Origin of the sequence: Bacillus massilinigeriensis, from assembly GCF_900117315.1 — a bacterium.
Classification (GTDB): domain Bacteria; phylum Bacillota; class Bacilli; order Bacillales; family Cytobacillaceae; genus Bacillus_BE; species Bacillus_BE massilionigeriensis.
Genome location: NZ_LT630337.1, coordinates 3,057,660 through 3,173,002, shown reverse-complemented (window position 1 = coordinate 3,173,002; position 115,343 = coordinate 3,057,660). Strand labels below are relative to the sequence as shown.

Below are 115,343 nucleotides of genomic sequence, written 5' to 3'. Positions count from 1 at the left end.
TATCTTCTTACAACAAATTCTTACACGTCCACGTGAGTTTGATGTCGTAGCAACAATGAACTTAAATGGAGATTTCATTTCAGATGCATTAGCTGCTCAGGTTGGAGGTATCGGTATTGCACCGGGTGCCAATATCAACTATGAAACTGGCCATGCGATCTTTGAAGCAACTCATGGTACTGCACCAAAATATGCAGGACTAGATAAAGTGAACCCTTCATCTGTTATTCTTTCTGGAGTTTTAATGCTTGAACATTTAGGATGGAATGAAGCAGCTAACTTAATCATAAAATCTATGGAGAAAACAATTGATTCCAAGGTTGTAACATATGACTTTGCTCGATTAATGGATGGCGCAACTGAAGTGAAGTGTTCAGAATTTGGGGATGAATTAATTAAGAACATGGATTAATGGCTGTAAAGCTGTTCTCAAATTTAGAGAATAGCTCTTACTCCTTTTCAATTGCATACGAATCAAAGGGGGACCTTAAAATGTCATTAAATCGTAAAAAGGTATCTGTGATTGGTGGAGGGTTTACTGGGGCAACCACAGCTTTCTTATTGGCACAAAAGGAACTTGCTGATGTTGTATTAATTGATATCCCTCAAATGGAAAATCCCACAAAGGGGAAGGCATTAGATATGCTTGAAGCTAGTCCAGTTCAAGGATTTGATGCAAATATATTGGGTACTTCCAATTATGAGGATACAAGGGATTCTGATATTGTCGTTATTACAGCTGGTATTGCCCGAAAGCCAGGAATGAGCCGTGATGACTTGGTACAAACAAACCAAAAGATCATGAAAAGTGTAGCGAGAGAAATTGTTAAATATTCACCGAACTGCTACATTATTGTGTTAACCAATCCTGTCGATGCTATGACTTACACTGTGTTCAAAGAAACTGGATTCCCTAAAAATCGTGTAATCGGACAATCCGGTGTACTTGATACAGCGCGTTTTCGTACATTCGTTGCTCAAGAGTTGAATCTGTCTGTTAAAGATGTTACTGGATTCGTTTTAGGAGGACATGGAGATGACATGGTTCCACTCGTACGTTACTCCTTTGCAGGTGGAATCCCACTTGAAACATTAATTCCAAAAGATCGCATTGAAGCAATTGTTGAACGTACTCGAAAGGGTGGCGGAGAAATCGTTAACCTTCTAGGAAACGGTAGTGCATATTATGCACCTGCTGCTTCACTAGTGGAAATGTGTGAAGCGATTCTTAAAGACCAACGTCGTGTTCTTCCTTCTATCGCCTATCTTGAAGGGGAATATGGTTTTGATGGAATCTATTTAGGAGTACCAACTATTTTAGGGGCAAACGGTATTGAAAAAGTAATAGAATTAGAGCTTACTGAGGATGAAAAGGCAGCATTAAAACAATCTGCTGAATCTGTACGTAATTTAATGGCTGTTTTATCCTAATTTTTTAAAGAATGCTTGGGGAGATAAATGTCCTCAAGCTTTTTTGTTTTCTTTGGATACCGAACATGATCTATGTTAAAATATAAATAGGAAAAATTTACATAAAAGGAAAAAAATACGTTAGTTATCAAATTGAATTTTGAAATAACCTTGTATTTTTAACTAGATTACAATCAATTGGAGGTCGTTCAATGTTAAAAAAAAGAGCAAAGAATGGAAGAATGATTGATGATATTTCAAAAGGTGAAAAACTAACTTTAAGTGAAAAAATAATGGATAAGGATATTTTGTTATATCTAGGTTTAACCGACGATGCGAATCCATTATTTATTCAGCATGATTATGCCTCGCAAACCCCATATAAAAGACCCATTGTTCCTACAAGTATGTTGACCGGAATCATCACCTCTGCTATTTCAAAATATTTACCTGGTCCAGGTAGTAATATCTTGAAACAAAGCCTCGAATTTCCTAGACCTGTATATCATTATGAAACCATCCAACTACTCTTTGAAATAATCTCAGTAGACAAGACCAATCATACACTTGAATTATATGTTCAGGTAACAAATGAAAAAGACGAAATTGTGATTATTGGTTCACTTATCGTTTGTCCACCATATCGCTTAGAAAAGATGGAAGGTAAGGTGCTAGAAAATTTTTAAAAGTCCGTAATAGTATACATAAGGTTAAAATAGGCCGTTTTAATCATTCTACAAGTACAACAGAGTAGAAAATTCCCCTTTATTGAGAAACTATATATTATAATGAGATTAGGTACTTTGGAAATTTGGGGAATCTATTTGATGGAGGATTTTTATGGCAAAGAAGGTACTTGTTGTAGATGATGAACAGTCTATCGTTTTTTTACTCCAATACAACCTTGAGCAGGCAGGATTTAAAGTCATTACGGCATTCAATGGGGAAGAGGGAAAAAACCTCGCTTTATCTGAAAATCCTGATATTATCATATTGGATTTAATGCTACCAATTTTAGATGGAATCGAAGTTTGTAAACAATTACGACAACAAAAAGTACAGATTCCTATCCTTATGCTGACAGCAAAGGATGATGAATTTGATAAGGTTCTTGGATTAGAATTAGGAGCAGATGACTATATGACAAAGCCCTTCAGTCCTCGTGAGGTCATCGCAAGGGTAAAAGCAATTTTGAGAAGAACGCAAATTCAAGATAGCTATAAGGAACAAAATATTGAAGACGCTGATTTCATTGAGTTGGGTGAGTTAAAAATCTTTTCGGACCAATATGAGGCCTATTTTCAATCAAATTTACTAGAACTTACACCGAAGGAGTTCGAGTTATTATTATATTTAGCAAGGAATGTTGGGCGGGTATTAACAAGGGACCAGTTATTAAGTGCGGTTTGGAATTATGATTTCGCTGGCGATACCCGAATTGTAGATGTACACATTAGTCATCTCCGGGAAAAAATTGAACAAAATACAAAAAAGCCTGATTATATTAAGACCATTCGAGGTTTAGGTTATAAGCTTGAGGTGCCCAAAAAAGAATGACACACTTTCGTAAAAGGCTCCTCTTAACTTTAATTACCTTAATCATTACCGGTGTTTGTCAATATAGTTGTCGCATTTAGCTACTTTAGTATTTTAATAGAATTTTCTCAATGCCCTAGCTTAGTCAAGGCTACCGCGCTGCGCTTGCTGACCTGGTGATTTGAATCGAAAGGAAAAGCGTGCTTTCGATTCAAATCACCAGGAAAATGGGGAATATTATGATTTCCTCAATGCTCCGGTTTGACTCTCATCTCGTATTGGATTGAGTGCTACTTTCTCATTCGGTGCCCAATTTCTTGTGCTTCTTGACCAACGTTCTGGATGTTTAGCCTTCGCTGCTTCGTATACGTTTTTTCGCCTTTCCAATATGGCTAAATGTGCTCCGGTATGGCACTGTACAGGTGTCACAAAATTTAGCCCACTATGCAGGTGAATCTCGTTGTACCAATGGACAAATTGCTGTGCCCATTTTCTTGCTTCTCCGAGTGATGCAAAACCTTTGTGCGGAAAATCCGGTCGATATTTGAGTGTCCGGAACATCGCTTCTGAGTAAGGATTATCATTACTCACACGTGGTCTTGAAAAGGAACTTTGAATGCCCAATTTCTCTAGTAAACTTAGGAATGTCTCGGCTTTCATAGGGCTACCATTATCTGAATGCAATACGAGTGGTGCACCTTGGATTTTTTCATTGATAACCGCCTTTTTCACAAGCGTTTCAGCGTGTTTTGCCTCTTCTGTTTCCCAAACTTCCCAGCCAACTGCTTTTCTACTAAATAAATCAAGAATTAAATAGAGTCGATAAAACAAACCTTTCACCGGTCCACCAAGCCATGTAATATCCCATGTCCACACTTGATTTGGTGCTGTTGCTAGATGACTCTCAGGGATTCTTCTTTCAGGCTTTTGACTACGACCGCGATAGTGTTGCATTTTTTCTTCACGTAACACACGATAAAACGTGGATTCTGAAGCAATGTAAGTTCCTTTGTCTGCAAGCTTTGGGACAATCTGTGTAGGTGGTAAATCGACGTATTCCTCTTGTTTGACAACTGTCAGAATTCCCTCTTTTTCTTCTTCAGACAACTTGTTTTTCGGTACTGGTCTTTTCGCAAATGGGCGCTGATCGACCTTCACTCCACCCTCTACTACCCAGCGCTCGTATGTCCGTACGCTGATATGAAGTTCCTCACAAGCCTTCGCTAATCGCGCACCGTTTTGATTGGCTTCTTGGATTAGTTCAACTGCTAATGCGCGATTTGACGGGCTAATCATTCTTCCTCGTCGTCCCCCCAAATCGCTTGGGCCTTTTTTCGCAAAAGTAATAACGCTGCAGCTTCGGCTAGTGCCTTTTCTTTCTTTTGTAGCTCCTTTTCTAATTGCTTGGCACGCTTCTGTTCTTCCTTCAATGCGCCATTCAACTGTTTGGCTTGGTCGAATACCTGACCGTTTGCCTGAAGGCACACATTTTTCCATGCTTCAATCTGCTCACGATACAAACCTTTCTTACGACAATACTCGGCAAGCTCCGATTCGTTCATCGCGAACGTCTCCATCACGATTAAGAACTTATCTTGGCTATTCCAATTATCGCTTGTTTGTCCATTGCCAGGTGTTGCCACTCCAGCTGCACGTGCTGCTCTACGCCATTTATATAATGTCACATCTGAAATACCAACTTCTTTTGAAATTCTAGACACAGATTCATTATTTGGGGGCATCATGCGTTTGATAATAGCTTCTTTTTGTTCTTGGGAATACCGTGCTCCATTTTTTTCAGTCATATCGAACGACCTCCGTGTTATTTATTTAACTATAACACTAAAGTATCGTACGACAACTATCCTAACAGAGAGGGTTACTGTTCTAATAGGTTTAGGAATGGTATTAGGACAGTTATTTAAGGAAAATTACCGAAAATCCTTTGATGAACGATTAAATAAGGAAACTCATTTTATTTCAACCTATTTAGCCGATCAAAAAGGGATAGAGCAAATCAATCCTACAAAATTAAATCATTTAAGTGAAACCTTAGATGCAAGAATTTCAGTTGTTAATAAAAATGGTCAGATTATGTATGATAGTGATGGAATGAATAACATCACAAAGGAACGAAATCAAGAAATTATTAATGGATTATTATTAGGGGAATATAAAGAGACCGATGACTTTGATATAGGTGGAAAAAGGGAAATCCACTATTATTGGAGTAAGATTTCATATAACGGAACGTTAGATGGTTACGTATTTCTTAGTACAACCCTTACTGAAATCAAAAATGCCTATAAACAAATTTGGTGGATATTGTCTGTTAGTTTAAGTTTTGCTCTGGTAATTATCATCATGCTAGGGTTTCAGATTACCAAGCGATATACGAAGCCTATTGAATCTGCAACGAATGTTGCAATGGAGTTATCAAAAGGGAATTACCGTGCAAGGGTTAGTGAAGATGGAAATAAGGAAACAGGGTTGTTAAGTCAATCTATTAATATTTTAGCGAATAATCTTGAGGAAATGATAAAGGTCCATGATATCCAAAGAGACAGATTAGGTACCTTGATTGAAAACATTGGTAGTGGGTTGTTGTTGATAGATAGTAGAGGATATATTATCTTATTTAATCGTGCATTTAAAGAAATATTTCATATAAGAACAACCGATTATTTATATAAACGTTATTATGAGGCTCTTAAACAAGAGGAAATAATAAAGATTATCGAGGAAATTTTTATAACAGAGCAAAAGGTAAAAAAACAACTGCACCTCTCACTTTCTATAGAAAGAAGACATTTTGAAATATATGGTGTTCCAATCATTGGGACAAATGATGTGTGGAAGGGAATATTATTAGTTTTTCACGATATCACGGAGCTTAAAAAGCTTGAGCAAATGAGAAAGGATTTTGTTGCCAATGTTTCTCATGAACTAAAGACTCCGATTACTTCCATTAAAGGGTTTTCAGAAACTCTATTAGATGGAGCGATGTATGATCAAAAAGCAATGAATACATTCTTAAACATTATCTTAAAAGAAAGTGATCGACTGCAGTCATTGATTGAAGATTTATTGGATTTATCAAAAGTAGAACAGCAAGGATTCGCACTTACTATTCAAAAAACGAATATGAAGATATTATTGAAAGAAGTTATAGCCATTCTTAAGGGAAAAGCATCAGAGAAGAACATAGAAATGAGTCTTCAACTCCCAGTTTATGATGTTGTAGCAGAAGTAGATAATGATCGAATGAAGCAAGTGTTTATTAACTTAATTACTAATGCGGTTTCCTATACTCCAAAAGGTGGTAAGATTACCATCTCTATACAATCTCTTGAAAATCTGGTTATCGTTCAAGTAAGAGACACAGGAGTAGGGATTAAAAAAGAGGAAATCCCAAGAATTTTTGAGAGATTTTATCGAGTAGATAAAGCAAGAAGTCGCGATTCTGGTGGTACTGGACTAGGATTAGCTATTGTAAAACATATTGTTGAAGCTCATAAAGGGCACATAATGGTTGAAAGTGAGATTGGAAAGGGGACTAGTTTTAGCATCGAAATTCATAAGAGATTTCCATATGGATGAAGGGGCTGGAAAAGTTTACTAGAACTTTACAATAACTCCATTTTTTCTTTACAAAAGGATAGTACAATGATTTGTGAAGACCCCTTCATCCAAAGACCATGAAAAAGGTAGAAGCCACTGGCTTTTGCCTTTTTCGTTTTTTCTAATGGGAAGCTGTACGAAGCAGAACATCAATAGCTAAGCTGTGGCATGTTTAGATTGATGGCAAGCGATTTTCCTTTAAACAAAGCCCGTGATAAAATATATAGAAGGATAAGAACGTTCATAAAAACGCAATGATTGGGGGATTTTTCTTGAAAAAGAAACTGGTATTGATTGACGGAAATTCGATAGCATACCGGGCATTTTTTGCTCTACCATTATTAAATAACGATAAAGGAATACATACGAATGCAGTCTATGGTTTTACAATGATGATGCAAAGGATTCTTGAGGATGAAAAACCAACACATATTATGGTTGCCTTTGATGCCGGAAAAACAACCTTCCGTCATAAGACCTATACAGAGTATAAAGGAGGAAGGCAAAAGACCCCACCAGAGCTTTCAGAGCAATTTCCATTAATTAGAGAATTATTAGATTCTTATGGTATTTCAAGATATGAGTTAGAGAATTATGAAGCAGATGATATTATTGGTACACTTTCCCTTAATGCTGAAAAAGAGGGATTTGAGGTTAAGGTGATATCAGGGGATAAAGATTTAACCCAATTAAGTTCAGAGCATACAACGGTTAGTGTGACAAAAAAGGGGATTACGGAAATTGAAGAATATACCCCTTTGCACATAAAGGAGAAATATGGTTTAACACCGGAGCAAATTATTGATATGAAGGGTTTAATGGGTGATGCATCTGATAACATTCCTGGAATTCCTGGAATTGGAGAGAAGACCGCCATTAAGCTTCTTAAGGAATTTGGGAGCGTTGAAGAATTAATTTCCTCCATCGAAAAGGTAAGTGGCAAAAAGTTAAAAGAAAAGATTGAAGAATTTAAGGATCAGGCTCTAATGAGTAAGGAATTAGCTACTATTATGAGAGAAGCCCCAGTAGAAGTTAAACTGAATGAAATCGAATACAGCGGCTTTCAAAAAGAAAAGGTAATTGCCTTATTTAAAGAATTGGGTTTTCAATCTTTACTTTCAAAAATGGATGATCAGTCTGAGATTCGAGAAGAGAAACCATTACAAGAGATCCAATTTGAAATAGTAAATGAAATTACGGATGAGCTCTTTTTGGAGGAAAGCGCATTTTATGTGGAAATTCTTGAAGAAAATTATCATTATGCTGACATCCTTGGATTCTCTCTAGTTAACCAAAATGGGAAATTCTTTATATCTGCAGAAAAAGCAATCCAATCAAAGGTCTTTAAGGAATGGGCAGAGGATGAAACGAAAAGGAAAACTGTTTATGATGCCAAACGGTCGGAGGTTGCACTTCGAAATCATGATATTCACTTAAAGGGAGTAGATTTCGACTTGCTTATTGCTTCATATATTATCAATCCAGCAGAGGCAGTTGACGATGTTGAAGCCATTGCCAAGCGCTACGGATTTGAAAATGTCCAATCGGATGATTCATTTTATGGTAAAGGGGCAAAAAGGCATATACCCGATGAATCGTTACTTGCCGAACATTTGGTGAGAAAGGCTGAAGCTCTTATCTTTTTAAAGCAAAAACTAGAAGGGGAATTGAAAAATAATCAACAATATGAGCTTTTTCGTGACTTAGAGATGCCACTTTCATTAATTCTGGCTGATATGGAAGCAACGGGTGTAAAGGTTGACACCGATCGTTTACGTGTAATGGGAGAGGAATTTAATCAAAAGCTTAGTGAAATCGAGGGCAGAATATATGTGTTAGCGGGAGAAGTTTTTAATATTAACTCCCCAAAGCAACTTGGAGTGATTTTATTCGAAAAACTTGGACTTCCTGTGGTGAAAAAAACAAAAACAGGGTACTCCACTTCAGCTGATATTTTGGAAAAGCTGGAGAATAAACACGAAATCATAAAGGAAATTCTTCAATATAGACAACTTGGAAAGCTTCAATCAACATATATTGAAGGATTATTAAAAGTAGTGAATCCTAAAACAGGTAAGGTTCATACTAGATTTAACCAGGCATTAACACAAACAGGTCGTTTAAGCTCTACGGACCCGAACCTGCAAAACATTCCTATTCGCTTAGAAGAGGGAAGAAAGATACGTCAGGTCTTTATCCCCTCCGAGGAGAATTGGGTGATGTTCGCTGCTGACTACTCTCAGATTGAGTTAAGAGTCCTTGCCCATATCGCAGATGATAAGAAATTAATCCAGGCCTTTAAGGAAGGCATGGATATTCATACGAAAACTGCGATGGAGGTGTTCCATGTTGGAAAGGATGAAGTAACCGCAAATATGAGGCGCCATGCAAAGGCTGTTAATTTTGGAATAGTGTATGGTATTAGTGATTATGGTTTATCACAAAGCCTCCGAATTAGTCGTAAAGAAGCTGGCCATTTTATTGATCGGTATTTAGAAAGCTATCCTGGTGTTAAGGAATATATGGCTGATATTGTTCAGGAGGCTAAGGAAAAGGGATATGTCTCCACTCTTTTACACCGAAGAAGATATTTACCTGAGATTACAAGTAGAAACTTTAACATCAGAAGCTTTGCTGAAAGAACGGCGATGAATACCCCTATTCAAGGTAGTGCGGCAGATATTATTAAAAAGGCTATGGTTGATATGGCACAACGATTAATTACAGAGGGATTGCAGGCACGCCTGTTATTGTCGGTACACGATGAGTTAATTTTTGAAGCTCCAGAAGAAGAAATCGAGAGATTAAAGGTAATTGTACCGGATGTAATGGAGAATACGATTGAATTGAAGGTTCCGTTAAAGGTTGATTATGCATATGGCCCAACCTGGTTCGATGCAAAATAATGATTATTGTGAGGTGTCTTGGCTATGCCAGAGCTTCCAGAGGTGGAAACGATCCGTAGAACATTAGAAGTCTTAGTCATCAATAAAGAAATTGAAAGGGTTACGGTGAATTGGCCGAAAATAATTAAGCATCCAGAGGTGGAACAGTTTAAGGATGCCCTCTGCGGGGAAACGATCCTAAAAATGGGGAGAAGAGGGAAGTTTTTAATCTTCTATACGGATCATTTGGCATTAGTTTCCCATTTGAGAATGGAAGGAAAGTATGCTCTCAAAGATCATATGGAGGAAATCGAAAAGCATACACATGTGATTTTCCATTTTACAGATGGAACAGAATTACGCTATAGAGATGTAAGAAAGTTTGGGACCATGCATCTTTTTCAAAAGGGTACAGAAATGGAAGAACTTCCTTTATCTCAATTGGGACCAGAACCGTTTTCTAGAGAATTCACTTTAGCAGATTTCTCTAGAAAATTATTAAAGACTAATCGAATGATTAAACCTGCACTATTAGATCAAAAAATAGTCGTTGGTCTTGGTAATATCTATGTTGATGAAGCGCTTTTTCGTTCAGGAATCCATCCTGAAAGACTCACGAACTCATTGAAAAAGGCTGAGATTTCAAGATTATATAAGGAAATAAAAAGCACCCTTCATGAAGCAGTAGAAAAAGGGGGCAGTACGGTCAGATCCTATGTCAATTCACAAGGACAAATGGGCATGTTCCAACTGGAATTATTTGCTTACGGACGAAAGGGAGAGCCCTGTAAAACATGTGGAACGCCAATGGAACGAAAAGTAATCGGTGGCAGAGGCTCTGTTTTTTGTCCAAAATGTCAAAAAAAACCTAGATGAATGAATAAAGTGAAACTTCCATCAGTAGGGGGTTCGACGCACAGGATGTTCTAGTGTCGTCGTTGCTACAGGACGTGGCGTATTTAGTCGACTTCATCCCCCTCTGATGGTTAGTTGAACCAATCGGACCTTTACGGCAGTTGATCCCCCACCTAACTTCTTAACATACGTTGAATCCTGAGTTGGGGGTTCTATTGCCCGTTATGGCGAGATAAATTGAAACATCTGATTTTTCATTAACAATGCATTCGCTCCTTCATATACTATCGTAGCGTTTGATAGGAAGGAGCTTATCCATCCATGGGATATTCAATTTCACTTGTACTACTTGCTTTAGCGGTTAGTCTTGACAGTTTTAGTGTTGGATTCACTTACGGGCTCAGGAAAATGCAAATTCCTTTTAAATCCATTGTCATTATTGCTTGTTGTTCTGCCATCATTCTAGTTCTAGCAATGGCCATGGGGCACTTTATTCAAAGGGTCATTTCTCCAAATGTTGCTGAAAGTATTGGAGGCTGTATCCTCATCCTAATAGGAGCTTGGGTTCTGTTCCAACTTTATCGACCAGAAAGAAACAAAGAGCAACTACCAGTTGAAAAAACAATTGTTAATTTTGAAATTCAATCGTTGGGTTTGGTTATTCAAATTTTAAGAAAACCAATGTCAGCTGATTTTGACCAATCAGGAACCATTACAGGCATAGAAGCCATTATGCTAGGATTTGCTTTATCGTTGGATGCTTTTGGAGCAGGAATTGGGGCAGCCATGCTTGGATTCTCTCCCCTTTATTTAGCTATAACAGTTGCTTTCATGAGCTCTTTGTTTGTTTATATTGGGATCAAGTCTGGAAGGTTATTGTCAAGAGGTAACTGGCTAGATAAGTTTTCATTTATTCCTGGGATTATATTAATTATAATAGGGATATGGAAAATTTAGCTAGAGAAAGGAAATTAACTGATGTCGATTGTCGTGGGATTAACAGGTGGGATCGCAAGCGGAAAAAGTACAGTTTCCAATATGCTAAAAAAATTGGGGTTTCCTATCATTGATGCGGATTTAGAGGCAAGGCTTGCGGTTGAAAAAGGGGAGCCAGCGTATAGGGAAATCATTGAAAATTTCGGGGAGGATATCCTTTTATCAGATGGTTCAATTGATCGGGCAAAGCTGGGGTCAATTATCTTTCATGATACGGAAAAAAGACTAAAACTAAACAGTATTGTTCATCCTGCTGTTCGAAGTAGAATGCTTTCTAAAAAAGAACAGGCTGAAGATGCAGAAGAAAAACTCATTGTTATGGATATTCCTTTACTAATTGAAAGCCGTTTATCTAGTATGGTCGAAAAAATATTGCTTGTATATGTGGATGAGGAAACACAATTAAAACGGTTAATGGCACGGAATCATTTTTCTGAAGAAGAGGCAAGGGTAAGAATCAATTCTCAGATGCCTTTGAAGGAAAAAATCCAATATGCGGATAAAGTGATTAATAATAATGGAACGATTGAAGAAACGGAAGCTCAATTACTTGAAATCTTAACTGAATGGAAGGTTTTAGACCAATGAAGAGAGGCATATGTCTCTCTTTTTTTATTACTTTCAATAATTTAATAAATAAGCATTTTGTTCATCACAAACGGGTTGTAATATGTTATACTAATTGTAACTTTAAGCAAAAAAGTATAACATTTATGCGGAAGGGGCCGTAAAATGAAGGCGAAGATTGCGATTAATGGGTTTGGGAGAATTGGTCGAATGGTATTCAGAAAAGCCATTCTTGATGAAAATTTAGAAGTAGTTGCTATTAATGCGAGCTATCCAGTGGAAACTTTAGCTCATTTAATAAAATATGACACCGTTCATGGGAAATTTAGTGGTGAAGTGAAAGCTGAGGATAATACCATTATCGTGAATGGAAAAAAGGTTCTCCATTTAGAAAACCGTAATCCACAAGAATTACCTTGGAGGGAACTAGGAATTGACATCGTTATTGAAGCGACTGGAAAATTCAATGCTAGAGATAAGGCTGCTTTACACTTAGAAGCTGGTGCACAAAAGGTCATCCTTACAGCTCCAGGAAAAAATGAAGATGTGACGATTGTCATGGGTGTAAATGAAAGCGCATTAGATATTAAAGAACATGATGTTATTTCCAATGCGTCGTGCACAACTAACTGCTTAGCTCCAGTTATTAAGGTATTAGATGAGCAATTTGGTATTGAGAATGGACTAATGACTACCGTACATGCCTATACGAATGATCAAAATAATATCGATAATCCACATAAAGATTTAAGAAGGGCCCGTGCATGTGGCCAATCAATAATTCCAACAACAACGGGAGCCGCAAAGGCGTTAAGCAAAGTATTACCTCATTTACAAGGAAAGCTTCACGGGATGGCACTTCGTGTTCCAACCCCAAATGTTTCTCTTGTAGATTTAGTGGTTGATTTGAAAAGAGAAGTAACTGCAGAAGAAATTAATTATGCCTTTGTTAATGCCTCAAAATCGAAGCTAAAGGGAATTTTAGACATAACAAATGAACCATTAGTATCCGTTGATTTTTATACAAATGAGAATTCCTCAATTGTTGATGCATTATCCACTATGGTTATTGGCGGTAACAAAGTTAAGATTTTGGCTTGGTATGATAATGAATGGGGCTATTCCTGCCGTGTTGTTGATTTAACAAAATATGTGGCTCAGAAGTTATTAAAGTCCACTACAGTAAATGTTTAGTCGCAAATAAGAGATACTGAATATAATAAAAGACTAACTTTATAGGATGTTTCGTTTGAATGATTCATATAATCCTTCAAATGAAAAGCCTCCTAAAAGGTTAGTCTTTTTCTAATTTACTGGCAAAGTGAAAATTTGGATGAGCAAAAACTCTGCTCTTGGTAAAAATATGAAATATTATCAGCGTAAATCCAGTAGTTTAAGGGTTTCTGGAATATTGTATTAATAGTCCCGTGTTGCAAAAGAAAAACAAACCAAGTATACTAATGCTCGTGAACTTCTTGATGTTTGGTGAATATTACTACTTAAAGGGTTAGGACCTCATAGGACTAACTTTCCCCCGTGGTAGTGGTAAGCCAAAGGAAAAAGGGATCTTCATTAAAGTAAAGGGGGAAACTGAATATGGAAACAATGGGTCGTCACGTTATCTCTGAGCTATGGGGTTGTGATTTTGAAAAGTTAAATGATCTTGATCAAATTGAACAAATTTTTGTAGATGCTGCGCTTAAATCGGGTGCTGAGATTAGAGAAGTTGCCTTTCATAAATTTGCACCACAGGGAGTAAGTGGTGTTGTCATCATCTCTGAATCACATTTAACTATTCATAGCTTCCCAGAGCATGGATATGCAAGTATTGATGTGTATACTTGTGGCAATCTTGATCCTAGTATTGCTGCAGAATATATTGCAGAGGCCTTAGGAGCCCAGACTAGAGAGAACATTGAAATCCCACGCGGTATGGGTCCTGTTCAAGCTAATCATTCAAAAGCAAAAGTTTTATAAAAATAGAGCGATGTCGGAGGTGTAATCGAATGCACCTCTTTTTAGTTGTAAATGATACTATTTACATAAAATGGCAGTCGGTTATATTACCGATTGCTTTTTTCGTTCTAGAGGCTATTAAACCAGTTTTGTTATACTTGTACTAGAACATTCTTTTATATAAGATATTAGTAAGTAATTGTCGAAAGAGGAATCTTGATTTGGAGCTGATATTATGAAATGCCCTTCATGTCAAAATAATAATACACGGGTGCTTGATTCGCGACCAGTTGATGAAGGACGCTCAATTCGCCGGAGAAGAGAATGTGAGAAATGTAATTATCGCTTCACAACCTTTGAAAAAGTGGAAGACATTCCATTAATAGTTGTGAAAAAAGAAGGAACTCGTGAAGAATTTAGTAGGGAAAAAATTCTCCGTGGTCTTATTAAAGCATGTGAAAAGCGACCAGTTGCCTTGAAACAACTTGAGGATATTACCTCAGAGGTTGAAAAGGAATTAAGAAGCCAGGGAGTATCGGAAATTAAAAGTGAAGTTATTGGTGAAATGGTCATGGATCGTTTAGCCAATGTTGATGAGGTCGCGTATGTAAGATTTGCCTCTGTGTATAGACAATTTAAGGATATAAATGTATTTATCGATGAGCTAAAGGAATTGTTAAAAAAAGAACAATCCTAACTTAGAGAAAATCAACAATCAGGTTTTCTAAAGCCTATCTTTTTAATAAAGGATTGAAAAAATGATGCAACTATGGAATAAACTAAGACCTATCGATCGGTATGTAGTAACATCAAATGGACTATTACAGGAATATGATCGTAGGATATTAACCTTTTTATATCAACCGTTAATTGGTATGGAGCCATATGGCTTATATATGAATTTTTGGTGTGAATTAGAGGAAAATCGTCTGCGCTCGTCCACTGCATCATTACATAGGGATTTAATGCACCTTTTAGGTGAAAGCTTAAGCAATATTTATCATTGGAGATTAAAACTTGAAGGAATTGGATTATTGAAGACCTTTATCAAGGAGACGGAAGAGGAACGCCTGATTATTTATGAATTACAGCCACCTCCAACACCGGAAATCTTTTTTAATAGCGGTGCTTTGAATATTTATTTAAAGCGAAAAGTTGGGGAGAAGCAATATATAAGATTAAAGCGTTTTTTTAGTGATAGGATTATACCAAAAGAAGGCTTTCAAGAGGCAACAGTTCCCTTTGAAGAAGTGTATACCTCATTATCCGATGAGGCACTGCAGGAGTCTATTGAGTCAGAAAAGGATTTGGACTTCAGTGAGGAGAGAAAATTCATTGGAAGCGGTGACCCGTCAAAATTATTTGGCAAAGCTGAGTCATTTATTGATATGAATTTTATTATTGAGCATTCAAAAATGATTCCTGCTGAAGCATTCACTCCACTTGTGAAACGAACGATTGGTATTTTGGCCTTTGTTTATGGAATAGATGTTGTTAAAATGCAGCAGTTAGTGTTAGATGCATTCCAGCCGAATACTGACGAAATCAGTGTTAGTGAACTAAAGGAGAATGCGAAGGTTTGGTATCAATTTAATCATAATGATAAGCTACCGTTATTAGTTGATAAAATTCATCCCCCAATGCTGCATTCACTCTCTGAACCACCCAGTAATAAAGAGGAAGAGCATATTTATTATTTAGAGACAACCTCTTCAAGAGAGTTTTTAACACAACTGTCGGGTGGAGCAGAGCCTTCATTAGCAGATTTGAAGTTAATAGAAGAAATTATGTCCAAACAAAAACTTGAGCCGGGAGTCATGAATGTTCTCATCGAGTTTGCAATGATTAAACATGATATGAAATTATCAAAGGCTTATATTGAGAAAATCGCCTCCCATTGGGCAAGGAAGAAAATCAAAACCGCAAAAGAAGCCATTGAATATACCCGTAAACAGGATAAGGAAAATAAAGAAAATGCTCAAAATAATTCAAGAAGGGTCAATAGCTATAAAAAGAAACCAATAAGAACAGAAGTAATCCCAGATTGGTTTAAAAATAAGGACCAAGAAGCAACAAAGATGGAAGATGATGAGGATTTTGACTTTGAGATAGAGAGAAGAAAATTAGAGGAAGAATTAAAACAGTTGCGGAATGGAGGTGATTTGAATGGAAAGAATAGGTGAGACGATAGGCCGACTTTCAAATCAAAAGGATTTTCTTAAAAGGCATGAGCTTTTAAAAAATCAAATATTAAATGACCCATATGTCAGAGACTTTATTCATAAACATAGAGATGAGCTTGGCCCTACTGCAATAGATAAAGGCTTAAGTAAGCTCTATGAATTTATTTCACAGAGTAAAGAATGTCAAGATTGCCAGAGCTTAGATCAATGTAAAAATATGTTAAAGGGCTACAGTCCAACTTTAGTGATTCGAAATCATATGATTGATATTCAATATGATAAATGTCCGAAAAAAGTAATGGAAGATGAACGGAGAATGCATGAAAACCTAATCCATAGCTTATATGTTCCAAAGGAGATTTTGCGTGCTTCTTTTTCAGATTTACATGTGGATAAGGGCAGGTTTAAAGCTATTCAAGCAGCTAAGGAATTTGTGGATCATTATCATCCGGATCAGTGGAGTAAAGGGATATATCTTCATGGACCATTTGGAACTGGGAAAACTTATATATTAGGAGCTATTGCAAACGAGCTTGCCCTAAGAAAGATTTCTTCCCTCATCGTTTATGTACCGGAATTTTTGCGGGAAATAAAGAGCTCAATTGGTGAGGATAATATTAATCAAAAGATTGATTTAATCAAAAAAGCTCCTATTCTTATGATGGATGATATTGGTGCTGAATCGATGACAAGCTGGACAAGAGATGAAATTTTAGGCACAATCCTACAATTCCGCATGATGGAGAAATTACCAACCTTCTTTACATCGAATTTTAACTTTCATGATCTGCAAGAGCATTTAACCTACAGTCAACGCGGAGAAGAAGAGGTTGTTAAAGCCGCTCGAATTATGGAGCGCATCAAATATTTATCTACTCCAATATTGGTTGAAGGACCAAATCGACGTTTGCAATAACATGAAAAGCTAATCCAGATGGGTTAGCTTTTTTTATATAGGCTGTTTTCTCAAAGCTTGTTGTTATTTTGATGATAAATATGTAGAGAGTACTGACTTAGCAGCCTGAATACACGTAGACTCCTGTGGGAATGCGAGAAAGGTGAGATCCCCGAGGAGCGTAGCAACGAGGAGGCTCACCGCTCGCCCACGGAAAGCGGAGTGTATTCAGGCTGCGGTTATAAAAGCAACAATCTATACGAAAACAGCCTTTATATAAAATCCCGGCTTCACACTATTAAACCCAAATTAACCATGCCAAATTCAGTGAACGTCAATGAGAGAACAGAGGGAACCGTAACGGGCACAGGATTCGTTAAAACAATCCCTTCAATATTTATTACAGAAGTTCCCTCCGAAATAAATTTGTACGCCATTGCCTAAGAATACGGCATTTCTAGCATATGAGTTAGCGGTTCATACTTCTAAATTGGCCAAATTCCCCATATACATGAGACAAGGATTTCTAAACAAGGGGGGATTTGGTTGATTGAAATCATATTCCAAAATAAAGAGGATGCACAGAAGTTATTCGACTACTATAAATCAAAAACGGAAGTAGCGGATATTCTTCTTGTTGAAGATAAAAATAAAGGAATTGTGCGTTTTGATTCTATCTCAGACCAAAATCATACAATATTAAGTGAAACCTTATATCGATTTATCCTCAATATCAAACAAATTGACTGGTTCCGAAGAATATTGAGGGAACAGTATTATTATGAGGATGAAGATGAGCAGCAGCAAATTTTAGAAATTATCCAATCAATCGTCGAAGGAAAACGGGAAGATTTAACTTCTTTCATTAAAGAATCAGAGAATAAGGAAAGTTTAAAGGAAGCCATCTATGGGATGTTTCAGAATCAAATATCATTTTCCTTTGATTCCTTTGTACGATTTCGCTTAAGAACCTTTATGAATCAATTGGCACGATATGTAGAAATTTCGATTGATGAATATAAAATGGAACAGGAATATCAAATGTTTATCCAAACATTAAGAGAATTTATCGCAACAAGAGCACCAAAACTGAACCATCTTCATTTACTTTTTGAGGAGGAGATTTCCTTCTATGATGATCAATATGTGGAAATGAAGCGGGCGGAGCTAGTCAGAATGATTGATCGAAGGCTTCTGTCTAACCATCCTGTGTATATTGATTCAGTTACTATTGCGCCTCTTTTATCCATTGCACCGAAGGAAATCAATATATATACAAATGAGCCAGAGCAGCCTTTAGTTCGTACTATCCAAAATATTTTTGAAGAAAGAGTCTTTATTCAACCGATTTCTTGTTTTTATCATAAAAAAAAGCCAGTTGAAGAAAAAATGTAAGTATCCCTTGATTTTCGTATAACAACCCTCTATAATTACGTACATAACATTGAAATATGAAAAAAGTCATGATGAGGACAAGGGTATTCTTGTACGGTTTAAAGAGAGGGAAGGCAAGGCTGAAACCTTCCTAACACGATCCTGAGTACTTACCACCTCTAAACTTCAACCATGAACGTTGGATTCAATTATTACTGGTTGACGGGATATCCGTTATTGAACTAATGAAGTCATTTTTCTAATTTAGTAAAAATGAGAATTAGGGTGGAACCACGTGTTGAAATCAAAACTCGTCCCTTCGTATAGGGGCGGGTTTTTTATTTTGCCTCTAAACCGGAGAAAGGCTTATTATCTAAGCTTAGCCCAACTAAAATAATCAAAATAAATGTAAGGAGGAATTAATCATGTCAGAGCAGATTAAAGTTACTTTTCCAGATGGAAATACAAAGGAGTTTCCAAAAGGAACAACAACTGAAGAAATCGCTGCATCGATTAGCCCAGGATTAAAAAAGAAATCCATTGCTGGCAAATTAAACGGCGTGATGTATGATCTTCGCCGTCCAATAGAAGAGGATGGGTCTATTGAAATTATTACTCAGGATAGCCCCGAAGCTTTAGAGGTTTTACGTCATAGCACAGCTCATTTAATGGCACAAGCGATCAAACGCCTATTTAAAAATGTAAAGCTCGGTGTTGGTCCGGTTATTGAGGGTGGATTTTACTATGATATGGATATGGAAGAATCCATTACACCGGAGGACCTTCCTTTAATTGAAAAGGAAATGAAAAAAATCATAAATGAAAATATTGAAGTGGTGCGTAAAGAGGTTTCAAGAGATGAAGCTGTCCAATTATATAAGGAAATCGGCGATGAGTATAAACTTGAACTAATTGAAGCAATCCCTGAAAATGAAACAGTTACTTTATATGAACAAGGCGATTTTATCGATTTATGTCGTGGAGTTCACGTACCATCGACTGGAAAGATTAAGGAATTTAAATTATTAAGCATTGCTGGTGCATACTGGCGCGGAAACAGCGATAACAAAATGCTTCAGCGTATATATGGAACAGCTTTCTTTAAGAAGGAAGATTTAGCTGAACATCTACGTCTTCTTGAAGAAGCGAAGGAGCGCGACCATCGTAAAATTGGGAAAGAGCTTAATCTATTCACTACTTCCCAATTGGTTGGTCAAGGTTTGCCTTTATGGTTACCAAAAGGGGCAACAATTCGCCGCATTGTTGAAAGATATATTGTCGATAAAGAAGTTCGTCTAGGCTATGACCATGTTTATACTCCAATTATGGGAAGTGTAGATTTATATAAAACTTCTGGCCACTGGGCTCATTATCAGGAGGATATGTTCCCTATTATGGATATGGATAATGAACAATTGGTTCTTCGTCCAATGAACTGTCCACATCATATGATGGTTTATAAAAATGGTATCCATAGCTATCGTGAGCTGCCAATCCGCATCGCTGAGCTTGGAACGATGCATCGATATGAAATGTCTGGGGCGCTTTCTGGACTTCAACGCGTTCGTGGAATGACTTTAAATGATGCTCATATCTTTGTTCGCCCTGATCAAATCAAGGATGAATTTAAACGCGTTGTAAATCTGATTTTAGAAGTATATAAAGACTTCAATTTTACTGATTACTCATTCCGTTTATCCTACCGTGATCCAGAGGATACAGAAAAATATTATGATGATGATGCAATGTGGGAAAAGGCACAAAGTATGCTTAAAGAAGCTATGGACGATATGGGTCTTGAATACTTTGAAGCAGAAGGGGAAGCTGCTTTCTACGGCCCTAAGCTGGACGTACAAGTAAAAACAGCCTTAGGAAAAGACGAAACATTATCCACTGTTCAATTAGACTTCTTACTTCCAGAACGCTTTGATTTATCGTATGTTGGTGAAGATGGCAAACCACATCGACCAGTTGTTATTCACCGTGGGGTTGTATCAACAATGGAACGCTTTGTTGCCTTCCTAATTGAAGAATACAAGGGTGCCTTCCCAACCTGGCTAGCACCTGTTCAAGTTCAAGTGATTCCTGTATCACCAAATATCCATCATGAATATGCGAAGGAAGTTAAAGAAATGCTTCAAGCAGAAGGATTCCGTGTTGAGCTCGATGGCCGTGACGAAAAAATCGGCTACAAAATAAGGGAAGCACAAATGCAAAAAATCCCATATATGCTTGTAGTAGGGGATAAGGAAGTTGCTGAAAAGGCTGTTAATGTACGCAAATACGGACATCAAGAATCTGAAACTGTACCTTTTAGTGAATTTATTACTTCACTAAAAAATGAGGTAAATCGATAATTTGTGCAAACACAGATAAAAGTATTGCATAAACCTTGTAATTTATGTTAGAATTTTTATCGTTGCTTAAAAAATATATGTTTGACAGCATATCATTCTTTGTGATATAGTAACTAAGGTAAATTGAATACAAGTTTGTAAAAGAAGAGGCACCCGCTTCTCACCTGAATTGACGCAATAGGCTGTTGACAGGTTTTACGTAAGCATTTTTCTTATTAAAATGAGGTTTTCGTAAAGTGTGGGTGTATGCTATCCACACTTTTTTGTTTGTATAAACCTAGTTTTCCTTTTACGGACGTTGTATTCGTAAAAAACCTTGGAGGTGTCTAACTATTAGCAAAGACATATTGTTAAACGAGGGAATTCGTGCCCGGGAAGTTCGTCTAATTGATCAAAACGGGGAACAATTAGGAATCAAGTCCAAAAACGAAGCATTGGAAATTGCAGCTCGTGTAAATCTTGACCTTGTTCTTGTTGCTCCAAATGCGAAGCCACCTGTAGCCCGTATCATGGACTATGGCAAGTTCAAATTTGAACAGCAAAAGAAAGAAAGAGAAGCACGTAAAAATCAAAAGGTTATCAATATTAAAGAGGTTCGCCTTAGCCCAACGATTGATGAGCATGATTTTAATACTAAGCTGCGTAATGCTATCAAGTTTCTAGAAAAAGGCGATAAAGTAAAAGCATCGATTCGTTTTAAAGGTCGTGCGATTACACATAAGGAAATTGGTCAACGTGTTTTAGTCAGATTTGCTGAAAGCTGCAGTGAGATTGCTACAGTTGAATCTCATCCAAAAATGGACGGAAGAAGCATGTTCATGACTTTAGCACCTAAAAACGATAAGTAATGAGGAGGAATCCCTAATGCCAAAAATGAAAACTCACCGTGGCGCTGCAAAGCGTTTTAAGAGAACAGGATCTGGTAAACTTAAACGTTCTCATGCATACAGAAGCCATTTATTCGCTAACAAAGTAACAAAACAAAAACGTAAACTTCGCAAAGCAACTCTTGTATCTGCTGGCGATTACAAACGCATCCGTAACTTATTAGTAAATCTTAAGTAATATCCGATTCTAGGAGGGAAAAAATATGCCACGTGTAAAAGGCGGTACAGTTACTCGCAAACGTCGTAAAAAGGTTTTAAAATTAGCTAAAGGTTATTATGGTTCAAAACATACATTATATAAAGTTGCAAACCAACAAGTAATGAAATCATTACAATATGCTTTCCGCGATCGTCGTCAGAAAAAACGCGACTTCCGCAAATTATGGATTACTCGTATCAACGCAGCTGCACGCATGAATGGTCTTTCTTACAGCCGTTTAATGCATGGACTTAAGCTTGCTGGTATCGAAGTAAACCGCAAAATGCTTGCTGAACTTGCGATTGCAGATGAAAAAGCATTTGCAGAATTAGCAACTGTTGCAAAACAAAACTTAAAATAATAAGATATAAAGCCATTCTCTTATAGAGAATGGCTTTTTCCATAAATAGGTGGTGACATAATCATGCTAACTTTTTTAACTATTTATTACATCGGTATGAATTTCATTGGGATATTAGCAATGTTCATCGATAAGAGGAGAGCAAGAAAGCATCAGTACCGAATTCAAGAAAAAACTTTATGGTTTATTGCTGTGATAGGTGGTGCAATTGGTTCAACCCTAGGTATGGAACTATTTAGACATAAAACAAAACATCTATCCTTTAAATGGGGATTTCCGCTATTGTCTATTATGCATATAATTCTAATTTCTAACTTTTTATTTGTGTAAGAAAAATATTTTTGTCATAACTGTTACCAAATTTCGATAGGATAAAGTATCATCAAGTGAGCAGCAAAAGAAGGTGGATAAATGGATGAACAGTTAGCTATGTTGTTTGTCATAGTAAAGGCAGGAGGCATTTTTGCACCTATTGCATTTATATTCTTTCATTTTGTTAGGCAATTTTTGTTTATACCTGTATCTGTAATTTGTATTGCAGGAGGAGTTCTATTTGGTACAATTGCAGGTACGTTTTACTCATTGATTGGCCTCCTTTTTAGCAGCTTTCTATTTTATTTCATTGTGAACAGGATGCCGAAAACCTATGAAAGGCTTTCAAAAATAAAAAGGAAATGGTTTGGCGAGTATCGCAACCTTACCGTCGGACAGATTGCCATTTTACGATTAATTCCTTTTATACATTATCATTTGTTAAGTTTTTGTCTTATTGAAAGGAAAAAAAGCTTGAAACAATATATGAAGGCATCATTTATTACAAATATTCCTCTTGCCCTATTCTATACCGTTTTTGGTGAATTTATCAGCCGCTTTACACCTACTCTAATTATCATCATCCTCTTTTCATTATCTGTACTTGTGTATATCCTTCGTGAAAAAGTGACCATAATTAAATGGAAGGAATTTTTTAAGGCAACTGCTTCATAATATCTCAAAAAGGGAAGGTCTTCGGTACCTTTCCTTTTTCGTTAATGGTAGTTTCTTAGGGGGCATTTTTGATACACTCTAAAGTGGACATAAATTAATAAATGGTTGGCTAGAAATTCCTTTATTTTTAGAAAAGGGATAAAAAGAAAAAGGGGAATGCTATAATGGAATATCATTTGAAGGTTAAATTAATTAATAATGAGGCTACATTACCTTTCCAGGCAAATCCTGGTGATGCCGGGTTGGATTTATTTTCTGCAGAGGACAAGCTGATCCATCCTGGTGAGGCAGCTCTTATCAATACTGGGATAATAATTGAGTTGCCGGAAGGAACAGAGGCACAGGTAAGACCGAGAAGCGGATTGGCATTAAAACATTGCATAACTGTATTAAATAGTCCTGGAACCATTGATGAAGGATACAGAGGGGAAATAAAGGTCATCCTTATTAATCATGGAAAAGAGGTCTTTCAGGTAGAGAGACGAATGAGGATAGCGCAAATGGTGATTGCCCCAGTGGCAAAGGTCCATGTCACTCAGGTTCAAGAGGTATCAGAATCGGAAAGAGGAAAGGGAGGCTTTGGTTCCTCTGGTCTAAAATAGAAAAATTTTTTAACTAAATATAGAATTGTGTATCAAGTCCCTTCTTTTAGGTTCCATAATAAAAAATAAAAGAAAAAATGCGAATTCGCAAAATTTTTGTATATAAACAAAAATACAGTTATAATATGGAAGAAACTAAATTATTAAGGGAGTCGAAATAATGGCTAATTTAGATGAAACCTTATTGATGCTTAAAGACCTAACAGATGCAAAAGGGATTCCTGGGAATGAGCGGGAAGTTCGAGAAGTAATGAAAAAATACATAGCTCCATTTGCAGATGAAGTGACAACGGATAATCTCGGTAGTTTAATCGCGAAAAAGACAGGGAAGGCTGACGGACCAAAAATCATGGTTGCTGGCCATCTTGATGAAGTTGGCTTTATGGTAACAAATATCGATGATAAGGGCTTTTTGCGTTTTCAAACCGTCGGTGGTTGGTGGTCACAGGTAATGCTGGCCCAACGAGTGACAATCGTCACTAGAAAGGGAGATGTAACAGGAATCATTGGTTCCAAACCACCTCACGTTCTTTCTGCTGAGGCTAGGAAAAAGCCAGTTGAGATTAAGGATATGTTTATTGATATCGGTGCATCAAGTCGTGAAGAGGCTGAAGGATGGGGAGTTCGCCCAGGAGACATGGTCGTTCCTTATTTTGAATTTACAGTGATGAATAATGAAAAAATGTTATTGGCTAAAGCATGGGATAACAGAATTGGCTGTGCAATCGCCATTGATGTATTAAAAGGGTTAATGAATGTCGACCATCCAAACGTAGTTTACGGTGTTGGAACAGTACAAGAAGAGGTTGGACTTCGTGGTGCAAAAACCTCAGCCCAAAAAATTGAACCAGATATTGCATTTGGCGTAGATGTTGGGATTGCAGGGGACACCCCTGGAATTACGGAAAAAGAGGCATTGAGTAAAATGGGAAAAGGCCCACAAATTATTCTTTATGATGCCTCCATGGTTTCTCATAAGGGATTACGCGATCTTGTAACTGATACGGCAGATGAATTAAATATTCCTTACCAATTTGATTCTGTTCCAGGTGGCGGCACAGATTCCGGCTCCATTCATCTAACTCATAACGGTGTTCCAGCGTTATCCATTACAATTGCAACACGATATATCCACTCACATGCTGCAATGCTCCATCGTGATGATTACGAGAATGCAGTAAAATTAATTGTTGAAGTCATTAAACGTTTAGACCGTGAAACTGTTGATCGAATTACACTTGAATAGTCTGAATTGGTCATAAAAAAAGGGTATCCCTGAATGAAATGAAGGGGTACCCTTTTAGTTAGTGTAGAAAATTGTCTATTTGACCAACCTAATTTATTTTAGGCCACTTTCAAGTAGCTGAAGCATTTCCTGTCTTTCTTTTTCAGAGGCATTATTCCAGATTACTTCAAATAGAACGCCAAGACCAGGAAGCATTTTTTCTTCACCAGTTTGAATGGCATCGACAATTGTATCTCTTAACTCATCCTGTGTATTACCAGATACATTATGTATGATGGCATTTCGTAAATTTAAATTCACGATGATTTACCCCCTTCATATTTATTCACTTTTATCATTTTCAATTTTTGGATTTATTATGTATTTAAGTTAATATATAATAAGAAAATTGGAGAAGGAATGGAGGGATGAATAGGATGAAGCATATCTCGTCTGCAAAAAATCCTCAAGTGAAGCAATGGAAGAAGCTTTTAACAAAAAAGGAGAGAGATCGTTCGGGTACTTTTCTTGTTGAAGGATTTCACCTTGTTGAAGAAGCTCTTATGGAGAATAGAATTAATGAAATAATCGTACATGAAAATGTGGAGCTTCCTATAAAATGGAACTATCACGATATTCCTGTTACCCAGGTTACAGATGAAGTCATCCACGCATTAACTGAAACGGAAGCCCCTCAAGGAGTCTTAGCTGTTTGCGAGCAAACAAAGATGGAATTAACTAGTTTTAAGGGGAAACGCCTATTATTAGTGGATGCTGTTCAGGATCCAGGGAACCTAGGAACAATGATTCGCACCGCGGACGCTTCTGGCATGGATGCTGTAATTGTCGGAGAGGGCAGTGTGGACATATACAATCCAAAGGTACTACGGTCGGCTCAGGGGAGTCATTTTCATCTCCCTGTCTTAAGAGGAAATCTGGAGGAATGGATAAGTCAGTTAGCCGAAAATCAAATTCCTATTTTTGGAACGGCGTTAGAAAATGCAAAGGTATACACAGAAGTGAAACCTGAAGAATCGTTTGCATTATTAGTAGGAAACGAAGGGAATGGAGTCAATCCAGAGCTTCTTAAGAAAACATCCGCAAACCTCTACATACCGATTTTCGGAAAAAGTGAATCATTAAATGTTGCAGTCGCCACCGGGATATTGTTATATTATTTAAGGGCATAAAAAAAATGCCCTTTTTTCTAGAATCCGTTTGAAACATGGAAAAAGATGTACTATAATAGACGGAAAAATGAATATCGAAAAAACATTGACGGAGAAGAGTATCTTACTGATTCTATCAAGGGAAAAAATGCCTTAGACTGGAAGCATTTTATAGAAAAGTAAGGGAAGTTCACCTCCTGAGTGGCATCGGGACCATTTTGAGGAATATTCGAAATGTAAAGATGCATCGGTTTACAAGCCGTTACCCTAATGAAGTTGAACACAGGTAAATTGTATGCATTTGTGTTAATAAGGGTGGTACCGCGATATAAAACCTCGTCCCTTTTTTGGGATTGAGGTTTTTTTTATTGGAAAAAAGCAAGAATGAAGGAGGAAACAACATGCAGGAGCAATTAAAACAGCTGCAAAAAGAGGCGCTTGAAAAAGTAAATCAAGCAAGTGACCTCAAAGAATTAAATGATATTCGAGTATCTTACTTAGGCAAAAAAGGCCCCATTACTGAGGTTCTAAAAGGAATGGGAAAATTATCTGCTGAAGAAAGACCAAAAATGGGTGCTTTAGCAAATGAAGTTCGTGATGCCATTTCTTCAAAAATTTCAGAAAGACAAGAGGATTTAGAAAGGGCAGCGGTCGAAGCAAAGCTTGCTTCTGAAACCATTGATGTCACGCTTCCTGGCAGACCTGTACAAACAGGGAATTTCCACCCCCTTACACGTATTATTGAAGAGCTTGAAGATCTATTTGTTGGCATGGGTTACACCGTTGCAGAAGGTCCAGAAGTTGAACAGGATTATTATAACTTTGAAGCATTGAACCTGCCAAAGGGTCACCCAGCTCGTGATATGCAAGATACCTTTTATATCACAGAGGAGACATTGCTTCGTACTCACACTTCACCAATGCAAGCAAGAACAATGGAAAAGCATAAAGGAAAAGGTCCTGTCAAAATCATCTGTCCAGGAAAAGTGTATCGCCGTGATAATGACGATGCTACACACTCACACCAATTCATGCAAATTGAGGGACTTGTTGTCGATGAAAATATTCGCATGAGTGACCTTAAAGGAACACTAGAGATTTTTGCAAAGAAAATGTTTGGGGAAGACAGAGAAATCCGTTTGCGTCCAAGCTTCTTCCCATTCACCGAGCCATCTGTTGAAGTGGATATTTCATGCATGATTTGTCATGGCAAGGGCTGTAATGTATGTAAAGGTACCGGCTGGATAGAAGTATTAGGTGCAGGAATGGTTCACCCTAATGTACTTGAAATGGCCGGCTTTGACTCTAAAAAATATTCCGGCTTTGCCTTTGGAATGGGTGCAGAACGTATTGCAATGCTAAAATACGGAATTGATGATATTCGCCATTACTATACAAATGATATTCGTTTCTTAAAACAATTTGCGATACAAGAGTAACAGAAGGGATTGAGGAAAAATGTTCGTTTCTTATAAATGGCTGCAGGAATATGTTGATTTGTCCGGAATCACTGCAGAGGAATTAGCGGATAAAATAACCAAAAGCGGAATTGAGGTCGAAGGAGTTGAGACCCTAAACGAAGGCATTAAAGGTGTTGTCATAGGTCATGTAGTTGAAAAAGAACAGCACCCGAATGCGGATAAGCTAAACAAGTGTTTAGTGGATCTTGGCGGAGAGGCACCTGTACAAATCATTTGTGGCGCACCAAATGTTGATAAAGGGCAAAAGGTTGCAGTCGCTACCATTGGTGCGGTTCTACCAGGTAATTTCAAAATTAAAAAGGCTAAGCTACGCGGGGAAGAATCTAATGGAATGATTTGTTCCTTAAAAGAGCTTGGTGTTGATCCAAAAGTAGTGGCAAAGGAATATTCTGAAGGTATTTTTGTTTTTCCTAATAATGTACAGGTTGGAGAAGATGCCATTTCTTATCTAGAAAGAGATGATCAAATCCTCGAGTTGGGATTAACTCCAAACCGTGCAGATTGCTTAAGTATGATTGGGGTTGCCTACGAGGTAGCTGCTATTTTAGGAAGAGAAGTTAAGCTTCCTCAGCCTAAAGTAGAAGGAATTTCTGAAAAGGCAGCGGACTATATCCAAGTAACAGTAGATGCATCAGAAGATAATCCTCTTTATGTTGCAAAGGTCATTAAAAATGTGAAAATTGGTCCATCTCCATTATGGATGCAAGGAAGATTAATGGCTTCGGGGATTCGCCCACATAATAATGTTGTCGATATTACGAATTATATTTTATTAGAGTATGGTCAACCATTACATGCCTTTGACTACGACCGTCTAGGGTCGAAGGAAATCCTCGTTCGTCGAGCAAATGAAGGAGAAAAAATAATAACTTTAGATGACGCAGAAAGAAGCCTAACAGCTGATCATCTTGTTATTACCAATGGCACAGTTCCAGTTGCTCTTGCAGGTGTAATGGGTGGGGCTAATTCTGAGGTTCAATCTGATACTACGACTGTTCTTTTGGAATCCGCCTACTTCAAAGGATCAACCATTCGCAAGGCCTCAAAGGATCACGGATTAAGAAGTGAAGCCAGTGCGCGTTATGAAAAAGGCATTGATCCAAATCGGACCCGAATTGCTGCTGAAAGAGCAGCTGAGTTAATGGCATTATATGCTAGTGGTGAAGTTTTAGAAGGATCTGTAGAAGCCGATACATTAAAGGTTGAGCCAGCAGTTGTAACCATTACATTAGAAAAAATTAATCGTGTTCTTGGAACAGAAATCAGCCTAGCTGAAGTTGAGTCGATTTTCTCACGACTTCAGTTCGAGGTTCAAACAGACAATGATTCGCTGACAGTGACTGTCCCTACTCGCCGTGGTGATATTACGATTGAAGAGGATCTCATTGAAGAGGTTGCAAGACTCTATGGTTATGACAATCTCCCAACGACTTTACCAATCGGTTCATCAACTCCTGGGTATTTGTCAGATTATCAAAAGAAACGCCGTATTGCTCGCCGTTTCCTTGAAGGGGCAGGTCTTTACCAAGCTGTTACTTATTCACTTACAAGTAAAGAAAAGGCAACACAATACGCATTAGATAAACGTGAGCCAATCCGCTTAGCGATGCCTATGAGTGAAGATAAAAGTCTACTTCGCTTAAGTATTCTTCCACAATTATTAGAAGTAGTTAAATATAACGCTGCACGTCAAAATGAGAATATGGCTGTTTTTGAAACAGGTGTAGTTTTTTTAGCGAACGAAAAGGATCAGCTTCCAAATGAGCAGGAGCATTTGGCAGGAGCTGTAACAGGCCTTTGGCAATCCCACTTATGGCAGGGTGAAAAGAAACCAGTTGACTTTTATGTTGTAAAGGGAATTTTAGAAGGATTGTTTACTCGTTTGGGTTTGAATAATCAAGTAGAATATCGTAGTACAGCTATAGAAGATATGCATCCTGGAAGAACAGCTGAGATTTTGCTAAATGGAAAATCAATCGGATTTGTTGGACAAATTCATCCAAATGTTCAAAAGGATTTAGACTTGAAGGATACGTATGTATTTGAAATTTCTCTTAAGGATGTTTTAGAAGCAGATGTAGCTCCATTACAATATGAGTCTATTCCACGCTTCCCTTCCATCACGAGGGATATCGCTCTTGTTGTTGATAAAGGTATGACGGCAGGAGAACTACAGACTATCATCACTGAATCAGGTGGTACATTATTGAAAGAGGTTTATGTTTTTGACTTATATGAGGGTGAGCGCATGGAAACAGGCAAGAAATCCATTGCCTTCTCACTAAAATATTTCGATCCTGAAAAAACATTAACTGATGAAGAGGTAACAAAGGCACATGGTCAAGTCCTTGCAGCTGTAAAAGAAAAAGCAGGAGCTGTTTTAAGAGGATAATGAAATTTTAAAAGTACCTGGAACGCTTGAGGAAATTTTCGCAGCACCAGGTACTTTTACTTATTTTAGGAGTTTAAATGCTTTTTCTGTATTAGCAAAATGCAGCTTAACAAATTGGGGGAGTACTTCTTTTCCTTTAGCCTTAATCAATCGTGCAGCGGCAACATCTACCTGAGGGCCAGCCCCTTTTGGAATAGTAAAGCCAGCCTTCTCACTTAGCTTTTCAAAATGCTGAATAAATGCATACCTTGCCAGAATAGAAGCGGCAGCAACAGCAAGATGTATCCCCTCTGCCTTTGTACTAAAATAAACATTCTCACGAACGATAAAGGGTTCCCCTTTTAAATAATTGTAATAAACCCCTTCTTGAGCGAATTGGTCAATCAATATCGCATCTGGTTTTTGAGGGGCAATTTTATTCAGTACATGCTTTAAGGCTTGATTATGTAATAAGGCCTTTATTTTTCCTTGTGACATTCCGGACCTTTGTAGTTGGTTGTATTTTTCATTATGTAAGGATAAGAGGCTGTAAGGAATGACCTCTTTAATTTGTTTAGCAATTTCACAGATTTTCTCATCATTTAAGCTTTTAGAATCCTTAACACCAAGCTCTTTTAATAGTGGGATATCCTCTTTTCGAACATAAGCCGCAACAACTGTAATCGGGCCGAAAAAATCCCCAGTTCCTACCTCGTCAGAACCCAGGACAGACAAATTCTCAAAATTAGCAGGTAAATTTCCATGCTTGGCTTGGGTTTTCGCTGAGGCTTTGATTGGTGCTTGAGGCGAACCTCCCCATTTACTAGCTTCAGCTTCACTTCCTGCCCCTTGAAATAATACCTTCCCGGATTTATAGGCAGTTATTGAACAATTGGTAGTTTTGGCTGAAAAAACTCCTCCTGGAGGAACCTTTTCAGAAAGAAAGACATGATAATGTTCCTTCATTTCGTGTATCTCATTTAAGCTTTTTATGATTACCGTGTTACTCATTGTTTTCTCACTCCTAAAAAATACAAAAATAGAATAGTTTGTTAATTGAATGGAGATGAATTTACCTTTCTTATACTTTCCACTATAATAGGGTTCATGTTATGATAACAAATAGGATTCTTAGAATGGAGGCAAGGAATTTGTCTGATACACAAAAGCAGCGTATAACGGTGGACATATTTGGTGGTCAGTATACAATTGTTGGTAGTGAAACTTCAAGTCATATCCGTCTTGTTGCATCAATGGTAGATGATAAAATGCGTGAAATCAGCTCAAAGAATCCATCGCTTGATATTAGCAAATTAGCTGTTTTAACTGCAGTTAATGCCGTTAATGATTATATTAAACTAAAGAACCGACTAGAGCAGCTTGAAAATGAATTAAAAAGAGTAAAGGACTGAAATAGTCATGCTAGATTTAGCCATTATAATTTTGTTATTATTTGGAATTTTTATTGGGCTGAGAAGAGGCTTCATCCTTCAAGTTATCCATTTAACTAGCTTCATTATCTCCTTTATTGTCGCGAGTTTATACTATGATGATTTATCATCCAAACTAACACTATGGGTTCCATATCCAGCGTTAGGTGAAGATTCAACAATTGCCATGTTGTTCGAAGGGAACTTAGAAGATGCCTATTATCGCGCCATTGCATTTGTCGTGATTTTTTTTGCGGTTAAAATTCTGCTCCACATAATTGGTAGTATGCTAGATTTTGTTTCTAATCTTCCAATTCTTAAATCATTAAATGTTTGGGGTGGAGGAGCTTTAGGCTTTCTTGAAGTCTATCTTATCATTTTTATCCTATTATACATAGGAGCACTTGTACCAATTGATGCCATACAAACTCCATTAAACAATTCTATTATTGGAGAGTTCATTGTAAAGCATACTCCAATTTTTTCAAATCAGATTAAAGAACTTTGGATTGAATATGTCGCTTCATAGTACGATTCAAAATGGATTCATATGGATGTTATTATCATGCTACTTAAATAGAAACAAGGTTCCTTCTGTTTTGTAGTAATTATGATTGTTAAAGACTGATTCTTACCCTTTAAACGCTATTTACGTTAAGAGTTCAAGCGTAAATAATCGGTTAATTGGATCAGTCTTTTTTCCATGGAGAAGGGCAAGGGAAAGCCTCTTAATCAATGGGCAAAGTTTCACTTTATGAATCCCTTTCTGTTATATTATCTTTATGAGCAAAATAAGATATGATCGTCTTTTAAGGCTTTTAATCATAAATGATTGTCTTAATACATAAGCAGGTGAAACTATGGGTGTTAATAAAAAGGATGTCGTCCGTATATTAGAAACCATTGCGATATATTTAGAGTTAAAAGGAGAAAATTCCTTTAAAGTGTCTGCTTTTAGAAAGGCAGCTGCAGCATTGGAAACAAGTGACGAGAGTCTTCTGGAAATAAAGGATTTTACGGTTCTCCCCGGTATAGGAAAGGGAACAGCAGCTGTAATCGAAGAGTATATAAATACCGGTGCTTCTACGGTATTAAAGGAGCTTCAGGATGAAGTGCCTAAAAGCTTAGTTTTACTACTTCAAATCCCCGGCTTAGGTGGTAAAAAAATTGCCAAGCTCAATAAGGAGTTAGGGATAGAGAATGTGGAACAATTGCAAAATGCTTGTCGAGCAGGTGAGGTTCAGAAACTTTCGGGCTTTGGAAAGAAAACGGAGGAGAAAATCTTAGCGGCCATTGAAGGTCTTGGCTCTAGGCCAAACCGTTTGCCTCTAGCCTTTATGCTAAAGGTTGCCGAACAAATCGAAAATGCCATCAAACAAATCGAAAAGATTGATCAGTTTTCACGAGCAGGAAGCTTGAGAAGAATGAGGGAAACGGTGAAGGATTTAGATTTTATTATTGCTACGACAGACCCTGCCTCTGTGAAAGAACAGCTTTTACAGCTTCCCAATCTTAAAACTGTCGTTGCTTCAGGTGATACGAAGGTATCTGTTACTTTAGAACTTGAATATGATGTTTCAATTGATTTTCGCTTAGTTTTACCAAAGGAATTTGCCACAACCCTTCACCATTTTACGGGCTCAAAGGAACATAATGTTAGAATGAGACAGCTTGCAAAAGAACGAGGGGAAAAAATCAGTGAATATGGTGTGGAAGAGATCGAGACAGGAGAAATATTGAACTTTTCGACAGAGACGGAGTTTTATCAGCATTTTGGTTTGCCATATATTCCACCAGAGATTCGTGAGGATGGAAGTGAAGTGGAAAACTACCATGAGGAAATGGATTTGATTTCTTTAAAGGATATAAAAGGTGATCTTCATATGCATACGACCTGGAGTGATGGAGCCTTTTCTATAGAAGAGATGGTAGAGGCATGCAGGAGAAAAGGCTATCAATATATGGCCATAACCGATCATTCACAATATTTAAAGGTCGCTGGTGGGTTGACCCCTGAAAGGTTATTAAAACAAAAAGAGGAAATCTATCGTTTAAACGAAAGATACCGTGATATCACCATTTTTTCTGGAGTTGAGATGGACATTCTTCCCGATGGTTCACTTGACTACGAGGATTCCATCCTAAGGGAGATGGATTTTGTCATCGCCTCCATTCATTCAGCCTTTTCTCAACCAAAGGCAAAAATTATGGACAGGCTAAAAACGGCGTTAATAAATGCAAATGTTGATTTAATTGCACATCCAACAGGAAGAATCATTGGTAGAAGAGATGGATACGAAGTGGATATCGATAGTCTTATTGAACTTGCAAAGGAAACAAATACAGCATTGGAATTAAACGCGAATCCTAATCGGTTAGATTTGGCACCAGAGTATTTAAGAAAGGCACAAGAAGCTGGGGTGAAAATCTTGATTAATACAGATGCCCATCAAATAGAAACGTTAGATCATATGAAAATAGGAGTTTCAACAGCAAAAAAAGGGTGGATTAAAACTTCTACTGTTTTAAACACTTTTGATAAAGAGGGTTTTCTACGCTTTTTATGCAGGAACAATGGTTGATACAGAAATGAAAGGAGGACAATCTCCGTGCAACAAAGAGTTTTGAAGGTATTAGAGTTTTATAAAATTAAGGATCAGCTAATGGATTTTGCTTCTTCCTCTTTAGGAAGAGATAAGGTTTCCAAATTAACCCCTTCAACCGATTTTGAAAGGGTTGTAAAAATGCAAGAGGAAACGGATGAAGGGGTGAAGGTGTTAAGGCTGAAAGGGAATGTCCCTCTCGGAGGAATCTTTGACATTCGTCCGCAAGTAAAACGGGCTTCCATAGGTAGTATCCTAAGTCCACAAGAATTAAATCAAGTTTCAACAACCATTCATGCAAGTAGACAAATGAAGAAATTCATTGAAGCGCTGGTAGAGGAAGAAATAGAAATTCCACTATTAGTTCAATATGCTGATAGAATTATTATCCTCAAGGAACTAGAGCAAGCCATAAGAAATGCTATAGATGATAATGGGGAGGTACTAGATAGCGCTAGTGAAACCTTACGTTCCTTGCGTAATCAAATAAGAACAAAGGAAGCAAGAGTTCGAGAAAGATTAGAAAGTATGATTCGTTCTTCTAGCGCTCAGAAAATGCTTTCAGATGCCATTGTGACAATAAGAAATGATCGCTTTGTTATCCCTGTTAAACAGGAATATAGAGGGCATTATGGCGGGATTATTCACGATCAAAGCTCGTCCGGGCAAACGCTATTTATTGAACCACAAGCTATTGTGCAATTAAATAATGAACTGCAAAGCATACGGGTGAAGGAACAGCAAGAAATCGAAAGAATCTTAGTTGAGCTTTCAGGCCTTACTGGTGAGCATTACAACGAGCTAGAAGTGATTGTAGATGTATTAGCCGAATTTGACTTCCTATTTACAAAAGCTCGGTATGCTCAAAAGATTAAGGCTTCCAAACCCAAAATGAATAATCAGGGAAAAATAAAACTTTATAAAGCACGCCATCCACTTATCCCAATAGATGAAGTGGTAGCAAATGATATTGTGCTTGGAGAAGACTTTACAACGATTGTAATTACTGGTCCAAATACAGGCGGAAAAACTGTCACATTGAAAACAGTTGGTCTCTGTACATTAATGGCTCAGGCTGGACTACAGATTCCAGCTTTAGATGGGTCAGAGCTAGCAGTATTCGGTGCTGTTTATGCAGATATTGGGGATGAGCAATCCATTGAACAGAGCTTGAGCACATTTTCCTCCCATATGGTGAATATTGTAGATATATTAAACTCTGTTAGCTTTGATAGCCTTGTTTTGTTTGATGAGCTCGGAGCAGGGACGGACCCACAGGAGGGTGCCGCTTTAGCTATCTCAATTTTAGATGAGGTATACAAAAGAGGAGCGAGGGTCATTGCCACTACCCATTACCCGGAATTAAAGGCCTATGGGTACAATCGAGAAGGTGTCATAAATGCTAGTGTCGAATTTGACATCGAAACCTTAACTCCTACGTATAAATTATTGATTGGAGTTCCAGGCCGAAGCAATGCATTTGAAATCTCAAAAAGACTTGGCTTGAAAGAAAATGTTATTCAGACTGCAAGAGCACATGTGAGTGCAGAAAGTAACCAGGTTGAAAGTATGATTGCTTCCATTGAAGAGAGTAAGTGGGAGGCTGAAAAAGAGCTCGATGAGGCAAATGATTTATTAAAACAGGCTGAAAGGCTCCATCGTGACCTTCAAAAGCAAATGATTGAGTTTTATGAACAAAAGGATAAAATGAAGGAAAAAGCCAAGGAAAAGGCAACGAAAATTGTTGACCAAGCTAAGCAAGAGGCAGAAGAGATTATCTCCGAGCTTCGAAGATTACGAATTGAAAAAAATGCAGATGTGAAAGAGCATGAACTAATTGAAGCAAGAAAACGATTAAATGAGGCTGCTCCAAAACAGTCCACCAATAAAAAATCCGTTCTTCAAAAAGAGAGTAAACATCATTTTTCACCTGGTGATGAAGTGAAGGTGTTAACCTTTGATCAAAAAGGACACTTGGTTGAGAAAGTATCTGACCATGAATGGCAGGTTCAAATTGGAATATTAAAAATGAAGGTACAAGAAAAGGATCTTGAGTACATGAAGAGCGCCAAGGTTAAAGAAACACGTCCTATTGCAACAGTTAAAGGGAAAGACTTCCATGTCAGCCTTGAACTAGATTTACGAGGTGAACGGTTTGAGGATGCTTTGTTAAAGGTAGAGAAATATATAGACGATGCGTTACTAGCCGGTTACCCACGCGTGTCAATCATTCACGGAAAGGGAACCGGTGCACTTAGACAGGGAGTTCAGGAATACCTTCGCAATCACCGCTCTGTGAAAAATATTCGATTTGGTGCAGCAACAGAAGGTGGTACCGGAGTAACAATAGTAGAATTTAAATAATTTATTGGGGAGTAAAAGATATGAACCAATTTTGGGAGAATGAATACGTCCAAACAGCCGCTAATTTCAGTGTTGTAGTACTTTGTCTGATTGTCTTTTTGGCCATTTTCGAGCTTGTCACAAAATATAAAAATTGGGATCAAATAAAAAATGGGAACGTAGCGGTTGCTCTTGCTACAGGAGGAAAGATATTTGGGATAGCTAATATATTTCGCTATTCCATTGTTCAGCATGATACGCTACTAGCGATGATTGGCTGGGGTGTTTTTGGTTTTCTTTTACTACTAGCAGGTTACTTTATTTTTGAGTTCTTAACACCAAAGTTCAAAATTGATGAAGAATTAGAAAATGATAATCGGGCAGTTGGGTTTATTGCCATGATCATTTCAATAGGATTATCCTTCGTCATAGGAGCAGGGATTTCATAAGGAGAGAATGGAAATGGAGAGGCTGGCAAAAGTTTTGTTCGCTTTATGCGGGCTATTTATCGTAATCGGAATATTATATATGTTTTTTAAAGGGTAAAAATGGGGCTTCCTCAAAGGAAAAGGTATCTGACACCTTCCTTTGGGAAAGCCTTTTGTTTTTTAAATAAATGATAGGTCTATAAAATATTATTTTAATAAATGAAATAAAAAATGTATATTTGGCTTGACCTATAAAATTGTCCAAGTTTTTCTATTCTAATTGTCATAAAATCAACATTATAATATAATTAATTCCAGAAGTGTTAGAATTTTATAAAAATTAGATGCAGGAGGTCAAAAATGGTCGAACAAAAACCGTGGTTAAAAAACTATCCAGAAGAAATTCCTTCAACTTTATCCTACACAGATGAGCCAGTTCAACAATACTTAATTAAGGCTGCAGAAGAGAACCCCAATAAAGTAGCTATCCATTTCATGGGTAAAGAGCTGACCTATAAAGAGGTCTACGATGATGCCTTAAAATTTGCAGGTTATCTCCAAGAAATTGGAATTGAAAAGGGTGATCGGGTTGCAATTATGCTACCAAATACACCTCAATCCGTCATTTGTTATTTTGGTGCCTTAATGGCAGGTGGGGTTGTTGTCCAAACAAACCCTTTATATATGGAAAGAGAAATTGAATATCAAATGAAGGACTCAGGAGCAAAAGTAATTGTAACAATAGACATTCTGTATCCAAGAGTCATGAAGGTCAAATCTCAAACAGATTTACAGCATATTGTTGTAACCGCTATCAAGGACTTTTTACCATTCCCAAAAAATCTTGTCTATCCTTATGTTCAGAAAAAACAATATGGCTTCTCTGTTAATGTGAAGCATGAAGGCAATAATCATTTGCTGAAAGAGATTTTAAAGCGTCCAGTTCAGCCGGTTAAAGAATATGAATACAATTTTGATGAAGACTTGGCTTTACTCCAATATACAGGCGGGACAACCGGATTTCCAAAGGGCGTCATGCTTACACATAAGAACCTAGTCTCCAATGCCTCTATGTGTGAAGCGTGGCTATATAAATGTAGACGGGGAGAAGAAGTTGTTTTAGGATTATTACCATTTTTCCATGTTTACGGAATGACAACGGTAATGATCTTAACGATTTTACAACAAAATAAAATGGTCTTACTCCCAAAATTTGATATGGAAACGGCGTTAAAAACCATTCAGAAACAACGTCCAACTATGTTTCCCGGGGCACCAACCATGTATATTGGATTATTAAATCATCCAGACATTAAGAAATATGATCTTTCCTCCATTGATTCCTGTATTTCCGGCTCTGCACCCCTCCCAGTTGAGGTTCAACAGAAATTTGAAGAGGTAACCGGTGGGAAGCTTGTTGAAGGATATGGCTTAACAGAGTCTTCACCTGTTACGCATTCTAATTTCCTATGGGATAAGCCAAGAGTAAAGGGAAGTATCGGTGTTCCATGGCCAGATACAGACGCTGCCATTTTATCTCCAGAAGGGGAACCGCTCCCTCAAGGTGAAATTGGTGAGATTGCCGTCAAAGGGCCACAAGTCATGAAAGGATATTGGAATCGGCCAGAAGATACAGCTGAAACCTTGAAGGATGGATGGCTTTTAACTGGTGATATTGGATACATGGATGAGAATGGATACTTCTATGTAGTTGATCGCAAGAAGGATATGATTATCGCAGGAGGATATAATATTTATCCGCGAGAAATAGAAGAGGTTCTATATGAACACCCAGCTGTTCAAGAGGTTGTTGCCGCAGGTATTCCAGACCCTTATCGTGGGGAGACTGTAAAGGCGTATGTTGTCTTAAAAGAGGGAATGACTGTAACAGAAAAAGAATTAAATGAATTTGCCCGTAAGCATTTAGCTGCCTATAAGGTACCAAGAATCTATGAATTTAGAAATGAATTACCTAAAACAGCAGTAGGAAAAATTTTAAGAAGAGCATTAGTGGATGAAGAAAAACAAAAAATGAATTCGGATGAACAAAAAGAAGCTTAATGTTTTTTAGCCGAATCCTCGGCTCTTTATTTTGAATAATTAGGCTTGTCCATCTTTCTTTGGGTGCTCCCCATAAAGGTATGTAAAATCAAATGGTCCCCCTTGACAGAAAATAATTGTATGACTATTATAAAAATATGAATGATGGTTCATTCAGTTTGTGAAATAATAAAAATGGATCCCATCTCAATAGTGATACAATAATATATTGAAAGGGGGAAAAGAGATTGAAAAAAAATAAACCCAAATACAAACAAATCATTGATGCAGCCGTTGTAGTAATAGCAGAGAATGGATATCATCAAGCTCAGGTTTCAAAAATTGCAAAGCAGGCGGGCGTAGCTGATGGGACCATTTATTTATATTTTAAAAATAAAGAAGATATTCTCATTTCTCTCTTTCAAGAAAAAATGGGTTCCTTTGTTGAAAAAATTGAACAAAATATAGCAGGAAAAGAGACTTCGGCGGAGAAGTTATTAATGTTGGTCAAAACTCATTTTCAGATCCTGTCCAATGACAGGCACCTAGCAATTGTCACCCAGTTGGAGCTTAGGCAATCAAATAAGGAGTTGCGCTATAAGATAAATGAAGTCTTAAAGGGATATTTTAAAGTATTAGATAAAATATTAATCCAAGGGAAAGAAGATGGAGAATTTTCAAGTACTCTTGATGTTAGGGTTGCCCGACAAATGATATTTGGTACTATTGATGAATTAGTTACCACTTGGATTATGAATGATCAAAAATATGACCTAACGGCTTTAGCTGGAACTGTGCACAAATTGCTGATAAACGGGTTTAGGAAGGAATAGGAAATTTTTTAAGGAGGGGTTAGGAATGGAATACCTAAAATGGTCTCATCAGGACATGATTGCGACCATTACCATTGATCGTCCAAAAGCAAACGCTCTATCACAAGGTCTTTTGAGAGAGCTGTCAGCGGTACTTGATGAAGTAGAGCCCAATCGGGATATTCGGGTGATATTGATTCGTGGGGAAGGCCGCTTTTTCTCTGCAGGTGCTGATATTAAGGAGTTTACGACACTTGACACCAGCGAGGGATTTGCGAATCTTTCCACCTTTGGACAAGACTTATTTGAAAGAATGGAAACCTTTCCAAAACCAATTATTGCGGCCATTCACGGGGCAGCATTAGGGGGCGGATTGGAGCTTGCTATGAGCTGTCATATCAGACTAGTTTCTGAGAATGCAAAGCTCGGCTTGCCAGAATTATCACTTGGAATTATACCTGGTTTCGCAGGAACACAACGTCTACCTCGATATGTTGGAAAATCAATGGCAGCTGAAATGATGTTCACAAGCGAACCCATTACAGGAGTAGAAGCGGTCCAAAGGGGCCTTGCAAATCATGCTTATCCTGACGATGAATTATTTGAGAATGCCAATATTCTAGCGAAAAAGATTGCTCAGAAGAGTCCTTTAACGCTAAAGGCAGCGATTGAATTATTGAACTATTCAAAATCGAAGGAATTTTATGATGGTGTGAAGAAGGAAGCTGAATTATTCGGTCATGTTTTTACATCTGAAGACGGTAAAGAAGGAATTAGCGCCTTTATTGAAAAAAGGGTTCCTCATTTTACAGGTAAATGATAGTTAGTAATTTAATATAATCATAGATTGCTTGAAAATGCTTTAAATACTAGGAGGGGACAAAATGAACATCTACGTATTAATGAAAAGAACATTTGATACTGAAGAAAAAATTACAATCTCTGGCGGAAAGATTAATGAAGACGGTGCAGAATTCATTATCAATCCGTATGATGAATATGCAATTGAGGAAGCAATCCAAATCCGCGATGCACAAGGTGGAGAGGTAACGGTTATTTCAGTAGGAACAGAAGAAACTGAAAAACAACTTCGTACAGCTTTAGCAATGGGGGCTGATAAAGCTGTATTAATTAACACTGAAGATGATATTGAAGATGGAGATCAATTCACAACAGCAAAAATCTTAGCTGAGTATCTAAAGGACAAAGAAGCTGATATTATTATCGGTGGAAATGTTGCAATCGATGGTGGTACTGGTCAAGTAGGTCCACGTGTTGCTGAATTATTAAATATCCCTTATGTAACTACCATTACGAAGCTTGAAATCGATGGAAGTAAAGCGACCGTAACACGTGATGTTGAAGGCGACTCTGAAGTAATCGAAACAAGTCTTCCATTACTAGTTACTGCTCAACAAGGCTTAAATGAGCCACGCTATCCTTCTCTTCCAGGGATTATGAAAGCGAAGAAAAAACCTCTAGAAGAATTAGAGTTAGACGATTTAGATTTAGATGAAGATGATGTAGAAGCAAAAACAAAAACAATTGAAATTTTCCTTCCAGCTCAAAAAGAAGCAGGAAAAGTACTTCAAGGTGAGCTAGCAGATCAAGTGAAAGAGCTCGTTCAACTTCTACACTCAGAAGCAAAAGTAGTCTGATTTTTCGATCATGGAATCTTTGAATAATAACACAGGGGGTAAATCGTAATGGCTAGAAAAGTATTAGTATTAGGTGAAGTTCGTGACGGATCGTTACGTAATGTTTCCTTCGAAGCAATAGGTGCTGCTAAAACAGTTGCTGAAGGCGGCGAAGTAGTAGGTGTTTTAATTGGAACATCTGTAAGCGGTTTAGGTAATGAATTAATTCAATATGGTGCAGATAAGGTTGTTGTGGTTGAAGATGAAAAGTTAGCCCAATACACTTCAGATGGTTTTTCACAAGCTTTATCCGCAGTAATAGATTCTGAGGATCCTGAAGGATTAATCATTGGACATACATCCTTAGGTAAAGACCTTGCTCCTAAAATTGCAGCAAAATTAAACTCCGGATTAATTTCTGATGCTACTGGTGTAGAAGAAGCTGGTGGAAATATCGTTTTCACTCGTCCAATTTATTCTGGAAAAGCATTTGAGAAAAAGATTGTATCTGACGGTATTATTATTGCCACTGTTCGTCCAAATAATATTGCTCCATTAGAAAAGGATGAATCTAGAAGTGGAGAGGTTTCAGCCATTTCAGTGGAAATTAAGGATCTTCGCACAATTATTAAAGAAGTGGTAAGAAAAGCAACTGAAGGGGTTGACCTTTCAGAAGCAAAAGTGATCGTTTCTGGTGGACGTGGTGTGAAAAGTGAAGAAGGATTTGAACCATTGAAGGAGCTAGCACAAGTTCTTGGAGGAGCCGTTGGTGCCTCTCGTGGAGCATGTGATGCTGAGTATTGTGATTACTCATTACAAATTGGTCAAACAGGAAAGGTAGTTACACCAGACCTTTATATCGCTTGTGGTATCTCTGGTGCCATTCAGCATTTAGCTGGTATGTCCAATTCAAAGGTAATCGTTGCCATCAATAAAGATCCTGAAGCAAATATTTTTAAAGTAGCTGATTACGGAATTGTTGGAGATTTGTTTGAAGTTGTCCCAATGTTAACCGAAGAGTTTAAAAAATTAAAGGTTAATGCATAATAAATTGATCAGCTTATTCGACGAGCGGCCAAATGACCGCTCGTTTTAGATATCACAAAAACAGTGAATTCTTACATATAATAATGTGTATAAAAAATGAATAAACTATGATAGATCTAGGGCAAAATTAGCTTCGAAACATATTATTAGCATAGAAACATAATCGATGATATACTGACGATACAAAAAAGTAATTTCATTAGGAGGATATACAATGGCTATTTCAAACGTAACAGATCAAACATTTGATGCTGAAACATCATCAGGCTTAGTTCTAGTCGATTTTTGGGCACCTTGGTGTGGTCCTTGTAAGATGATAGCTCCGGTTTTAGAAGAAATTGATGCCGAAATGGGAGAAAAGTTAAGAATTGTAAAGCTTGACGTTGATGAAAATCAAGAAACAGCTGCAAAATTTGGCGTAATGAGCATCCCAACTTTACTTGTATTCAAGGATGGGGAAGTTGTCGATAAAGTAGTTGGATTCCAACCAAAAGAAGCATTAGCTGAACGTCTTGCAAATCACGCTTAATTTTTCCAAAAATCCTATAAATCACCCAAACTTCATTTGAGGTTTGGGTTTTATTTTTGAAGTAAATCAAATTATAATAAAAAAATGGGGGTGAACGAGCTTGAATGACTTAATAAAACATAAATTAACGTTATTACCTGATCAACCTGGCTGCTATTTAATGAAGGATCGCCAGGGAACCGTTATATATGTAGGAAAGGCAAAAATATTAAAAAATAGAGTTCGCTCCTATTTCACCGGATCCCATGATGGTAAAACCCTTAGGTTAGTTAATGAGATAGAAGACTTCGAATACTTCGTAACCTCATCCAATATGGAAGCCCTTATTCTAGAATTAAATTTAATCAAAAAATATGATCCGAAATACAATATTATGTTAAAGGATGATAAAAGCTATCCTTTTATTAAGTTAACTGCAGAACGCCATCCTAGATTAATTACAACAAGAAATGTGAAAAGGGATAAGGGAAAATATTTTGGTCCATACCCGAATGTTCAAGCAGCAAATGAAACGAAGAAATTATTAGATAGAATATATCCATTAAGGAAATGTTCCACCCTTCCTGATCGTGTTTGTCTTTATTTTCATATGGGTCAATGTCTTGCTCCTTGTATAAATACTATTAACGAAGAAGAGTACAAGCAAATCGTTGATGAGATAACAAAATTTTTAAATGGTGGATACAAGGATATCAAAAAAGATTTGACAGAAAAGATGATGGCGGCGTCAGAAGAATTGGACTTTGAACGTGCTAAGGAATTTCGTGATAAAATTGCTCATATTGAAGCAACAATGGAAAAGCAAAAAATGCAAACCAATGATTTTATCGATCGAGATGTCTTTGGGTATTCGGTTGATAAAGGGTGGATGTGTGTCCAAGTGTTCTTTATCCGTCAAGGAAAGCTTATCGAGCGGGATGTTTCTATGTTTCCTATATACAATGAACCTGAGGAAGAAATGTTAACCTATTTAGGACAATTCTATGAAAAGGCAAACCATTTCAAACCAAAGGAAATATTAGTCCCAGAATCCATTCATTCAGATTATGCTGAACAATTATTACAGGTCAAGGTTCATCAACCAAAAAGAGGTAAGAAAAAGAACCTTGTGAATCTTGCCTGCAAAAATGCCAAAATTGCTCTTCATGAAAAGTTTTCTCTAATTGAGCGAGATGAAGATAGAACCATAAAGGCAGTAGAAAAACTGGGAACCTCACTTGGAATTTATACGCCACACCGGATAGAGGCATTTGATAACTCCAATATACAGGGAACAAACCCTGTCTCTGCTATGGTTGTATTTATTGATGGAAAAGCGGAGAAAAGAGAGTATCGAAAATATAAAATTAAAACGGTACAGGGTCCAGATGATTATGAATCCATGCGAGAGGTTGTCAGAAGAAGATACACAAGAGTTTTAAAAGATGGATTGCCGCTCCCTGATTTAGTCATCATTGACGGAGGAAAAGGGCATGTTGACGCAGTCAAGGATGTTCTTGAAAATGAATTAGGTATTGACCTACCAATAGCAGGACTAGTAAAAGATGAAAAACATCGTACCTCTCAATTACTGTTCGGTGACCCTCTTGAAATCATCCAACTTGAAAGAAATAGTCAGGAGTTCTATTTGTTACAACGAATACAGGATGAGGTACACCGATTTGCCATTACCTTTCACCGCCAATTGCGAGGGAAAAATGCATTTCAATCCATGCTGGATGATATTTCGGGAATCGGAGAAAAAAGGAAAAAGCTTCTATTAAGAACGTTTGGATCTGTCAAGAAAATGAAGGAAGCCAAGATGGAGGATTTTAAAGAAATAGGAATACCGGAAAATGTGGCTCTTGAGCTGCTGAAAAAGTTACAGGAATAGAATTGTCACAAAGTTTTGTCTATGCTATAATGAGTGATAATTTAATAAAACACTTTAGAGTATTAAAGTGATGGTAGAGGTGCGAACTTCATTAGTAAAGGTTTGGAGAAGAATAAGCTTCTGTGAAGAACTTTGAAAGGGGTGTTCGCCGAAGTGGAGAAAGTCTTATAACTTTCTTTGCTGGGTCTGCATTTAAGAAATGCAGGACTGTCAGGACCAATGTCTTGGAGCGCTATCTCACTGTGTGAGTATGTATGTATTATTACGTTTTCAAACACAGCAATGGGATTTTGTTCTCATTGCTTTTTTTATTGCCATTACATACGAAGACTAACAATTTACAAGAAAGTAGGGGGAAAAGTGGGGTTAATAGTCCAGAAATTTGGTGGAACTTCAGTAGGAAGTATAGAAAGAATACAAAATGTAGCAAATCGAGTGATTGAAGAAAAGTCTCGTGGAAATGGAGTTGTAGTTGTAGTATCAGCCATGGGAAAAACCACAGACCAATTAGTGGTTATGGCAAATGAAATTTCTGCTCAACCAAGTAAGCGTGAAATGGATATGCTCCTTACAACAGGTGAACAGATAACAATTTCTTTATTGGCTATGGCTCTAATAGAAAAAGGATATGATGCGATTTCCTTTACCGGATGGCAAGCTGGAATAGAAACAGAAGGTATTCACGGGAACGCACGCATATTGAACATTAGTGAATCGAAAATAAGAGGGCAGTTGGAAAAGGGAAAGATTGTCATTGTTGCAGGATTTCAAGGTGTGACAGAGGATGGATCGATTACGACCCTTGGTAGAGGGGGATCAGATACTACTGCAGTAGCATTGGCTGCTGCATTACATGCTGATAAGTGTGATATTTATACAGATGTGACAGGCGTTTTTACGACAGACCCACGTTATGTTAAGGAGGCAAGGCAATTATTATCTGTCTCTTATGATGAAATGCTTGAACTTGCAAATTTAGGTGCAGGTGTTTTACATCCTCGAGCTGTTGAATATGCAAAAAATTATCATGTAGCTCTAGAGGTACGCTCGAGTATGGAAAGAGTTCGCGGAACGATTATTGAGGAGGAACCAAAGATGGAACAAAATTTAGTAGTTAGAGGAATCGCTTTTGAAGATCAAATTACGAGAGTATCAATCCTTGGTTTACCAAGTTCATTAACAGCCTTATCAACCATTTTTACTACATTGGCTAATAATCATATAAATGTGGATATCATCATTCAGAGCACCACCGCTGAACAAACAAATAACTTATCTTTTTCGATCAAAACCTCAGACTTAGAAGGGACACTTCAGGTTCTAGAAAGCAATAAAGATCTTTTAAAATATGACAAGGTGGAAACAGAAACAGGGCTTGCAAAAGTATCAATTGTTGGTTCTGGAATGATATCAAACCCTGGAGTAGCTGCTGAAATGTTTGAAGTGTTAGCAAATAGTGAAATCCAAGTAAAAATGGTAAGCACTTCAGAAATCAAAGTATCAGCAGTAATCGAAGATTCGAACATGGTTCAAGCGGTTGAAGAGCTTCATTCTGCCTTTGAATTATCACGTATTCCAGTCAATTTATAAAGAAATCAAAGCATACAGGCAAAAATCATACGGGAACTTTTTGCTTTAAGAATTACAAAAGTAAACCAAAATAAAGAAGCTTTCATATGATGGATTCCATATGAAAGCTTTAGAAATGTCTGTAATTACTCGGTAGGATCCTTTTTATCCCATTTAACGGTAATTTGAACCTTTCCTGATCGCTTTTTTGGATGTTCAAAGCCTTCACAAATAAGTTTTTTTTGCATTTCAATTTGTTGGGCAAGGAATCCAGCTTCAAGCTGGAAGGAAGTTCGAGATTTCTGCTTGATTAAATGTGTAATACGTTCACTTGCAATTTCAAATTCAATTTCATTTTTATTTTCTTCTTTTATTAAAAGTGAGCCCCAGGCGGCTTGAGAAAAGAAGTCGACTATTTGCTCAATTGTTTCTAATGGGAATTTACGTGCGAGACTTTTTCCTGCCCAATACAAAAGGTAGGGTGTATCTTTTCCTAATAGCTCTGGGATAAGAATTTCACGTATTAAGTCATAACCAAAAGCAGGTACATGATAAGAATCCGTATATGAAAATTTTTCTGTGGATGAAATTTCGCTCAAGTGATCTCCCCTCTTTCTACTATTCTATTATATACAATTAGGGCTAAATTACGCACGATTTTGATAAAAAAGAGAGAGGATTGTTATATGTAAAAATTGCTATTTCAAAATAACGGAAATAGTGGAGATTGAGAAGGAAATTTAGGTCAAAATATAATTTTCATCAATTTCTGTATATTTTAAAAATTTTATCTATATATGTCGATTTTGTGTATCCGTTTTCTTGACGCTCTATAAAGTTGGGGGTAAAATGAACATGTCACATAATTGTAAAAAGTAAAAGTATTTAAAAAGGATGGGTCAGTTTTTTACTTATTATTCCATGATAGATAAGTAGAGTACTGATTCATCTCTTAAAATTAAGGGGGGTTAATTTTATGGCAGGTAATCGAGAGTTTTTTAATCGCAGATTGCACTCGCTGTTGGGGGTCATTCCGGTAGGATTATTCCTCTGTCAGCATCTTGTGGTAAACCAATTTGCAACTAGAGGAGAAGAATCATTTAATAAGGCTGCTGGCTTTATGGATGCTCTTCCATTCAAAATTTTTCTAGAGATATTTATTATCTTCTTACCATTATTATTCCATGCAATCTACGGACTTTATATCGCTTTTACTGCTAAAAACAACACAAGCAGATTTGGATTTTTCCGTAACTGGATGTTCCTACTGCAACGTGTAACAGGGGTAATCACGTTAATTTTTGTCACATGGCATGTTTGGGAAACAAGGGTTCAGGCTGCATTTGGAGCAGAGGTTAATTTTGAAATGATGGAAAATATTCTTTCTAATCCATTTATGCTCTGGTTCTATATCATTGGGATTGTTTCAGCAATATTCCACTTTGCTAATGGACTTTGGTCATTCTTTGTTAGCTGGGGTATTACCGTATCACCAAGATCCCAACAAATTTCTACATATGTAACTTTAGTAATCTTTATTGCGTTATCGGTTGTAGGAGTTCGTACGTTATTTGCTTTTATTTAATAGAATAATAGATTGTTTTTTTTTGGACTAGGATTTTAAGGAGTGAGTCGGATGGGTAAAGGAAAGGTTATCGTAGTTGGTGGCGGATTAGCTGGCTTGATGTCCACAATTAAAATTGCAGAAGCAGGTAAATCTGTTGAATTATTTTCATTAGTTCCAGTAAAGCGTTCTCACTCAGTTTGTGCTCAGGGTGGGATTAATGGAGCTGTAAATACAAAAGGTGAAGGAGATTCACCTTGGATCCACTTTGATGACACCGTTTATGGTGGGGACTTCTTGGCTAACCAGCCTCCAGTAAAGGCAATGTGTGAAGCAGCACCTGGGATTATCCACTTAATGGATCGTATGGGAGTTATGTTTAACCGTACTCCAGAAGGATTATTAGACTTCCGTCGCTTTGGTGGAACACAGCATCACCGTACTGCATTTGCTGGTGCAACAACTGGTCAACAGCTTCTATATGCATTGGATGAACAGGTTCGTCGCCATGAAGTAGCCGGCCTTGTTACAAAATATGAAGGCTGGGAGTTTTTAGGCACAATCATTGATGACGATGGCGTTTGTCGCGGGATTGTTGCTCAAAACTTAACGTCAATGGAAATTAAATCGTTTGCTGGTGATGCGGTTATTCTTGCTACAGGTGGACCTGGTATTATTTTTGGTAAGTCTACAAACTCTGTCATCAATACTGGATCTGCAGCTGCGATTGTTTATCAGCAAGGAGCCTATTACGCAAACGGTGAGATGATTCAAATTCATCCAACCGCAATACCAGGGGATGATAAGCTTCGTTTAATGAGTGAATCCGCTCGTGGTGAAGGTGGACGTATTTGGACATATAAAGATGGTAAGCCATGGTATTTCCTAGAAGAGAAATATCCTGCCTATGGAAACTTAGTACCACGTGATATCGCAACACGTGAAATTTTTGATGTTTGCTTTAATCAAAAGCTAGGAATCAATGGGGAAAATATGGTTTATCTTGATCTATCCCACAAAGATCCACATGAACTTGATGTTAAGCTTGGTGGAATCATTGAGATTTATGAAAAATTCACTGGGGATGACCCTCATAAAGTTCCAATGAAAATTTTCCCTGCAGTTCACTATTCAATGGGTGGACTTTGGGTTGATTATGATCAAATGACCAACATTCCTGGACTATTCGCTGCGGGAGAGTGTGATTATTCTCAGCATGGAGCTAATCGTCTAGGTGCCAATTCCTTACTATCCGCTATGTATGGTGGAATGGTTGCTGGGCCAAATGCAGTCAATTATATTGAAGGACTTGAAAAGAGTTCAGATTCTGTCCCATCTTCTGTATTTGATAAATATGTTAAAGAAGAGGAAGAGAAATGGAATAATATTATGTCCATGAATGGAACGGAAAATGCATATGTTCTTCATAAAGAACTTGGTGAGGTTATGACTGAGAATGTAACAGTTGTCCGTTACAATGATAAGTTATTAAAAACGGATGAAAAAATCCAAGAACTATTAGAACGTTATCAAAACATCAATATTAATGACACTGGAAAGTGGAGCAACCAAGGGGCTGCATTCACTCGCCAGTTACAAAATATGCTTCAACTAGCCCGTGTGATCACCATTGGGGCTTATAACCGTAATGAAAGCCGGGGGGCTCATTATAAACCAGAGTTTCCTAAACGTAATGATAAGGAATTCTTGAAAACAACAATGGCTAAATTTGTTGATGCTAAATCTGCTCCTGCTTTCCACTATGAGGATGTAGATGTCTCGTTAATTAAACCACGTGAACGCGACTACACTAAAAAGCACTAATTGAAAGGGGAGTAGGAAAAGTATGTCTGAAAATAAAACCGTGAAATTTATTATTACTCGTCAGGATAACCCGGGCGCTGCTCCTTACGAGGAAGAATTCGAAATTCCATATCGTCCGAATATGAACGTTATTTCTGCATTGATGGAAATTCGCAGAAACCCAGTGACTTCAAAAGGTCAAAAGACCACTCCAGTTGCTTGGGATATGAACTGTTTAGAAGAGGTTTGTGGGGCTTGTTCCATGGTGATTAACGGCAAACCACGCCAATCATGTTCAGCACTAATAGATCAGCTGGAACAGCCGATTAGATTGGCACCAATGAAAACCTTCCCAGTTGTTCGTGACCTACAAGTGGATCGTAGCAGAATGTTTGACTCTCTTAAGAAGGTTAAGGCCTGGATTCCGATTGATGGAACCTATGATTTAGGTCCTGGTCCACGTATGCCAGAGAAAAAGCGTCAATGGGCATACGAACTTTCAAAATGTATGACCTGTGGTGTTTGTCTAGAAGCTTGTCCGAATGTAAATAGTAAATCGAATTTCATTGGACCACAACCTTTATCACAAGTTCGTTTATTCAATGCCCATCCAACGGGTGCGATGAACCGTTTTGAGCGTTTAGAAGCCATTATGGGTGATGGAGGACTGGCAAACTGTGGTAATTCACAAAACTGTGTACAGTCATGTCCAAAGGGAATTCCTTTAACGACATCAATTGCATCATTAAATCGTGATACAGCAATTCAATCATTTAGAAACTTCTTCGGAAGCGATCAAGTATAATGAAAAGGGACTGACTTTCATAAGTCAGTCTCTTTTTTATAAATAAATCCTATTTATTCTCTTTTTTTAAAAAAAATATTTCAGAAAATAACGAAAATTATCCTCAAATAGGTTTTCAATCATTGGAAAAATTATTATAATAGTAAAGTATAAAAATAAATGAATGATTGCTCATTCATTTATTGGGATGGAACGAAATGTGATGGATTCTTTTACAATGTATTTTTATGGAAACAGGGGGATTAAAGTGAGTAGAATAAACTATATTAACGATTTTAATCAATGGGAGAGCGAGTTTGAATTTTATTATGAAGTGAAGGTCCGATTTTCTGAAACAGATATGTTTGGCCATTTAAATAATACGGTGCCATTTATTTATTTTGAAAGTGCAAGGATTGAGTATTTTAATAGCTTGGGATTCATGCAGGAATGGGTAACTCCAGAAAATGAGACAATCCCAGTGGTTGCTGATCTTCAATGTGATTATCTCAAACAGGTCTTCTACGGAGAAGAATTAAAGGTATTTGTGAAAGCTGCAAAGATTGGAAATACATCCGTTGATATTCATTATTTAGTGAAGAATCAAAAGGAACAAACCTGTATCGTGGGACGTGGCACAGTGGTGCAAATGTCCAAAATCACAGGGAAGGGAGTACCATGGTCGGAAGAAATGATTGCATTGTTTCAAAAGAACCAACGCGTAGGAGTATAAAAAATGATTGAAACCCATTTCTTCAAATAAAATAAACCTTTAAGCAATTCTAGTCACTCCGACCCTTTTATTAACATATGATATGGTGACTAAATATATACCCACCCCGCTGTTCATAGCTGGCGAAGGCAAGGAGGGTTACAATACTTGAAGGAGAATGAATATACTCACAAGCCGTTACTCACCAAACGCGAAAGAGAAGTGTTCGAACTGTTAGTACAAGACAAAACAACAAAGGAAATCGCTAGTGAATTGTTTATCAGCGAAAAGACGGTTCGGAATCATATTTCGAATGCTATGCAAAAGCTTGGTGTTAAGGGGCGATCACAAGCTGTTGTAGAGCTCCTAAGAATGGGAGAACTAGAACTATAATTTAGACCGGCTATCCTTTTAAAGGAGGCCGGTTTATTATTGCTTAGATTAAGGGATAGACAATATTTCCTTCTTGATATTTAATCATAAAAGATAGAAAATAGGCACATGGATAGCTTCGGAAAATAACTTAGTAGGTTAATATATGAATGTTGTTAGAAAATGATAGCAAGCTTAGGAGTTGTGAATGATGTTTGATAATCTGGAGGATCGAGGTCATGTAGAGAATTCAGTTGCTGAAATAGAAAAAGACTTAAGATACATAGCGGGTATCATTAAGCAAAAGGGGAGAGAAATCCTAAGTGATTTTACCATAACCCCGCCCCAATTTGTCGCACTTCAATGGTTATTTGAAGAGGGAGGCATGACAATTGGGGAGTTATCGAATAAAATGTATTTGGCGTGCAGCACGACAACTGATCTGATTGATCGAATGGAAAAAAGCGAGCTTGTAAAAAGGGAAAAGGACCCAAATGATCGCAGAGTTGTTCGCATTCATTTATTACAAAAAGGTGAGCGAATAATAAATGAAGTTATTCTAAAACGTCAAAATTATCTTCAACATTTACTGGCAGACTATTCATATGATGAGGTAAAACAATTACAAAATAATATGAAAAAACTACATCAAGAAATGAGTAAAGAATGAGGCGAGATTTTTGAAACAACCAATTGGAATAATAGATTCGGGAGTTGGAGGATTAACAGTAGTAAAAGAAGTGATGCGTCAGCTTCCAAATGAACAAATCTTATATGTTGGGGATACAGCAAGATGTCCCTATGGTCCAAGACCAACGGAGGAAGTCAAAGCTTATACATGGCAAATGACCCAATTTTTACTTGAAAAGGATATTAAAATGCTTGTCATTGCCTGTAATACAGCAACAGCAGCTGTACTTGATGAAATTCAGAAAGAGCTGAGAATACCCGTCATTGGTGTTATTCATCCTGGTGCAAGAACAGCAATCAAAGTAACGAAAAACTACCAAATTGGGGTCATCGGGACAATTGGCACCATTAAAAGCCATGCTTATGAAATTGCCTTAAAATCGATAAATAATAAGTCAAAGGTTACTGGCCTTGCTTGTCCTAAATTTGTTCCTCTAGTTGAAAGCGGAGAGTATAATGGTCCAGTGGCTAAAAAAATAGTTGCTGAAACCTTAAGACCATTGAAGAAAAAAGGTCTTGATACACTGATACTAGGGTGTACCCATTATCCATTATTGGAGGCATTAATCAAAAATGTGATGGGGAAGGGGGTCTCCGTCATCAGCTCCGGTGAGGAAACTGCTCGTGAGGTAAGCACTATTTTGTACCATAGTGGGAAACTAAATACATCGAATCACAGAGCAGAACATCATTTCTACACAACCGGATCAAGGTCTATTTTTAAAAAAATCGCCACTCAATGGCTCGAAGAAGAAAATATAAATGTTTCATCTATCCGACTTTAGGTGACAGGCACCTTCCAGAAAAAGGAAGGTGCCTGTCACCTAAAATTTTTTCTAAAGACGGTCTAAATTACAAATAGGCTCGTATACATGGTAGTACAAACTGTCTTTGGAGGGATAAAAATGTTTAAAAATAAAAAATCAATGATTGTGTCGTCAGTCATGATTTCATCGCTTCTCTTGTCTGGGTGTGGCTTATTAGACTTTGAGTGGAAGCAAAAGATTGACCCACCTAAGGAAGAATCATTGACAGATGATACTTCAAAAATAAGCACAGAGGAAGGAACAGCTGAAAAGGAAAACAAAGATCAAAATGTGGCTGCTGAGAACACCTTAAAAACAGAGCTTTATCTTGTGGATAAAAATGGCTACGTTGTACCACAAACCCTAGACTTACCAAAAACAAATTCTGTGGCGAAACAAGCTTTGGAATATTTAGTTCAAGGTGGACCAGTAACGGATATGTTACCTAATGGTTTTAAAGCTGTTATTCCTGCTGAAACCAACGTGAGCGTGGATATTGATAAAAAAGATAAAGTAGCTACAGTGAATCTTTCTAAAGAATTCAAGAATTATAAGAAAGAGGATGAATTGAAAATCTTACAATCCATCACTTGGACTTTGACTCAATTTGATTCCGTTGACAAGGTAAAGCTTCAGCTAAATGGATACGCATTAAAAGAAATGCCTGTGAATAAAACTCCAATCAAAGATGGATTAACAAGGGCAAATGGGATCAACATCGATACGACAGATGTATTGGATATTACCAATACAAGGGCGGTGACTGTTTATTATTTAGGAGAGGAAGATGATTCATACTATTATGTCCCTGTTACTCGTCGTGTGAGCAATAAAGTCGACAATAATATTCAAGCGGCAGTAGACGAGCTTATTAAAGGACCTAGTTATACTTCAAAACTAGTATCCGACTTCTCAGAAGAAGCTAGACTTTTAGATGAACCAAAAGTAGAAAACGGGAAAGTAACTTTAAACTTTAATGAATCCATTGTAAATAGCTTAGATAAGAAAAAGGTTTCACAGCATTTATTAGAATCCTTGGTGTTATCTTTAACAGAACAAAAAGGAATTGAAAGTGTAGCCCTTACTGTCAATGGAAAAACAGATCTTCTCAATGAGAAGGGGGAAAAACTCACCAAGCCTGTAACAAGACCGGAAAATGTGAATACAGGTAGTTTTTAAAAAAAATTTTTTGATATACTATAGAATAGACTTCGAAAAGGGGTTGGCATTTTGCCAGCTCTTCTTTCTTGTTTGAAGTATAATATTTACGATTGTTCTGAGAGGTTTTTGTAAGACTAAGGAGGAATCATTATGCGTTTTGATGGAAGAGAACCGCAACAATTAAGGCCCATACATATTGAAACTGGTTATATTAAACATCCTGAAGGATCAGTACTAATTACAGTAGGAGACACAAAAGTTATTTGTGCAGCCAGTATTGACGAAAGAGTACCCCCTTTTATGCGTGGTGAAGGGAAAGGATGGATTACAGCGGAATATTCGATGCTTCCAAGGGCCACAGAGCAGAGAAATATTCGTGAATCTTCCAAAGGGAAAATCACTGGAAGAACAATGGAAATACAACGTTTAATTGGAAGGGCATTGCGCTCAGCAGTGGATTTAGAAGCCATTGGAGAGCGTACGATTTGGCTTGATTGTGATGTAATCCAAGCAGATGGGGGCACAAGAACAGCATCAATCACAGGCGCTTTTGTTGCCATGGCTATAGCTCTTGAGAAGCTTTATTCAACGAAAAAACTTTCAAAATATCCAATTAAAGACTTCTTGGCGGCAACGAGTGTCGGTATTTTAGAAGATGACAGTGTTGTATTAGATTTGAACTATGTAGAGGATTCCCAAGCAAAAGTGGATATGAATGTTGTGATGACAGGAAATGGAGAATTTGTTGAGCTACAAGGAACTGGAGAAGAAGCGACATTTTCTTATCAGCAGCTTCAAGATCTCTTGAGTATTTCTCAAGAGGGAATTATGAACCTTTTTGAAAAACAAAAGGAAGCATTAGGAGAAGAGATTGTTAGAAAAATAATGAAAAAATAAAGGGGAAATTTTTAAAAATGAAAGAAGTCATCATTGCAACGAAAAATCCGGGGAAAGCAAAAGAATTTGTACAAATGCTGGAGCCCCTAGGATTTCAGGTGAAAACTTTACTTGATTACCCAGAAATAGAAGATGTCGAAGAAACGGGAAAGACATTTGAGGAAAATGCAATCCTTAAAGCGGAGAGTATTTCAAGTGCTTTAGGAAAAATGGCTATAGCTGATGACTCAGGGATCGTGATAGATGCTTTAGATGGAAGACCGGGAATTTTTTCTGCCAGATATGCAGGAGAAGAGAAAAATGACGAAAAAAATATCGACAAAGTATTAGCCGAACTAGAAGAAGTGTCAGAAAGGGATCGTACTGCACGTTTTTATTGTGCCCTTGCCGTTGCTGTCCCAGGTCAAAGCACATTTACAGTGCACGGAACTTGTGAAGGTCTTATCTTAAAAGAACGAAGAGGAACAAATGGTTTTGGTTACGATCCAATTTTTTATGTCATTGAAGAAGGAAAATCAATGGCAGAATTAGCACCTGAGGAAAAAAATCAGATTAGTCATCGTGCAAATGCATTAAAAGAGCTAAAAAGAGTTTTTTTAACAGAATTTAAAGGGTGAGAATGTATGGGGAAAATTCTTATTGTCAGTGATAGCCATGGATTAACGAATGAATTAGAGAAACTTAAAGAGACATATAAAGATGAAGTTGATTTGATGATTCATTGTGGTGATTCAGAGCTTTTTGCGGATGACAAGCAAGTGGATAAATTTCTCATTGTTAGAGGTAATTGTGATTATGAGTCGAAATTTCCTAATGATATTCTTGAAACCTACGAGGGCCTAAATATTTTCATAACTCATGGACATAGATACTCTGTGAAGTCTTCTCTCATGAGTCTTCTATATCGTGCAAAAGAGCTTGATGCTAAAATTGTTTGCTTTGGTCATTCCCATATTGTCGGGGCTGAAATGAATAAGGGGATCCTCTTTCTTAACCCCGGAAGTATTAGTTTGCCAAGAGGACGTCGAGAAAGAACGTATATGATTCTTGATATCCAAAAGACAAGTCTCGATTTACGGGTGTATGATTTCGATAGTGGAGAATTAGAGGAATTAAGGCAAAGCTTTACACTTTAAAAAAAGTGGATTATTGTCTATAATATTTGTAAGAGGGTTAATTCATCCTCTTACAAATATTTTCTTAAGAAAATGATTTATAGTTATTGACTTTTGTAAGCTATCCACCTATAATAAAAAATGTCTTTGAAAAAAGGAACGACATATATTATTAAGTTGTCCCAGTAGCTCAGCTGGATAGAGCACGTTCGAATAAGCTTCTCCGAATAAGCAACAGCGTACTAATCGAACCACTGCTTGAATAATCTTTCTGAGATTAGGACGTACCCCGAAATGTGGTAGTAAAAATTAAATATATATTATTAATAAGTCCCAGTAGCTCAGCTGGATAGAGCACGTTCGAATAAGCTTCCTCGAATAAGCAACAGCGTACTAATCGAGCCACTGCTTGAATAATCTTTCTGAGATTAGGACGTACCCCGAAATGTGTTAATAAAAATTAAATAGATATTATTAAGTTGTCCCAGTAGCTCAGCTGGATAGAGCACGTTCGAATAATCTTCCTCGAATAAGCAACAGCGTACTAATCGAGCCACTGCTTGAATAATCTTTCTGAGATTAGGACGTACCCCAAAATGTGGTAGTAAAAATTAAATATATATTATTAATAAGTCCCAGTAGCTCAGCTGGATAGAGCATACGCCTTCTAAGCGTACGGTCGGGAGTTCGAATCTCTCCTGGGACGCCATCTATACTACATACCTTTAAAGTTAACTCACTTAAATAGTGAGTTTTTTTGTTTTTCCTCTTCTTTTCACGATCTTTTTAATCCTTAATCCTCATATAGCAGTCAATCCCTAACTGGATTTCTTAAGATCATAGGAGGATTTAGAAAAATTCAAAAAAAATTAATAATTTGAAAAACGTCGATTGCACCAACATTGTAAGCGATTACAGCTTGATTTATTAATCTAAATTATCAAATAATTCTTGAAAATGGTGTTGACTCTCATACGAAATCAGCGTAAGATAATCCTCAAATAAAGAAAACAACACTCCATAACTTCTTTCCTTCTAAAGTAAAAATAGTGTTTGTTCTCTCTATTTTTTTAAGGTCTTGATGAACATTTAAAGATTAATATTAAAAAGCGTTGACGAGGATAAGTAGTTTTTTGTTTAGATCTACAGAGAGCCGGGATTTGCTGGGAACCGGTGATTTGAACTTAAGATGAACTCACCTCTGAGCACTAATTTGAAACTTGAGTAGAGTTAGTCGAGTGCCCGCACTCGTTATCAAAATGATCAGCTACATGATCAAAAGTGCACACGTTTCATGTGTGAACAAGGGTGGTACCGTGGATTGGTTTAATAAGCCTTTTCATCCCTTATGCCTTATATAGATAGGTATTTGGAGATGAGAGGGCTTTTTTATTTATAATTAAACAACCATTAAGGGAGGTCAATTATTCATGTTGCAAGAAGCCGCCTTTACGGAAACAAAGGCTGAAAACCGATCGATTACTGGTGCAGAACTTTTATTAGAAGCATTAGAAAGGGAAAATGTCGAAGTCATATTTGGCTATCCGGGTGGAGCTGTCTTACCACTTTATGATAAAATCTATGATTCTAAAATTCTTCACGTCTTACCTCGACATGAACAAGGGGGCATCCACGCAGCTGAAGGTTATGCAAGAATCTCTGGTAAAACGGGAGTGGTTATTGCAACATCTGGTCCGGGTGCAACCAACATCGTGACTGGTCTAACTGATGCGATGATTGATTCATTGCCATTAGTTGTATTTACTGGCCAGGTGGCGACTGGAGTAATTGGCACGGATGCTTTTCAAGAAGCAGATGTTCTTGGAATTACAACGCCGATAACAAAATATAACTATCAAGTTCGCAATATTGCGGATATTCCACGAATTGTTAAAGAGGCTTTTTATATTGCTTCAAGTGGAAGACCAGGACCAGTATTAATTGATTTACCTAAGGATATCGCTTCTGGAATCTCTGAACGACCTGAAGAGCAAGAAATTAATCTTCCTGGTTATCAACCAAATGTGCATCCAAACTACCTACAAATTAGAAAGCTAACAGAGGCAGTAAGCAGCGCAAAACGCCCAGTTATTTTAGCAGGGGCAGGTATTCTTCATGCCAATGCTTCAAAGGAGCTTAAGGAATATGCAGAGCAACAGCAAATTCCTGTTACTCATACCTTGCTAGGTCTTGGAGGCTTTCCTGCTGAACATGAGCTTTTTATTGGAATGGCTGGCATGCATGGCTGTTATGCAGCGAATATGGCATTGTATGAATGTGACTTACTCATCAATATTGGTGCAAGATTTGATGACCGTCTTACAGGAAATTTAGAACATTTTGCTCCAAATGCAACAGTTGCGCATATTGATATTGATCCAGCAGAGATTGGGAAAAACGTTCCAACACAAATCCCAGTCGTGGCTGATGCGAAGGAAACCTTGAAGCAGCTTATTGCTCAAGACGGAAAGCCACCATTGCACAAAGAGTGGGTGGAAACCGTTCAAAAATGGAATGAAAAGAACCCATATCGCTATGAAAACTCTGAACAATTAAAGCCGCAAAAAGTACTAGAAATGCTTTACGAAAAAACAAATGGTGAAGCAATTGTTGTTACTGATGTTGGTCAGCATCAAATGTGGGCAGCACAGTATTATAAATTTTCAAATGCCAATCGATGGGCAACATCAGGAGGCCTTGGTACGATGGGATTTGGCTTACCAGCAAGTATTGGAGCTAGCTTCGCTGACCCAGATTCAATTGTGTTATCCATTAATGGAGATGGCGGCTTCCAAATGTGTACTCAAGAGCTTGCTGTCATTAAAGAGTATAATCTTCCAATCAAGATTATCATCCTTAATAACAAGGCTCTTGGAATGGTTAGACAATGGCAGGAATTATTCTATGATGCAAGATATTCACATAGTAAGAATCCTGTTCAACCATCCTTTGTAAAAATTGCGGAGGCTTTTGGAATCAAAGGCTATGAAATTCATCATGAAAAGGAAGCTGAAACCATTCTCAATGAGGTATTAAACAATCGTGAACCTGTTCTTTTGGATTTTAGAATTAATCCAGATGAAAATGTATACCCAATGGTTGCACCAGGCAAAGGATTACATGAAATGGTGGGTGTAGAAGAATGAAACGAATAATTACATTAACTGTAATGAATCGTCCAGGGGTCCTCAATCGAATGACCAATTTGTTTTCAAAAAGAAATTATAATATTGAAAGCATTACCGTTGGTCATTCTGAACAGGAAGGGGTTTCAAGAATTACTTGCGTCGTGAATGTTGATAATGACCAAATAATTGAACAGATTACAAAGCAGCTTAACAAGCAAGTTGACGTAATTAAAGTAACAGATATTACCGAGCAATCTATTGTTGCCAGGGAATTAGCGTTAATAAAAGTATTAACTACTGCGAGCACAAGAAATGAAATCTATTCTTTAATTGAACCTTTTAGAGCATCTATCGTCGATGTCAGCAAGGATAGTATTAGTATTCAAATTACAGGTGAATCTGATAAAATCGAAGCTTTTATCGAGTTAATAAGACCATATGGAATTAAGGAACTGGCACGAACTGGTACAACTGCATTCCAACGTGGAACACAAAGAGCAAGTAACAATCAATCTAAATCATTTTCTATTGTTTAATTTCAGTAACGAAAGGGAGTATTAATCATGGCAAAAATGTATTATAACGGAGACGCAAATCAATCATATTTTAATGGGAAAACGGTAGCAGTTATCGGATACGGATCACAAGGTCATGCGCATGCCCAAAATATGAGAGAAAGTGGAGTAAATGTAGTTATTGGTCTTAGACAAGGTAAATCTTGGGATAAAGCAGTGGAGGATGGATTTGAAGTATATTCTGTTGGCGAAGCAACTGCAAAAGCTGATGTAGTAATGATTCTATTACCTGATGAGCTTCAACCAAAAGTATATAATGAAGAAATTGCTCCAAACCTAACCAATCAAGCATTAATGTTTGCTCACGGATTTAATATCCATTTCCATCAAATTGTTGCACCAAAAACAAGTGATGTTTTACTTGTTGCACCAAAAGGTCCTGGACATTTAGTAAGAAGAACTTATCAAGAAGGTGCAGGGGTACCAGCGTTATTTGCCATCTATCAGGATGTAACAGGTGAAGCAAGAGAATTAGCATTAGCCTATGCCTATGCCATTGGAGCATTACGTGCTGGAGCTCTAGAAACAACCTTTAAAGAAGAAACTGAAACTGACCTATTTGGAGAACAAGCTGTATTATGTGGAGGTCTAACTTCATTAATCAAAGCTGGTTTTGAAACTCTAACTGAAGCTGGATATCAACCAGAATTGGCTTATTTTGAGTGTTTACATGAAATGAAGCTAATCGTTGACTTAATTTACGAAGGTGGATTAGAAAGAATGCGCTATTCAATTTCTGACACAGCACAATGGGGCGACTTTGTTAGTGGTCCAAGAGTAGTCAATGCTGCTGTTAAAGAAGAAATGAAGGCTGTTCTTAAAGATATTCAAGAAGGTCAGTTTGCTAAAGGTTGGATTCTAGAAAACCAAGCTAATAGACCGGTTTTCAATGCAATTAATGAAAATGAAAAACAACATCCAATTGAAAAAGTAGGAAAAGAATTGCGCGCCATGATGCCTTTTGTCAATAAAGACAGAAAGAAAGAAGTGGTGGGTAGTGCGCAAAATTAAAATATTTGATACGACATTAAGAGACGGAGAGCAGTCAGCTGGAGTCAATCTCAATTTTACCGAAAAGTTTGAAATAGCTAAACAGCTCGAAAGACTTAATGTGGATATCATAGAGGCAGGTTTTCCAGCTGCCTCTAAAGGGGATTTTTCCTCGGTACAGCAAATCGCAAATGCAATCAGAAATTGTTCGGTGACTGGGCTAGCACGCTCAGTCTATACCGACATTGATACGGCTTGGGAGGCTCTAAAGAATGGAGCGGAACCAAGATTACATGTATTTATCGCAACATCTCCCATTCACCGTGAATATAAGCTGAAAATGTCTAAAGAAGAAGTCTTAAATACTTCAGTAGAAATGGTTAAATATGCGGCGAAAAAGTTTCCGATTATTCAATGGTCTGCTGAGGATGCTACACGAACAGAGCTCCCATTCTTAGCAAGTATTGTAGAGGCTGTCATTCAAGCTGGAGCAAATGTCATTAATATTCCTGATACAGTTGGATACACAACGCCAAAAGAGTACGGAGAAATTTTCCAATATTTAAAAAATAATGTTCCCTCTATTGATAAAGTTTCATTGTCCACTCATTGCCATGATGACTTAGGGATGGCAATCGCCAATTCCCTTGCAGCGGTAGAAAACGGTGCGACACAAGTTGAAGGGACGATTAATGGAATCGGTGAAAGAGCAGGCAATGCCGCATTAGAGGAGTTTGCTGTCGCTCTATACACAAGACAAGACTATTATCAGGCTGAGACCCGACTGAAACTAAAAGAAATCAGCCGATCAAGCAATCTTGTTAGTAGATTAACAGGAATGGTGGTACCAGCAAATAAAGCGGTCGTGGGTAGAAATGCCTTTGCTCATGAATCGGGTATTCATCAGGACGGAGTATTAAAAGAAAAAACAACCTATGAAATTATTTCACCTGAATTAGTTGGCTATCAAGAAAACTCATTGGTTCTAGGGAAACACTCAGGTCGACACGCTTTCAAAAATAGATTAGAAGAAATCGGGCTAACCGTCGAAGAAAGTGAAATAAGTAAACTTTTTGCCGTCTTTAAAGACTTAGCTGATCGTAAAAAGGAAATGACGGATGATGATTTAGTGGCAATTGTTCTGGAAGAGAAGCTATCGAAGGAAAAGAAATTCTTTGATTTGACACAATTACAGGTCCAATATGGAACGAATAATGTTCCTACGGCAACTGTTACTCTTTCAGGAAGAAATAATGAGGTAATTCAAGAGGCCGCTACAGGCTCAGGAAGTATCGAAGCCCTTTATAACACTTTAGAAAAATGCATAAATGAAAAGGTTCATTTAAAAGATTATCGAATTCAATCGGTTGGTGCTGGTAGAGACGCCTTGGCACAGGTTTTTGTCAAGCTTGAGTATGCAGGAACAGCGACAAGTGGCAGGGGATTAGCACAAGACGTGTTGGAGGCATCCGCAAGAGCCTACCTAAATGCCATTAATCGAGTGATATACATGAACGAAAAAAATCCCACAGTTTTACAGAGTTAATTAGCATAATAAGAGCTCTTTCTGAGGTGGAGATGGAGCTTTGACAAAGAACGGAGTGAAAAGAATGAAAAAACAGATTGCAGTTTTATCTGGAGATGGAATTGGTCAAGAGGTAACACAAGGAGCAATCGACGTTCTGAAAGCGATTGGAGAAAGATTTAATCATCAGTTCTATTTCATCTATGGAAAAATTGGTGGATCAGCCTATGATGCAGAAGGCACTCCACTTCCAGATGAAACGATTAAATTATGCAAGGAAAGTGACGCAGTTCTTTTAGGGGCAGTTGGTGGAACAAAATGGGACCGTATTCCTGTACATTTACGTCCCGAGCAAGGTTTGTTGAAGATTCGTAAGGAATTAGATCTTTATGCAAATTTAAGACCAACTAAATATTATCCTAGTCTTGAAGAATCATCTCCACTTCGAAAAGAATATATCCAGGACGTCGACATGCTTATGGTGCGGGAACTCACTGGTGGATTATATTTTGGAAAACCAAGTGAGCGGACTAAGCAGGACGGAAAGGATGCAGTGGTTGATACATTATTCTACCAAAGATACGAAATGTATCGAGTCATTGATTTAGCTTTCCAATTGGCTAGCAAGCGCAAGAAAAAAGTTACATCAGTTGATAAAGCGAATGTATTAGAATCAAGCAGAATGTGGAGAGAGGTCTCAGAAGAAATCGCAACTAAGTATCCTGATGTTGAACTTGAACACATGCTAGTAGATAACGCTGCAATGCAAATGATTAAAAATCCGAAGAAGTTTGATGTTGTTGTAACAGAAAATATGTTTGGTGATATTTTAAGTGATGAAGCATCTGTTTTAACAGGCTCACTAGGAATGCTTCCATCTGCAAGTATCTCACAAGATGGACCATATTTATATGAACCTATTCACGGTTCAGCTCCTGATATTGCTGGACAAAATAAAGCAAATCCACTTGCTACTATTCTATCTGCCGCAATGATGCTTCGATTATCCTTTGGATTAGAGAAAGAGGCACAAGCAGTTGAGCATGCAGTTAATGAAGTTTTAGAAGCAGGTTTTAGAACAATGGATATTTCATCAACTGGTAAGAAGGTTGTTAGCACCTCCGAAATGATTCAAGAGGTTAAGTCGACCATTCTAGATCAAGGTGAAATTTCAAACATCATGAATTGCTATGCGTAACAAACAAGATTAAAGCTGACTAGTGAAGTTTTGTTCCTCTTTTTTACAGGTGCTATAAATTTTAGGTAACTGTAATATTGGTGCAAAATTCGATAGAGTCAGCTTTTTCTTCATAGTTTAGATGGTTAATAAAGAGAAATTAGGAGGCTTGGATATGGGGAAGTCAATTGTTGAAAAGATATGGGAGAATCATGTCGTTCATAGGGAAGAGGGCAAACCAGATTTATTATATATTGATCTTCATTTAGTACATGAAGTAACATCACCACAGGCATTTTCCGGTTTACGAATGAAAAGTCGAAAGGTAAGAAGACCTGATAAAACCTTTGCTACGATGGACCATAATGTTCCGACTTTCAATCGATTTAAAATAGATGATCCAGTTGCCTTAAATCAAATGACCACACTTGAGAAAAACTGTCTTGAATTTGGAGTGCCGTTAGCTGGTTTAGAAAGTCCAGATCAAGGAATTGTTCATGTTATAGGTCCAGAACTAGGGTTAACTCAGCCTGGAAAAACAATTGTATGCGGAGATAGCCACACTTCTACTCACGGTGCTTTCGGTGCACTAGCTTTTGGAATAGGTACCAGTGAGGTTGAGCATGTATTAGCCACACAAACTCTATGGCAAACAAAGCCAAAAACCTTAAAGCTTCAAATCGATGGAAAGCTTGCAAAAGGTGTCACAGCTAAGGATGTCATCCTCTATATTATTGCCAAAGAAGGAATCAAATTTGGTACAGGTTATGTCATTGAATATTGTGGAGATGTCATAAAGAACTTGTCAATGGATGAAAGAATGACGATTTGTAATATGTCCATTGAGGGTGGTGCTAGAGCAGGCCTAGTTAGTCCAGATGAGACAACATTCGCTTACTTAAAAGGAAGAAAATATGCTCCGAAAGAAGAAGAGTTTGAGAAATATGTTCAAAAATGGGGCGAATTAGCCTCAGATTCAGATGCAGAATACGACAAGGTAATCGAAATCGATGGAAATGATATATCTCCAATGGTCAGCTGGGGAACCAATCCATCGATGACTGCCAAAATTGAAGATAATGTTCCAACAGTAGCAGAATGTCAGTCGGAAATTGATATCAGCTCATTACAACACGCTGTTCAATATATGGGTTTAAAAGAAGGTCAAAAGATTGAAGACATCGAGGTTCAGCATGTATTTATCGGCTCATGTACCAATTCCAGATTAGATGATTTACGTCAAGCTGCAGAAGTAGTAAAAGGGAAAAAGGTGAATCCAAAGGTTAGGGCATTAGTCGTTCCAGGTTCTCAAAAGATCAAGAAACAGGCTGAAGAAGAGGGTCTTGATAAAATTTTCATTGAAGCTGGTTTTGAATGGAGAGATTCTGGCTGTAGCATGTGTTTAAGCATGAATAATGATATCGTCCCAAGCGGAGAGCATTGTGCATCAACTTCTAATCGGAACTTCGAAGGCCGCCAGGGAGCTGGAGCAAGAACCCACTTAGTTAGTCCGGCAATGGCAGCAGCAGCCGCAATCTACGGTCATTTTGTCGATGTCAGAAAAATAATGACAGCAGAGATGGTGTGAAGGAGGAATTGTAATGAGTGGAGTGAATTTATTAGAAGGTAAAGCGGTTGGGTTAAATCGCGCAAATGTTGATACAGATCAAATTATCCCAAAACAATTTCTTAAAAGAATTGAAAAAACCGGATTTGGTCAATATCTATTTTTTGATTGGCGATATCTTCCGAATGGAGACCTTAACCCTGATTTTGAATTAAATGCCCCACAAAATGCTGGAGCAGAAATATTAATTGCAAATGAAAATTTTGGTTGTGGTTCTTCGAGGGAGCATGCTCCATGGTCATTATTAGATTATGGTTTTAAAGCGGTTATTGCCCCATCCTTCGCAGATATTTTTCATCAAAACTGTTTAAAAAATGGAATTTTGCCTATTGCATTGAAACCAGAGGAAGTTGATTATCTATTAGAAAAAACGAAGGATCAACCAATAAACCTAAGCATTTCATTAGAAGCGCAAACAATTGAAGATCAAGAAGGATTTAAAGCTCAATTCTCCATTCATCCATATTGGAAAAACCTATTGATGAATGGATGGGATGAAATTGAAATCACCATACAACTAGATGATGAAATTAGAAAATTCGAAGAGAAGGAAGAACTATTTAAAATTTCATGATTGAAAACTGTACAACCATACATTAAATAATCGTAGATTAAGGGGCCAAACATCTAATAACAAGAAAATAGATGCGTGAAAGAGAGGCATCTTCTATTGTGCAAAAGGATGTTTTGGCTCCTTTTCTACACTTTTTTGTTTTTTCGTCTTTATCATGCTAAACTTACTTCATTAAGAAAGGATAGGAGATCATTATAAATGAAAAGACGGGAACGAAAAAAGAAAGGTAATGTGATACTCTTTCCCGATTTAGAAAAAAGGCTTTTGATTATGGGGGTAGAAAGTCTCCAAGAGAAAAACTACCATCAGGCGATACAATTTCTAGAAGAAGCGAAGGAATTAGATAGTGAAAATGAGGAAGTATACATAGGTTTAGTTCTTTCCTATTATGAAACTGGAAATTATCAAGAGGCAAAGCTGCTAGCTAAAAAGATGTTAGCGGAAGGGATTGGAGATTATTTTCAGACAGCGGATTTATATATGATGATCCTTATTCAGCTACATGAGTATGAAGAATTGATTTCCTATATTGAAGTTTTAGTTGAAGAAAATGAAATCTCAAGTGAAAAACAAGTTCATCTCTTGAACATGCTGCAATTTTACAAAAGACAAATGGAAGATCAACAAGACCAGCATGAGGACGGATCGAATGACGAGAACGAAATCAGCCTTCAAAGCCTTTTTGAAGAGGAAGATATATATAAACAAATGCTACTGTTATCTGAGCTGTCAACCCGGAATATTAGAGTGTACTTAACCGAGATTAAAGCCTATCTCATTAGTGAGCAAGGAAATCCTTTCTTGAAGACGATGCTACTCAACATATTACATGACCAGCAATTCGATCAAGAAATTGAAATAGAGAAATTTGGGGAAAGATTATCGGTCAATCCAATGAAGCTTCATTCCATTCAAGACCAACCACAATTATTGGCTATCATAGAAGAACTGAAAAAGCATTTTGAAAATGATGATCCAGTTCTATATGAAAATACAAAAAAATTGGTGGAAAGGCAGCTTTTCATATTGTATCCATTTGAAATAAATCCACCTAATTCCTTTCTCTGGGCAATGGCTTATTATGTCACTGCAAGTGAATATTTAGGAAAGGAATTATCTCTTGAAGAATTTTGTGAGTTAAACGACATACAGGAGGATTCTTTGAAAAATGCTCTAATGGAAATACAAAAAATAGAAAAAATTTCTTATCCGATATTTTAGTCTTGCCTGTTGAAACAAGGAAATCGTATGTTATAATGTAGTGGTTGCAATGTGTAAATTTTTTTACATATTAAAAAGGATGTATATCCATAAACGAACTTAATGTCGTTATGAATCTCAAACTGATAATAGATTTTTGGAGGGAAGTACCTAATGTCTGCAAAATGGGAAAAAGTAGAAGAGAATGTTGGTGTTCTCACTGTTGAAGTAGATGCAGAGAAAGTAAACGAAGGTTTAGATGCTGCATTTAAAAAAGTTGTAAAACAAGTAAATGTACCAGGATTCCGTAAAGGAAAAATGCCTCGTAGTATTTTTGAAAAACGCTTTGGTGTAGAATCACTTTACCAAGACGCAATCGATTATTTACTTCAAGATGCATACGAAAATGCAATCAATGAAACAGGAATCGAGCCAGTGGATCGTCCTGAAATCGATGTTGAACAAATTGAAAAAGGCAAAACATTCATTTTCAAAGCAAAAGTTACTGTTAAGCCTGAAGTTAAGCTTGGCGAATACAAAGGTCTTGAATTGAAAAAATTCGATACAACTGTAACAGATGAAGATGTTGAAAACGAATTGAAATCTCTTCAAGAAAAACATGCTGAGTTAGTTGTTAGAGAAGAAGGCACAGCTGAAAATGGTGATACTGTTGTTCTTGATTTCGAAGGTTTCGTTGATGGTGAAGCATTCGAAGGCGGACAAGCAGACAACTATACACTTGAATTAGGCACAGGCACATTTATTCCTGGATTCGAGGAGCAATTAGTTGGAACTAAAGCTGGGGAAGAAAAAGATGTTGAAGTGACATTCCCTGAAGAATACCATGCTCCTGAATTAGCTGGAAAACCTGCTGTATTCAAAGTGAAAGTTCATGAAATCAAAACTAAAGAACTTCCTGAGCTAGACGATGAATTTGCTAAAGATGTGGATGATGAAGTAGAAACTCTTGATGCTCTTAAAGAAAAAATTAAAGGTCGTTTAGAGCATGACAAAAAGCATGAAGAAGAACATTATGTTCGTGATACCCTTGTAGAAAAGGCTGCTGAAAATGCAGAAATCAATCTTCCAGAAGTAATGACTGAAAATGAAGTAAACCGCATGGTTCAAGAATTCGAACAACGCCTACAAATGCAAGGCTTGAACAAGGAATTATACTTCCAATTCTCAGGCCAAGATGAAAATGCTCTTCGTGAACAAATGAAGGAAGAAGCAGAGCAACGTGTTCGCGTGACACTAACTCTTGAAGCAATTGCAAAGGCTGAAGGAATTGAGCCAACTGAAGACGAGATCAATGAAGAACTTCAAAAAATGGCTGAAATGTACAACATGACTATTGATAATATCAAAAATGCTCTTGGCAACCTAGATGGCTTAAAAGGTGATCTTCGTATCAGAAAATCAATTGAGCTACTTGTTGAAAACAGCAAAACGGTTGAATAATTAAGATAATTATATTAGACATTTCATAAAAATGTTGAGGTAGAAACACCTCTTTTATAATGAATAATGACAAGGCGCGATTCCATCGTGCCTTGTTTTATACAATATTTCCTTTAATTTTTTTGTAATAACATAGGTGTTATATTACATATGCTAGTAAAACCAACCTTCCTTTATCATGGACTAGCAATAGTCAGAAAATAAAATACATATAAATAATAATGAAAAATGAAACAAACCGATATACATATAATAAAAGTGCTGATTTTCGATTTAACTGTACGACATTTGGTTAAGCTTAATGGGTACATATTAATTTTTTGATCTCAAGAGTGAATTAGATGTTCTAGGAGTTATTATTTCATCTAAATAGCTAAAATGTGATACAATGCATTTACATAATACCGAAGAATATGGATATGCTGATAGACAAATTTTACACTTGAGATCTGCATGTTTTAAATATAGGGTATAGAAGTCGCTAAGGGGTGAAAATATGTTTAAATTTAATGATGAGAAAGGACAATTAAAGTGTTCCTTTTGTGGCAAAACACAAGACCAGGTTCGCAAACTAGTTGCCGGACCAGGTGTATATATATGTGATGAATGTATTGAATTATGCACTGAAATCGTGGAAGAGGAGCTTGGTACAGAGGAAGAAGTTGAATTCAAGGATGTGCCAAAGCCGAAAGAAATCCGCGAGATTCTTGACGAATATGTCATTGGACAAGATGAAGCAAAGAAATCTTTGTCTGTAGCAGTATATAACCACTATAAACGGATTAATTCTAACAGCAAAATAGATGATGTTGAGCTTTCAAAGAGTAATATCGCTATGATCGGACCGACTGGTAGTGGGAAAACCTTATTAGCACAAACTCTGGCAAGAATCTTAAACGTACCATTTGCCATTGCAGATGCAACATCCCTTACAGAAGCAGGCTATGTTGGAGAAGATGTGGAAAATATTCTTCTAAAGCTTATTCAAGCTGCTGATTACGATGTTGAAAAGGCAGAAAAGGGAATCATTTATATTGATGAAATTGATAAAATTGCTCGCAAATCAGAGAACCCTTCCATAACAAGAGATGTATCTGGTGAAGGTGTTCAACAAGCACTTCTAAAAATCTTGGAAGGTACTGTTGCAAGTGTTCCTCCTCAAGGTGGGCGTAAACACCCCCATCAAGAATTCATTCAAATTGATACAACGAATATTTTGTTCATTTGCGGTGGTGCATTTGACGGAATTGAGCCTATCATTAAACGCCGTTTAGGTCAAAAGGTTATTGGTTTTGGATCTGAATTAAAACAAAAAGACATAGAAGATAAGGATCTTCTTTCAAAGGTTTTACCAGAAGATCTATTGAAATTTGGGTTAATTCCTGAATTTATTGGCCGTCTACCAGTTATTGCTAGTCTTTCTTCATTGGATGAAGAAGCTCTAGTAGAAATTCTAACTAAGCCAAAAAATGCCCTTGTTAAACAATTCCAAAAGATGCTTGAATTAGATGAAGTTGAGCTTGAATTTGAAGAAGAGGCATTGATTGAAATTGCTAAAAAGGCAATAGAACGCAAAACAGGTGCTCGTGGTCTACGTTCTATCATTGAAGGCATCATGCTCGAAGTAATGTTTGATTTACCATCACGGGAGGATGTCTCAAAATGTATCATTACAAAAGAAACTGTAATGGAAAACAAAGAGCCAAAGCTTATTTTGAAAGATGGTACTGTACTTGATGAAGAGGAACGTAAAACATCAGCGTAAATAACGAAAAACTAGCTCGAGAAGCTTTATATATTTATTCTCCAATGAGGATAAATATTAAGCCTTTCTCGAGCTTTTTTGTCCCTTTCCACATTGGTGGTTGAGCCTTTTCTTCCTAATATTTCTTTGGGAATTTTGTTTATTCAATCCTTTACGAGGAGATACTAGATAAACAACGGGAAGAAATGCAGGAGGGATAAATAATGAGTTGGACAGGGATTGCTTTATTTGTTCAGTTATTTTTTGGAATCATTATTGGACTATACTTTTGGAACTTATTAAAAAGTCAACGTACCCAAAAAGTTTCTATTGATAGAGAATCAAAAAAAGAAATGGATCAGTTGAAAAAGATGCGGTCTATTTCTTTAACAGAGCCATTATCTGAACGAGTCCGTCCAATGACATTTTCAGATATTGTTGGTCAAGAGGATGGCATTAAGTCGTTAAAAGCCGCGCTTTGCGGTCCAAATCCACAACATGTGATTATTTATGGTCCCCCTGGTGTAGGAAAGACGGCCGCGGCCAGACTTGTATTAGAGGAAGCGAAAAGGAATCCAAAATCCCCTTTCCAATTTTCTTCTGTTTTTGTAGAGCTTGATGCAACTACAGCGCGTTTTGATGAAAGGGGAATTGCTGATCCATTAATTGGGTCCGTTCACGATCCAATTTATCAAGGTGCCGGTGCAATGGGACAAGCTGGTATTCCTCAGCCGAAACAGGGAGCTGTAACCAATGCGCATGGTGGTGTTTTGTTTATTGATGAAATTGGGGAATTACACCCGATACAAATGAATAAGCTATTAAAAGTACTAGAGGATCGTAAAGTGTTTTTAGAAAGTGCCTATTATAGTGAGGAAAATACCCAGATTCCTTCACATATTCATGATATTTTTAAGAACGGTCTCCCGGCTGATTTTAGACTGATTGGAGCCACTACAAGAACTCCGAGCGAGATTCCACCAGCCATCCGATCAAGGTGCATGGAAGTATTTTTTCGTGAATTAACGGAAGAAGAAATTGAGAAAGTTGCACGAAAAGCAGCAGCTAAGGTAAATTTAGCAATCAGTGAGGTTGGATTAAATACTTTAGCTCAATATGCTCGGAATGGTCGAGAGGCTGTAAATATGATTCAGATTTCAGCAGGACTCGCCATAACAGAGGACAGAAATTATATTAAAGACGAGGATATCGAATGGGTCATTCATTCAAGTCAGCTTACTCCTCGGATGGAAAGAAGAATAGGTGAAGCGTCAACAGTAGGGCTTGTTAATGGTCTGGCTGTATATGGTCCGAATACGGGTGCTCTTCTTGAAATTGAGGTAACTGTGATTCCGACAAAAGGGTCAGGCTCAATCAATATTACGGGAATTGTTGAGGAAGAAAGTATTGGGGATAAAGGGAAATCAATCCGCAGAAAAAGTATGGCGAAGGGTTCAATTGAGAATGTCATCACTGTCCTCCGTTCCATGGGGGTCCCAGCGGATGAGTTTGATATCCATGTGAATTTTCCGGGGGGTGTCCCAATTGACGGACCTTCAGCGGGTATTGCCATGGCTACGGGAATATATTCAGCAATTTATAAGCATCCGATTGACCACAAGGTTGCGATGACTGGTGAAATTAGCATACATGGAAATGTTAAGCCGATTGGTGGAGTATATCCAAAGGTGAAGGCAGCGAAAAAGGCTGGGGTCCAAAAGGTGATCATTCCAAAGGAAAATTTACAGGGCATGTTAAAAGAAATAAAAGACATCGAGATTATACCGGTTACTCATCTATCGGAGGTATTTGAAATCGCCTTATTAAAGGAATATGCCGAGGAACAAGCCATTACTGCTTCTGTTGAATTAAAAAAGAAGGAAAGTATTTAAATTCTCTTATGGTGTAAACACGGCATCCGTTCACCTTTAAATTTGAACATGCTGAGAAATAGGTCTACACTATACTAGAAACAAGGGTGACTTCGGTTTGCAGATATGTACAAACCGAGGTTTTATTTTTGTGAAAAATATACTCAGGTCTAGTCATGTATAAATGGTCGCTACCGCTTTTCATATTAGACACTTTTTCCTAAATGGGTTAGAATTTGTACAAAGATTAAAATATTTTTAGATGGATAATAGATTCTGATGGAGGTACATAGTTATGGCCAATATGGAAGAAATCACCGTTCCCCTCCTGCCGCTTCGGGGCTTACTTGTTTATCCTACAATGGTCCTTCATTTGGACGTAGGGCGAGATAAATCCGTTCAAGCTCTTGAAAAGGCAATGGTAGATAACAGCTTAATTTTTTTAACGACTCAAATAGATGTATCCATTGATGAGCCGGTTGAAGAAGATATATACAAAATGGGAACATTAACAAAAGTGAAACAAATGTTAAAGCTTCCTAATGGTACGATTCGTGTTTTAGTAGAAGGGTTAAAAAGAGCAGAGATAGTGTCCTTTTATGATGAAGAAGAGTACTATGCAGTCAGCTTAAAAACCTTCGAAGATCCAGAAACAAAGGATGTTGAAGACGAAGCCTTAATGAGGACGATGCTTGAGTATTTTGAGCAATATATAAAAATGTCTAAAAAGATATCTGCCGAAACCTATTCATCTGTGACAGATATTGAAGAGCCGGGAAGAATGGCTGATATCATTGCTTCTCATTTGCCATTGAAGCTGAAAGAAAAGCAGGAAATTCTTGAAACAATTAATGTAAAAGAAAGAATGACCCATGTTATTGAGATTATCCATAATGAAAAGGAAGTCTTAAGCCTAGAGAAAAAGATTGGACAGCGTGTTAAGAAATCAATGGAAAGAACGCAAAAAGAATATTATTTGCGTGAACAAATGAAGGCCATACAAAAGGAACTTGGAGATAAAGAAGGAAAAACCGGAGAAATCGGTGAACTAACAGAGCGAATTGAACAAGCTGGTATGCCTGAAAATGTTGAAAAAACGGCATTCAAAGAATTAGACCGGTATGAAAAGGTACCTTCAAGCTCTGCTGAAAGTGCTGTGATTCGAAATTACATAGAATGGCTAATCTCCCTCCCTTGGTCAAATGCAACAGAGGATGATTTGGATATTCGAAAAGCAGAACGGATATTAAATGAGGATCATTATGGTCTTGAGAAGGTGAAGGAACGCGTTCTCGAATACTTAGCTGTCCAAAAAATGACCAACTCATTAAAGGGTCCGATTTTATGCTTAGCGGGACCTCCAGGGGTTGGTAAAACAAGTCTTGCACGTTCGATTGCCACCTCCTTGAATCGAAGGTTTGTTCGAGTTTCACTTGGAGGGGTTCGAGATGAATCAGAAATACGAGGTCACCGTAGAACGTATGTTGGGGCAATGCCAGGCAGAATCATTCAAGGAATGAAAAAGGCTGGGACGATTAACCCTGTATTTCTATTAGATGAAATCGATAAAATGTCCAATGATTTTCGCGGTGATCCATCCTCAGCTATGTTAGAGGTATTAGATCCTGAACAAAATTATAACTTTAGTGATCATTATATTGAGGAGCCTTATGATTTATCAAAGGTTATGTTCATTGCCACAGCTAATAATTTAGCAACCATTCCAGGTCCATTAAGAGATCGGATGGAAATCATTACGATTGCCGGTTATACGGAGCTGGAAAAGATACATATTGCTAAAGATCACTTATTGCAAAAACAGCTTCATGAGCACGGCCTTTCAAAGTCAATGCTACAAGTTCGCGAGGATGCTATTCAAAAAATCGTTCGCTACTATACAAGAGAAGCTGGAGTAAGGAGTTTAGAGCGTCAGCTCGCTGCCATTTGCCGAAAAACAGCGAAAATTATTGTTTCGGGGGAAAAGAAACGGGTTGTTGTAACAGATAAAAATTTAGAGGAGTTTTTAGGAAAAACCATTTTCCGCTATGGTCAGGCAGAGCTTGAGGATCAAGTAGGTGTGGCTACAGGTCTAGCATACACCACTGTTGGTGGGGATACTCTTCAAATCGAGGTATCTCTGTCACCTGGAAAAGGTAAGCTCGTTCTAACTGGTAAGCTTGGGGATGTTATGAAGGAATCAGCTCAAGCCGCATTTAGCTATGTTCGATCTAAAGCTCGTGAGCTAGGCATTGAAGAAGATTTCCATGAAAAATATGACATTCATATCCATGTACCAGAAGGAGCAGTCCCAAAGGATGGCCCTTCTGCAGGGATAACCATTACTACAGCCCTTGTTTCTGCCTTAACTGGTAAGCCGATTCGTAGAGAGGTTGGAATGACTGGAGAGATTACATTACGAGGTCGAGTATTGCCAATTGGGGGCTTAAAAGAAAAGACCTTAAGTGCCCACCGTGCTGGATTAACTAAGATCATTTGTCCAAAGGATAATGAAAAGGATCTTGATGATATCCCTGAAAGTGTACGTGAGGAGCTACAATTTGTTCTTGTCTCACATGTTGACGAGGTGTTAAACGAGGCATTGATTGGTGGTGCCGGAAAATGAAGGTAACGAGTTCAGAAATTATCATCAGTGCTGTCAAGCCGGACCAATATCCTGATACGTCTATTCCGGAGTTTGCCTTAGCTGGGCGATCGAATGTCGGAAAATCATCGTTTATTAATAAAATGCTGAATCGAAAAGGGCTAGCAAGAATATCATCAAAACCTGGAAAGACGCAAACCTTAAATTTTTATTTAATTAACGAAATTTTACATTTCGTTGATGTACCTGGATATGGGTATGCGAAGGTGTCTAAAAAGGAACGAGAAGCCTGGGGGAAAATGATTGAAACCTATTTAACCACTAGGGAGCAATTAAAGGCAGTGGTGCTCATTGTAGATTTGCGCCATCCACCTTCAAATGATGATGTAATGATGTATGACTTCCTTAAGCACTATGAAATACCATGTATAGTCATTGCAACGAAGGCAGATAAAATTCCTAAGGGAAAATGGCAAAAGCATCTTAAGGTTACAAAAGAAGAATTAGATCTTGATCCAAATGATACGATTATTGTTTTCTCTTCAGAAACTGGAGAGGGAAAAGACAAAGCTTGGTCAGTTATTGAAAGTTATATGTAATATAAAGAAAACCTGCAAATGAACTCTTTGCAGGTTTTTTATATGGATGATGCCAGGCAATTTATTTTTTCCGAATAAAAAGAAGATAGCAACCAACACAAACGAGCGCAATTGGCCAAAACTTCCATGCTATGGAAACACTACTTTCAACTAAACCAAACCACTGAACAATCTTGTCATAAAATAGCAAACAGATGGCAAGAGTTAGGAAAAGCAACCCTTGAAATAGTCCTGCTCCAACCTTTTGATAACGTAATAAAAAGCCTAGAGCTATAATGAGAATGAACGCACCGATGTGATCAGGCCAAATTTCTAACCGGTTGACCACATGAAAATGAATACCAAACCCGGTTAAAATGACACCAGGAAAGATCGCCTCATAATCCTTGGCACCGTAGCCTTGAAATAGGAAGGCAACGCCTACGATTAATAATAAGGTTGGCCATGTATAAAATTCCTTAAATAACATAATATTTGATTGCTGTAGAAAGAAATAGACCCCAAAGCCAATCAGGATAATTCCTGGGAAAATTCGTTGGTTTTTCATCATTTCTCACCTTCCGATAAGGTTTACTTGAATGTTCCTTGTTTTTTTGATATTGTACATAGGGAAGAATGTCGAATTTTGTACACATTTTCATCAGAATTATTTATTTCAATTCATAATCATATCATAGGATTTCATTATCTGTTCACATTTTTTTAAAATTATACAAATTTGTGCGTGCTATAATTAATAATAGTGAATTGTGGAAATAATTATAATTTATAAACTTTTATCATTATTTTAAAATACGAACAGTTAGAAGCTTTACTTTTTTGGGGGTGTCAATTTACCATGCACATTTTGGTCGTTGGTCTTAATCACAAAACTGCCCCAGTAGAAATACGTGAACGATTGACCTTTAACCCATCGCAAATAGGGGATGCGATGAAAGTACTAAATTCGAAAAAAAGTATATTAGAAAACGTGATTGTGTCTACTTGTAACCGGACGGAAATCTATGCAGTCGTGGATCAGCTTCATACTGGTCGATATTATGTTAAGGAATTTTTGTCCCAATGGTTTCAAATTGAGATTAGTGAGTTTTCTCCTTTTCTATTTATTTATGAACAGGATGGAGCGGTTGAACATCTCTTTAAGGTTGCCTGTGGCTTAGATTCTCTTGTTCTTGGAGAAACACAAATTTTGGGACAAGTGCGATCAAGCTTTTTGAAGGGGCAAGAGGAGAAAACAACCGGAACAGTCTTCAATCAACTGTTTAAACAAGCTGTAACATTAGCTAAGCGCGCTCATTCCGAAACGGAAATCGGTGCAAATGCGGTGTCTGTTAGCTATGCAGCAGTGGAATTAGCGAAAAAGATTTTTGGTGAACTAAATCAGAAGCATGTGCTTATCTTAGGAGCAGGAAAAATGGGGGAACTTGCTATTCAAAACCTCCATGGAAATGGAGTTAGCAAGGTTACTGTCATCAACCGAACTTTTGAAAAGGCAAAGGACTTAGCAAGTCGTTTTGAAGGGGATGCCAAACCATTACAAGATCTAAAAGCTTCCCTTACTGTAGCGGATATTCTTATAAGTTCAACTGGAGCGAAGGATTTTGTTATTACGAAGGAATTGATGGAGACAGTCGCAAAACTCCGAAAGGGCAAACCATTATTTATGGTGGATATTGCGGTTCCTCGTGACTTAGACCCTCAGATTGCTGAGTTAGAAAATGTATTTCTCTATGATATCGATGATTTAGAGGGAATCGTTGAAGCGAATTTACAGGAAAGAAAAAAAGCAGCTGAAGAGATTTACCTGATGATTGAAGGCGAAATCGTGGATTTTAAGCAGTGGTTAAATATGCTAGGAGTCGTTCCTGTCATTTCTGCTCTTAGGGAAAAAGCGACCTTGATTCAGTCAGAAACGATGAAAAGCATTGAACGAAAGCTACCAAATCTATCTGAACGAGATATTAAAGTGTTAAACAAGCATACGAAAAGTATTATTAACCAAATGCTTAAGGATCCTATTTTACAAGCAAAAGAGTTGTCAACAAGAAAAGATGCTCGTCAAGCATTGGATTTATTCGTACAGATTTTTAATATAGAAGAGCTTGTGATAAAGGAACAAGAAAAGCGTGATGCTGAAACTGAACGGGTTATGGTTCAATCCGCACAGCCTTCCGTTTCCTTTCAATCATAAACGAGGTCTTGACTATGAATGACATTACTATGGTCAAGCTACATGAACTGACAGTCGTTTTGTATGCTTTAAGTGTCCTTTTATATTTTATTGATTTTCTTAATAGTAACCGGAAAGCAAATAAAATTGCCTTCTGGTTACTTGCGTTTGTTTGGGTTTTGCAAACAATTTTTTTATTTTTATATATGGTTAAAACAGGAAGATTCCCTGTATTAACCATCTCTGAGGGTCTCTATTTTTATGCTTGGGTGCTCGTTACCTTATCGCTTGGGATTAATCGTCTATTACGGGTCGATTTCATCGTCTTTTTTACAAATGTACTGGGATTTTCTATTATGGCTATCCATACCTTTGCACCTGTCCAATTAGAGTCGAATGTCATGGCGGTGAAGTTAGTTTCTGAGCTCTTATTCATACATATAACCATTGCCATTCTAGCCTATGGGGCCTTTTCATTATCATTTATGTTTTCTTTACTTTATTTAATTCAATATGATCTATTGAAAAGGAAAAAGTGGGGGAAAAGACTATTAAGAATAGCGGATTTAACAAGATTAGAGCAGATGTCTTATGTATTAAATGCTATTGGCGTGCCGATGATGATATTGGCCATTATTCTTGGATTACAGTGGGCCTATATTAAAGTCCCTGATATGCATTGGTATGACGCCAAAGTCATTGGTTCTTTTATCGTTTTATGTAGCTTTAGTAGCTATTTGTATATGCGTGTTGGTAAAGGTCTTAATGGAAAATCACTTGCATTATGGAATGTTGCATCATTTTTGATTGTGTTGATCAACTTTTTTCTTTTTGGAAAACTTTCCGCCTTTCATTTTTGGTATTCTTAAAAAGAGTCATAAGCAAAATTATTATAAATAATTGAAATATCCTAATTTTATACTAGGAGGCTATCATGAGAAAAATCATTGTTGGTTCTAGAAGAAGTAAATTAGCCTTAACACAAACCAATTGGGTAATTGAACAATTAAAGAAAATCGATTCATCGTTTGAATTTGAGGTAAAGGAAATTGTGACAAAGGGTGATAAAATACTTGATGTGACTCTTTCAAAGGTTGGTGGGAAAGGTCTCTTTGTTAAGGAAATTGAACAGGCTATGCTAAATGAAGAGATTGACATGGCAGTACATAGTATGAAGGATATGCCAGCCGTTCTCCCTGAAGGTTTGATGATTGGATGTATTCCAGTAAGGGAAGATCATCGCGATGCCCTTATTTCCAAGAATCATATTAAATTAGCTGACTTAAAGCCTGGCTCTGTCATAGGGACTAGCAGTCTTCGACGTAGCGCACAAATATTGGCAAAGCGTCCCGATTTAGAAATAAAGTGGATCCGTGGAAATATTGATACAAGACTATCTAAATTAGAACAAGGCGAGTATGATGCGATTATTTTAGCTGCAGCTGGCCTATCAAGAATGGGTTGGGCAAAGGAGACTGTTACTGAATTTCTTGATGATGATTTATGTATCCCAGCTGTTGGTCAAGGTGCATTATCTATTGAATGCCGTGAAAGTGATAAAGAGCTCTTAGAATTACTGGAAAAATTCACATGTCAAAAGACAAGTCAAGCTGTTCGCGCTGAAAGAGCCTTTCTTGATAAAATGGAAGGTGGATGTCAGGTACCGATTGCCGGCTATGCATCCATTGATCTAGAAAATGATATTATTCTTAATGCACTTGTGGCCTCACCTGATGGTAAGACCATCTTTAAGGAACGGGTAAAGGGTTCCAATCCCGAAGAGGTTGGGGGAATTGCTGCGAACCTATTAATTGAAAAAGGTGCGAAGCAGTTAATCGATCAAGTAAAAGAGGAGCTTGATCAATAATGTCTACCTCATTACCCTTGGAGGGGAGAAGGGTTTTTATTCCTAGGGGACAGAAGCAGTCCGGTTCATTTTCAAAATTAGTGAGAGAATATGGCGGTGTTCCCTTAGAAATCCCATTAATCGAATTTCGACCGGTGGGAGAGGAGCAGTTGAAAAATGTTGTTCAAAGCCTCTCAACCTACGACTGGATGATTTTCACTAGTAAAGTAACCGTTGATATCTTTTTCTCTTATATAGATAAAGCCCTCCCTTTACCCAAGATTGCCGTCATTGGTAGTAAAACGGAAGAGGCGATTCTGGAAAAGGGATATCCAGTAGATTTTCTTCCGAAGGAATATGTTGCTGAAGGGTTTATTCGAGAGTTTATACCAATCGTTCCTAAAGGGTCAAAGGTATTGATACCTAAAGGGAATTTAGCTCGGGATTACATCTCTACCCGATTAAGGTCAATAGGGGTAGAGGTAGATGAAATCATTGTCTATGAAACCTTCTTTCCAGAAGAGAGTAAGTTAAAGCTAAGAAATCTATTGGAAAGCGGAATAATCGATATTCTTGCCTTTACAAGTCCCTCTACAATTGAAAACTTTATGTCAATTGTTAATAAATATGAGCTACATCATAGCTTAGAGGGTGCCCTAATTGTTTGCATCGGACCCGTTGCAAGAAAAAAGGCAGAATCCTTTGGTCTGAAAGTACAGGTTATGCCGGAAAAATATACTGTTTATGAAATGGTAAAAAGTTTAATTTTATATATAGAAAATACATCGAAATATATGGAGGCCGACAAGTTATGAATCTTCAATTTAATCGTCATCGTCGCTTAAGATCAACTAGTAATATGAGGGCGCTTGTTCGCGAAACTCATTTAACTTTAGATGATTTCATTTATCCATTGTTTGTGGTGGAAGGTGAGAATATAAAAAATGAAATCCCTTCCATGCCAGAGGTCTATCATCTTTCATTGGACAACCTAAAGGAAGAGCTTGATGAGGTTGTATCATTAGGAATTAAATCTGTCTTGTTATTCGGAGTTCCAAATGAGAAGGATGAATGTGGAACGGGTGCTTATCATGATCATGGAATCGTTCAAGAGGCAACACGGTTGATTAAGGACCATTATCCAGAACTAATTGTCATTGCTGATACTTGCCTTTGTGAATATACTAGCCACGGACACTGTGGAGTCATTGAAAATGGGGATGTATTAAACGACCCATCCCTTGAGCTTCTAGTCAAAACAGCCGTCAGCCAAGCAAGCGCTGGGGCAGATATCATTGCTCCATCGAATATGATGGACGGCTTTGTTGCTGCAATTAGAGAAGGTCTTGATGAAGCTGGTTTTACTAATGTGCCTATTATGTCTTATGCTGTTAAATATGCTTCTGCTTTTTATGGGCCATTCCGTGATGCTGCACAGTCTGCACCACAATTTGGCGATCGAAAGTCCTATCAAATGGATCCTGCTAATCGTTTGGAAGCATTGCGCGAGGCTGAATCTGATACAAATGAAGGAGCAGATTTTCTTATCGTCAAACCAGGGATGCCATATTTAGATATTGTACGTGATGTGAGAAATAATTTTAATCTTCCTGTGGTTATTTACAATGTTAGCGGTGAATACTCCATGGTTAAAGCTGCAGCAGGTAATGGCTGGATTGATGAAGAAAAAACCGTTATGGAAATGCTAACAGGTATGAAACGTGCTGGTGCTGATTTAATTATCACCTACCATGCTAAAGATGCTGCACGCTGGTTAAAAGAACAATAATAAATCAAGTTACATGAACTTTCTTTTGATTAGATGTAAGTAAATTTGCAAAAACGAAATGAGGGTTTAATTTGCGCAACTATACAAAATCCATTGAAGCATTTAAAGAGGCCAAAACACTGATGCCGGGTGGAGTCAACAGCCCTGTACGTGCCTTTAAATCTGTTGGCATGAATCCAATTTTTATGGAGCGTGGAAAGGGCTCAAAAATTTACGATATCGATGGGAACGAATATATCGACTATGTTCTATCCTGGGGACCGCTAATTTTAGGGCACACAAACGATCAGGTCGTCGAATCATTGAAAAAGATAACCGAGCTTGGTACAAGCTTTGGGGCTCCAACCTTAATTGAAAATGAATTAGCAAAGCTAGTTCAAGAGCGTGTACCTTCAATAGAAATTATCCGTATGGTAAATTCCGGAACAGAGGCAACAATGAGTGCCCTACGCTTAGCTCGTGGATTTACTGGAAGAAACAAAATCTTAAAATTTGAAGGCAGCTATCATGGACACGGGGATTCCTTATTAATCAAAGCAGGATCAGGTGTTGCTACATTAGGTTTACCTGATAGCCCAGGTGTTCCTGAAAGCATTGCAAAAAATACGATTACCGTTGCATATAATGATTTAGAAGGCGTGAAATTCGCTTTTGAACAGTTTGGTGAAGACATTGCTTGTATTATTGTCGAACCGGTTGCTGGAAATATGGGAGTAGTTCCACCAGTTCCAGGATTTTTAGAAGGACTTCGGGAAATTACGACTCAATATGGAGCATTGCTAATTTTTGATGAGGTTATGACTGGATTTCGTGTGGATTATCATTGCGCTCAAGGATATTTTAATATCAAGCCAGATTTAACCTGCCTAGGAAAGGTAATCGGTGGAGGGCTTCCAGTCGGTGCATATGGTGGTCGCGCGCAAATCATGGAGCAAATTGCGCCAAGTGGTCCAGTATATCAAGCTGGTACTCTTTCGGGAAATCCACTTGCGATGACGGCAGGATATGAAACATTACGCCAGCTTACACCTGACACTTATAAGGAATTTATTCGTAAAGCAGACTTGCTTGAAGCAGGTATTCATGCGGCTGCTGAAAAGTATGACATTCCACATACGTTTAATCGTGCAGGTTCAATGATTGGGTTCTTCTTTACAAATGAAAAGGTCATTAATTATGAAACAGCCAAATCCTCTAATTTAGACTATTTTACAGCATATTATCGTGAAATGGCTGAACAAGGAGTATTCTTACCACCTTCTCAATTTGAAGGTCTATTCTTATCAACTGAGCATTCCGATGAAGATATTGAAAAAACAATAAAGGCAGCAGAAAATGCCTTTTCAAAGTTAAAATAAAACGTGATTAGAGGTTAAGGTACCGGACATCCCAGTAAGTGTCAGGTGCCTTAGCCTTATTTTTTTATCATAAAAACGGACCTCCATTCATAGAGTGATAATGACATAGTGATTAAACGGAATGTTATGAAAGGAGGAGTCGCTTTGTCTCAAGGGAATCAGTCTGTATTACGATTTTCAATAGAAGAATCGGTTTGGTTTCAAAAAGGACAGGAAGTATCTGAACTGATATCCATATCCATTGACCCTGATATTACAATACAAGATAATGACCTATATGTTTCGATACAAGGAGCTTTACAATTAACTGGAGAATATAGATGTCATAATGAACAACAAGAGGAAGAAGAGCAATTCCCTGCACCAAAATTTGTGCAGCATGTGGAGGAAAGAGAAGAAGGGATATATGAGTTTTCTCATCGATTCCCAGTTGATATTTCCATTCCAAATAGTCGTGTTCAAAGCGTTTACGACATTGATGTAGAAGTGGCATCCTTTGATTATGTATTTCCTGAGCGAAGTCTGATGAAATTGACTGCTGAAATAAGCATTACAGGATTATATGAAGAAGAGCAAGTAAGTTCAGAGCCAGTAGATGTTCCTCAACCTGTTCAAGGGTATGATCTAAGCCCATTGAGTCGACCAGTGATCGATGATACAAAAGAGGAAGAAGAATTAGAAGAAATCCACATTCAAGGGGCAATAGAGGAAAAACAGGATGAGCTTAACGTTCCATTTGAGGCAGTTGCAAGGAAAAAACCAGATACTAACGAAAATCAACCAACGGGATCCCTTCAGGAAGATAATGTGGAAAAAGAGATCCCGATAGTTCAGGTTAATCAAGCACAGACTGCGAATACTCCAGATTTGGTTATTTCTGCTGCACGAAATGACAAAGAAGTAGAAGTGAAAGTTCCTGAAGAAGGTACTGAGATGGAAACTGATGAATCTCAAGAAAGTGAATCCTCTTCTTCTTCTGAAAACATACTAAAAAAGAAATTATTTTCAAAGAAAAAGAAAAGCTTAACCTTGTCTGAGTTTTTTGCACGAAAAGAGGATACACCTGATTTAACCAGATTAAAAGTTTGCATCGTTCAGCAAGGAGAAACGCTCAATCAGCTTGCCGAACGCTACGAAGTATCCATTCAACAACTCATGCGAGTGAACCAATTAGAATTTAATCAAGATGTCTATGTAGGGCAGGTATTATATATTCCCGTTACAGTAACCCGAAACTAATAGGGTAGAAGGTTGAGTAGATATGATTGTCTACTCAATTCTTTTGTTTAGAGAAAGATGACATTCCCTAGCATCAATCATTTCATTCCACTATCCTTATGATTAAATGCATCCATGCATATGAAAGCGAGTGTATTAGGATGGGAGAGCATATACAACTCGAGAAGACCATTTCCATATTAAAGCCATATGGTATTAAGCCATACTTTGTTGAAGATTTTGGAAGGATTCAAAGGGTATACTCAGATAAAGGAACCTTTGCTTTAAAGAAGCTTTCACCAAATATGGGGACAGATTTTATCCGCCACATTCAATTTTTATATCAAAAAGGCTATAACAGGGTGGTTCCCATTTATCCAACAAATGATGGTCGATATGCTGTTTTATTTCAGAATGAATTATATTATTTAATGCCTTGGCTTCCGAATGAGGAAAAGGAAGAACGAAAGGAAAAACATCTGCAGCTCTTCAGGGAACTAGCAAGGCTTCATACGTTGTCAGTGGGTGAAATTAATATTAGCAAAGAAGAACGGAACCTACACTATGAAACCACCATAAATCAATGGGAGAGTGACAGCGAATTTCTTGAGGGGTTTATTGAGAGATGTGAAGCAAAAATATACATGTCCCCCTTTGAATTACTCTTTTGCTTATACTTTCATGACATCAATCAGGCTATTAAGTATTCGATCAACAAATTCAAAGAGTGGTTTGAGAAAACAAAGGATCAAGAAAAAGCAAGAAGAGTGTTGGTCCATGGGAAAATTTCAACTGAGCATTTTTTATATGATGACAGAGGTTATGGATATTTCATCAATTTCGAAAATGCAAAGCTCACCTCCCCTATTCATGACCTCTTGCCTTATTTGTCACGCAACTTAAGTGGATTTCCAAAGCAAAGCAATGAATGTGTAGATTGGTTCTATACTTATATGAAATTCTTTCCACTTAAAGAGGATGAAATGCTGTTGTTATTAGCTTACTTTGCCCATCCAAGCCCTGTACTTAGAATTGCAGAAAAGTATCATAACTCACCAAGAAGTATGAATGAAAGAAGGCTTGTTCAGCAATTGCAGAAAAAATATTGGTTACTTAAAAATACAGAATACGTCGTTATGAAAATAACGGAAATTGAGAATCAAAAAAAGCAGCAGAAAGCAAATAATGATGGAGCCCAAACATCGTAAATGTGGTTGGGCTCTATATTATGTCCAAATAAATACCTAATGCCAGCAAAATTAAGATAGATAGTAATAATACATCAAAGGTTGTTGGAATAAAAATTGTCCGAATGCCCTGAAAGACACAAAATGGAATAATGAATTGGGCACAAACATTTCTGCATGTCCTTAGCCATGGTGGATAACGGTAATGATTATACTTTTTCAAAAAATGTCCCCCCTAAAATAATTTCCCCCTTATCCTAATCTATGAAAAAATTGATAGGTATGTTCCATTTTTAAGGTTGAATAGAATATTTCTTCATAAGTCATAAATTTACTGCCTCATTCTAAAACGGGGTATGAATAATAAAAAATTAGGTTATCCTTATTGACGACAGTTCACATTATTTTGTAGTATAATGATTATAAATTACATAGTGAAATGCTTCGAAAGGGAAGAGTACAACGGAAAAGCTGCTTTAAGAGAGGAAAATTATTAGCTGTGAGATTTTCTAAGCAGACCCATTGGAAGTCACCCTTGAGCTTCTTTTGTGAAAAAACATTTTGTTTGAGTAATGAAGGACGGGAAATCCGTTATTTGATTAAGTGCCAATTAAGATAACTTGATTGGAAAAAAAGGTGGTACCGCGAACAGCACTCCATTCGTCCTTTTATGGATGAGTGGAGTTTTTGTTTTTGACTGAAGATATTTTTTATTGGAAAGGAAGAAATGAAATGGAGTCAAATGAATTATCAATGCCGACAAAATACGATCCACAATCAATAGAACAAGGAAGATATGATTGGTGGTTAAAGGGGAAATTCTTCGAAGCAACGGGTGATGAGAAAAAACAACCTTATACAATCGTTATTCCACCACCAAATGTAACTGGAAAGCTACATTTAGGTCATGCATGGGATACGACATTACAGGATATTTTAACGCGAATGAAGCGTATGCAGGGTTATGATGTACTATGGCTACCAGGGATGGACCATGCCGGGATTGCTACTCAAGCGAAAGTTGAACAAAAGCTCCGCAGCGAAGGCAAGAGCCGCTATGACTTAGGCAGGGAAAAATTTGTTGAGGAAACATGGAAGTGGAAGGAAGAGTATGCTTCCTTTATCCGTCAACAATGGGCAAAGCTAGGTCTTGGTTTAGATTATAACCGCGAGCGTTTTACACTTGATGAAGGTCTTTCAAAGGCTGTAAGAGAAGTGTTTGTTACACTTTATAATAAAGGTCTCATTTACCGCGGGGAATACATTATTAACTGGGATCCTTCAACGAAAACAGCCCTATCTGATATCGAGGTTATTTATAAGGATGTTCAGGGTGCATTTTATCATATGAGGTACCCGCTAGCTGATGGTACTGGTTCAATTGAAATCGCAACGACTCGTCCGGAAACAATGCTTGGAGATACTGCGGTGGCTGTTCATCCTGAGGATGAGCGCTACAAGCATTTAATTGGGAAAACTGTTATTTTACCAATTGTTGGTCGCGAAATCCCAATTGTTGGTGATGATTATGTCGATATGGAATTCGGTTCAGGTGCGGTGAAAATTACTCCTGCTCATGACCCGAATGATTTTGAAGTAGGAAACCGTCATAACTTAGAACGAATCCTGGTAATGAATGAAGACGGAACGATGAATGACAAGGCAGGCAAGTACCAAGGAATGGACCGTTTTGAATGCCGTAAGCAAATTGTCAAAGACCTTCAAGAACAAGGCGTTCTTTTCAAGATTGAGGATCACCTCCATTCCGTTGGCCACTCTGAACGTAGTGGAGCTGTTGTTGAGCCATATTTATCCACTCAATGGTTTGTAAAAATGCAGCCATTAGCTGATGAAGCCATCGCTCTTCAGCAAAAGGAGGGCAAAGTAAACTTTGTTCCGGAGCGCTTCGAAAAAACCTATTTACACTGGATGGAAAATATTCGTGACTGGTGTATTTCCCGTCAGCTTTGGTGGGGACATCGTATTCCTGCTTGGTATCATAAGGAAACTGGAGAAGTATATGTCGGCCATGAGGCACCCGCGGATATTGAAAATTGGGAGCAGGATAAGGATGTACTAGATACTTGGTTTAGTTCAGCCCTTTGGCCTTTCTCAACGATGGGCTGGCCGGATAAAGAGGCAGCTGACTTTAAACGTTATTACCCAACCGATGCACTTGTTACCGGTTATGATATTATTTTCTTCTGGGTTTCTCGCATGATTTTCCAAGCGATTGAGTTCACTGGGGAACGACCATTTAAGGATGTTCTTATCCACGGCTTAGTTCGAGATTCTGAAGGAAGAAAAATGAGTAAATCATTAGGTAATGGCGTTGATCCAATGGAAGTCATTGACAAGTACGGGGCAGATTCCTTGCGCTACTTCTTATCTACAGGAAGCTCACCAGGGCAAGATCTCCGTTTTAGCGTTGAAAAGGTTGAAGCAACCTGGAACTTTGCGAATAAAATCTGGAATGCTTCCCGTTTTGCCCTTATGAATATGAACGGATTAACTTATGATGAAATTGATTTAAGTGGAGATAAATCAGTTGCCGATAAATGGATTCTAACCCGTTTAAACGAAACCATTGAAACGGTAACAAGATTATCTGATCGCTATGAATTTGGGGAAGTTGGCCGCATTCTTTATAACTTCATTTGGGATGATTTCTGTGATTGGTATATTGAAATGTCGAAGCTTCCATTGAATGGTGAAGATGAGGCAGCGAAGAAAACAACACGTTCCATTTTAGCCTATGTCTTAGATCAAACAATGAGATTATTGCATCCATTCATGCCATTTATTTCAGAAGAAATTTGGCAAAACCTTCCTCACCAAGGGGAATCCATTACGGTTGCTAAATGGCCAGAGGTCGATGAGAATCTCTCCGATGCACAGGCTGCTGAGGAAATGAAGCTTCTTGTTGAAATCATTCGTTCCGTACGTAATATTCGTGCTGAGGTAAATACGCCGTTAAGTAAGAAAATTAATATGGTTGTAAAGGCAAAGGATGACGCCATCTTAGCTGTATTAGAAAAAAATCGTGCATATATCGAACGCTTCTGTAACCCAGAGGAATTAACATTAGGTACTGACGTGGATGCACCAGATAAAGCGATGACAGCTGTTGTAACTGGCGCAGAAATCATTCTTCCATTAGCAGGTCTAATTAACATCGAAGAAGAAATCGCTCGTCTTGAAAAAGAGCTTGACCGATTAAATAAGGAAGTCGAACGCGTACAAAAGAAACTAAGCAATGAAGGATTTGTCAAAAAGGCACCTGCAAAAGTAATCGAAGAGGAAAGAGCAAAGGAAAAGGATTACTTAGAAAGACGTGCTGCTGTCGAAGCAAGATTGAAGGAAATGAAAGAGCAGTGAGGCAGGGACATAGGGACAGGTACCTTCGTCCCAAATCATTCATGGTCATCTTAAGTAATACCCAAAAGATTAAAGCTTATATAGGGTGAAAGAGGTTTGTCTTGATTCAGGAACTTTCACTCTAGTTATCTTGAATGAAGACGGACCCTAAAAAGGGTTCGTTTTCATTCGCAAATCATAAAAGGGGAGACAAGCTTTGTTTACTTCATATCAAGAAACAATAGACTGGATTCATGGTCGCTTACGACTTGGGATTAAACCAGGATTAAAGAGAATGGAAATGATGATGGAAAAGCTGGACCATCCAGAAAGAAGGTTAAAAACGGTTCATATCGGTGGGACAAACGGGAAAGGGTCCACTTTAACCTTTCTTCGCTGTATTTTGGAGGAAGCAGGATACACGGTTGGATCCTTCACCTCCCCATATTTTGAGCAGTTTAATGAAAGAATCAGTGTTAATGGAAAACCAATTTCCGATGAGGAAATTGTTCAGCTCGCCAATATCATTAAACCTCTTTGTGATGAACTGGAAGAAACCGAGTGGGGATGCCCAACCGAGTTTGAAATAATCACTGTCATGTCCATGTATTATTTCTCTCACATCCATCCCGTTGATATTGTTCTTTACGAAGTCGGTCTTGGGGGAAGATTGGATTCAACGAATATCATTTATCCGTTAATATCTGTAATTACGAGTATAGGGTTAGATCACACGAATATTCTTGGAGATACATACGAGAAGATTGCCTATGAGAAAGCAGGAATAATAAAAAACGGTGTAAAAGTAGTGGCTGCAGTTAAGCAGCAGGAAGCGTTGAAAGTAATCATCAACGAAGCTCAAGCAAAAAAAGCACAATTGTACCTATTAGGCAATCAATTTACGGTCGAAAATCATCAGTCGATGGAGAATGGTGAATCCTTCGGTGTAAAAACAGCCTTTCAACAGTTGGACAAGCTTGAGATCCAAATGATAGGGAAGCATCAAACAGAGAATGCTGGGTTAGCTGTTATGACTGCGATATTATTAAAAAACTATTATTCCTTTTTAATAGATGAAGAAAACATCAAAAATGGCTTGAAGCGAGCTTATTGGCCAGGTAGATTTGAGATTATCTCGAAGCAACCATTTATTATGATGGATGGGGCTCATAATGAAGAAGGAATCCAATCGCTCGTTCTGGAATTGCAGAGGAGATACCCAGAGAGAAGGAAACGAGTGATATTTGCTGGACTAAATGATAAAAAACTAGACAAAATGATTAGTCATCTAGATGAAATAGCTGACAAAATAACATTTGTCGAATTCGACTATCCAAGGGCAGCTACCGCACAATCATTATATGACCTAAGCAGTTCAGAGAACAAAAGTATAGCTTCAAGCTGGAAAGAAGCTATCAGTGATGAGAGAAATGACCTAAAGGAAAATGAAATGATAATAATCACTGGATCTCTTTATTTTCTATCAGAAGTAAAACCATTTATATAGGTGCCAGGCACCATCCAAATTTTGGATGGTGCCTGGCACCTTTTGGTCAAATTTTTCAAAATAAAACTATTCTTGTTAGATACTATACCTGATATAATAGTATAAAGGAACCATATGTAATTTAGAAAATAGTCAAATCGAGGTGGTAAGTTCAATGCGGAAAATAATCTATATAGTAGTTTCACTGTTATTAGTTTTAACTGGATGCGGATTTTGGTCTGGTGACAAGAATAATGTAAAATTGAGCGATTTAGTAGACTTATCACGCGATATTGAACCTAATACTGAATTGTATGAACAAGGGACACCTTTAACTATAAATTATTGGGTCAACCCAAAGGATAGCTATGAATCAGATATAGTAGTCTCACAATGGAATTTAAGACCGTTTGCAGTAACAGAGAGTTACTTAGAAGGAAAGCAGAATCAAAATGTTTTGCTATATGAAGGTCCTCAGACAAATGATCAAAATGTGGATATCATCAATTTCTCTAAAAGAAATGATTCACCAACCCTATTTGAAAATATTTTATGGGGTTATTGGGAATCAATATCTATATCAGATTTAAACTCGACTAGTGATCGCTTTTATTTGGTTAAGGGAGAAAAGACCGGTAAAGTGGATGCTGGATTAGCGGCTCTAGCGCTTACAGGTGATGATTTTATTTTACCTGTTGTTAAAGACTTATCAAGTAAAAAGAAAAAACCTGTTTATACGAAATTTGCGAGATTTGGAAGAGTTACCTTGAATGATTTAAATAAGTATGATAGTCAAAAGAAATGCTTTGATCCAAGTGTTAAGCCAAAATTTTATGCGAAGTTTTTAGGCTTTTATGAAGGAAGAGGCAGCAATAATCAAAATTTAAAAACTGCAGAATTAAATTTCGAAGAAACCTTCCCTCAAGACTTTGAAATAAAAGCATCAGACATAGAAGGTTTGTCTAATGTTAGTATTCAAAATAATAAAGTAAGTGGTAAATTAAGCATCAAATATAAAGAAGAAAACGGTGACGCTAAAGCAGAAAATGGTAGTTATCGCTTCTCTATTACATTAACTCCTAAAAAAATTGGAGATTATAATTTAAATAATAGTGCCGTTAAGGTTGATAATCAGGATATTAAAGATACTATGACATTTAATCCTTTGTCTATATCAGTTAAGGATATCCAAGTAAATGTAACTGATCAGGTTTCTATTAATCTAGGAGAATCGAAAAAAATAAATGTTGAATATGTTGGTTCTCAAGATATAGTGGAAGAAACCGTTTGGCAGTCTAGTGATCCAACGATTGCAAGTGTAGATAACCAAGGAAATGTAACTGCAAGTGGTACAAAACCTGGTAATGTAACGATTACTTTAACAGTTAAGCATGCTTTTGGTGAAATTACTAAGGAAATTCAGGTTCATGTTATTAAACTTGCAGAAAGTATAAATGCTAATCCCGATAATATTAAGCTAAGAGTGGGACAAGAATACCCACTAGATAAAATAAACGTGATTGTTGGTCCTAATGATGCTACCTATAAAGATTATGAATGGGATGATACGTCGGATTCTTATATTTACTTTAGTGAGGATCACAAATCGATAGTAGGAACAAATCCTGGTGAGACGAAACTGATTGTTCGACCAAAACATCCAAAGGATGGAAATGTATTTAAAGAAATTACTGTATTAGTTTACGCTCCTTTAGATAGTATTTACTTTAATCCTATTACAATGACTAAAGGAGAAATAATTGATGTTGATGGATTAATCCAAAAAAATCCAACCATGACATTGGAACAAATTATAATTAAATCTTATAGCGTAGATAATGAATATTTGGCTGCAATCGATTCTTCTGGTGAATTAACTGCAAAACGTCTAGGAAAAGTACATGTTACGGTTACTGGGGAAAGTGAATCTGGTAAAAAGCTTGAAGCTATATTGGAAGTTGACATAGTAGAGAAAAAATCAACAGAACCACATAAAAACGATGGGGATTTATATTAAGATATAGCCCTATCCTTAAAAACCCGAATGTATAGACACTAGCGACTATTCATTCGGGTTTTGGTATGTCCTTAGTAGTTAAAAAAACCCCGGAGCAATACCGGGGTTTCATTTCATTTTAACAACTATATGCTCCTACTCAACTTTCGTTTTGGCACCTTTTTTCATTAAATCAGTCATCACATCAAGCTTATCTACCCTTGGTAGCCCCTGAACCTGATTTAAAAAGAGTCTCTTATTATTTTTAATAATTAATCGGGATGAGTTGACATCTGCAGCTCTAACACAATTCGAATCATCGTTATTATTGCTACAAGGGAGACTATTCACCTTCCCTCTGAAGGAATTTACTTCTAAATTCCCTTTTGCAAACACCCCGCCATCAACATAAATATAAGAGCCGATTGCATACACGGTCGCATCTGAAGCAGTATAAAGGTAACCATTAATTTTATCCACCCTGTTTTCGTTAATTTTTGTAGGGTCTGTTGGATCAAAAAACTTATTAAATCTGGCAATATTTAATTCTTTTTGTGCCATTAGAATAAGTTCTGATCCACTATCGGTTTTTTCAATATCAACGTCATTTACAGATGCATTCCCTAATACATACATAGTCGAATCAATGGAAAATTTCCCTTTAAAACTGATATTCCCTGTAACCAAGATATTGGCTGAAATAGACATTTGATTCGTTCCAGAGCTTTCAAAAAAGGCATTCCCATCAATGATTAACCAATTACCTTTAGATAAATTTAGATTATCCAAATCAATATAAGCATCTCCCTGATATAATACACTTTTTCCGATATCTTTAAATTGATTGAAGGAAGTTATTGTTTCAAATCCCTTTCCATTAATAGAATCTGCATTCTTTTTAATTTGACCTTTTATGAATGTAGTAAAGTCTAAAATTCGTTGATTTTCGGCTAGGGGATCCGATTTTTCTATTAAATAATCTGTAGGTATTACGGAAATGTCAAAACCTGCAGATATTAACTTTTCAAAAAAGGTATTTAAAATATCCACTTGGACAAATTGAAGTTTTTCATCTGAAACATCTGGATCATAAGGTTCAAATAAATCTACAATATTATCTACGTTTTGATCCTTCCAATTATCTTCTATCGGGCTATTATCAGAATCATAACAGGAATTTTCACAATATTTAACCTTTCCTGTTTCAACCATCAAGTTATTATTACCTTCATCAAAAAAGGAAGGCAATTCAGTTTTTACAATATAATTATTTGAGGCGTATGTGTACTTAGCTTCTTTACTTATACTTAAAGATTTATTAGCATAAATATTTCCTTGCAAATAGGCTGAACCGTTAATTGTTAATCCACCTCTCGAGCCTATTGAATACTTGAGAAAACTAGGCATAGCTGTGATATAAACAAGTTGAGTATAATATTTGCCAGGAGCATATTCTGATGAAACCTCTAAGACTCGAGAATAATCTTCGAATTCACTGATGTTGTACAATTTTTCGCCGGGTTTGTCAGGATTATCAATAAAAGAGATATTAGTTATCTCATATCTTTTCTCATCTTCGTCATTCTCAATATTGGCTTTTGTAGGGTTCGAACAAATTGCTTCATTATCTGAACTTTTACACTCAATAAAACTATTTAATTTTTGACTATATTCCCGAATATCCTCTTTAGGATCAAAATTCTTATCAACATATGAACGAATAACAGCTACTCCCTCATTAACCTTCTTAATCGCTTCTAAATTATCAACTACCTCATTTTCTCTTACTTCAGTCCGTTTTGCACCACCGATGCTAGTAGAAATGATGGAAAGCCCCAAAACAGAAAAAATAAAAACCATAAGCATAACAACTAATAGGGTCGAGCCCTTTTCATTCTTTAACATAGTATCCCTCCATTAGTATCCAAAGGAACTTTTTAATAACATCGGCTTCGTTTTTAAAAAACTACTTCTGTTTTGGTTTTCATCTCCAATGGCGATAATTAACTTAATGGTCCCATGATTACATTTGGCTTCATTTTTGTTAGAACGACAGCTGTATATATCTAAATTAATAGAAGAACTTTCTCCATCAATCGTTGTCAAAATGGATGAATCATTAGAAATTTCTATTTCATCCCCTTCAGACAAATCGTTTACATTGTCGGCATTTTTTAAATTATCTACCCTTAAATTTTTTATATAAAATTTATTATCTTTTAAATATATTAAAATGATTTTATCAAGTTTGATGTTATCCTCAATAACATATCGCTCAACTGTTTTTTCTTTGTATCTTACAAGCTTTACCCCTTTTACTCCAGCATTTTCAAAGTTTTCAACAAAGCTTGGTGAATTTTCATAGAATTGATTTAAAATCATCGTGGCAATATAATCTGCATCATCCCGCAATTGACCTTCTATTCCTATTTTTTGATAGAGTTTTATACCGGTAGTAAAGGTACTATAAATAACGGTTGATACAATCGCAGTGATGACCAGGGTTAATAAAACTTCAATTAATGTAAGACCTCTATTGTTATGAAGAAATTTTATCATTTTTTTATCAAACCCTTTACACTAACAGACTGATCATTCCATTCTACCTTGACAGTCACATCTGTTAAATAATCGTCTAGCTCCGTGCCTCTTTTAGATAGTTTGACAGTAGGAATAAACACTTGATTATTAATAGTAGTGGAGAAAATGCCATTACAGGCGGTGCTATCTTTAAAAATTGAATTATTGCAGTCAGAAACATCCAAATCTACAGATGGACTATTTGATTCAGTAATAAATTTCTCTACCTCCTCATAGTCCAACTCTTCTATATAATAAAGCACATTCCTAGCCACATTAATTCCAACCGTTTTATCTTCATTCCTTTTCGTATAGCTATAGGCATTATTAAAGAAAGATAGGAAAGAAGTCACGACTATTCCTAATATAGTGAGGGAAACTAATACTTCAATGAGTGTAAGTCCGCGATTGTTTTTCAAAAATTTCCACATAATCATAACTTCACCTTCTTTCAAAAAGGATAAGTTTATTATACAATAATTATTAGTCGATAAATGTCTAATAAAGTAGAAATAAATATGGTAAAAATGGCCTGACCCACTTCTATAAAAAATATATAAAAAAGGGGTGATTAAGTGGAGAGTATGATTATAGCACTAGTATCATTAATCATTCTAGTACCAATTATCTACTTCTTGCCTCTTGGGTTAAAAGTGAGCGGAAAAATGATCCTAATTGTCATTTCTTTTTGCATTGCAAGCATTGGTATCTTGGCAAAGAACACTTTCCCATTATGGCAAACCGGCCTGCTTATTTTGCTGTTGGTATTATTAGTTGCTTATATTTTGGATAAACGGCTAGGAAAAGTCATTTATTTAACCAATCAAGAACAAAGCAATAAAGAGTGGAATAAAAACGAATTTCTACCTTCTGCAAATAATGATGAAGCTAGTAATGACGAATTAAACATACCAAATGGAATTCAAGATGATATTCATTTGGATGAATTGGACAAAATTGACGAAATATCAGTAATCAATTCTGAAGAAGCTGATAGTGCTCAGAAAAAAGAGGATGAATATCTAGAAGAAATTATTTTCGATGACGAGGGATTAGCTCCTTTTTCACATTCTGTTGATGAAAAAACAGAGGAACCTGTTAATACTGATACTATAGCAGAAGCAGAAAAAATTGTCGAAGAAGTACCATTAGATAAAATCGACGATGATTTATCCTCTCTACTTGAACGAGAAGAGATAGAAGAATTTAAAAAGATTGACCAAGAAAGTGAAGACCTTGTCATTAGCAATGAAGAAGAGCATTATATGTCAGAAATCGAAAAACTATTAGAAGAAAATGATGACCTGACAGATATGAGCTTTGATGAAATAAATCAACCAGAGGGTGAAGAGGTAGGACTTGATACGGCGAGTGAAAATCTTGATGCTCAGCTTGATGGAAATGAGTTAGAACTAGAATCCGACGATTACGAGGACCCAGTTCATACCATCGATGATAGTCTATATGAAGATTTGTTTAAAGATGATTTGGTTGAATCAATGGCGGAGAAGGAAGTGGCTATTGCTGAGGCTGAAATTAATGAGACAAATGAAGAAGAGCTTCAACCAGAAATTGCAGAATTGGAATGGCAGGAAGATGTTACAGATAGCCTTGTAGCTGTGGAAGAGTATAATCTTAACTGGGAAGATGACGAAATTGCCCCAATTAAGATTGAGGATAAGAAGGATGCTTCTGAAGAGCCTATTGATGAGATAACAGAAGAGGTATTAGAGATAGAGGAAAATCTATTAAATGAAGGAACTATCGAAGAGGAAGCAAATCCGGAAAAAGCTCAATTAAATGAGGAGCTCATTGAAGAGATTCTGTTACCTGAGGAAACTCAATTAAATGAAGATATCATTGAAGAGAACCCGTTATCAGAAAAAGCTCAAGCTAATGACGATAACATTGAAGAGAGTCTCTTACCAGAAGAAGCTCCATTAAATGAAGACTCCATAGAAGAGGATCTGTTACCAGAAACAGACCAGCTAGATGATACTTTAATTGAAGAGACTATGGTACCAAATGGGGTACAAAATAATGATGATTTCATCGTAGAGAAAATAGACCTAGAGGAAGCTCCACTGGTTGAAGGTAAGATAGAAGAGAAAATCTTAAATGGAATTGATAATCTTGACCTGGATACCTTCGAGGCAGCTTCTTTAAATGAAGATTTTAATACAGACTCAGAAGAACTAATCGAGTCGTTATTATTTGATAAGGAAGAAGAAGTACTTGACTTACCATTGGATGTATTGGAAGTCGCGGCAGACAATGAGCTAATGGTAGATGAAGAATTAGAAATGGATGAGATGGAAGAACATACTCTTCCTTCAAAAGAAGAACAAACAGATATAGATTTTGAGGAGCAAGATGTACTGGATATAGAAGATTTCAACATCTCTCCTGAAAAAATGGAACAATCTAATGCTGAAGAGGAGATAGAAGCTGAAGCTTCTAAGTATGAACAAAAAACTACCCTACAAGAACAGATTTTCCATACGATGGTCTCGCAAATTCATCTTATGCGCAAACAGATGAGGCCGGCGGAGTATGAGAAACTAATCCAAGATCATATGCATCCTGCGTTACCGCTACAGGAATATTACACTTTTGCCAGCTTACTGATTGAACAATATATTCGGTCTCATGAACTGGAAAAACTAAAAGTGTTATTAGATGAACTTAAAGAAAGATTCAAGGACTATCCAATCATACAATTGGAAATTCTATATTTATATGGACAATATTATGAAAATACACTATAAATTACATTGGGCATGTTAAAATGAAAATCATATATAATAGTTTAGTAACTAATAGATTAGGTGTGGTGAAAAATTCATGAAGAAAAGTACTCAAATAAGTGGATTGCCGATTATCAGTATCGCAGACGGTAATCAAGTAGGTAAAGTAAAATCATTAGTTATAAATCCAGATAAAGGCTCAGTTGATTTTTTAACCATTGAGCATGAAGATTTTCAAGTAAGTGTAAAGGCCATTCCCTTTAAAAAAGTTGTAGGGATTGGAGAATATGCTGTAACCGTTGATAGCGAGAGCGCAGTAATTGATTTAAACGAAATTCCAATTGCAAATCAGCTTGTAAATAAAAAGATCAAAATCACCAATACAAGAGTCATGACTAGAAAAGGAGAGCTCATCGGAGAAGTTGTCGAGTATTTTGTTGACCAAGATACTGGGCACATCCTTGGTATGCAGTTAAAAGTGGCTGACAAAGAGGTTGCTCTTTCCACAGATTTAGTCGTAACCTTTGGTAAAGATATTATCATTGTTAAGGAAGAATCAACCTCCCATTTTCTAAATTCTGTTGAAGAACTTGAAGAAAATGGACAAGTAGAGGCTGCAACCTCTCAAGCAGATGCATTAATTGAGGAAATTCCTGCGGTACCTACAGAGCAATCCCTTGAGGATTTAGAAGTACTTGCACTGAAGGAAAAACAAATTGAGCTATTAAATGGTAAACGTGTAACAAAAGATATTGTGGATAATGAAGGAAACATTCTTATCTCTGAAGGAACCGTTCTAACTTCAAATGATATTGAAAAAGCTCAAGAAGCGGGTCCAAGCATTGTAGTTGAGTTATCCATGAATGTTGAAGCTTAACATAAAGGAGGCTCATGGATGTGAGAAATCAGCAAGTAATTAAGCTGTTTCTTGTACTAATTGTATGTACTTTTTATATTTACGGTTTCTCACAATACGGTGTCCAAGCATATGATGCGTTATGGAACAAAAACAGCTCTTTTGATGAAGGGACATTTATTGGATCTATCGATGTATCAGGAAAAACAAAGAATGAAGCGGTTCAAATCGTGAAGCAGCAGGTTGAAAAATGGCAAAGCGAGACAGAATTCAAAATCCATTTTAAAGAAAAAACAGACTCTTTCGATACAAGTATGATTTCATTCCAAATTGAGAATTCTGTCAACCAGGCGAAGCAAGGCCAAAAAAATAGCCTAATCGCAGAAATCGATACATTTGAGTCATTTCTATCGAGTATTTCGCCCGTTTTGTCTAATACGGTTTATGATTTTGAAAAGGTAAAGTCAGAAATCCTTGCAAAGGCTAGACAACTGCAAACAGGCAAGTATGATCTACAGCTAGGAGATTTCTTAATTGATCCTCAATTTGAGAAGGACCATGTTATCTCAGAAGTAACGATACAATCGAAAATTACAGAAAATGACTATAATCTGCTGGCTAGCGAGATGTCAGAAATAGAACTGAAACCGATGACTCAATTTTCACTACTTGGTAAGCTAGACGAATTAGAGATAAAGCAGGTTTCTAAACATGCTTTAAATCTTCTTGCAACAGGAATTTACCAGGTGATACTACCAACTAATTTTTCCATTATCGAAAGACAAATAAGTAAAGAGCTTCCTAATTACGCGGAGCTAGGATATGAAGCGAAAGCAGACGTAGACAGAAATATGGATTTAGTATTTTCTAATCCAAACGAAGCCACTTATGTAATAAAAGTAGAATGGAAGAAAAATAGTGTTAAAGTTTCCCTTTTAGGTTCAAGCTTTTTAAACCAATATCAAATAAAAACAAAGGGAAAACAAACCTTTAAGCCAAAAACGATCGTACAGTTTAATCCTCAACTGACTCCATTGCAGAAAATAGTGGAAGAAGAGGGGAAAGAAGGACTTCTAATCAAGGTCATTCGCGAAACTTATGATGAAAATGGGCAGCTTTTAAAAACTGAAGAGATTTCAGAGGATTTTTATGCACCGATTCATCGAGTTGAAGTCCAGGGACTAATTGTGGAAGAAGGCAATTCCTCCGAGAATGAGGAACAAGCAACGGACGATTCAGATGAAGAGACAAATACAGATACAGAAACCGATTCTGGTGACTCGGATGAAAGTGAACCACCGATTACCGAGGATCCAAATGCTCAAGGGTGAGCTATTTAAGTAGGTTGAAAAATCACCAATAAAGCGGGGTTAAAGAAAAATGAAACAAACCCGAAAACGTCTTGGAGATTTACTTGTTGAAGCTGGTCTTATTACTGAAGATCAGCTTCAAGCTACATTAAAAGAGAAAACGGCAGGTCAAAAGCTCGGGGACGCATTATTACAAAGAGGATATATTACGGAGCAACAGTTAATCGAAGTACTAGAATTCCAGCTTGGTATTCCACATATTAGCTTATACCGCTATCCTTTTGATTCGAAATTATTTAACTTGATTCCTAAGGAGACGGCAAAAAGAAATCTATTAATTCCACTATCGATTGATGGGGACAAGCTTTTTGTAGCAATGGCTGACCCGATGGACTTCTTTGCAATCGACGACCTGCGCCTGTCAACCGGCTTCCAAATTGAAACAGCAATTGCGACGAAGGATGACATCTTACGGGCAATTAATAAGTATTATGACATCGACGAGGGCTTCGAAGAATTAGTGGGCAATCCGAATGAAATTGAAAATGAAAAGGAAGAGAAAATCAACGACCAGGATTCTCCTGTTGTTCGATTGGTGAATCAGCTCCTTTCCAATGCGGTTGCGATGAAGGCAAGTGATATTCACGTGGACCCGCAGGAAACAAAGGTTGTCATTCGGTATCGTGTCGATGGGATTCTGAGAACGGAAAGAGTGCTTCCTAAGCATATGCAGGGCTTATTAACAGCTCGAATTAAAATAATGTCAAATCTTGATATTACTGAGCACCGGGTACCACAGGATGGTAGAATCAAGATCAACCTAGATTTTCATCCAATCGATCTTCGAATTTCAACGCTTCCTACCATCTATGGAGAGAAGATTGTCATGCGCATTCTTGATTTGGGTAGCAATTTAAATGATATTAATAAATTGGGCTTTAACAAGCTGAACTTAAAGCGGTTTGAAGAGATGATTAACAAACCTACAGGAATTGTCCTGATAACAGGGCCTACTGGTTCAGGGAAGTCATCCACGTTATATGCAGCTTTAAATCGGTTGAATAGTGAAGAGGTAAATCTAATCACCATCGAGGACCCTGTGGAATATCAGCTTGAAGGGGTTAACCAGATTCAGGTTAATTCGAATATTGGGATGACCTTTGCGGCTGGTCTTCGTTCCATTCTCCGTCAGGACCCTAACATTATCATGGTTGGGGAAATTCGTGATAAGGAAACGGTCGAAGTGGCGATCCGTGCCTCCTTAACTGGGCATTTAGTTTTAAGTACGATCCATACAAACGATTCCATAGGAACAGTTACTCGGTTGCTCGATATGGGAGTGGAGCCATTTTTAATCGCATCATCATTAAGTGGTATCGTCTCCCAAAGACTTGTTCGTCGAGTTTGTCGAGATTGTGCTGAGGAACAGGCTCCAACAAAAAGGGAAATTGAAATCTTTGCCAAGCGTGGAATGAAGATTGATCGAATAGTTCGTGGGAGAGGTTGTTCTTCGTGCAACATGACTGGTTACAAAGGAAGGATTGCCATTCATGAGGTTTTAGTCATCAATGATGATATTAGAAAAGTGATTATGAATGGAGAGTCTTTTACTAAGCTTAGAGAACTAGCTGTGAAAGCGAAGACGATTTTTCTTATTGATGATGGCTTATTAAAGGTTAAGCAAGGAATCACGACAACGGAAGAAATTCTTAAGATGGCCATACCTGAGTAAGGGGTGCTAAGGATGAAGGAAATGATTGACCATTTGCTAAGAGCAGGATTCGAACTCAAGGCATCAGATATTCATTTAACTGTGGGTGTTCCTCCTATTATGAGGATCAATGGTGAGCTGAAAAGGTATGGAAAAGATATGTTGAAGCCGATGGATACGGAGGGAATGGCAAGAGCCATCATTCCTGAAAATATGTGGGAACGTTTCAAGGAAAGAGGAGAGCTAGACTTTTCCTATGGGATCCCTGGAGTTTCGCGTTTCCGTGTCAATACGTATCTTCAACGAAACTGTGTGGCGATTGCGGTAAGGGTGGTTCCGACAAGAATCCCAACCATAGAAGAGCTAGAATTGCCTGAGGTATTGAAAAAGATTATGGAGAAACCTCAAGGTCTTGTGCTCGTAACAGGGCCAACTGGAAGTGGAAAATCAACCACACTAGCCTCAATGATTCAATATATGAATCAAAATATGAGGAAGCATGTTATTACATTGGAGGACCCAATCGAATATTTGCACAAGCATGGCAATTGTATTATTGACCAGCGCGAGGTAGGCTTCGATACAAATAATTTTGCGAATGGTTTAAGAGCGGCTTTAAGACAGGACCCTGATGTAATTCTTGTGGGGGAGATGCGGGATCTGGAGACCATTCAAACGGCGATTACGGCTGCTGAAACTGGACATTTAGTATTAGGTACTTTGCATACATCTAGTGCTCCAGCAACGATTAACCGGATTATTGATGTCTTTCCACCATCCCAGCAGCCACAGGTGAGAATTCAAATTGCATCCGTGCTTGTCAGCATTATTTCACAACGATTATTTCCAACGGCTGATCATAAGGGACGTAGGGCTGCAACTGAAATCATGCTCAATAATTCAGCGATTTCGAACTTGATTCGGAATGAAAAGATTTATCAAATCGTGAATGTAATGCAAACCTCAAGGGCCATCGGAATGCACACAATAGAAACTAGCATAAAAGAGCTAGTACAGGCAGGCATCGTTTCGAAGGATGTTGTTGAACCATTTTTACAGGAGAATATGAGCTAAGATGGCACGATTTAAATATTCAGGCAGAGACCGTAAAGGGAAAAAGAATGGGGTAATAAATGCACCTTCAAAGCGTGAGGCAGTTCAAAAGCTACGTACAGACGGCATAAGAGTGATGGAGATTATCGAAGTGCCTGAGACCGTATTGACTAAAGATATTACTTTTGGTTCTCCGGTTAAGCTTGAGCATATGGTTATTTATTTACGGCAGTTTTCGACATTGCTGAAGGCTGGGGTTTCTATTGTGGATTCTACTAGTATTCTAGCGGAGCAAACAGATAGTAAGGGTCTGAAAAAGGCATTATTAAACATTGTAGAGGATTTACGAGAAGGGAAACCGTTATCAGAGGCATCTGCCAAGCATAAGAAAATCTTTTCTCCGATGTTTATCAATATGATTAGGGCTGGAGAAGCTGGCGGTAATATGGATGAAACGCTTGATCGGTTGGCTGTTCATTTTGAGAAGCAGCATAATACGAGGTCAAAGATAAAGTCAGCACTTGCTTATCCAATAGCTGTTGCGGTTTTTGCTGTCGCTGTTGTTATATTTTTGCTAGTAGCAGTTGTTCCAACTTTTGTTGATATGTTCGCAGACTTTGGAGGGGAACTACCTGCTATTACCCAATTTGTACTGGATGCGAGTCACTTTATGCAAAGGTTTTGGTGGTTAGTTGTTCTTTTAATTACTGCGTTTATTGTTATGATTGTTTCAATGCGAAATAATAAGGATACAAAATATTATCTTGATTATTTTATGCTTAGGGTACCTATATTTGGAAAGATGATGCAAAAAGCGGTATTGGCAAGGATGACAAGGACTTTAAGTTCGTTATTTACAAGTTCCGTTCCCATTTTGCAGGCTATGTCAATCGTTGAAGATGTCGTTGAGAATGAGGTTATTGCTCAGGTGCTGCAACAGTCTCATGAAGCTCTTGAAAAGGGGCAGTCTATGACCATTCCTATGAAAAAGCATTGGGCCTTTCCTCCCCTTGTTACTCAAATGATTGCTATTGGTGAGGAAACTGGATCGCTTGATGCTATGTTGGGCAAAGTGGCTGATTTCTATGAACAAGAGGTTGAAAATAGTACAGATCGATTAAAGTCATTAATTGAGCCATTAATGATTATTGTATTAGCTGGGTTAGTTGGTACAATTGTTACAGCGATTATTGTTCCGATGTTTGAAATCTTTAATCAGGTGCAATAGTAGAAAATGTATAAATATGTCGTTGAATTGCCATAGAAATCCTCTATCTTTTGGCTGATTTATTTGATAGAGTACTGTTATAATAGTAATAAATTACTAGATTAAAGGAGATGGACTCATGCTTCAAAATATTAAAAGACGATTAAAAAATCAAAAAGGATTTACTTTAGTGGAATTATTAGCTGTTATTGTAATCTTGGGAATAATTGCTGCTATAGCAATACCTAGCATCGGTGGAATAATTCAAAAATCAAAGGAAGACGCTGTAAAAGCTGATGCAATACAGATTATTAATGCAGCTAAGACATATGTTGCATCTGAAGGGATTCCTGAATCTTCTGGTACTATAGATCCAGAGAATATTGAAATGCTGGTTGAGAAAGGTAGCGTAACAGTAACTGGTATAACTGCAACATTTGATAGTGATACAAATAGGACAGTTATAACAATTACCGGTGAGGGTAAAGCTGGTAAGGAAACTATTAATTTTAAAGGTGCAACACTTGACGATATCAAGAATGATAAAGGTAAAGGATCTAGAGATATTCCAGCGTCAGCTACACCTAGTGAATAATGATTATCAATATATTATTATTTTTATATGGTTGTATTTTTGGTTCTTTTTACAATGTAATTGGCCTAAGAGTCCCCCTAAAACAATCAATCATAGCACCACGCTCATCCTGCCCAAACTGCCATCATCAGTTAGCGGCAGTTGAGCTCATCCCGGTGCTATCATATATCTTTCAAATGGGTAAATGCCGTCAATGTAAGACGCGCATTTCTCCCATTTACCCTATTGTCGAGTTGATGACAGGGCTATTGTTTGTTTCTGCACCACTTGTACTTGGATGGACATCCGAAGTTTTTGTAGCCTGGACACTCATCTCCTTGTTCATGATCATTTTTGTTTCGGATGTCAATTATATGCTAATCCCTGATAAAATATTGCTAGTGTTTGCGGGGATTTTTTTATTGGAGCGGATTTTTATACCGCTGACTCCGTGGTGGGATTCCATTCTCGGTGCAGCTGTAGGCTTTATCCTATTACTCATCATTGCTGTCGTTAGTAAGGGAGGAATGGGAGGAGGGGATATTAAGCTCTTTGCCCTGATTGGATTTGTCGTAGGGACGAAAATCTTATTATTGGCCTTTTTCCTTTCCACTTTATACGGTGCAGTCATAGGGATCATAGGGATGCTTTTTAAAGTGGTAAAAAAGGGAAAGCCCATTCCATTCGGTCCATTTATTATGGCCGGTACATTAACGGCTTATTATTTCCATTTTGAAATTGTACATGCCTATCTTCAACTACTAACGAAATCTTTTGGAATGTGAACCCCTGATTCTTTTGACCTATGTAAATTTATGTTTTTAAGAATCAGGGAATTTCCATTCTTAACAGGAAATTACGTGCCTTTTGTCGAATGTTGTAGGATAATTATAAAGGAAAAACGCATTCATGGTTGGTTAGCTGAACTAGGCATCAGTTGAATCTAAAAGAAATTCAAACTGATGGTTAGTTGAACTAGATCAATCGCTCAATCAGCAGGAAATTAAACTAAGGGGTAAAAGGTTATGGTTTTTTCTCGACTCACTCGAAAAGGTCATGTTGTGAATATCGTGATTAATGATCACTCCATTCGTTATTTAGAGCTAAAACAAATAAAACCGCCAATTGCAAGTAAATGGGGAGAGCGGTTGTTGCCCAATGGGATTATTACTAATGGGAAGATCAACGACTTTGAAATACTTTCCAATATATTAGAAGAATGCATTCACGAATGGAAGCTTCGTAATCGCCAAATCCGCTTTCTTGTTCCTGAATCATTTGTCATCATTCGTAAACTATCGATTCCAGCGGAAATAAGTGATGATGAAATCAAGGGATATTTATATTTAGAGCTAGGATCGAGCATACATCTTCCTTTTGAGGAGCCTGTTTTTGACTGTGTGGTGCTATCGGAATCAGAGGAAAAGAAGGAAATCCTATTGTTTGCTGCTCAAGAGGAAAATGTGATGGAATATGTGGATCTATTCACACACCTAAACTTGAATCCAATTGAAGCCGAAATCTCACCACTTGCTTTATATCGTTTATATCATCATATCGATCAAGCACGGAAGGATGAAGACCTACTCGTCGTTCAATTTGATTTCAATTCAGTTAACATCTGTATTTTTGAAAATACAATTCCCTTTTTCATGCATCACCTTCCCATTGAATATGACGAGAATCAGTGGGATATGAAGCTAGACCATCAGGGAAACTATGAATTAAAGTTTATCGGAAATGAGGGAAACCTCTCCTTTCAATTTGAAGACACCTATAAAGAGATTAATAGAATCATGGATTTTTATCGCTATTCCTTACATCAAGGACAAAAGCAGGTGGCAAGAATCCTATTAAATGGGGATCATCCCATGCTTGCTAAAATAAAAAAGGATTTGGAAGTCCGTTTAGATGTCCCAATCGAAACGATTTCCTATGATCAGGCAGTTCATGTTGATTACCATTTTCCTGAGACTCATTATCTTTTATTAGGGCTTGCGTTAAAAGGGGTGCAATAAATGCTAGTAGAAATCAATCTATTACCTCAAAAAGAGGAAAAAAAGAGATCCCTTTTATTAATATTAATTATTGGAATAGCCATCCTCCTTATTGGTGGATTTGCTTTATACTGGTTTAATCGAACAACGAATCAGGCCATTGAACAAATGAATGAATCCATTGTTAGTTCTGAACAAATTATTGCGACCGAGCAGCAGAAAATTGTTGAATTCGAATCATCCAATTCATTGGCTGAGTTAGAAAATACAGTTGCTTGGGCCCGGGATTATCCGATAAAGACCGTTCCAGTTATTGAAAAATTAACCTCCTACTTACCGGATAGAGGTTTTATTCAGAATTTTAAATACGAGGAAACAGGGATGATCACTTTAAGTGTACAATTTGAAACAAGCAGGGATTCAGCCTACTATTTAACGACATTACTTGAATCAAACTGGATTAGTGACGCGAAGCTAAACAAACTCGAGGCAGTCACAGCCTTTTATGATAAAAAGCTTGGGGAAGAAATGGATGAAACAAAAATAAAAAATGAGAAATATGTTCCACGCTATCAAGGAGAATACGAGATTACGTTAAACCGAAATGTCGTGAAGGAAGATATTAAGAAGAAAAGCTCGGAATCAGAAGCCTCCAATAAGAAAGGTGGGGAGGATTCATGAGTATTAGCTTGCCTAAAAATAAGCTTGTTACTGTTCTATTAGCAATTCTGATAATCGGGTCAATAGGAGCAGGTATTTATTTCCTTGCCATATCTCCTAAATTAGAAGAATTGCATCAAAAGGAGCAAGAATTAAAAACCCAAGAGCAAATCCTTTCAACCTTGCAGAATAAAATATCTGCTACGAAAACAAATACATTTGAAAGCACCGTAGCCTTGCAAAAAAGCGTTCCAGTAAAACCATTGTCTGAACAGCTTATACTCGATATTGAAAAAGCTGAGGTCGTTTCTGGTAGCTTTGTTGTGAATATGGACTTTCAAGAAGCAGACGTTGAAAAAGGGGAAGAGAGTCAAGAAAAGACTGAAGTAGGAGAAAAGGAACAGGCTCAAACAGATGAAACCGTTGGAAAATCAAAGGAAAACACCATTCCACTCCCAAATGGCGTCAAAAAGCTTACAGCCAATCTACAAATCGAATCGGCAAGCTATTTCGAATTAGAAAAGTTTCTAAGCATCCTTGAAAATTCGAGTCGTATCATTGTCATAGAATCAATCGATTTTAGTGCAAATGAGGAAATCATCTCCACAGATCAGAAGAATAAACCATTAACCTATCAAGTCACATTATCTGCATTTTTTATGCCAGGTTTAACAGACTTAATCGATCAGCTGCCGAAAATGGATGCACCTGAGCCAAGCAATAAAAAGAATCCATTTAGTGACTTTGGAGATTACGATAGTAGTAAAATTGAAAGCAACTACGATGAATCATTAACGAACCTAAATGGCGAGGATGAAAATCAAAAGGATGAAAATCAAAAGGATGAAACAGATTCCATATCTGATTCCCCTGATGATGACAAGAAGAATTCGCCAAACGAGGAAGATTCAACACAAAAAGAAGAGGTAAAGCGAGTAAAATATACAGTCAAAAAGGGCGATAATTTGACAAAAATTGCTATGGAATTCTTCAAATCCAAGGATGGCATTCAAATTATCAAAGAGGCCAATGATTTAAAGGATGACAATATCAGTGTCGGACAAGTATTAATCATTCCGCTTGAATTATAATCATTGATTCTTAATATCCCTTCAAATCTAGTAAAAAATTTGACGAAATCATTCGATAACAAGACGACAAAAGTCTTGTTATTTTTTTTATCCATTATGATAGGATGGAAAAAAACTAGAAATTTTGGTGAGGGGAGGTCAAGCATGGAAAAGAAACAAAATGAGAGAACGATTACGATAAAGATTAATGGAGATGAACAGCCTTTTAAAGAAACAATCTTCATTCATCATCAAGAGGATGATATGGAGGGAGGGAATGAGTTCCAAAGGGATACTTTAAATAATGAAATTCATCGATCTAACCAAGAGTCAGCAGTAGCAGAGGAGAGTGTTGAGGAAAGCTTTGATTGGATCTTACCTGACAAATCAATTACTGATATTAAGGAATATAAAATAAACTATTCCCCAAGTCCAAAAAAGAAGAAAAGCACAATCTATCCAAAATCATTAAAAAAACCTAGTAAAATAAACTGGAATTCATCGATCCTATTTTCTATTGCCTTCGCTATTTTACTTGGGACAAGCTTTGGACTATTAATGCTTAAATTATTAACAAATGAACATGCGTCTAATTTGAATACAAAGGTAGGGAGTAATGAAGAGGCATTAGTAAATAATGAGGGGTCTCCTATTTCTAGTACAAAAAAGGCAATTAGTTTACCCACTGTCTCGACCTTTATTATTCAAGCAGGTGTATTTTCAAATGAGGAATCTGCGAAAAATCTCCAGGAATCGATATCGAATAAAGGTGTTCCAAGTAAGATTATCACGAAGGACGGAAACTCTTTTCTATTTGTTGGCTTGGCAGATAGTTTAGAGAACGCAAAATCGCTTAGTTCAGAAATCAGAGAATTAGATATTGATGTGTATGCGAAAAAATGGAGTACAGGGGGAGAGAAAACAACTAGCTTGAATTCTGACGAGCAAAAACTAGTAAAACTAGTTCCTGACACATACAATATGCTTGTACAAGCCTATACAGTAGGTGCAATGGGAGATAACCTATCTTCTCTAGATCCTCTTACAAAACAAATGAAAAAGATTAATCAAATTTCCGAAAAAAAACTTTCAAATAAAACTGTATTAGGAATTAGCAAGGAGCTTAAGCTAGCTGGTGAAAAATTAAGTCAGTACCATTCTAGCAAGGAACAAAATTTACTATATGAGGCCCAACAGCATCTTCTATCCATCCTGTCTGGGTACCATAATTTATCACATAATGGGTAGTATCCCAGCTTTCAATAGCATTTTTTCTGCCAACAAATCATCCGCCAAAATATGACAAATATCGAATATTTTCCGGGAAATTACACAAGCTTAAGAGAGCCCATTCGATTTCATTCGACTGGCTCTTTTTTCATTGTGGAAAATATGACATTTTTTTCAATATCAAATTGTTCCTTGTCACTATTTTTGGTACGATAGTGTTGTATCTCCCTTTATTGACAAAATACTTAAGGTAAGGTGATAGTATGCAAACCCTCATTTTAGCCTCAGCGTCTCCCCGTCGAAAAGAACTTCTTGAAAATCTTCACATTCCCTTTCAGGTTTCTAGCAGTGATGTGGATGAAAGCTATGATCCCCAATTAAGCCCTCAGGAGGTAGTGATGGAGCTAGCCTCAAGGAAGGCAAAGTCTGTTGCTGAAAAGAACCAAGAAGCTTATATCATCGGATCGGACACCGTCGTTGTGATTGATGAGGAAATTTTAGGTAAACCAAAGGATAAGGATGAAGCGTTTACCATGCTTAAGCGTTTGTCCGGTAATACACACTCTGTTTATACAGGTGTAGCTATTGCTTCTTCTAAAAAAGTGATTCAATTTTATGAAAAAACGGATGTGGTGTTTTGGGAGTTAACAGATGATGAAATCAATACTTATATTGATACTAATGAACCCTTCGACAAGGCAGGTGCCTATGGAATCCAGGGCTTCGGTAGTTTGCTTGTTAAAGGAATTGTAGGGGACTATTTTACAGTTGTTGGGCTCCCCATTTCTAGAACGGTTCGAGAGCTAGTAAAGGCTGGTTTCCAATTATTCAATAAGTAGCAGCAGTTTATCCATTCGTTTCTCCCTCAACATCCATTTGATAAGGAGGAATGATATTGTCCACTGAAACATTAATGATCCGGGATTTTCCTCAGGATGAGCGGCCTAGGGAAAGATTTATTCAAAATGGTGCACAAAGCCTTTCTAATCATGAGTTACTTGCGATTTTATTAAGAACGGGGACAAAAGAAGAGTCGGTTCTCCAATTATCCAATCGATTATTAACCCAATTTGAAGGTTTAAGACTTCTAAAAGATGCCACATTAGACGAAATAACATCGATAAAAGGAATCGGAATGGCAAAAGCTATTCAAGTGTTAGCTGCAGTAGAAATCGGGAGAAGAATTTCTAACCTCACCTATCAGGATCGATATGTTATTCGCTCTCCAGAGGATGGAGCAAAATATATGATGAATGATATGAGATTTCTATCGCAGGAACATTTCGTCTGCCTCTATTTAAACACCAAAAACCAAGTGCTCCACAAGCAAACGATTTTCATTGGAAGCTTAAATGCCTCCATCGTGCACCCAAGGGAGGTTTATAAAGAAGCCATACGTCGATCCGCTGCTTCTATTATCTGCCTCCATAACCATCCCTCCGGAGATCCCGCACCGAGCCGTGAGGATATAGAGGTCACAAAACGCCTAGTAGAGTGTGGTAAAATAATAGGGATTGAATTATTAGACCATCTGATCATTGGGGAAAATAAATTTGTTAGCTTAAAGGAAAAAGGGTATTTATAACACTATGATTTTATTTGACGTTAGGCTATAATAATGGTTATGATTTTTTTAATGACAAAATAAAATCGAATAAGTTTGCAAATATTCTATCAAATAGATTCTTACTTTAAATATCTGCAACATCAAGTTTAGAAAGGGAGATACAACCATGTTTGGAATTGGGACAAGAGATCTCGGAATTGATTTAGGTACAGCAAATACACTCGTTTATGTAAAAGGAAAAGGAATTGTCGTTCGCGAACCTTCCGTTGTTGCCTTTCAAACCGACACGAAAAGTATTGTAGCTGTTGGAAATGATGCTAAGAATATGATTGGACGTACACCTGGAAATGTCGTTGCCCTTAGACCAATGAAGGATGGAGTCATTGCTGATTATGAAACGACAGCAACCATGATGAATTATTATATTAAACAGGCCATGAATAAAAAAGGTATGTTCTCAGGGAAGCCATATGTTATGGTATGTGTTCCTTCTGGTATTACAGCAGTTGAGGAGCGTGCTGTTATTGATGCGACGCGCCAAGCTGGGGCAAGAGATGCCTATACCATTGAAGAACCATTTGCTGCTGCTATTGGGGCAAATCTACCCGTTTGGGAGCCAACAGGAAGCATGGTAGTTGATATTGGCGGTGGTACGACAGAGGTAGCGATTATTTCACTTGGTGGAATTGTCACAAGTCAATCTATCCGTATTGCTGGTGATGAAATCGATGAGGCCATCATCAACTATATTCGCAAAAACTATAATCTTTTAATTGGTGACAGAACGGCTGAGACTATAAAGGTTGAAATTGGATCTGCAGGTGATCCAGAGGGAATCGATAATATGGAAATTCGCGGTCGTGATTTGCTTACTGGTCTTCCAAAAACAATCGAAATCACTGCTGAAGAAATTTCTAGAGCTCTGCATGATACGGTTTATGCCATTGTGGATGCAGTTAAGGTTACCCTTGAAAAGACTCCTCCAGAATTAGCGGCGGATATTATGGATCGCGGAATTGTGTTAACAGGCGGTGGAGCATTGCTACGTAATTTAGATAAGGTGATTAGTGAGGAAACAAAAATGCCTGTTCTTATCGCTGAAGCTCCACTAGATTGTGTTGCAATCGGAACTGGAAAGGCATTAGACCATATTCATTTATTTAAAAATAAATCAAAGGATTCCCGCTGATTTTTTTACAAGATCTGTGGGAAACGTGTAATAATTGAAGGATTTATTCTTAGATAAGCGGGAGAGCTTGAAATAATATAGATAAATAATAAATTAAGAGGTGTAAAAGAATGCCACAATTCTTTTTGAATAAACGCCTGATTATTTTGCTTGTTAGCATCATTATTCTCGTGGCATTGATTGGGTTTTCCTTAAGAGAGAAAGAAAATTTGACCTGGCCAGAACAATTTGTAAAGGATACAACTGGCTGGGTTCAAACCGTTTTTTCAAGACCAGCCCATTATGTTGCAGGCTTTTTTACAAACGTGCAAGACTTGCAAAATACATATCAAGAGAACAAAAAGTTAAAATCAAGACTTGATGAATTAGCAAAATTGGAAGCAGATGTTCAAGAGCTAAAAAAGGAAAACGATGATTTAAGAGGAATTTTAGATAAAAAGGATCATTTAAGAAGCTATGACCCAATTCAAGCAACTGTTATTGGAAGAAACCCTGATTTATGGCATGAATTGCTGATTATTAATAAGGGTAAGGTGAATGGGGTTAAGAAAAACATGGCGGTCATAACGGCTAATGGTCTCATCGGAAAGGTAAAGAGTAGTCAGCAATTTTCTTCTACAGTCCAATTGTTGAGCTCAATGGATCATACAAACCGTATTTCTGCTGTTGTTAAGGGGAAAAAGGACGCCTTCGGAATTATTAATGGATATGACGAGAAAACAGAGCTACTCCTTTTAAAGAGAATACCTTCTAAAGCAAAGGTGAAAAAGGATCAGATTGTCATTACCTCGGGGCTAGGTGGAGTTTTTCCAAAGGGATTACCGATTGGAAAAGTGGTCAGTGTGGAGCCGGATGAAAATGGTCTTACCCAAACCGCTTACGTACAACCTGGGGCAAGCTTTTATGATATCGAAAATGTGATTGTTGTAAAAAGGGAAATCACTCAGCCTGATTTTGGAGATTTGACCCAGGGTGAGGAGGAAGACCTGTGAGGAAATTCTTTCTTCCTATCATATTATCCTTCCTTTTTATCCTGGAAAGTATATTTGTTGAACTCTTTTCGAATGTGTTATCGAAAAGTGAATGGATTCTAGTTCCGCGTTTTTTAATGGTTGCTTGTATCCTACTAACGATATACGGAAGCAAAAAACAAGGAATCATATATGGATTAATATTTGGTCTTTTGTTTGACATCGTCTATACGGAAATATTAGGAATTTACTTATTTATGTTCCCAATTGTCGCATATTTAGTCTCTCAATTCATGAGGATTTTACAAGCCAATGTTTTTATTACAAGTCTAGTCACTACAATTGGAGTGGCCCTGCTTGAGCTCGGTGTCTATGAAATGAATTTTTTAATTAAAATCACAGATATGGACTTTACAACATTTGCTTATAATCGATTATTTCCTACATTAATTCTTAACCTGGCGTTTACTATTATCGTGATTTATCCTTTAAAAAGGTTTTTCGAAAAAAGTGTGGAAGAAGCAGGATAAAGATTATGTTCTCACTAAAAAGTGTTGAACAATTGAATCATATATTTGTTATCTTCCCTTAAAAATGTACAGGTGAGAAAAGAGGAAATTCGCTTTTTCTGTCGAATAATTTATTTTAGCTGTCTACAAGTAATTGTGGTCATGAGTTATTGCTTCACGATGCTGGCGCCTACTTCTTATTAAGTGGCGCTTACGCTATTCTATTGAGGTGAACATCTTGGATATGAAGAAATCACAAATTGTCGTTATAAAGGGTACAAAAGAGGGAATTTCATTACATCTAGATGACCTTTGCTCATTCGAAGAGCTTCTAAAAGAACTAGATGAAAAGTTATCGGAAAGTTCAATTTCAGCAGATGACCGTTCACTTATATCTGTTACAATAAAACTTGGAAATAGATACTTAACACCTAAGCAAGAGGAAGTATTAAAAGAAATAATCAGACAGAAAAAAAATCTTGCGGTTGGATCTATTGTTTCAAACGTGATTACAAAGGAAGAGTCAGATCGATTAAAGGCCGAAACCGAAATTGTTTCCGTTGCTAAAGTTGTTCGTTCTGGACAGGTTTTGGAGGTTGCTGGTGACCTTTTACTAATAGGAGATGTCAATCCAGGTGGAACCGTAAAGGCTGGGGGCAATATTTTTATCATGGGCGCCTTAAAAGGAATTGCACATGCAGGCTACAATGGAAATGATGAGGCCATCATTGCTGCTTCTGTGATGAAGCCTACGCAATTAAGAATTAATGAATGCATTAATCGTGCACCCGATTATTATCCGGACTCCGAAAAAAGGGAAATGGAATGTGCCTATATTAATGCAAGCGATCAGATTATGATTGATAGAATACAAGTATTATCGCAACTTAGACCGAATTTAACAAGATTGGAAGGGGGACGCTAAAGTGGGCGAAGCAATTGTTGTGACATCTGGAAAAGGCGGAGTTGGAAAAACTACAACATCTGCAAATATTGGAACAGCTTTGGCTCTTCAAGGAAAACGTGTTTGCTTAGTGGACACGGATATTGGACTTAGGAATTTAGACGTAGTAATGGGACTAGAAAATAGAATTATCTACGATTTAGTAGATGTTATTGAAGGTAGATGTAAAGTCCATCAAGCTCTTGTAAAGGATAAAAGATTTGAGGATTTATTATTTTTATTGCCGGCAGCGCAAACCTTTGATAAAACAGCAGTTAATCCAAATCAAATGAAGCTATTAATTGAGGGTCTAAAGCAAGAATATGATTATATCATTATTGACTGTCCAGCTGGAATTGAGCAAGGATATAAAAATGCTGTAGCAGGAGCAGATAGAGCAATCGTTGTTACTACTCCTGAAAAGTCCTCTGTAAGAGATGCGGACCGTGTCATTGGATTATTAGAGAAAGAAGAAAATATCGCACCACCTAAACTAGTCATTAATCGGATTCGAAATCATATGATGAAAAACGGCGACATGATGGATGTGGATGAAGTGACAGCCCATCTTTCAATCGATTTAATTGGAATCGTAGCAGATGATGATGAAGTCATTAAGGCCTCAAATCATGGTGAACCGATTGCCTTAAACCCTAATAGCAAAGCATCCATTGCCTATCGGAACATTGCTAGAAGAATCCTTGGTGAATCAGTACCACTTCAATCTCTTGAACAGGATTCACAAGGGATGTTCTCAAAACTAAAAAAATTCTTCGGAGCTAAATGAAACCAGCCTATGAAAAGGTCTGGTTTCTTTTTTTTGTTAGTCATATGATCTTTCCTTCACTCATAGACTTGTACTAAAAGTTTATAAGGACTGGTGGGGGAAATGCGATCTCGTGCAGATGAAGTTCGAAGAAGAATAGAAAAAAGAAAAAGATCGAAAGAACGAATGAACAAGAATTTGAATAACCGTCTATTATGGGCAGAGGATGAAGAAAAGTATGGATTTGATAAAGTAACTACCTATGTTGGGGGACCAGATGACCAAGGCCATCCTCTTTTCAGAAAGGAACTATTTGTATTTAAAATCTTACTATCTGCCTTTCTTGTTTTAGTCGTAGCGATTTTGTTTCGAAATGAAAGCCCGAAATTCGATACAACACGCACGGTTGTGACAAAAACTATGGAAAAGGAATTTCAATTTGCCTATATCTCTAATTGGTATGAAAAGCAATTTGGTAAGCCTCTGGCATTTTTACCTTTTAAGAACTCAGAAAAGGAAGATAAAACCAAGGAGAAATTACAATACGCCATGCCAGCATCGGGGAAAATATTAGAGGAATTTAGTGATAATGGGCAACGGATTGCCATTGAAACGAGTAAGCAGGCCTCTGTTGATGCGATGAGTGAAGGAATCGTTAGCTTTGTTGGGAATAAGGATGGTTTCGGGAAAACGGTCATTATTCAACATCCTGATAAAAGTGAATCATGGTATGGAAATTTATCTAAGGTGGATGTAAGCCCTTATGACTTTGTCGAAAAGGGAGATATTGT

The 115,343-nt window shown here is 37.3% G+C and carries 103 protein-coding genes, 1 tRNA gene, 1 riboswitch and 5 other annotated features (2 of these 110 cut by a window edge); of the genes, 95 read left to right on the top strand and 9 right to left on the bottom strand.

Annotated features, from left to right (window positions below; translation table 11 throughout):
- The 4 genes from icd to BQ6100_RS15790 all read left to right on the top strand — a co-directional run.
- Positions 1 to 412 carry the final stretch of an NADP-dependent isocitrate dehydrogenase gene (gene icd, locus BQ6100_RS15805; protein ID WP_075982541.1) on the top strand. The gene continues 857 nt to the left of window position 1, outside the view, so the window shows 412 of its 1,269 coding nt (coding positions 858–1,269); its start codon lies beyond the left edge, outside the window; it ends in the stop codon at positions 410 to 412.
- A gap of 80 nt (positions 413 to 492) precedes the next feature.
- Positions 493 to 1,431 (top strand): malate dehydrogenase, encoded by a 939-nt coding sequence (gene mdh / locus BQ6100_RS15800; protein ID WP_075982540.1) that lies wholly within the window; start codon positions 493 to 495, stop codon positions 1,429 to 1,431.
- 191 nt (positions 1,432 to 1,622) lie between these two features.
- Complete coding sequence (locus tag BQ6100_RS15795; protein WP_075982539.1) at positions 1,623 to 2,096, top strand: MaoC/PaaZ C-terminal domain-containing protein; 474 nt, start codon at positions 1,623 to 1,625, stop codon at positions 2,094 to 2,096.
- A gap of 154 nt (positions 2,097 to 2,250) precedes the next feature.
- Entirely contained in the window at positions 2,251 to 2,967 is a 717-nt protein-coding gene (locus tag BQ6100_RS15790; RefSeq protein WP_075982538.1) for a response regulator transcription factor, read from the top strand.
- Positions 2,968 to 3,183: 216 nt separating this feature from the next.
- On the opposite strand, the gene BQ6100_RS15785 is transcribed toward BQ6100_RS15790, so the two are convergent.
- A protein-coding gene (locus tag BQ6100_RS15785; protein ID WP_390622395.1) for an IS3 family transposase occupies positions 3,184 to 4,751 on the bottom strand; the annotation gives its coding sequence in 2 pieces (ribosomal slippage) (positions 3,184 to 4,268 and positions 4,268 to 4,751; 1,569 coding nt in all).
- Positions 4,752 to 4,848: 97 nt separating this feature from the next.
- Between BQ6100_RS15785 and pnpS the strand changes: the two genes are divergently transcribed.
- From pnpS to BQ6100_RS15685, 19 genes are all read left to right on the top strand, one after another.
- On the top strand, positions 4,849 to 6,546 hold the full coding sequence (gene pnpS / locus BQ6100_RS15775; RefSeq protein WP_235816535.1) for a two-component system histidine kinase PnpS: 1,698 nt from the start codon (positions 4,849 to 4,851) through the stop codon (positions 6,544 to 6,546).
- A gap of 293 nt (positions 6,547 to 6,839) precedes the next feature.
- Positions 6,840 to 9,473: a DNA polymerase I gene (polA, locus tag BQ6100_RS15770; protein WP_075982537.1), complete on the top strand. Its 2,634-nt coding sequence runs from the start codon at positions 6,840 to 6,842 to the stop codon at positions 9,471 to 9,473.
- Positions 9,474 to 9,497: 24 nt separating this feature from the next.
- Positions 9,498 to 10,328 (top strand): DNA-formamidopyrimidine glycosylase, encoded by an 831-nt coding sequence (mutM, locus tag BQ6100_RS15765; RefSeq protein WP_075982536.1) that lies wholly within the window; start codon positions 9,498 to 9,500, stop codon positions 10,326 to 10,328.
- Between the two features lie 300 nt (positions 10,329 to 10,628).
- On the top strand, positions 10,629 to 11,264 hold the full coding sequence (ytaF, locus tag BQ6100_RS15760; RefSeq protein ID WP_075982535.1) for a sporulation membrane protein YtaF: 636 nt from the start codon (positions 10,629 to 10,631) through the stop codon (positions 11,262 to 11,264).
- 21 nt (positions 11,265 to 11,285) lie between these two features.
- Positions 11,286 to 11,891 carry a dephospho-CoA kinase gene (gene coaE, locus BQ6100_RS15755; RefSeq protein WP_075982534.1) on the top strand — a complete coding sequence of 202 codons (606 nt, stop codon included), beginning with the start codon at positions 11,286 to 11,288 and terminating at the stop codon, positions 11,889 to 11,891.
- Between the two features lie 144 nt (positions 11,892 to 12,035).
- Positions 12,036 to 13,064, top strand: a complete 1,029-nt coding sequence (locus BQ6100_RS15750; RefSeq protein ID WP_075982533.1) for a glyceraldehyde-3-phosphate dehydrogenase — start codon at positions 12,036 to 12,038, stop codon at positions 13,062 to 13,064.
- Positions 13,065 to 13,466: 402 nt separating this feature from the next.
- A complete protein-coding gene (gene speD / locus BQ6100_RS15745; RefSeq protein ID WP_075982532.1) occupies positions 13,467 to 13,847 on the top strand; it encodes an adenosylmethionine decarboxylase in 381 nt (126 codons plus the stop codon).
- A gap of 214 nt (positions 13,848 to 14,061) precedes the next feature.
- A complete protein-coding gene (gene nrdR / locus BQ6100_RS15740; protein ID WP_075982531.1) occupies positions 14,062 to 14,523 on the top strand; it encodes a transcriptional regulator NrdR in 462 nt (153 codons plus the stop codon).
- A gap of 61 nt (positions 14,524 to 14,584) precedes the next feature.
- Positions 14,585 to 16,009 carry a replication initiation and membrane attachment family protein gene (locus BQ6100_RS15735; protein WP_075982530.1) on the top strand — a complete coding sequence of 475 codons (1,425 nt, stop codon included), beginning with the start codon at positions 14,585 to 14,587 and terminating at the stop codon, positions 16,007 to 16,009.
- Positions 15,993 to 16,925: a primosomal protein DnaI gene (gene dnaI, locus BQ6100_RS15730; protein WP_075982529.1), complete on the top strand. Its 933-nt coding sequence runs from the start codon at positions 15,993 to 15,995 to the stop codon at positions 16,923 to 16,925. Before BQ6100_RS15735 ends, dnaI begins: the two co-directional genes overlap by 17 nt.
- Positions 16,926 to 17,450: 525 nt before the next feature.
- A complete protein-coding gene (gene ytxC, locus BQ6100_RS15725; RefSeq protein ID WP_075982528.1) occupies positions 17,451 to 18,299 on the top strand; it encodes a putative sporulation protein YtxC in 849 nt (282 codons plus the stop codon).
- A gap of 59 nt (positions 18,300 to 18,358) precedes the next feature.
- Positions 18,359 to 18,600, top strand: a binding site (T-box leader).
- A gap of 103 nt (positions 18,601 to 18,703) precedes the next feature.
- A complete protein-coding gene (thrS, locus tag BQ6100_RS15720) occupies positions 18,704 to 20,635 on the top strand; it encodes a threonine--tRNA ligase (protein ID WP_075982527.1) in 1,932 nt (643 codons plus the stop codon).
- A gap of 135 nt (positions 20,636 to 20,770) precedes the next feature.
- Positions 20,771 to 20,906, top strand: a sequence feature (ribosomal protein L20 leader region).
- 61 nt (positions 20,907 to 20,967) lie between these two features.
- On the top strand, positions 20,968 to 21,483 hold the full coding sequence (gene infC, locus BQ6100_RS15715) for a translation initiation factor IF-3 (protein WP_173719927.1): 516 nt from the start codon (positions 20,968 to 20,970) through the stop codon (positions 21,481 to 21,483).
- 16 nt (positions 21,484 to 21,499) lie between these two features.
- Positions 21,500 to 21,700 (top strand): 50S ribosomal protein L35, encoded by a 201-nt coding sequence (gene rpmI / locus BQ6100_RS15710; RefSeq protein ID WP_075982525.1) that lies wholly within the window; start codon positions 21,500 to 21,502, stop codon positions 21,698 to 21,700.
- Between the two features lie 25 nt (positions 21,701 to 21,725).
- A complete protein-coding gene (rplT, locus tag BQ6100_RS15705; RefSeq protein ID WP_075982524.1) occupies positions 21,726 to 22,082 on the top strand; it encodes a 50S ribosomal protein L20 in 357 nt (118 codons plus the stop codon).
- 63 nt (positions 22,083 to 22,145) lie between these two features.
- Entirely contained in the window at positions 22,146 to 22,412 is a 267-nt protein-coding gene (locus tag BQ6100_RS15700; protein WP_075982523.1) for a DUF1294 domain-containing protein, read from the top strand.
- A gap of 81 nt (positions 22,413 to 22,493) precedes the next feature.
- Positions 22,494 to 23,069 carry a TVP38/TMEM64 family protein gene (locus BQ6100_RS15695; RefSeq protein ID WP_075982522.1) on the top strand — a complete coding sequence of 192 codons (576 nt, stop codon included), beginning with the start codon at positions 22,494 to 22,496 and terminating at the stop codon, positions 23,067 to 23,069.
- Between the two features lie 164 nt (positions 23,070 to 23,233).
- Positions 23,234 to 23,671: a dUTP diphosphatase gene (gene dut / locus BQ6100_RS15690; RefSeq protein ID WP_075982521.1), complete on the top strand. Its 438-nt coding sequence runs from the start codon at positions 23,234 to 23,236 to the stop codon at positions 23,669 to 23,671.
- A 160-nt stretch (positions 23,672 to 23,831) separates the two neighbouring features.
- The gene (locus BQ6100_RS15685; protein WP_075982520.1) at positions 23,832 to 24,917 is read left to right on the top strand and encodes a M42 family metallopeptidase; all 1,086 of its coding nucleotides are present in this window, start codon (positions 23,832 to 23,834) and stop codon (positions 24,915 to 24,917) included.
- Between the two features lie 93 nt (positions 24,918 to 25,010).
- On the opposite strand, the gene sspI is transcribed toward BQ6100_RS15685, so the two are convergent.
- The gene (sspI, locus tag BQ6100_RS15680) at positions 25,011 to 25,217 is read right to left on the bottom strand and encodes a small acid-soluble spore protein SspI (RefSeq protein ID WP_075982519.1); all 207 of its coding nucleotides are present in this window, start codon (positions 25,215 to 25,217) and stop codon (positions 25,011 to 25,013) included.
- 116 nt (positions 25,218 to 25,333) lie between these two features.
- Here sspI and BQ6100_RS15675 point away from each other — a divergent pair, with 116 nt between their 5' ends.
- The 3 genes from BQ6100_RS15675 (at position 25,334) to pheT (ending at position 29,938) form a co-directional block, all read left to right on the top strand.
- Positions 25,334 to 26,086: a TrmH family RNA methyltransferase gene (locus BQ6100_RS15675; protein WP_075982518.1), complete on the top strand. Its 753-nt coding sequence runs from the start codon at positions 25,334 to 25,336 to the stop codon at positions 26,084 to 26,086.
- Positions 26,087 to 26,162: 76 nt separating this feature from the next.
- Positions 26,163 to 26,412, top strand: a binding site (T-box leader).
- 54 nt (positions 26,413 to 26,466) lie between these two features.
- Entirely contained in the window at positions 26,467 to 27,504 is a 1,038-nt protein-coding gene (gene pheS, locus BQ6100_RS15670) for a phenylalanine--tRNA ligase subunit alpha (RefSeq protein WP_075982517.1), read from the top strand.
- Between the two features lie 19 nt (positions 27,505 to 27,523).
- Positions 27,524 to 29,938: a phenylalanine--tRNA ligase subunit beta gene (pheT, locus tag BQ6100_RS15665; protein ID WP_075982516.1), complete on the top strand. Its 2,415-nt coding sequence runs from the start codon at positions 27,524 to 27,526 to the stop codon at positions 29,936 to 29,938.
- A gap of 60 nt (positions 29,939 to 29,998) precedes the next feature.
- Here pheT and rnhC read toward each other — a convergent pair whose 3' ends face one another.
- A complete protein-coding gene (gene rnhC / locus BQ6100_RS15660) occupies positions 29,999 to 30,928 on the bottom strand; it encodes a ribonuclease HIII (protein ID WP_075982515.1) in 930 nt (309 codons plus the stop codon).
- Between the two features lie 140 nt (positions 30,929 to 31,068).
- Between rnhC and zapA the strand changes: the two genes are divergently transcribed.
- From zapA to BQ6100_RS15595, 13 genes are all read left to right on the top strand, one after another.
- Positions 31,069 to 31,329 carry a cell division protein ZapA gene (gene zapA, locus BQ6100_RS15655; RefSeq protein WP_075982514.1) on the top strand — a complete coding sequence of 87 codons (261 nt, stop codon included), beginning with the start codon at positions 31,069 to 31,071 and terminating at the stop codon, positions 31,327 to 31,329.
- 7 nt (positions 31,330 to 31,336) lie between these two features.
- Positions 31,337 to 31,876, top strand: coding sequence for a CvpA family protein (locus tag BQ6100_RS15650; RefSeq protein WP_075982513.1), 540 nt, complete (start codon positions 31,337 to 31,339; stop codon positions 31,874 to 31,876).
- Between the two features lie 331 nt (positions 31,877 to 32,207).
- On the top strand, positions 32,208 to 33,929 hold the full coding sequence (polX, locus tag BQ6100_RS15645; RefSeq protein WP_075982512.1) for a DNA polymerase/3'-5' exonuclease PolX: 1,722 nt from the start codon (positions 32,208 to 32,210) through the stop codon (positions 33,927 to 33,929).
- Between the two features lie 27 nt (positions 33,930 to 33,956).
- Positions 33,957 to 36,314 carry an endonuclease MutS2 gene (locus BQ6100_RS15640; protein ID WP_075982511.1) on the top strand — a complete coding sequence of 786 codons (2,358 nt, stop codon included), beginning with the start codon at positions 33,957 to 33,959 and terminating at the stop codon, positions 36,312 to 36,314.
- A 20-nt stretch (positions 36,315 to 36,334) separates the two neighbouring features.
- Complete coding sequence (locus BQ6100_RS15635) at positions 36,335 to 36,742, top strand: DUF350 domain-containing protein (protein WP_075982510.1); 408 nt, start codon at positions 36,335 to 36,337, stop codon at positions 36,740 to 36,742.
- Positions 36,743 to 37,081: 339 nt separating this feature from the next.
- Complete coding sequence (locus tag BQ6100_RS15630) at positions 37,082 to 38,782, top strand: long-chain-fatty-acid--CoA ligase (RefSeq protein ID WP_075982509.1); 1,701 nt, start codon at positions 37,082 to 37,084, stop codon at positions 38,780 to 38,782.
- A gap of 227 nt (positions 38,783 to 39,009) precedes the next feature.
- A complete protein-coding gene (locus BQ6100_RS15625; RefSeq protein WP_075982508.1) occupies positions 39,010 to 39,594 on the top strand; it encodes a TetR/AcrR family transcriptional regulator in 585 nt (194 codons plus the stop codon).
- A 25-nt stretch (positions 39,595 to 39,619) separates the two neighbouring features.
- Positions 39,620 to 40,393, top strand: coding sequence for an enoyl-CoA hydratase (locus tag BQ6100_RS15620; protein ID WP_075982507.1), 774 nt, complete (start codon positions 39,620 to 39,622; stop codon positions 40,391 to 40,393).
- 64 nt (positions 40,394 to 40,457) lie between these two features.
- Positions 40,458 to 41,231 carry an electron transfer flavoprotein subunit beta/FixA family protein gene (locus BQ6100_RS15615; protein ID WP_075982506.1) on the top strand — a complete coding sequence of 258 codons (774 nt, stop codon included), beginning with the start codon at positions 40,458 to 40,460 and terminating at the stop codon, positions 41,229 to 41,231.
- A 48-nt stretch (positions 41,232 to 41,279) separates the two neighbouring features.
- Positions 41,280 to 42,257 carry an electron transfer flavoprotein subunit alpha/FixB family protein gene (locus tag BQ6100_RS15610; protein ID WP_075982505.1) on the top strand — a complete coding sequence of 326 codons (978 nt, stop codon included), beginning with the start codon at positions 41,280 to 41,282 and terminating at the stop codon, positions 42,255 to 42,257.
- A 214-nt stretch (positions 42,258 to 42,471) separates the two neighbouring features.
- On the top strand, positions 42,472 to 42,786 hold the full coding sequence (gene trxA, locus BQ6100_RS15605; protein WP_075982504.1) for a thioredoxin: 315 nt from the start codon (positions 42,472 to 42,474) through the stop codon (positions 42,784 to 42,786).
- Positions 42,787 to 42,886: 100 nt separating this feature from the next.
- Positions 42,887 to 44,659 (top strand): excinuclease ABC subunit UvrC, encoded by a 1,773-nt coding sequence (gene uvrC, locus BQ6100_RS15600; protein WP_075982503.1) that lies wholly within the window; start codon positions 42,887 to 42,889, stop codon positions 44,657 to 44,659.
- Positions 44,660 to 44,725: 66 nt separating this feature from the next.
- Positions 44,726 to 44,902, top strand: a riboswitch (Lysine riboswitch).
- A gap of 117 nt (positions 44,903 to 45,019) precedes the next feature.
- A complete protein-coding gene (locus BQ6100_RS15595; RefSeq protein ID WP_075982502.1) occupies positions 45,020 to 46,249 on the top strand; it encodes an aspartate kinase in 1,230 nt (409 codons plus the stop codon).
- A gap of 125 nt (positions 46,250 to 46,374) precedes the next feature.
- Here the strand turns inward: BQ6100_RS15595 and BQ6100_RS15590 are convergent, their stop codons facing one another.
- A complete protein-coding gene (locus BQ6100_RS15590; RefSeq protein ID WP_075982501.1) occupies positions 46,375 to 46,827 on the bottom strand; it encodes a YslB family protein in 453 nt (150 codons plus the stop codon).
- A 377-nt stretch (positions 46,828 to 47,204) separates the two neighbouring features.
- Between BQ6100_RS15590 and BQ6100_RS15585 the strand changes: the two genes are divergently transcribed.
- The 25 genes from BQ6100_RS15585 to yihA all read left to right on the top strand — a co-directional run bounded on the left by BQ6100_RS15585 (position 47,205) and on the right by yihA (position 75,205).
- The gene (locus tag BQ6100_RS15585) at positions 47,205 to 47,813 is read left to right on the top strand and encodes a succinate dehydrogenase cytochrome b558 subunit (RefSeq protein ID WP_075982500.1); all 609 of its coding nucleotides are present in this window, start codon (positions 47,205 to 47,207) and stop codon (positions 47,811 to 47,813) included.
- A gap of 51 nt (positions 47,814 to 47,864) precedes the next feature.
- Positions 47,865 to 49,616, top strand: coding sequence for a succinate dehydrogenase flavoprotein subunit (gene sdhA, locus BQ6100_RS15580; protein WP_075982499.1), 1,752 nt, complete (start codon positions 47,865 to 47,867; stop codon positions 49,614 to 49,616).
- A gap of 22 nt (positions 49,617 to 49,638) precedes the next feature.
- Positions 49,639 to 50,400, top strand: coding sequence for a succinate dehydrogenase iron-sulfur subunit (sdhB, locus tag BQ6100_RS15575; RefSeq protein ID WP_075982498.1), 762 nt, complete (start codon positions 49,639 to 49,641; stop codon positions 50,398 to 50,400).
- Between the two features lie 247 nt (positions 50,401 to 50,647).
- Complete coding sequence (locus BQ6100_RS15570; protein ID WP_075982497.1) at positions 50,648 to 51,112, top strand: acyl-CoA thioesterase; 465 nt, start codon at positions 50,648 to 50,650, stop codon at positions 51,110 to 51,112.
- Positions 51,113 to 51,259: 147 nt separating this feature from the next.
- Positions 51,260 to 51,484, top strand: coding sequence for a spore germination transcription factor GerE (gerE, locus tag BQ6100_RS15565; RefSeq protein WP_019154738.1), 225 nt, complete (start codon positions 51,260 to 51,262; stop codon positions 51,482 to 51,484).
- A 190-nt stretch (positions 51,485 to 51,674) separates the two neighbouring features.
- The gene (locus BQ6100_RS15560) at positions 51,675 to 52,133 is read left to right on the top strand and encodes a MarR family winged helix-turn-helix transcriptional regulator (RefSeq protein WP_075982496.1); all 459 of its coding nucleotides are present in this window, start codon (positions 51,675 to 51,677) and stop codon (positions 52,131 to 52,133) included.
- Positions 52,134 to 52,143: 10 nt separating this feature from the next.
- Entirely contained in the window at positions 52,144 to 52,938 is a 795-nt protein-coding gene (gene racE, locus BQ6100_RS15555) for a glutamate racemase (protein WP_075982495.1), read from the top strand.
- Positions 52,939 to 53,058: 120 nt separating this feature from the next.
- Positions 53,059 to 54,138, top strand: a complete 1,080-nt coding sequence (locus BQ6100_RS15550) for a GerMN domain-containing protein (RefSeq protein WP_075982494.1) — start codon at positions 53,059 to 53,061, stop codon at positions 54,136 to 54,138.
- Between the two features lie 132 nt (positions 54,139 to 54,270).
- On the top strand, positions 54,271 to 55,017 hold the full coding sequence (gene rph, locus BQ6100_RS15545; RefSeq protein ID WP_075982493.1) for a ribonuclease PH: 747 nt from the start codon (positions 54,271 to 54,273) through the stop codon (positions 55,015 to 55,017).
- Positions 55,018 to 55,034: 17 nt separating this feature from the next.
- Positions 55,035 to 55,634, top strand: coding sequence for an XTP/dITP diphosphatase (locus tag BQ6100_RS15540; protein WP_075982492.1), 600 nt, complete (start codon positions 55,035 to 55,037; stop codon positions 55,632 to 55,634).
- Between the two features lie 6 nt (positions 55,635 to 55,640).
- The gene (locus BQ6100_RS15535) at positions 55,641 to 56,153 is read left to right on the top strand and encodes a metallophosphoesterase (protein WP_075982491.1); all 513 of its coding nucleotides are present in this window, start codon (positions 55,641 to 55,643) and stop codon (positions 56,151 to 56,153) included.
- A gap of 611 nt (positions 56,154 to 56,764) precedes the next feature.
- Positions 56,765 to 56,841, top strand: a tRNA-Arg gene (locus BQ6100_RS15530).
- 394 nt (positions 56,842 to 57,235) lie between these two features.
- Positions 57,236 to 57,482 (top strand) — a binding site (T-box leader).
- An 80-nt stretch (positions 57,483 to 57,562) separates the two neighbouring features.
- Positions 57,563 to 59,278 (top strand): acetolactate synthase large subunit, encoded by a 1,716-nt coding sequence (gene ilvB / locus BQ6100_RS15525; RefSeq protein ID WP_075982490.1) that lies wholly within the window; start codon positions 57,563 to 57,565, stop codon positions 59,276 to 59,278.
- Entirely contained in the window at positions 59,275 to 59,796 is a 522-nt protein-coding gene (gene ilvN, locus BQ6100_RS15520; protein WP_075982489.1) for an acetolactate synthase small subunit, read from the top strand. The genes ilvB and ilvN overlap by 4 nt, the downstream gene beginning before the upstream one ends.
- A 27-nt stretch (positions 59,797 to 59,823) precedes the next feature.
- On the top strand, positions 59,824 to 60,846 hold the full coding sequence (gene ilvC, locus BQ6100_RS15515) for a ketol-acid reductoisomerase (RefSeq protein WP_075982488.1): 1,023 nt from the start codon (positions 59,824 to 59,826) through the stop codon (positions 60,844 to 60,846).
- The gene (locus tag BQ6100_RS15510) at positions 60,833 to 62,371 is read left to right on the top strand and encodes a 2-isopropylmalate synthase (protein WP_235816534.1); all 1,539 of its coding nucleotides are present in this window, start codon (positions 60,833 to 60,835) and stop codon (positions 62,369 to 62,371) included. Before ilvC ends, BQ6100_RS15510 begins: the two co-directional genes overlap by 14 nt.
- 64 nt (positions 62,372 to 62,435) lie before the next feature.
- Positions 62,436 to 63,548: a 3-isopropylmalate dehydrogenase gene (leuB, locus tag BQ6100_RS15505; protein WP_075983597.1), complete on the top strand. Its 1,113-nt coding sequence runs from the start codon at positions 62,436 to 62,438 to the stop codon at positions 63,546 to 63,548.
- Between the two features lie 154 nt (positions 63,549 to 63,702).
- Positions 63,703 to 65,115, top strand: coding sequence for a 3-isopropylmalate dehydratase large subunit (leuC, locus tag BQ6100_RS15500; protein ID WP_075982487.1), 1,413 nt, complete (start codon positions 63,703 to 63,705; stop codon positions 65,113 to 65,115).
- A 13-nt stretch (positions 65,116 to 65,128) separates the two neighbouring features.
- Positions 65,129 to 65,728, top strand: coding sequence for a 3-isopropylmalate dehydratase small subunit (leuD, locus tag BQ6100_RS15495; RefSeq protein ID WP_075982486.1), 600 nt, complete (start codon positions 65,129 to 65,131; stop codon positions 65,726 to 65,728).
- Positions 65,729 to 65,926: 198 nt separating this feature from the next.
- Positions 65,927 to 66,949: a tetratricopeptide repeat protein gene (locus tag BQ6100_RS15490; RefSeq protein WP_075982485.1), complete on the top strand. Its 1,023-nt coding sequence runs from the start codon at positions 65,927 to 65,929 to the stop codon at positions 66,947 to 66,949.
- 153 nt (positions 66,950 to 67,102) lie between these two features.
- Positions 67,103 to 68,389 (top strand): trigger factor, encoded by a 1,287-nt coding sequence (gene tig, locus BQ6100_RS15485; protein ID WP_075982484.1) that lies wholly within the window; start codon positions 67,103 to 67,105, stop codon positions 68,387 to 68,389.
- 496 nt (positions 68,390 to 68,885) lie between these two features.
- On the top strand, positions 68,886 to 70,154 hold the full coding sequence (gene clpX, locus BQ6100_RS15480; RefSeq protein WP_075982483.1) for an ATP-dependent protease ATP-binding subunit ClpX: 1,269 nt from the start codon (positions 68,886 to 68,888) through the stop codon (positions 70,152 to 70,154).
- 203 nt (positions 70,155 to 70,357) lie between these two features.
- Positions 70,358 to 72,025, top strand: coding sequence for an ATP-dependent protease LonB (gene lonB / locus BQ6100_RS15475; RefSeq protein ID WP_075982482.1), 1,668 nt, complete (start codon positions 70,358 to 70,360; stop codon positions 72,023 to 72,025).
- Between the two features lie 274 nt (positions 72,026 to 72,299).
- Complete coding sequence (gene lon / locus BQ6100_RS15470) at positions 72,300 to 74,627, top strand: endopeptidase La (protein WP_075982481.1); 2,328 nt, start codon at positions 72,300 to 72,302, stop codon at positions 74,625 to 74,627.
- Complete coding sequence (gene yihA / locus BQ6100_RS15465; protein WP_075982480.1) at positions 74,624 to 75,205, top strand: ribosome biogenesis GTP-binding protein YihA/YsxC; 582 nt, start codon at positions 74,624 to 74,626, stop codon at positions 75,203 to 75,205. Before lon ends, yihA begins: the two co-directional genes overlap by 4 nt.
- Positions 75,206 to 75,266: 61 nt before the next feature.
- Here yihA and BQ6100_RS15460 read toward each other — a convergent pair whose 3' ends face one another.
- Positions 75,267 to 75,752, bottom strand: coding sequence for a LiaI-LiaF-like domain-containing protein (locus BQ6100_RS15460; protein WP_075982479.1), 486 nt, complete (start codon positions 75,750 to 75,752; stop codon positions 75,267 to 75,269).
- A 291-nt stretch (positions 75,753 to 76,043) separates the two neighbouring features.
- Here BQ6100_RS15460 and hemA point away from each other — a divergent pair, with 291 nt between their 5' ends.
- The 8 genes from hemA (at position 76,044) to ysxE (ending at position 84,794) form a co-directional block, all read left to right on the top strand.
- The gene (gene hemA, locus BQ6100_RS15455) at positions 76,044 to 77,396 is read left to right on the top strand and encodes a glutamyl-tRNA reductase (RefSeq protein WP_075982478.1); all 1,353 of its coding nucleotides are present in this window, start codon (positions 76,044 to 76,046) and stop codon (positions 77,394 to 77,396) included.
- Positions 77,397 to 77,410: 14 nt separating this feature from the next.
- The gene (locus tag BQ6100_RS15450; protein ID WP_075982477.1) at positions 77,411 to 78,244 is read left to right on the top strand and encodes a cytochrome c biogenesis protein; all 834 of its coding nucleotides are present in this window, start codon (positions 77,411 to 77,413) and stop codon (positions 78,242 to 78,244) included.
- A gap of 65 nt (positions 78,245 to 78,309) precedes the next feature.
- Complete coding sequence (gene hemC, locus BQ6100_RS15445; RefSeq protein WP_075982476.1) at positions 78,310 to 79,242, top strand: hydroxymethylbilane synthase; 933 nt, start codon at positions 78,310 to 78,312, stop codon at positions 79,240 to 79,242.
- Complete coding sequence (locus BQ6100_RS15440) at positions 79,242 to 80,036, top strand: uroporphyrinogen-III synthase (RefSeq protein WP_075982475.1); 795 nt, start codon at positions 79,242 to 79,244, stop codon at positions 80,034 to 80,036. Before hemC ends, BQ6100_RS15440 begins: the two co-directional genes overlap by 1 nt.
- Positions 80,033 to 81,010 carry a porphobilinogen synthase gene (gene hemB / locus BQ6100_RS15435; RefSeq protein WP_075982474.1) on the top strand — a complete coding sequence of 326 codons (978 nt, stop codon included), beginning with the start codon at positions 80,033 to 80,035 and terminating at the stop codon, positions 81,008 to 81,010. Before BQ6100_RS15440 ends, hemB begins: the two co-directional genes overlap by 4 nt.
- Positions 81,011 to 81,081: 71 nt before the next feature.
- Positions 81,082 to 82,368, top strand: coding sequence for a glutamate-1-semialdehyde 2,1-aminomutase (gene hemL / locus BQ6100_RS15430; protein ID WP_075982473.1), 1,287 nt, complete (start codon positions 81,082 to 81,084; stop codon positions 82,366 to 82,368).
- A gap of 144 nt (positions 82,369 to 82,512) precedes the next feature.
- On the top strand, positions 82,513 to 83,607 hold the full coding sequence (spoVID, locus tag BQ6100_RS15425; RefSeq protein WP_075982472.1) for a stage VI sporulation protein D: 1,095 nt from the start codon (positions 82,513 to 82,515) through the stop codon (positions 83,605 to 83,607).
- Between the two features lie 140 nt (positions 83,608 to 83,747).
- Positions 83,748 to 84,794, top strand: coding sequence for a spore coat protein YsxE (gene ysxE, locus BQ6100_RS15420; protein ID WP_075982471.1), 1,047 nt, complete (start codon positions 83,748 to 83,750; stop codon positions 84,792 to 84,794).
- 13 nt (positions 84,795 to 84,807) lie between these two features.
- Here the strand turns inward: ysxE and BQ6100_RS15415 are convergent, their stop codons facing one another.
- Positions 84,808 to 84,996, bottom strand: a complete 189-nt coding sequence (locus BQ6100_RS15415) for a hypothetical protein (protein ID WP_075982470.1) — start codon at positions 84,994 to 84,996, stop codon at positions 84,808 to 84,810.
- A gap of 212 nt (positions 84,997 to 85,208) precedes the next feature.
- Positions 85,209 to 85,444 (top strand) — a binding site (T-box leader).
- A gap of 61 nt (positions 85,445 to 85,505) precedes the next feature.
- Here BQ6100_RS15415 and BQ6100_RS15410 point away from each other — a divergent pair.
- The 3 genes from BQ6100_RS15410 (at position 85,506) to BQ6100_RS15400 (ending at position 91,633) form a co-directional block, all read left to right on the top strand.
- Positions 85,506 to 88,151, top strand: a complete 2,646-nt coding sequence (locus tag BQ6100_RS15410) for a valine--tRNA ligase (protein WP_075983596.1) — start codon at positions 85,506 to 85,508, stop codon at positions 88,149 to 88,151.
- 196 nt (positions 88,152 to 88,347) lie between these two features.
- Entirely contained in the window at positions 88,348 to 89,637 is a 1,290-nt protein-coding gene (locus tag BQ6100_RS15405; RefSeq protein WP_075982469.1) for a bifunctional folylpolyglutamate synthase/dihydrofolate synthase, read from the top strand.
- A 154-nt stretch (positions 89,638 to 89,791) separates the two neighbouring features.
- Positions 89,792 to 91,633, top strand: coding sequence for an Ig-like domain-containing protein (locus tag BQ6100_RS15400; RefSeq protein ID WP_075982468.1), 1,842 nt, complete (start codon positions 89,792 to 89,794; stop codon positions 91,631 to 91,633).
- 135 nt (positions 91,634 to 91,768) lie between these two features.
- Here BQ6100_RS15400 and BQ6100_RS15395 read toward each other — a convergent pair whose 3' ends face one another.
- From BQ6100_RS15395 to BQ6100_RS15385, 3 genes are read right to left on the bottom strand one after another with little or no spacing between them, the layout of a single operon-like run.
- Positions 91,769 to 93,517, bottom strand: coding sequence for a hypothetical protein (locus BQ6100_RS15395; protein WP_075982467.1), 1,749 nt, complete (start codon positions 93,515 to 93,517; stop codon positions 91,769 to 91,771).
- Between the two features lie 12 nt (positions 93,518 to 93,529).
- Positions 93,530 to 94,171 (bottom strand): pilus assembly FimT family protein, encoded by a 642-nt coding sequence (locus BQ6100_RS15390; protein WP_075982466.1) that lies wholly within the window; start codon positions 94,169 to 94,171, stop codon positions 93,530 to 93,532.
- A complete protein-coding gene (locus BQ6100_RS15385) occupies positions 94,168 to 94,629 on the bottom strand; it encodes a type IV pilus modification PilV family protein (RefSeq protein ID WP_075982465.1) in 462 nt (153 codons plus the stop codon). The genes BQ6100_RS15390 and BQ6100_RS15385 overlap by 4 nt, the downstream gene beginning before the upstream one ends.
- Before the next feature lie 138 nt (positions 94,630 to 94,767).
- Between BQ6100_RS15385 and BQ6100_RS15380 the strand changes: the two genes are divergently transcribed.
- The 20 genes from BQ6100_RS15380 to BQ6100_RS15285 all read left to right on the top strand — a co-directional run.
- The gene (locus BQ6100_RS15380; protein ID WP_075982464.1) at positions 94,768 to 96,960 is read left to right on the top strand and encodes a ring-infected erythrocyte surface antigen domain-containing protein; all 2,193 of its coding nucleotides are present in this window, start codon (positions 94,768 to 94,770) and stop codon (positions 96,958 to 96,960) included.
- 76 nt (positions 96,961 to 97,036) lie between these two features.
- A complete protein-coding gene (locus BQ6100_RS15375; protein WP_075982463.1) occupies positions 97,037 to 97,816 on the top strand; it encodes a PRC-barrel domain-containing protein in 780 nt (259 codons plus the stop codon).
- 20 nt (positions 97,817 to 97,836) lie between these two features.
- The gene (locus BQ6100_RS15370) at positions 97,837 to 99,126 is read left to right on the top strand and encodes a G5 domain-containing protein (RefSeq protein ID WP_159433163.1); all 1,290 of its coding nucleotides are present in this window, start codon (positions 97,837 to 97,839) and stop codon (positions 99,124 to 99,126) included.
- Between the two features lie 49 nt (positions 99,127 to 99,175).
- Positions 99,176 to 100,837 (top strand): GspE/PulE family protein, encoded by a 1,662-nt coding sequence (locus tag BQ6100_RS15365; protein WP_075982461.1) that lies wholly within the window; start codon positions 99,176 to 99,178, stop codon positions 100,835 to 100,837.
- Between the two features lie 12 nt (positions 100,838 to 100,849).
- Positions 100,850 to 101,890: a type IV pilus twitching motility protein PilT gene (locus BQ6100_RS15360; RefSeq protein WP_075982460.1), complete on the top strand. Its 1,041-nt coding sequence runs from the start codon at positions 100,850 to 100,852 to the stop codon at positions 101,888 to 101,890.
- Position 101,891: 1 nt separating this feature from the next.
- Complete coding sequence (locus BQ6100_RS15355) at positions 101,892 to 103,097, top strand: type II secretion system F family protein (RefSeq protein ID WP_075982459.1); 1,206 nt, start codon at positions 101,892 to 101,894, stop codon at positions 103,095 to 103,097.
- A 118-nt stretch (positions 103,098 to 103,215) separates the two neighbouring features.
- Complete coding sequence (locus BQ6100_RS15350; RefSeq protein WP_075982458.1) at positions 103,216 to 103,671, top strand: type II secretion system protein; 456 nt, start codon at positions 103,216 to 103,218, stop codon at positions 103,669 to 103,671.
- Positions 103,671 to 104,435, top strand: a complete 765-nt coding sequence (locus BQ6100_RS15345; RefSeq protein ID WP_173719857.1) for a prepilin peptidase — start codon at positions 103,671 to 103,673, stop codon at positions 104,433 to 104,435. The genes BQ6100_RS15350 and BQ6100_RS15345 overlap by 1 nt, the downstream gene beginning before the upstream one ends.
- 240 nt (positions 104,436 to 104,675) lie before the next feature.
- The gene (gene pilM / locus BQ6100_RS15340; RefSeq protein WP_075982457.1) at positions 104,676 to 105,668 is read left to right on the top strand and encodes a type IV pilus biogenesis protein PilM; all 993 of its coding nucleotides are present in this window, start codon (positions 104,676 to 104,678) and stop codon (positions 105,666 to 105,668) included.
- Positions 105,669 to 106,328, top strand: coding sequence for a hypothetical protein (locus tag BQ6100_RS15335; RefSeq protein ID WP_075982456.1), 660 nt, complete (start codon positions 105,669 to 105,671; stop codon positions 106,326 to 106,328). It begins immediately after the preceding gene.
- A complete protein-coding gene (locus BQ6100_RS15330) occupies positions 106,325 to 107,398 on the top strand; it encodes a LysM peptidoglycan-binding domain-containing protein (RefSeq protein ID WP_075982455.1) in 1,074 nt (357 codons plus the stop codon). The genes BQ6100_RS15335 and BQ6100_RS15330 overlap by 4 nt, the downstream gene beginning before the upstream one ends.
- 144 nt (positions 107,399 to 107,542) lie before the next feature.
- Positions 107,543 to 108,625, top strand: a complete 1,083-nt coding sequence (locus tag BQ6100_RS15325; RefSeq protein ID WP_075982454.1) for an SPOR domain-containing protein — start codon at positions 107,543 to 107,545, stop codon at positions 108,623 to 108,625.
- 245 nt (positions 108,626 to 108,870) lie between these two features.
- Entirely contained in the window at positions 108,871 to 109,446 is a 576-nt protein-coding gene (locus BQ6100_RS15320) for a Maf family protein (RefSeq protein ID WP_075982453.1), read from the top strand.
- 50 nt (positions 109,447 to 109,496) lie between these two features.
- Positions 109,497 to 110,192, top strand: coding sequence for a RadC family protein (gene radC, locus BQ6100_RS15315; protein WP_390622415.1), 696 nt, complete (start codon positions 109,497 to 109,499; stop codon positions 110,190 to 110,192).
- A 148-nt stretch (positions 110,193 to 110,340) separates the two neighbouring features.
- Positions 110,341 to 111,363 (top strand): rod shape-determining protein, encoded by a 1,023-nt coding sequence (locus tag BQ6100_RS15310; RefSeq protein WP_075982451.1) that lies wholly within the window; start codon positions 110,341 to 110,343, stop codon positions 111,361 to 111,363.
- A gap of 110 nt (positions 111,364 to 111,473) precedes the next feature.
- Complete coding sequence (gene mreC / locus BQ6100_RS15305; RefSeq protein WP_075982450.1) at positions 111,474 to 112,355, top strand: rod shape-determining protein MreC; 882 nt, start codon at positions 111,474 to 111,476, stop codon at positions 112,353 to 112,355.
- Positions 112,352 to 112,864, top strand: coding sequence for a rod shape-determining protein MreD (gene mreD / locus BQ6100_RS15300; protein WP_075982449.1), 513 nt, complete (start codon positions 112,352 to 112,354; stop codon positions 112,862 to 112,864). Before mreC ends, mreD begins: the two co-directional genes overlap by 4 nt.
- A gap of 223 nt (positions 112,865 to 113,087) precedes the next feature.
- On the top strand, positions 113,088 to 113,768 hold the full coding sequence (gene minC / locus BQ6100_RS15295) for a septum site-determining protein MinC (protein WP_075982448.1): 681 nt from the start codon (positions 113,088 to 113,090) through the stop codon (positions 113,766 to 113,768).
- Position 113,769: 1 nt separating this feature from the next.
- Positions 113,770 to 114,573 carry a septum site-determining protein MinD gene (minD, locus tag BQ6100_RS15290; protein ID WP_075982447.1) on the top strand — a complete coding sequence of 268 codons (804 nt, stop codon included), beginning with the start codon at positions 113,770 to 113,772 and terminating at the stop codon, positions 114,571 to 114,573.
- 102 nt (positions 114,574 to 114,675) lie between these two features.
- On the top strand, positions 114,676 to 115,343 hold the 5' portion of the coding sequence (locus BQ6100_RS15285; RefSeq protein ID WP_075982446.1) for a M23 family metallopeptidase. Its footprint extends 106 nt past the window's final position; only the first 668 of its 774 coding nucleotides appear in the window; the start codon lies at positions 114,676 to 114,678; its stop codon lies off the right edge, out of view.

What these genes read in the sequence shown, in the direction of transcription:
- BQ6100_RS15385 (WP_075982465.1), bottom strand. Translation starts at nt 94,629, where the DNA reads ATGATTATGTGGAAATTTTTGAAAAACAATCGCGGACTTACACTCATT.
- rnhC (WP_075982515.1), bottom strand. Translation starts at nt 30,928, where the DNA reads ATGAGTAACACGGTAATCATAAAAAGCTTAAATGAGATACACGAAATG.
- BQ6100_RS15400 (WP_075982468.1), top strand. Translation starts at nt 89,792, where the DNA reads ATGCGGAAAATAATCTATATAGTAGTTTCACTGTTATTAGTTTTAACT.
- BQ6100_RS15390 (WP_075982466.1), bottom strand. Translation starts at nt 94,171, where the DNA reads ATGATAAAATTTCTTCATAACAATAGAGGTCTTACATTAATTGAAGTT.
- sdhA (WP_075982499.1), top strand. Translation starts at nt 47,865, where the DNA reads ATGGGTAAAGGAAAGGTTATCGTAGTTGGTGGCGGATTAGCTGGCTTG.
- ysxE (WP_075982471.1), top strand. Translation starts at nt 83,748, where the DNA reads ATGGGAGAGCATATACAACTCGAGAAGACCATTTCCATATTAAAGCCA.
- BQ6100_RS15355 (WP_075982459.1), top strand. Translation starts at nt 101,892, where the DNA reads ATGGCACGATTTAAATATTCAGGCAGAGACCGTAAAGGGAAAAAGAAT.
- mreC (WP_075982450.1), top strand. Translation starts at nt 111,474, where the DNA reads ATGCCACAATTCTTTTTGAATAAACGCCTGATTATTTTGCTTGTTAGC.
- mdh (WP_075982540.1), top strand. Translation starts at nt 493, where the DNA reads ATGTCATTAAATCGTAAAAAGGTATCTGTGATTGGTGGAGGGTTTACT.
- BQ6100_RS15365 (WP_075982461.1), top strand. Translation starts at nt 99,176, where the DNA reads ATGAAACAAACCCGAAAACGTCTTGGAGATTTACTTGTTGAAGCTGGT.
- BQ6100_RS15440 (WP_075982475.1), top strand. Translation starts at nt 79,242, where the DNA reads ATGTCTACCTCATTACCCTTGGAGGGGAGAAGGGTTTTTATTCCTAGG.
- leuD (WP_075982486.1), top strand. Translation starts at nt 65,129, where the DNA reads ATGAGTGGAGTGAATTTATTAGAAGGTAAAGCGGTTGGGTTAAATCGC.
- rph (WP_075982493.1), top strand. Translation starts at nt 54,271, where the DNA reads ATGCGTTTTGATGGAAGAGAACCGCAACAATTAAGGCCCATACATATT.
- BQ6100_RS15620 (WP_075982507.1), top strand. Translation starts at nt 39,620, where the DNA reads ATGGAATACCTAAAATGGTCTCATCAGGACATGATTGCGACCATTACC.
- hemA (WP_075982478.1), top strand. Translation starts at nt 76,044, where the DNA reads ATGCACATTTTGGTCGTTGGTCTTAATCACAAAACTGCCCCAGTAGAA.
- minC (WP_075982448.1), top strand. Translation starts at nt 113,088, where the DNA reads ATGAAGAAATCACAAATTGTCGTTATAAAGGGTACAAAAGAGGGAATT.
- trxA (WP_075982504.1), top strand. Translation starts at nt 42,472, where the DNA reads ATGGCTATTTCAAACGTAACAGATCAAACATTTGATGCTGAAACATCA.
- BQ6100_RS15695 (WP_075982522.1), top strand. Translation starts at nt 22,494, where the DNA reads ATGGATGAACAGTTAGCTATGTTGTTTGTCATAGTAAAGGCAGGAGGC.
- mutM (WP_075982536.1), top strand. Translation starts at nt 9,498, where the DNA reads ATGCCAGAGCTTCCAGAGGTGGAAACGATCCGTAGAACATTAGAAGTC.
- BQ6100_RS15675 (WP_075982518.1), top strand. Translation starts at nt 25,334, where the DNA reads ATGAAGCATATCTCGTCTGCAAAAAATCCTCAAGTGAAGCAATGGAAG.
- BQ6100_RS15610 (WP_075982505.1), top strand. Translation starts at nt 41,280, where the DNA reads ATGGCTAGAAAAGTATTAGTATTAGGTGAAGTTCGTGACGGATCGTTA.
- yihA (WP_075982480.1), top strand. Translation starts at nt 74,624, where the DNA reads ATGAAGGTAACGAGTTCAGAAATTATCATCAGTGCTGTCAAGCCGGAC.
- BQ6100_RS15735 (WP_075982530.1), top strand. Translation starts at nt 14,585, where the DNA reads ATGATGCAACTATGGAATAAACTAAGACCTATCGATCGGTATGTAGTA.
- thrS (WP_075982527.1), top strand. Translation starts at nt 18,704, where the DNA reads ATGTCAGAGCAGATTAAAGTTACTTTTCCAGATGGAAATACAAAGGAG.
- BQ6100_RS15585 (WP_075982500.1), top strand. Translation starts at nt 47,205, where the DNA reads ATGGCAGGTAATCGAGAGTTTTTTAATCGCAGATTGCACTCGCTGTTG.
- BQ6100_RS15790 (WP_075982538.1), top strand. Translation starts at nt 2,251, where the DNA reads ATGGCAAAGAAGGTACTTGTTGTAGATGATGAACAGTCTATCGTTTTT.
- nrdR (WP_075982531.1), top strand. Translation starts at nt 14,062, where the DNA reads ATGAAATGCCCTTCATGTCAAAATAATAATACACGGGTGCTTGATTCG.
- BQ6100_RS15685 (WP_075982520.1), top strand. Translation starts at nt 23,832, where the DNA reads ATGGCTAATTTAGATGAAACCTTATTGATGCTTAAAGACCTAACAGAT.
- BQ6100_RS15345 (WP_173719857.1), top strand. Translation starts at nt 103,671, where the DNA reads ATGATTATCAATATATTATTATTTTTATATGGTTGTATTTTTGGTTCT.
- BQ6100_RS15395 (WP_075982467.1), bottom strand. Translation starts at nt 93,517, where the DNA reads ATGTTAAAGAATGAAAAGGGCTCGACCCTATTAGTTGTTATGCTTATG.
- clpX (WP_075982483.1), top strand. Translation starts at nt 68,886, where the DNA reads ATGTTTAAATTTAATGATGAGAAAGGACAATTAAAGTGTTCCTTTTGT.
- BQ6100_RS15350 (WP_075982458.1), top strand. Translation starts at nt 103,216, where the DNA reads ATGCTTCAAAATATTAAAAGACGATTAAAAAATCAAAAAGGATTTACT.
- BQ6100_RS15310 (WP_075982451.1), top strand. Translation starts at nt 110,341, where the DNA reads ATGTTTGGAATTGGGACAAGAGATCTCGGAATTGATTTAGGTACAGCA.
- pheS (WP_075982517.1), top strand. Translation starts at nt 26,467, where the DNA reads ATGCAGGAGCAATTAAAACAGCTGCAAAAAGAGGCGCTTGAAAAAGTA.
- ilvN (WP_075982489.1), top strand. Translation starts at nt 59,275, where the DNA reads ATGAAACGAATAATTACATTAACTGTAATGAATCGTCCAGGGGTCCTC.
- dnaI (WP_075982529.1), top strand. Translation starts at nt 15,993, where the DNA reads ATGGAAAGAATAGGTGAGACGATAGGCCGACTTTCAAATCAAAAGGAT.
- BQ6100_RS15410 (WP_075983596.1), top strand. Translation starts at nt 85,506, where the DNA reads ATGGAGTCAAATGAATTATCAATGCCGACAAAATACGATCCACAATCA.
- hemC (WP_075982476.1), top strand. Translation starts at nt 78,310, where the DNA reads ATGAGAAAAATCATTGTTGGTTCTAGAAGAAGTAAATTAGCCTTAACA.
- radC (WP_390622415.1), top strand. Translation starts at nt 109,497, where the DNA reads ATGATATTGTCCACTGAAACATTAATGATCCGGGATTTTCCTCAGGAT.
- BQ6100_RS15330 (WP_075982455.1), top strand. Translation starts at nt 106,325, where the DNA reads ATGAGTATTAGCTTGCCTAAAAATAAGCTTGTTACTGTTCTATTAGCA.
- BQ6100_RS15450 (WP_075982477.1), top strand. Translation starts at nt 77,411, where the DNA reads ATGAATGACATTACTATGGTCAAGCTACATGAACTGACAGTCGTTTTG.
- BQ6100_RS15560 (WP_075982496.1), top strand. Translation starts at nt 51,675, where the DNA reads ATGTTTGATAATCTGGAGGATCGAGGTCATGTAGAGAATTCAGTTGCT.
- BQ6100_RS15325 (WP_075982454.1), top strand. Translation starts at nt 107,543, where the DNA reads ATGGAAAAGAAACAAAATGAGAGAACGATTACGATAAAGATTAATGGA.
- BQ6100_RS15360 (WP_075982460.1), top strand. Translation starts at nt 100,850, where the DNA reads ATGAAGGAAATGATTGACCATTTGCTAAGAGCAGGATTCGAACTCAAG.
- BQ6100_RS15490 (WP_075982485.1), top strand. Translation starts at nt 65,927, where the DNA reads ATGAAAAGACGGGAACGAAAAAAGAAAGGTAATGTGATACTCTTTCCC.
- BQ6100_RS15635 (WP_075982510.1), top strand. Translation starts at nt 36,335, where the DNA reads ATGAACCAATTTTGGGAGAATGAATACGTCCAAACAGCCGCTAATTTC.
- hemB (WP_075982474.1), top strand. Translation starts at nt 80,033, where the DNA reads ATGAATCTTCAATTTAATCGTCATCGTCGCTTAAGATCAACTAGTAAT.
- dut (WP_075982521.1), top strand. Translation starts at nt 23,234, where the DNA reads ATGGAATATCATTTGAAGGTTAAATTAATTAATAATGAGGCTACATTA.
- polX (WP_075982512.1), top strand. Translation starts at nt 32,208, where the DNA reads ATGGGTGTTAATAAAAAGGATGTCGTCCGTATATTAGAAACCATTGCG.
- BQ6100_RS15795 (WP_075982539.1), top strand. Translation starts at nt 1,623, where the DNA reads ATGTTAAAAAAAAGAGCAAAGAATGGAAGAATGATTGATGATATTTCA.
- BQ6100_RS15375 (WP_075982463.1), top strand. Translation starts at nt 97,037, where the DNA reads ATGAAGAAAAGTACTCAAATAAGTGGATTGCCGATTATCAGTATCGCA.
- leuC (WP_075982487.1), top strand. Translation starts at nt 63,703, where the DNA reads ATGGGGAAGTCAATTGTTGAAAAGATATGGGAGAATCATGTCGTTCAT.
- ilvB (WP_075982490.1), top strand. Translation starts at nt 57,563, where the DNA reads ATGTTGCAAGAAGCCGCCTTTACGGAAACAAAGGCTGAAAACCGATCG.
- BQ6100_RS15750 (WP_075982533.1), top strand. Translation starts at nt 12,036, where the DNA reads ATGAAGGCGAAGATTGCGATTAATGGGTTTGGGAGAATTGGTCGAATG.
- tig (WP_075982484.1), top strand. Translation starts at nt 67,103, where the DNA reads ATGTCTGCAAAATGGGAAAAAGTAGAAGAGAATGTTGGTGTTCTCACT.
- ilvC (WP_075982488.1), top strand. Translation starts at nt 59,824, where the DNA reads ATGGCAAAAATGTATTATAACGGAGACGCAAATCAATCATATTTTAAT.
- speD (WP_075982532.1), top strand. Translation starts at nt 13,467, where the DNA reads ATGGAAACAATGGGTCGTCACGTTATCTCTGAGCTATGGGGTTGTGAT.
- pheT (WP_075982516.1), top strand. Translation starts at nt 27,524, where the DNA reads ATGTTCGTTTCTTATAAATGGCTGCAGGAATATGTTGATTTGTCCGGA.
- BQ6100_RS15535 (WP_075982491.1), top strand. Translation starts at nt 55,641, where the DNA reads ATGGGGAAAATTCTTATTGTCAGTGATAGCCATGGATTAACGAATGAA.
- BQ6100_RS15630 (WP_075982509.1), top strand. Translation starts at nt 37,082, where the DNA reads ATGGTCGAACAAAAACCGTGGTTAAAAAACTATCCAGAAGAAATTCCT.
- BQ6100_RS15540 (WP_075982492.1), top strand. Translation starts at nt 55,035, where the DNA reads ATGAAAGAAGTCATCATTGCAACGAAAAATCCGGGGAAAGCAAAAGAA.
- BQ6100_RS15550 (WP_075982494.1), top strand. Translation starts at nt 53,059, where the DNA reads ATGTTTAAAAATAAAAAATCAATGATTGTGTCGTCAGTCATGATTTCA.
- BQ6100_RS15335 (WP_075982456.1), top strand. Translation starts at nt 105,669, where the DNA reads ATGCTAGTAGAAATCAATCTATTACCTCAAAAAGAGGAAAAAAAGAGA.
- BQ6100_RS15320 (WP_075982453.1), top strand. Translation starts at nt 108,871, where the DNA reads ATGCAAACCCTCATTTTAGCCTCAGCGTCTCCCCGTCGAAAAGAACTT.
- lonB (WP_075982482.1), top strand. Translation starts at nt 70,358, where the DNA reads ATGAGTTGGACAGGGATTGCTTTATTTGTTCAGTTATTTTTTGGAATC.
- BQ6100_RS15700 (WP_075982523.1), top strand. Translation starts at nt 22,146, where the DNA reads ATGCTAACTTTTTTAACTATTTATTACATCGGTATGAATTTCATTGGG.
- BQ6100_RS15615 (WP_075982506.1), top strand. Translation starts at nt 40,458, where the DNA reads ATGAACATCTACGTATTAATGAAAAGAACATTTGATACTGAAGAAAAA.
- coaE (WP_075982534.1), top strand. Translation starts at nt 11,286, where the DNA reads ATGTCGATTGTCGTGGGATTAACAGGTGGGATCGCAAGCGGAAAAAGT.
- rplT (WP_075982524.1), top strand. Translation starts at nt 21,726, where the DNA reads ATGCCACGTGTAAAAGGCGGTACAGTTACTCGCAAACGTCGTAAAAAG.
- ytaF (WP_075982535.1), top strand. Translation starts at nt 10,629, where the DNA reads ATGGGATATTCAATTTCACTTGTACTACTTGCTTTAGCGGTTAGTCTT.
- leuB (WP_075983597.1), top strand. Translation starts at nt 62,436, where the DNA reads ATGAAAAAACAGATTGCAGTTTTATCTGGAGATGGAATTGGTCAAGAG.
- lon (WP_075982481.1), top strand. Translation starts at nt 72,300, where the DNA reads ATGGCCAATATGGAAGAAATCACCGTTCCCCTCCTGCCGCTTCGGGGC.
- sdhB (WP_075982498.1), top strand. Translation starts at nt 49,639, where the DNA reads ATGTCTGAAAATAAAACCGTGAAATTTATTATTACTCGTCAGGATAAC.
- pilM (WP_075982457.1), top strand. Translation starts at nt 104,676, where the DNA reads ATGGTTTTTTCTCGACTCACTCGAAAAGGTCATGTTGTGAATATCGTG.
- pnpS (WP_235816535.1), top strand. Translation starts at nt 4,849, where the DNA reads ATGGTATTAGGACAGTTATTTAAGGAAAATTACCGAAAATCCTTTGAT.
- rpmI (WP_075982525.1), top strand. Translation starts at nt 21,500, where the DNA reads ATGCCAAAAATGAAAACTCACCGTGGCGCTGCAAAGCGTTTTAAGAGA.
- BQ6100_RS15460 (WP_075982479.1), bottom strand. Translation starts at nt 75,752, where the DNA reads ATGAAAAACCAACGAATTTTCCCAGGAATTATCCTGATTGGCTTTGGG.
- BQ6100_RS15650 (WP_075982513.1), top strand. Translation starts at nt 31,337, where the DNA reads ATGCTAGATTTAGCCATTATAATTTTGTTATTATTTGGAATTTTTATT.